This is a genomic window from Aeromonas sp. Y318-1 (assembly GCF_027706125.1).
Lineage (GTDB): Bacteria > Pseudomonadota > Gammaproteobacteria > Enterobacterales > Aeromonadaceae > Aeromonas > Aeromonas hydrophila.
The window spans coordinates 1-94,330 of record NZ_JAPDCM010000017.1 but is presented as its reverse complement, the minus strand read 5'-3'; the positions used below and the strand labels follow the sequence as shown (position 1 = coordinate 94,330).

The following is a 94,330-nucleotide window of genomic DNA, read 5'->3' as shown; positions in this document are numbered from 1 at the left end:
ATGGATACCGTGTCTCCTTTCCCGGGGAATGGCTATGGCACAGCGAAGGTGTAGCACTATTGGGATCAGTTATTTAGTGAGTAGGCGAGCAAGGTTCTTCCACCAACCTTGAAAAATCGGGCCATAGGGCGTATAACCACGCGCTTGTCAGTGTATTGAGTGAGCCAATTTTTATGCAGCAGAGTGAACCCGTGCAGAACGCCCCCTTTTGGCAGGTAAAAAGCCTGCAACAGATGACCATGACGGAGTGGGAGTCCCTGTGCGACGGCTGCGGCAAGTGCTGCCTGAACAAGCTGATCGACGAGGACACCGAGGAGCTGGTGTTCACCAACGTGGCCTGCAACCTGCTCAATACCAAGACCTGCCAGTGCTCCGACTACGGCAACCGCTTTAAGAAAGAGCCGGACTGCCTGCAGATCACCCACGACAAGATTGCCGAATATGACTGGCTGCCCTCTACCTGTGCCTATCGCCTGCTGGCGGAGGGGCAGAGCCTGCCAGAGTGGCATCCGCTTATCACCGGCAGCCGCAGCGCCATGCACCAGGCCGGTCAGTCGGTGCGCGGCAAGGTGGTGCACGAGGTGGATGCCGGCGATTGGGCCGACCATATCATCACCTGGGCCAGCTAACGCCAGGGCTGTCTTTCGGGCCAGCCGAGAGCCGTACCAACTGCGAAGGGGCAGGGGAGTCATCACTCTCCTGCCCCTTCGGTTTTTTGGTGCTTTCCGAAGCGCTGGACGAAGGCGCCTATTTGTCTGCCTTGCCCGCCGCATCGGCCAGTTTGGCCAGCTGTTTGTCATACCAGGCCACCGGGCGGTTCTCATCTTCTGCTCGCTCCTTGCGCCGGATGGCATTGCGCACCACCATGGCGCCCAGCCAGCGAAACGGCTCGGGCGGAAAATAGCCGCGCGGGCCGCTGACCAGTGCGCAGTCGCGCCACGGCTTGTCCTCCTCCCGCATTTCATCGCGCACCAAAGCCGCAAGGATCTGACCACCGATCCAGCTCTGGGCCACGCCGTTGCCGGAGTAGCCGAGGCCATAGACGATATTGGGCTGCCCTCGCCAGTGGCCGAAGAAGGGGAGGCCATCTACCGAGCGGTCGGAGGCGCCGCACCAGCTGGCGGCGATGGGCACCTCTTTGAGTGCCGGAAAGAAGCGGCGCAGGGTGCGGGTGAGGGGGGCAAGATAACGGCTGGGCGCATCGAACTCGGCCAGATGGCGGTTGGCAAAGGCGAAGGTGTTGCCCCCCTTGCCCAGCATCAGCCGCCCTTGTGGGGTCGAGCGGTAGTAGTGGACAAAGGTGCGGCCATCCACCACGGAGCGGCCGTGCGCAAGCTGCTGGGCGGCAAGGGCATCCGGTGCGGGGTCGGTTATCACCATATCGGAGGAGACCAGCACGATAGTGCGGTGAAACTCGCGAAAGTGCTGCGCCATGGCGCTGTTGAGGGCCAGCACCACCTTGCGGGCACGCACCTCACCTTGCGGCGTTTGCACCCGGGCAGGCTGGCCCCCTTCGAGGCGCTGCATGGGGGAGTGCTCATAGACCTCGACCCCCAGTTCTCGCGCTACCCGCAGCAGGCCGCGCACCAGCAGTGCCGGTTGCACCGAACCGGCGTGGGGGCTGTAGAGCCCCTCCAGATGAACGTGGGAGCCGCTCTGGCTCGCCAGTTCACCCTCTTCAATCGCCTGCCACTGGTTAAGGTCGGCTCGCTGTAGCGCCTGCAATACCGGCTCCATCAGGCCGCGCTGCGCCTCGCTGGTGGCGGTGTAGCAGGTACCCTCGACCCTCAGCTCCGTCTCTATCTGGTGCGCTTCGCAGAAACGGGCGATCTCGTGCACCGCCTGCTCGGATCTTTGCACCAGCCAGGCGGCCTGCTCTTCGCCAAACAGGCGCTTTAACGTCAGGTATTTGGCCGACCAGGTGAGCAGGCAGCCGCCGTTTCGCCCGGAGGCGCCGCTGCCGCAGCGATCTTTCTCCAGCACCAGGATACGCAAGCCAGGCTCGGCCTGTTTAAGGGCGATGGCGCTCCAGAGCCCGGTAAAGCCGCCACCGACGATGCAGATATCGGCCTCGTGGTGGCCGTGAAGGGGCGTGGGCGGCACGGGTTGTTCGGCGGCGAGCGCTTCGGCCAGCCAGAAGGGGAGAGTGGGCATGATGACTCCTCGACAAGGTTATGGGTGGCGCCAGCGCTGGGTGCGATCCAGCAGGGCGCGGCTCAAAAAGAGCTGGAGCAGCTTGATGGTGGCGGCGGCCAGCAGGATCAGGGTGGCCATGGCGGCGGCCGCGGCGGTATCGCCGGAATCCTCCATGTTGAGCACGGCGATGGAGGCGAGCACGCTGTCGCTCGAATAGAGGAAGATCACCGCCGAGGTGGTGGTCATGGCGTTGACGAACAGATAGATGAAGATCTCAAGCAGCGCTGGCAGGGAGGCGGGCAGGGTGACTCGCCAGAACGCCTTCCAGAGTGGAATGCGCAATGAGATGGCCACCAGCTCCAGCTCCTTGGGCAACTGCTTGAGGCTGGTCAGCGCCGTCATATGACCCACGGTGTAGTAGTGGATGACGCAGGAGAGCACCATCAGCGGCAGAGTGCCATAGAGAGTGCCAAAGAGCGGATTGCCGTTGAAAAAGAAGATGTAACCCAGCCCCAGCACCATGCCGGGTACCGCTAGCGAGAGCATGGCGAGCAGATGTAGCAACTGGCGAAGCCATGGGAAGTGGCGCCCCTTCTCCTGTGCCCAGGCCAGTACCATCACCAGCATTGTGCCGATAAGCGCGGTATAGAGGCCCAGCTGCAAGGTGTTGGTAAAGGGCTGCCAGCCATAGACGCTGTTGCTGTCAAAGGCGTAGTGATCGAGCGTCAGCCCGAGGTTGTAGGGCCAGAACTGCACCAGGGAGCCGTAAACCGCCATCCCGACCAGTGCCAGAAACAGCAAAGCCCACAGCGAACACCAGCCGAGCGCCAGCAGATCTCGCAGCCGATGGGGGGTGGTGCGATAGGGCACCGCCTTGGAGCTGCTCTGCTCCTGCATCTTGCTGCGCACCCTGTGCTCCAGCGCAAAGCTCAACAGCGCCGGCAGCAGCAGGGTGACGCTGGCCACGGCGCCGAGGGAGAAGTTCTGCATCCCGATCACCTGCCGGTAGATGTCGGTGGCCAGCACGCTGTACTGGCCGCCAATCACCTTGGCCACCCCGAAGTCGCAGATGGTGAGGGTGAAGACAGCGATGGCGGCGCTGAGCAGGCCATAACGGGCGGTGGGCAGGGTGACGGTGACAAAGGTGCGCCAGCCGCTGCTGCCGAGCACCCGGGAGGCTTCATAGAGGCGGGCATCGCTCTGACCCAGCGCCGTGATCAGGATCATCAGGGCGTGGGGAAAACACCAGAAGCCCAGACCGATAACGATGCCGATGGGGCCGTAGATGCTCTCGCCGCCGAGCAGCCCCTTGGCGATCCCCTGATTGCCAAACCAGTAGACCAGGCTGATGGCGGGCAGCAGGGAGGGCATCAACAGCGGAATAAGGCCGATGAGGCGAAACAGGCCCTTGCCCGGCATGCAGGTGCGGGTGAGGGCATAGGCGTAGCCAAAGGCGATGGTCACCACCAGCGCGGTGATCAGCACCCCGAGCCAGAGGGTGTTGCCGATGGTGCGCCCCAGATGAGGGGAGTCGAAGTAGGCACTGAAGTTGGCAAGCCCCACCCAGAGGCCGCTCTCATCCTGCAGGCTCTTTTGCAGCATGGTGAGCAGCGGCAGCAGCAGACCGCCGGTGAGCAGGGCGATGCCGAGCGCAAGCAGGAACAGTTGCAGCAGCTGATCCCGGCTCCAGCCGCGACAAAGCCGCTGCCAGCGGGCGTCTTGGCGGGCTGTCGCGGGCGGCAGCAGGGAGGAGGTCGCAAGGGGGGCTGTCATGGGTGCTCTCCTTCAAACAGCTGCATCGCCCCGGCGGGCCAGTGCAGCGAGCAGCGCATGCCGCTGCGCCAGCCCCCTTGTTCGTGGCGGGGCAGCTCATGGGTCGGGCGCTCCACCAGGATCTGCTGCGGGCCCAGATAGGTGTCGGCGGTGCAGATAAGGCGCTGGGCGGCGCCGAGAAACTCCACCTGATCGATGGTAGCTTCAATGCCATGTTGCCCAAGATACGGTTCGCTCGGCGCACTCAGGGTGATCGCCTCGGGGCGGATCGCCACCTGCAATTTGCTGCCGGCGGCGGCCCGGTTGGTGAGTTGCAGCGGCTGCTCGTTGAGGCGCACCTGATTGGGGCCGAGCACCAGGGCATCGAGAAAGTTCATGGTGCCGACAAAGCTTGCCACGAAACGGCTGGCAGGCTGGTGGTAGATCGCCTGCGGGGTGCCCACCTGCACGATGCGGCCGCCCTCCATCACCACGATGCGATCGGCCATGGTCAGCGCCTCTTCCTGATCGTGGGTCACCATGATGGTGGTAATGCCAAGGCGCTGCTGCAGGGCGCGGATCTCGCTGCGAAGGTGGGTGCGAACCAGCGCATCCAGCGCGCTGAGCGGTTCGTCCAGCAGCAACAGGCCGGGGGAGAGGGCCAGTGCCCGGGCCAGCGCCACCCGCTGCTGCTGGCCGCCGGAGATCTGGCTCGGGTATTTGTGGGATTGGGCAGTGAGATCCACCAACCCCAGCCAGTGATCGACCCGCTCCTTGATGAGATCCCGTGCCAGCCCCTGATTCTCAAGGCCGAAGGCGATGTTCTGGGCCACCGTCAGGTTGGGGAAGAGGGCGTAGGACTGAAACACGATGCCAAAGTCGCGCTGCTGGGGCGGCAGGCGGGAGATATTGCGCCCCCCTTGCCAGATCTCGCCGCTGTCCGGCAGATCCAGCCCGGCGATGGCTCTGAGCAAGGTGGTTTTACCGCAGCCGGAGGGGCCGAGAAAGCAGATAAACTCCCCCGGCTCAATGGTCAGAGAGATCCCTTTAAGGGCCTGAAAAGCACCGAACTGCTTGTTGAGATGTTGAATGTCCAGATAGGGCTGGGTCATGGTTCGACTCGCTACTGATTTGGTATATACCAGTTTGCGGGTGAAGTGTGACGGTCAGGTGATCGGGGGATGACAGCTTGATGACAGTCAGATGACGACGGGTCATCAGCAAGTGGCTTGGTCGCTTGTGGATGGGTTAGGTGTCGCCCATTGAGGACGATACAAACAGGGGAGGCGATGCCAAAAAAAGCGAAGGCCAACCTGAGTTGGCCTTCGGCAAGCAGTTTATTGGCTGCGGTGTGTGGCGTGAGCAAACCGCCGCCCTTCACGCTTACTGCTTGGCTTCGGTCTTGCCATCGAAGCTGGCACTCCACTGGGCCAGGATGGTGTTGCGCTCGCGGGCGGCCCAGCCAAAGTCGTTGTCGATCATCTGGCCCTTGATGTTGGCGGGATAGCCGGCTCTGGGCTTGGCTACATCCGGAATGGCGACCACTGCGAACGACTTGTTGTAGAGGGCGTTGGCCTGTTCGGTGGCGGCAAAGTCGAGCAGCTGTTTGGCGGCTTCCAGCTTGGGGGTGCCCTTGATGATGGCGGCGGCTTCCATATCCCAGCCCGACCCCTCTTTCGGGAACACCACCTCAATGGGGGCCCCCTTGGCCTTGAGGCTGGTGGCCGGGAAGTCGAAGGAGATGCCGATCACCGTCTCGCCGCTGGCGGCCAGCTTGCAGGGGGCGGAGCCCGAGTGGGTGTAACGGTCGATGTTCTGGTGCAGGCCGTTCATGAATTGCCAGCCCTGCTGCTCACCCATGGTCTGTAGCCAACCAGCGACGCTCAGGTAACCGGTGCCGGAGGAGCTGGGGTTGGGCATGATCACCTTGCCCTTGTAGATGGGCTTGGTGAGGTCGGCCCAGCTGGTCGGCGCCGGGATCCCCTGTTTCTGGGCCTCTACCTTGTTGAAGCAGATGGCGCTGAAGAAGGCGTCCAGACCGATCCAGTGCGGCTCGGCCTTGCTGTCGCGAAAGCGGCTGTCGAGCTTATCCAGTCCTTTCGGTGCATAGGCATTGAGCATCTGCTGCTGATCGAGCTGCATCAGGCTGGTAGCCGCCAGTCCCCATACCACATCCGCTTTGGGCTGGGCTTTTTCTGCCAGCAAGCGGGCGGTGACCACGCCGGTGGAGTCACGCACCCACTTGATATTGATATCCGGATGCTGGCGCTCGAACGCGGTTTTCAGCTCGCTGAGCTGCTCCGGTTCGAAGGCGGTATAGACGGTGAGATCGGTGGCGGCCAGTGCCGGGGCTGTCGTGGCAGCCAGCACGGCGGCGGCCAGCAGATGGGTTCCCTGTTTCATCCTCTTCTCCATATAAGTTGGCTTGGTATAAACCAGATTGGTCGAGAGAGAGGCTAGGAGATCTTTATGACGTGACCGTGACAGCCCCGTGACGTTTTGCCGTGTGCGATTTGCCGTTCCTGATGTGCCCTAATCCTGGGTATCCACCTCGATCTCCAGACTGTCGTGGCGCCAGTACTCCAGATCGAAGTCGAGCACCCGGCCGTGCTGATCGAAGTTGAGTCGCTCGAGGCGCAGGGCGGGCAGACCGGCGGTGGCCCCCAGCGCCTTGGCCACTTCGTCCGGCAGGGCGGTGGGGAAGAAACGCACCTGCATGCGGGCGTAGTGGAGATCGTAATGGGCCTGATAGATCTCGGTCAGGCTGCCGTTGAGATCCAGCTCCAGCAGGCCCGGTACCCGCTCGGGCAGGCAGTGGTTCTCGCAGTAGCAGATGGCGCGCCCGTTGGCGTAGCGCAGCCGCTTGAGCAGAAACAGGCTGTCGAACGGCTTGAGTTGCAGCCGTGCCATCAGCGCCGGCGGCACCGCCTGGCGGCTTTTCTCCAGTAGCTCAGTGCGCGGCTCGCCCCCTTGCTCCCGCACTATCTGGTGAAAGTTGGAGGTGCGTCTGGGGTTGAGGCTGAAACGCGGCGGGGTGACGAACCAGCCGCGGCGATCTTCCCGATAGATAAGGCCGTTGGCCTCCAGCTGCACCAGCGCCTCGCGGATGGTAACCCGGGTGGTGCCATAGAGTTCCCCCAGCAGCCGCTCGGAGGGGAGCTTGTCGTTGGGGGCCAGGCCCCCCGCCAGGATCTGGTTGGCGAGGGCATCCTTGATCTGCAGGTATTGCGGTTTGCTCATGAAAATCCTTAGTTATGCAATGAGTGTGCAATGAGTTGTGCAATGGGCTGGGCGCAGGGCTGGTTATCTGCCCGGTCGTTAAACGGCGGCGTCAACATGCATTGGTAGATACCAGTGTTGGCCCTGTGGTTCAGGCTTCCTAGATTATCGCGATCCCGGCGCTGAAAATGAATTTTTTGTTGCACGTAGCGCCGCCCCTTTGACCTTGGCGGGGCAGTTACCCACAATGCGCCCATTCTGGTGTATACCAAAAGGAGCGAAGTCATGACCCATATTCCTGCGGCCCCCGCCGCCGTCGATTACCTGCTGCTGACCCCGGGCCCCCTCTCGACTACAGCCACGGTGCGCGCCGCCATGCTGCAAGACAGCTGCACCTGGGATGCGGACTACAACCAGGGTGTGGTGGAGCCCATCCGCCGCGATCTGGTGCGCCTCGCCACCGGCCCGGAATATCAAAGCGACTACAGCGCCGTGCTGCTGCAGGGGAGCGGCAGCTATGTGGTGGAGAGCGTGCTGGGCTCGGCGATAGGTGTCGATGAGTGTCTGCTGATCATCAACAACGGTGCCTACGGTGCCCGCATGGGGGAGATGGCCCGCTGTCTTGGCCTGCGCCACCATGAGCTCGACTGCGGCGAGACGACCCGCCCGGAACCCGCCGCCATCGAGGCGATGCTGGCGCGCCACCCCGAGATCACCCATCTGGCCATGGTGCACTGCGAGACCACCACCGGCATGCTCAACCCGCTGGAGGAGGTGGCTGCGCTCTGCCAGCGCCGCGGCATTCGCTTGATCGTCGATGCCATGAGCAGCTTTGGCGGTATCCCCATCGACATGGGCCGCCTTGGCATCGAGTTTCTCATCAGCTCCGCCAACAAGTGCATCCAGGGGGTGCCGGGCTTTGGCTTCGTCATCGCTCGCCGCGTGGCGCTCACGGCCTGCGCCGGTCGCGCCCGCTCGGTCTCCCTCGACCTGCATGCCCAGTGGCAGACCATGGAGCAGCAGGGGGGCAAGTGGCGCTTTACCTCGCCCACCCATACCGTACTCGCCTTTGCCCAGGCCCTGCGCGAGCTGGATGAAGAGGGGGGGATCGCCGCCCGCCATCGGCGCTACCGCGACAATCAGCGCACCCTGGTGGATGGCATGGCCGCCCTTGGCTTTGCGCCGTTGCTGCCCGAGCAGTGGCAATCCCCCATCATTACCGCCTTCTACTCTCCGACCCATCCTGATTACCGCTTCGCCGACTTCTACCTGCGGCTCAAGGCGCAGGGCTTTGTCATCTATCCGGGCAAGGTCTCCCAAGCCGACTGCTTTCGTATCGGCAATATCGGTGACGTGACCCCAGCGCGGGTGCGCTGCTTGCTCGCCGCCATGGCCAGCGCCTGCTACTGGCAGGGGGACGCGCGATGACGAGCCAAGCGCCTCACGGTTGCGATCAGCACGACCATAAGCTGCATGGCAGCGGCCGCGCCGACAGCGAAGGGGATATCAACCTCGGCGAGGGGCGAGCACGCTGGTGGGCGGGGCAGAACGAAGATGTACAGGCCGGTTTGGCGGAGGATAGCCGCTACTTTCTCCATCAGGCGCTCTCCACCCCCTGTCTCGATCTGCTTGAGGGGGCGCAGGGGAGTTGGCTGACCAGCGTATCGGGCAAGCGTTACCTCGATTTTCACGGCAACAGCGTCCATCAGCTGGGCCACGGTCACCCCAGGGTGGTGGCCGCGGTGCAGCAGCAACTCGCCGATCTGCCGTTCGCGCCACGCCGCTACACCCATCAGGTTGCCATCGACTGCGCCCGCACTCTGGCCGAACTGGCCCCAGGCGATCTCAACCGGGTGTTGTTCGCCCCCGGCGGCAGCGAGGTGGTGGGGATTGCCCTGAAGCTCGCCCGCTTCATCACCGGCAACAGCAAGGTGGTGTCCCTGTGGGATGCCTTTCACGGCGCCTCCCTCGATGCCATCTCGGTCGGCGGCGAGGCCTGTTTTCGCGCCGGTATGGGCCCCTTGATGGCCGGAGTGGAGCGCATCCCGCCGCCCACCCGTTATCGCGGCGTCTGGTATCGCGGGGAGGGGGATGATCTGCATTACGCCGATTATCTGGAGTACGTCATCGAGAAGGAGGGAGGGATCGGCGCCTTTATCGCCGAGCCCATCCGCAACACCGATGTGCAGGTGCCTTCAAAAGCCTACTGGCAGCGGGTGCGGGAGATCTGCGATCGCCACAAGGTGCTGCTGATCGTCGACGAGATCCCCAACGCGCTGGGCCGCACCGGCCACTGGTTCAGCTTCGAGGAGTTCGGCATCGAGCCAGACATCATCTGTCTGGGCAAGGGACTGGGGGGCGGGGTGGTGCCGTTTGCCGCGCTCATTACCCGCGACCGCTTCAATCAGGCGGCGGCTATTTCGCTCGGCCACTACACCCACGAGAAGAGCCCCATCGGCTGTGCGGCGGCTCTCGCCACGATAGAGACAATCCGCGAAGCTGGATTGTTGGTAAAAGCGCAGGAGGATGGCCGCTTTATGGCGGCAGAGCTTGCGGTGCTTGCCGAGCGTCACCCGCTGATCGGGCAGGTACGCGGTATCGGTTTGCTCTGGGCACTCGATCTGGTGGTCGATCACCAGAGTCGCACCCGCAATAGCCAGGCCGCCGAGCGGCTGCTCTACCGCTGTCTGGAGCTGGGGCTCAGCTTCAAGGTCTCCCTGGGCAACGTCATCCAGCTCTCGCCGCCGCTCAATATCGCCCGCGCCGATCTGGTGCGCGCCATCACCATTCTCGATCGCGCCCTTGGTGAGATCGCACTTTCACCGAAACAGGAACATCACCATGACTGACTTGCAAATTGCCATCGACCCGGCCACCGACGTGGAGGCGCTGATCCTCGATTGGGCTGGCACCGTCGTCGATTTTGGCTCCTTCGCCCCCACCTCCATCTTCGTCGAGGCCTTCGCCCGCGCCTATGACTTTGCTGTGACCCTGGATGAGGCGCGCCAGCCCATGGGGCTGGGCAAGTGGGACCATATCGCCGCGCTAGGCCGTCTGCCCTCGGTGGCTGTGCGCTGGCAGGCCCGCTTTGGCCACCCCATGAGCCATGCCGAGGTGGACCACCTCTATCACACCTTTATGCCGCTGCAGGTTGCCGCGGTGACCCGCTTCGCCACTCCCATCCCCGGTGTGCTGCCGGTGCTGGAGGCACTGCGCGCACAAGGGCTGCGTATTGGCTCCTGCTCCGGCTACCCCCGTCCGGTGATGGAGGCGCTGGTGCCTGCGGCGGCCGATCACGGCTATCGGCCGGATCACTGGGTCGCCACCGATGACCTCAACGCCGGTGGTCGCCCCGGTCCCTGGATGGCGCTGGCCAACGTGATTGAGCTGGGAGTGAATGCTGTGCATCGCTGCATCAAGGTGGATGACGCCGTACCCGGCATCAGCGAAGGGTTGAACGCGGGCATGTGGACGGTGGGGCTGTCTGTCTCCGGCAACGAGTTTGGCGCCACCTGGGAAGAGTATGCCTCTATGAGCGAGGCTGAGATCGCCGCCCGGCGCGCACCGGCTGAGGTCAAACTGCGGGCGGCGGGGGCACACTACGTCATCGACACCATGGCCGATATCGCCCCGGTTATCGCCGATATCAACCGCCGCCTGGCGGCAGGAGAGCGGCTCTGAACAAGGTGGGATGAGAGGAGGGGAGTAACAGCCTTGCCGGCCGGTTCAGGCCTATGCTCCCTGACTATCAGGCATAAAAAAACCGGCGCCTTGGCGCCGGTTTTTGTTCACCGAGACTCTATTACAGAGAAGCGGTGAAGGTACGGGTGATGACGTCTTGCTGTTGCTCTTTGGTCAAAGAGTTGAAGCGAACGGCATAACCGGATACGCGGATGGTCAACTGCGGATATTTCTCCGGGTTTTCCATGGCGTCCAGCAGCATTTCACGGTTCATCACGTTGACGTTCAGGTGCTGACCGCCTTCCAGGTTGGACTCATGGTGGAAGTAACCATCCATCAGACCGGCCAGGTTGGCTTTCTGGGCTTCCATGTCTTTACCCAGCGCGTTCGGCACGATGGAGAAGGTATAGGAGATACCATCTTTGGCGTAAGCGAACGGCAGCTTGGCAACGGAAGTCAGGGAAGCAACGGCACCCTTCTGGTCACGACCGTGCATCGGGTTGGCACCCGGGCCGAACGGCGCACCAGCGCGACGGCCATCCGGGGTGTTACCGGTCTTCTTGCCGTACACCACGTTGGAGGTGATGGTCAGCACGGACTGGGTAGCCACGGCACCACGGTAGGTGTTCAGCTTCTGAATCTTCTTCATGAAGCGCTCAACCAGGTCACAGGCGATGTCATCGACGCGAGCGTCGTTGTTACCGAACTGCGGGTACTCACCTTCGATTTCGAAGTCGATGGCAACGCCATCTTCGTCACGAACCGGCTTGACCTTGGCGAACTTGATGGCAGACAGGGAGTCAGCGGCTACGGACAGACCGGCGATACCACACGCCATGGTGCGATATACGTCACGGTCGTGCAGCGCCATCAGAGAGGCTTCGTAGCTGTACTTGTCGTGCATGTAGTGGATGATGTTCAGCGCGGCAACGTATTGCTTGGCCAGCCAGTCCATGAAGTGATCCAGCCTGTCCATCACGTCGTTGTAGTCGAGGTACTCGGACTTGACCATTTCGGTTTTCGGACCGACCTGGATCTTGAGCTTCTCGTCCATACCGCCGTTGATTGCATACAGCATGGTCTTGGCCAGGTTGGCACGGGCACCGAAGAACTGCATCTGTTTGCCGACGATCATCGGGGACACACAGCAAGCGATGGCGTAGTCATCGTTGTTGAAGTCCGGACGCATCAGGTCGTCGTTCTCGTACTGAACGGAAGAGGTCTCGATGGATACCTTGGCGCAGTACTTCTTGAAACCGACCGGCAGCTTCTCGGACCACAGGATGGTCAGGTTCGGCTCAGGGGACGGGCCCATGGTGTACAGGGTGTTCAGCATACGGAAGCTGTTCTTGGTGACCAGGGTACGGCCGTCAACGCCCATACCAGCCAGGGTCTCGGTAGCCCACATCGGGTCGCCGGAGAACAGTGAATCGTATTCCGGGGTACGCAGGAAGCGAACCATACGCAGCTTCATGACCATGTGGTCCATCAGCTCCTGGGCTTCTTGCTCGGTGATCAGGCCTTTCTTCAGGTCACGCTCGATGTACACGTCCAGGAAGCTGGAGGTACGACCGAAGGACATGGCGGCACCGTTCTGGGACTTGACTGCCGCCAGGTAGGCGAAGTAGGTCCACTGGACGGCTTCTTTGGCGTTCTTGGCCGGTACGGAGATATCGCAACCGTACTTGGCAGCCATCACCTTCATCTGTGCCAAGGCACGGTGCTGCTCGGAGATCTCTTCGCGCAGACGGATGGTGGCTTCCAGGTTGACACCGTTTTCCAGGTCAGCCTGCAGGGACTTGAACTGGGCCAGTTTGTCGGCCATCAGGAAGTCGATACCGTACAGGGCAACACGACGGTAGTCACCGATGATACGGCCACGGCCGTAGGCATCCGGCAGACCGGTGATGACGCCGGACTTGCGGCAGTTCAGGATGTCTTTGGTGTAAACGTCAAACACGCCCTGGTTGTGAGTCTTGCGGTACTCGGTGAAGATCTTCTCGACCATCGGGTCCAGCTGACGACCGTACACTTCGCAAGAGGTCTTGACCATCTTGATACCGCCGTTGGCGATGATGGCGCGCTTGAGCGGCTTGTCGGTCTGCAGACCAACGATTTGCTCCAGGCTCTGATCGATATAGCCGGCATCGTGAGCGGTAATGGTGGAGGGCAGGTCGGTATCAAAATCGACCGGCGCGTGGGTGCGGTTCTCGATCTTGATGCCTTCCATGACCTTGTCCCACAGCTTGGTGGTAGCTTCGGTCGCGCCAGCCAGGAAGGACTCGTCACCTTCATACGGGGTGTAGTTCTTCTGGATGAAGTCACGGGTGTTGACAGAGGTCTGCCATTCACCGGCCGCGAAGCCTTCCCATGCTTTTTGGAACTGTTCGTTAAGTTCTGCCATTTTCATTACCTCACACGGTATTGATGTAGTATCCCGCAATCATCCTTAATGATGACGACGGAAGATAAACCAGTAAGTCAGACCAACCATGACGCCACCACCAATGATATTACCTATGGTGACGGGAATGAGGTTGTGTAGGACGAAGTTGGATACGGTCAGGTCGGCAAAGGTCGCCGGGTCCTGGCCGATGGCCTGCCAAAATTCCGGGCCTGCTACCGCATGGATAGCGATACCGACCGGGATCATAAACATGTTTGCGATGCTGTGCTCAAAACCGGAGGCCACGAACATGGCGACGGGGAGCAGCATGACCATCACCTTGTCGGTCGCACTGCGGGCGCCGAACGCCATCCACACGGCGAGACACACCATGAGGTTGCAGAGGATACCGAGGGCAAGGGCCTCGAAGAAGGTATGGTGGATCTTGTGCTGGGCCACCTTGAGGGCGTTCAGACCCCACTGACCATCTGCCGCCATGTATTCGGCTGACATGATGATGAGGCCGACGATGATGAGACCGCCGATGAGGTTGCCGAAGTAGACCAGTCCCCAGTTCTTGAACAGCTGGGCCCAGGTGATGCGGTTGGCCGCCTTGGCCACCAGGGTCAGGGTGGTGGAGGTGAACAGCTCGGCACCGAGCAGCACGCAGAGGATCAGACCCAGTGCGAAACAGAGACCGCCGACCAGCTTGCTGAGGCCCCAGGCCACATTGCCGGCACCGGTAGTCACCGTGATGAAGAAGACGAAAGCAATGGCGATGAAAGCGCCTGCGGTGATGGCCAGGGGGATGACCTTGTATGCAGGCTTGGTGGCCTTGGCATAGGTGATATCTTCTGCCAGTGCAGCGATGGCTTCTGGCTTGAGACAATCAAAGGGAGATTCTGCTTTCAATTCTCATGTACCTGATGTTTTGCCTGTGGAAATCATAACAAAGGGCCAGATCGTCAAAATTGACTCCGATCAAGAATTGCAGATTGTGAATGTAATTTTACTACAAAAATTTGAGTCCTCCGGCAGCGTTGCTTTACACCAGGTTTCAGCTGAAACATAAATGCTGATTTTTTAATGCAATGATTTTAAACAATTTATTTTTCATCGCCTAAAAATGGTGCTGGCAAGGCATCTTTGCATCTCCCCAGCATTCTCTGCCCCGGCTTGGCAACCCCCTAAGAGGTATTTTTTGTTTTTTATTTCATCTTTGAATAACAAATCGCCTCTCTGGCGACCATAAAGCAAAAGGGGCCATCAGGGCCCCTTCACATACTACCACATCAGCCCCATGAATGGGCTCGTTTGGCCTTCTGCAGCTTCTCATAGGCTGCCAGCAGCTTCTGATGCAGCGGGAACTGGCTGAGGGACAGGTCGGCAGCTTCCAACCCGTGGAAGCGCGCTTCACCGCTGGCGTGGGCCCAGGCCTGTGCCAATGTCTCTTCACCATACATGCGGGTGAACACGGCGCGGTACTGCTCGGGGTCGCGATCCTCATCCAGGAACAGCTCGACACAGGCGCGCAGGGCACGGTAGTAGTTTGCGCGATCGGCCGGGAACACCGACTGGTTGAACTCCATGGTCCAGTCGATGAGATCGAGCGCCGTGTCGAGTTCGCCGGCGGCCAGTGCCAGCATGGCTTTCAACTCGCCCACCCGCAGGGTGTGCAGGGCGGTGCCCTTGGCGGCGGCGATGCCGAGCAGCTCGCGCACCCGGGTGCGCTCGTCGTGACCCTCTTCATCCAGCTGGTCGAACAGCGCCATGTACTGCTCTGCGTCCCACTCCAGCGCCGGCAGCGCCAGGATGGTCTCCCGCAGGTGGGCACCCATGGTGTTGTTGGCCAGCAGCAGGTCTTCGGCAGGATAGATGTCGGACATGCCGGGGACCAGGATACGGCAGGCGTAGACACCCAGGTGCTCGTAGTCGGCGATGTAGACCGGTTGCTCCAGCTCGTGGAAGATGCCGATCAGGTGGTCGAACTCCTCCTGCGAGGTGCCGCGGAAGTCCCAGTCGGCAAACTCGAAGTCCGCATCCTGCTTGAACAGATCCCAGCTGATGAGGCCGGAGGAGTCGATGAAGTGAGTCTCCAGGTTGTGGTGATCCGCCACCTGCTCGTTGTCGAACGAGGGCGGCACGAACACGTCCAGATCCTTGAGGCTACGGCCCTGCAGCAGCTCGGTGACGGTGCGCTCGAACGCTACTTCGAAGCGCGGGTGGGCACCGAAGGAGGCAAAGCAGGTGCCGTTGCTCGGGTTGAGCAGCACCACGCAGATGACCGGGTAGCGACCGCCAAGGGAGGCGTCGAAGCTGTAGATGGGGAAGCCTTCGGCTTCCAGCGCATCGATGGAGGCCTTGATGCCGGGGTAACGGGCGATCACCTCGTTCGGGATCAGCGGCAGGCTGAGGGCCTCAGCGATGATCTTGTTCTTCACGTGGCGCTCGAACACCTCCGACAGCCCCTGGGTGCGGGCCTCGGTGCGGGTGTTGCCGGCGCTCATGCCGTTGGAGACATACAGGTTGCCGATGATGTTCATCGGGATGTAGACGGTCTGGTGATCAGACTGGCGCTCGAAGGGCAGGGCGACGATGCCGCGCTCCTCGTTGCCGGATTGCAGATCCACCAGCATGTCGGCGGTCACTTCCCCGTCCGGGTTGTAGAACTTGCGGGTGAAGCTGTCGAGCAGACCGGTGGGCAGCTGATCCCCCTCGATGGGGAACCACTTCTCGTTCGGGTAGTGAACGAAGTCGCCATTGGCGACCTGCTCGCCCAGATAGAAGTCGGCGAAGAAGTAGTTGGTGGAGAGACGCTCGAAATATTCACCCAGAGCGGAGGCGAGCGCCGCCTTCTTGCTGGCACCCTTGCCGTTGGTGAAACAGAGGGAGCACTCCTTGTCCCGGATGTGCACGGACCAGACATTGGGCACGGGGTTGAGCCAGGAGGCCTCTTCGATATCAAAGCCCAGAGCTTGCAGCTTGGTCTGGAAGCGTTCGATGGAGTCTTCCAGCGCCGCGTCCTTGCCGGGAATAAAAGTGTGGTCGGTCATCACGATATCCTGATTTTTATTGGCTCATGTTTGGCCGCAGATAATAGCAGGGGTCGGCGCGTTTGGCAGGCAAAAAACGGGGCTCATGCCCCGTTTTGCTCTCCATTCAACCGAGGTCGGTCACCGCTCAGCCGATGAATTTCAGACCCAGGATCCCGCCGATGATCAGCAGCAGACAGAGCACCCGGGCGAGGGTGGCCGGTTCGTTGAACAGCCAGATCCCCATCAGCACGGTGCCGACCGCGCCGATGCCGGTCCAGACCGCGTAGGCGGTGCCAAGGGGCAACTGTTTGACCGCCATGGCGAGCAGCAGCACGCTCACCCCCATGGCGATCAGGGTCAGCAGGGTGGGCAGGGGACGGCTGAAACCGTCGGTGTATTTGAGGCCGATGGCCCAGGCGACCTCGAACAGGCCGGCCAACAGCAGGAGCAACCAGGACATAAGGCAGATTCCGCAGGCAGCAGGGTCGTCCCTGCGTATCAGGAGGCCTCGGGGTCGTCCCCGAGGGGCAGCGGGGCTGCCGGTCGGTCTCAATGATGCCCCAAGTGGGGGCGGGATGCCAACCGGCTGCCTGCAGGTCGGCCAGGCTGACGGATATTGCAGCGAACGGCACAGAATATTGCGCAATTCGACTTGCGCCCGCCGTCACAATCCGTAATGTGGACAGACGCATTTTTCGCAACCCATATTTTGTGAACCGCTTGTAAACGGCCCGCGCCGGACAAGGGATCACGGGTATCACACTCGGTTTCTATAAGCAGCTATCCAGGGTAGGACATTATGAAAAAAGTAGGTTTGGTCGGTTGGCGTGGCATGGTGGGTTCGGTGTTGATGAGCCGGATGCAGGAAGAGAAGGATTTTTCCCGCATTCAGCCCACCTTCTTCACCACCTCCCAGGCCGGTGAGGCCGCCCCCAATTTCGGCGTCGATGCCGGCACCCTGCAGGATGCCTTCGACATCGAGGCGCTGGCCGCACAGGACGTCATCATCACCGCTCAGGGCGGCGACTACACCAAGGATGTCTATCCACGGCTGAAAGCCGCCGGCTGGCAGGGCTACTGGATTGATGCCGCCTCCTCCCTGCGCATGGAGAAGGACGCGGTCATCATCCTGGATCCGGTCAACGGCGACGTCATCGAACATGCCCTGAACAACGGCATCAAGACCTTCGTCGGCGGCAACTGCACCGTCAGTCTGATGCTGCTGGCCCTGGGTGGCCTGTTCAAGGCCGATCTGGTGGAGTGGGTGAGCGTGGCCACCTATCAAGCCGCCTCCGGTGGTGGTGCGCGCCACATGCGCGAGCTGGTCACCCAGATGGGCCTGCTGCGTGATGAAGTGGCGGTGGAGCTGGCGGATCCCGCCTCCGCCATCCTCGACATTGAGCGCAAGATCACCGAGAAGACCCGCTCCGGCACCCTGCCGGTGGACAACTTCGGTGTGCCGCTGGCCGGTGGCCTCATCCCCTGGATCGACACCAAGCTCGACAACGGCCAGAGCCGTGAAGAGTGGAAAGGCCAGGCTGAGACCAACAAGATCCTGGGTATCGAAAACGCCGCCATTCCGGTGGATGGTCTGTGCGTGCGCATCGGGGCCCTGCGCTGCCACAGCCAGGCCTTCACCATCAAGTTGAAAAAAGATGTGCCCCTAGCCGAGATCGAAGCCCTGCTGGCTGCCCACAACGACTGGGTCAAGGTGATCCCCAACGATCGCGACATCACCGCCCGTGAGCTGACCCCGGCTGCCGTTACCGGCACCCTCAGCATCCCGGTCGGTCGTCTGCGCAAGCTCAACATGGGCCCGGAGTACCTGGCCGCCTTCACCGTGGGTGACCAACTGTTGTGGGGCGCCGCCGAGCCGCTGCGCCGCATGCTCAACATCCTGCTGGATCGCGATTGATCCGGTTGCACCCAGCATGAACAGGGGGCCACGGCCCCCTGTTTTTTTGCGCCTTTGTCACCCTTGTAGGCCGGCAGAGAGTGCCAAAAGAGTGGGCTGGCGAGTGGCGCCAGCAAGGCGTCTGCCATCCGCTTGTTATTAAGGGCATCAATATTGACTAATCGCTTGGCTTATTTTTTCGTGACTCAATAACGGCAGGCTTATTTCCCAGCAGCGGGCGAAACGCCATGCAGACGATATTTTTCGACACTGTTAACCGGCAAGGTTAAATAGCGCCGTCCAGGCTATTCAAGGGCGCGGACGGATGGGCCAGATATATACCTTGTTACAAAAGCACGTCTGTTGCTGATATCCCTTCGGGGCTTGATTGATTACACTGACGACCACGGCCGGGGTGCAGGCTGCCAGCCTTTGGCTGCTGCATTGACTGCCTCGGGGCAGACTTTGCTGCCGGCAAAAATATTATTCATGTCATCAATAATGCGAGGCGCCAGCAGAGTGCTGTCGCCATTTTTCTGTTGTTGCGCGCTGGATATGGACGACGCGCAGTGACCGCCAATAATAATGTTCAGGTTTGAAAATTGGGAAATAACATGAGAGTCGTGTGGAGTTTGCTCTATTTCTTCAGTGTCTTGGCCTTGGCCGGCCCGGTGCTGGTCAAGGAGCAGAAAAAAGTGGCCGATCCGCTGATCGTCCCCTATCAGCAATATCGGCTCGACAATGGCCTGACGGTGATCCTGACCCAGGATCACTCCGATCCCCTGGTGCACGTGGCGGTCCACTACCGGGTTGGGCTGCCGGAAGAGGCCCCCGGCCAGTCCGGGCTGGCCCATCTGTTCGAACACATGATGTTTCAGGGCTCGGCCCACGTGGGGGAGGAGGGCTATATCCGGTTGCTGCAACAGGTGGGCGGGCGCAACATCAACGGCTTGACCTCCCGGGATCAGACCCGCTATTACCAGACGTTGCCAGCCAATCAGCTGGAGAAGGTGCTCTGGCTGGAGGCGGATCGCATGGGGTTTCTGCTCGATACCCTTTACCAGCAGAAATTGGAGGCCAAGCGCGACATCGCCAAGAACGAGCGTGCCACCCTGGTGGATGCTGCCCCCTACGGCCGGGTGCTGGAAGTGCTCAACCGCACTCTCTACCCCCCCAATCACCCTTATTTCAACACGCCGTTTGGCCGGGTGGCTGACCTGGATCGCCTCACCCTGGAGGACGTGCGCCAGTTCTTCCTGCGCTGGTATGGGCCCAACAACGCCACCCTGGTGATCGGTGGCGACATTCAGCCGGCTCAGACCCTGGCCTGGGTCGAGCGCTATTTTGCCGCGCTGCCTCCGTCACCAACCCAGACAAGCCCGGTGGTGCGTCCGGTGACGCTGAAGAAGAGCCGCTATCGCACTCTGGTGGATCGGGTCAGCGAGCCCATGCTGGTGCTGGCCTATCCGACCGTCTCCGCCCGCGAGCCCGACTTCGAGGCTCTCGATCTGCTGGCGGATCAGCTGGGGGGCTCGGCCAGCGGCCTGTTGCAGCGACAACTGCAGCAAAGTGGCCAGCTGGTCTCGGTGACGGCCAGACAGGAGTGCGGGGTGCTGGCCTGCATGCTGGTGATTGAGGCAGTGCCCAATCTGGCCAAAAGGGGCGAGCTGGGCCCCATCAAGGCGGAGATCGACCGGATAGTCGGCCAGCTCGCCAGCGATGGCGTCTCCCGCGAGCAACTGGCCCACTCGGTCAATGCCCAGCGGGCCCTGCGGATCTGGCCGCTGGACAGCGTGGCCGGCAAGGTGGAGCAGCTGGCCACCGGTCACACCCTGTTTGCTGACCCCAACTTCCAGTACCGCAACCTCAAGCGCATCGCCCGGGTGACACCGGCCGATCTGCAACGGGTGTTGACGCGCTATGTGCTGAACAAGCCCAGGGTGGTGCTGAGCGTGGTACCGGCCGAGCACCCTGAATGGCAGGCGGGCAGCCCCAACTTTGTCGAGCCGCCCCCCTTGCCGCTGGCCCGGCCGACCCCCTCTTTGCTGCCGCATGTCATCAAGGAGACCCTGGACCGGCGCCAGGAGCCGGCCAGCGGCGGCGCCTTGCCGGTGCCCATGCCGACCCTGTGGCAGGCCAAGCTGGGTGAGCGGATCTCTCTGCTCGGCCACTACAGCGACGAGGTGCCGGCCTTTGCCATGAGCATTAGCTGGCCGGGCGGTGAGCGGGCCGAACCCGAGGGCAAGGACGGAGTCGCCACACTGGCCGATGCCATGCTCTTCCTTGGCAGCGAGCAGCTGCAGGCGGCCAGCATCGAGGAGCGGGCCCGCCAGCTGGGGGCCAGTATTCGCTTCAACCATGGGGAGGGGCGCAGCTACGTCGAGATCGAGGGGCTCACCTCCCATTTTGACGAGACGCTGGCCCTGGTGCGGGAGCTGGTGCAGCAGCCCGCCATGCGCGTAGCCGATTTTGAGCGCAGCCGCTTTGATCATGTCCAGTGGTTGCAACAGCTGATGCAAGATCCCCAGTGGCAGGCGGACTGGCAGTTCGGCGCCCTGCTCGAGGGGCACAAGCGGCCGGATCTGCTGGCCAGCGTGCGTGCGCTGACGCTGGACGATGTGCGCCACTTTTATCAGTCGGTCTATCGCAGCGGGGAAGCCCAGGTGGTGGTGAGCGGGGATCTGGCCCAGGAGCGGGTGATGAAGGCCCTCGGCTTTCTGGTCGAGCCTGCCGGTCAGACGCCGGCCCTGCACTCCCTCGGCTGGCGCGGCCAGCAGGCGAAACGGGCCATCTATCTGCTGGACAATCCCGGGGCGGCGCTCAGCCAGATCCGGGTGGGGCGGCGGGCCATGGCGGAAGATGCCTTCGGCGAGCATTACCTGACCCGGCTGATGAATGTGTCCCTCGCCGAGCGGCTGCACATCCGGCTGCGCGAGGAGCTGGGTTACACCTACTTTATCGACGCCGCCTTCGACGGCAACGCCGATGCGGGCCACTTCCTGCTGCAAAGCAGCGTGCGCAGCGGGGTGACCGGGGCGGCCCTGCGGCAGATCCTGCAGGAGCTCGACAAGTATCAGCGGCTGGGGCCGACCCGGCTGGAGGTGCGTACCCTGCGGGATCGGGTGCTCAATGGGCAGGCGCTCGATTACGAAACGTTGCCGCAAGAAATGGAGTACATGCTGCCCATCTTGCTCAAGGGGTGGCCGGAGGATTATGTGGAGCAGCGGGTGCAGCAGGTGAGCCGGCTCTCTCCGTTTACCCTGCGTGAGCTGGCCCGCCGCTGGCTCGATCCCGACGACATGGTGATCCTGGTGGTGGGGGATGCCAAGACGCTGGCCCCTGAGCTGGCCGCGTTGGGCTGGCCGGTGCAGCGCCTCTCTGTCACCCCCTAGCGGGTTGCCCCTATCGGGCGACGGCCGCAAGCAAAACAGCCCGCCCCCTGGCAGGGGGCGGGCTGTTTTTTTGCGCTCAAAGAGGCAAACGGTCAGATCAGGGCCAGGGCGGTGGCCAGATCGGCAATCAGATCGTCGGCGTCTTCCACCCCGATGCTGAAGCGGATGAGATCGTCATTGACCCCGGCGGCGAGGCGGCTCGCCTCGTCCATGGCGGCGTGGGTAGTGCTGGCCGGATGGCAGGCGAGACTCTCGAGATCCCCCAGGCTCACCGCCTGCACGAACAGCTGCAGGTTGTCGAGCAGGGTGGCGCAACGGGCAAAGCCGCCTTCCAGCTCGATGCTCACCATGCCGCCAAAGCCGCTGGCGAAGGCGCCGAGGGCATCGTGGCCCGGATGGTTGGCAAGGCCCGGGTAGATCACCTTTTTCACCGCCGGGTGGGCGGCCAGGAAGTCAGCCACCTTCTGGGCGTTGTGCAGGTGGGCATCCATGCGCAGGGGCAGGGTCTTGACCCCGCGCTGCAGCAGGTAGGCCTCCTGCGGGCCGATGGGAGAGCCGATGTGCTTGAGGGCCACGGTGCGAATCGACTTCATCAGCGCGTGCGAGCCCGCCACCACCCCGGCGATGATGTCGCCGTGGCCGCCCAGGTACTTGGTGCCGCTGTGCATGACGATGTCGATGCCAAGCTCCAGCGGGCGCAGCAGGTAGGGGGTGAGGAAGGTGTTGTCACACACCGTAATGGCGCCCACCTTGCGGGCCGCTTCCACTACCACCCGCGGATCCACCACCTTGAGGGTGGGGTTGGTCAGGGTTTCGAACAGTACCACCTTGGTGGCGGGGCGGATGTTGGCCAGCAGATCCTGATCGCTCTCGTAGGCGGTGACCTTGATGCCGGCGCGGCTGAAGGTCTGCTTGAGGAAGGCATCGGTGCCGCCATAGAGCGGGCCGATATAGGCCACTTCATCACCGCTGTCGGCCAGGGCATACATGATGGCGCTCACCGCCGCCATGCCGCTCGCTACCACCAGCGCTTCGTCGGCCCCTTCCAGTGCCGCCAGTTTTTGCTCCAGCTCGGCGGTGGTGGGGTTGCCAAAGCGGCTGTAGATGAAGCCGGGGGCCTGACCGGCGAAGCGCTCCTTGCCCGCCTGGGCGTTGAAGTAGCTGAAGGTGCTGCTCTGGTAGAGCGGGGTGGTGAGGGCGCCGGTCTGGGGATCGATCCGCTGGCCGCTGTGCACGCTCATGGTTTTGAATTTCATTGTATTGCTCCGTCATTGCCAGGCTGTGGCCCAACTGCTTGTGTCATCTGAAGGGCGCCGTGGCGCCCCTCGTCTATTAGGTATGGCAGCGTCAGGCGAGTTGTGGCTCGCGCCGATCGCGCTTTGCCGTCTGTTCGCTGCTGGTCTGCGCATTGGCGGACGGCGGGGCGACGCCATAGTGGCGGGCCGCCACATCCGGGTGGGAGCGCAGCCTCCCTTTGAGTACGTTCTCCCCCACCTGATAAAAGAGCGGGTTGGTCGGGTCGCTCTCGGGCCCCTGTGCCTGCGCTGCCAGCGCGGGGGAGAGGGTGAGCAGCGGCACGGTCGCATCCAGCCGCGCCGCCATGAAAAAGGCGCAGGAGAGGCGCGATACCCCGGGTGGCGGGCTCTGCACCCGGTGCAGGGTGGCCTTGAGGTAGCCGTTGGAGGCGAGCTCCAGCAGCTCGCCGATGTTGACCACCAGGGCACCCGGCAGGGGCGGCGCCGAGATCCAGCCGTCGGCCGTCTCCACCTCGAGCCCGGAGTGATGATCCTGCATCACCAGGGTCAGGTAGCCGGGATCCTTGTGGGCGCCCACCCCCTGACCGCTGCCCCCTGCGGCTTGCCCCGGGTAGTGGATCAGCTTCATGTGCTGATGGGGCGCCCCGCGAATACTGTCGTCAAACACCCCGGCCGGCTGCGCCAGCACCTCGGCGAAGGCGGCCAGCAGGGTGAGGGTGATGGCGCTCAACCTATCCTGCCACGCCAGCAGCTGTGCCTGCATGCCGGGCAGGGCGGTCGGCCACTGGTTGGGGCCGATGAGCCGCTGCCAGGGATGCTGCAGGCTGGCGGCATCGAGGGCGACCTCTTCGTTCATGATGTCGAACTGCTCGCGCAGATCCGGCCGCGCCCGGGTGAGCTCGGCCCCCACCTGGTTGTAGCCGCGAAAGTGGGGGGAGTGCACCATCTGCACCGCCAGCTTCTCCTGCTGCGGCAGGGCGAAGAAACGGGCCGCCAGCGCCAGGGTTTCCTGCTGTTCTTGCTCGCTCAGGCCATGGCCGATCAGATAGAAAAAGCCCACCTCGCGGGCCGCCAGGCCAAGGGTGGCCAGCATCTGGCGACGGGTCTCGGGGGCGCCGTCGAGCGCGGCGAGATCGATGATCGGCAGTGGTGAATGTTCCATGTGCACCTCCTCACTGGCCAGGGGCGAGATGCTACCCGCACACCTGACATGAAAACGACGACGCCCTGACCGATAAACCGGCCACCGCCCTGTTGCCAGGGATGGCGCCATTTGGATTGAGGGAGATGCTACTGTTCGGAGTTATAAGACGGAAACAACAAATTATTCTTAGTTATATACAAAAATCGAAATAGAATTCGCCACCCATCCGGGTGGCTGCCGATTGAGCGGCGATAATGGCAATATAGCGGCGCACTTGGCACCCATGTTGGCCTGACCCGATATGTGCCGGCTTGAGCGCAATGTGAGCGCGATTTGAGCCCAAAAGAGGCGATCATCGCTGGCAGCACAGAGATGCGCAAAATGTAGAGATGCCCAAATACAGAGATGCAAAAAGGGAGGCTGATGCCTCCCTTTGTGTAACGGGCGCTGCGGCCCGGTGTGGTGCCTGGCTCAGGCTCAGTAACCCAGGGTGAAGCGCTGGCGCAGGTGGGCCGGTTTTTCCGCTTCGTTGAGCACGCCGTCGGCCAGATCGCCGACCGTGATCCCGGCCGGTTGTTCACCGCTGAACAGCACCTGATCGGCACCGAGCCGGTAGCCGCCGCGCTTCTCGCCGGGTTCCAGGAACACGGGCGGGGAGACGAAACGCCAGTCGAGGGTGGTTTCACGGCGCAGGGCAGTGAGGCCGTCGCGGGCGGCCAGGGCCCCCTGTTTCCACTCGGCCGGGAATTCCGGGGTATCCACCAGTTGCACGCCGGGGGCAATTTCCAGACTGCCGGCACCGCCGACCACCAGCAGCCAGCTGTTGGCCGCGACGGCGGCGGCCACGATGGCGCTGGCCCCCTTGAGGTACTGGTCGTAGATGTCCGGGGCGGTCCAGCCCGGGTTGTAGGCGCTGATCACCCGATCGTGCCCCTTGAGCACCTTGGCCAGCGCCTGGCTGTCCTGGGCATCCACCGCCACGGCGGTGACCTGCGGGTGGGCGGCGACCTTGCTCACGTCACGCACGATGGCGGTGATGTGATGGCCGCGGCTGACGGCTTCGTTGAGGATGGCTGTACCGACAAAACCGCTGGCACCGATCAGGGCAATTTTCATGGGAGATTCTCCTTCACTGTTGGAATGGGGCTATCCTACGCCCCCGAATGTGATTTAATAATCCGTTGTAAATTGCATTCACTTATAAGCTGGATTTAATAATGGAACAGCTCAAGCGTTACGCCATCTTCGCCGCCGTGGTCGAGGCGGGCAGTATGACCGGCGCCGCCAAGGCCCTCGGCATGACACCCTCCGCCGTCAGTCAGCATATCAGCCAGCTGGAGAGCCTGCTCGGCCTCACCCTGCTGCACCGCTCCACCCGCCGCCTCAACCTGACCGAGGCGGGGGAGGTGGTGTGGCAAGGGTGCCAGTCCCTGCAGCAGACCCTCAACCAGACCGAGCTGCGCCTCTCGGAGGTGCGTGACAGCCTGCTCGGTGAAGTTCGGATCACAGCCCCGGTGGGGATGGCCGGCCAGCCGCTGGCGCGGGCGCTCTCGCCGCTGCTGCAGGCCCACCCCGGCCTGTGCATCCAGATCATCGCCGACGACGAGAAGCGGGATCTCATTGCCGAGCGCATCGACGTGGCGCTGCGGGTCGGCACGCTCTCGGACTCCACCCTGGTGGCGCGCAAGCTGGGCCAGACCCGGATGTTGCTGTGCGCCTCGCCCGCCTATCTGGCGCGCAAGGGCACCCCGCGCAGCCCGGAGGCGCTGCTGGATCACGACTGGCTGGCCGCCGATATGCTGAGCGGCGGCCTGACCTTCTTCGACGAGAAGGGGCAGGGGCACAGGGTCAAGCCCAAGCCGCGGGTGGTCTGCAACAACGTGCTGCCGCTGCGCCAGTTCACTCTGGCGGGGCAGGGGGTGTCGCTGCAGCCGGAGGGGGAGATCGCCGACGATCTCGCCTCGGGCCGCCTGCTGGAATTGCTGCCGGGCTTTCGGGTGCCACCCATGGAGATCCACGCCATCACCCCGCAGCGGGAGATCCCGGAGAAGGTGCGCCGGGTGATCGCCGCCCTGCGCAGCCACTTCGCCGAGCCGGTGGGGGCTGCGGCGACACGTCCGTAGTCCGGGCAAGGAAGAAGGCCGTTCCGGTTGGCCGGAGCAAAACAAGGATCAAACAAAGAGGGCAGCCCGCGGGCTGCCCTCTGTCGATGCAATGCCGGTGAGACCAGGCCCGGCCTCACTTCATGTAGAGGCCGCCGTTGATGGCCAGGGTCTCGCCGGTGATATAGGCACCCGCCTCGCTGGCAAGAAACACCACGGCGGCGGCGATCTCTTCCGGCTTGGCCAGCCGGCGCATGGGGATGTCGGCCTTGATGCTGTCGAGGATGTCGGTGCGGATTGCCTCTACCATGGGGGTGGCGGTATAACCGGGGGCGATGGCGTTGACCGTCACCCCGAAGCGGGCTCCTTCCGCCGCCAGCGCCTTGGTGAAGCCCAGCATACCCGCCTTGGCGGCCGAGTAGTTGACCTGGCCGAACTGCCCCTTCTGGCCATTGACCGAGGAGATGTTGATGATGCGGGCATCGCGCTGCTCGCACATGGCGTCGAACAGCGGCTGGGTCACGTTGTAGAGGCTGCACAGGTTGGTGTGGATCACCTCGAACCACTGCTCCGGGGTCATCCGCTTGAAGGCCCCGTCCCGGGTGATGCCGGCATTGTTGACCAGCACGTCCACCCGCCCTTCATCCTGCAGCAATCGGCCCAGGGTGTCGCGGCACATGGCGGTGTCGGCCACGTCCAGCGCCAGCAGCCGCACCTGATCCGGCCGAAAACCCTGCTCCCCGTACCAGTCGTGCGCCGCCGCCCCGTTGGGGCTGGAGTGGGTGGCGATGATGCGATACCCCTGGGCCAGCAAGGCGGTGGTGATGGCGGATCCGATGCCGCCACGGGCTCCGGTGATCAAGGCAACTTTCTTCATCTTGGCTCTCCCTGCATAAAAGATTCGAACGAGGACTTTATGGGCTTTTTGAGGTAATTGATATATTTGTTTTCAAACAATCTGACAGGCAAACGCGTCACTTTTGTGACAGTCTGCCAAGCTGGCTTGACGCGCTGGCCTAGCCTAAGGGGTGGGCAAGGGGCCGAGGTGAGCGCAGCGGCCAGCGCTTGCCGCCAAGGTCGCGGCCATGTTTAATGGGGCCCTTGCGCGCAGCGCCTTGCCGACAGCCCAGATCCGATCTCGTCATGACCATCTTGTCCACCATTCCGGGCGCCGTGCCCCAGCCGCACAGCCAGCTGACCCGCATCGAGCGGGTGCTCGACTACATCCACGCCAATCTGGATCAGCCGCTGGCACTGGCCGAGCTGGCGGAGCAGAGCTGCTGGTCGCGCTGGCAGCTGCAGCGTGTGTTCCTTCATGAGACGGGGCTGACGGTGGCCCACTATGTGCGCGAGCTCAAGCTGAGCCAGGCGGCAGAGGCGCTGCTCTCTGGTCGCCAGCGGGTGCTGGATCTGGCGCTCTGTTACGGTTTTGGCTCCGAGGTGAGCTTCAGCCGCGCCTTCAAGCAGCAGTTCGGCTGCTCGCCGCTGGCCTATCGCAAGCGGGGCCTGCGGCTGGGGCTGCGTACCCCCCTGGTGCGGGCTACCCTGCCGCAACCCATGCCTGCCAGGCTGGTACAGGTGCGGATCGAGAGCCAGCCGGGCTTTATCCTGCAGGGAGTGAAGGGGCAGATCCGCGGGCTGTTTGCCGCTGCCCCCGACTTTCAGCAGACGGTGCCCGCCATCTGGCGCGCCCTGCGCACGGCGGGCGGTTTGCCATCCGGGCAGGAGCGGGTGGGGGTGGTGGATGTTTCTGGCGCTGGCGAGTCGCTTCCTTACTGGGCGGGCTGCATGATGGAGGAGGGGGCCAGTTTACCTGCCGGTCTGGCGCACCTCCCGGTGCCGGCCCAGACCTACGCGGTGCTCAGCCACGTGGGCCCGGTCAGCCAGCTGGGGCAGACCCTCAACTGGTTTATCCTGCACTGGCTGCCGAGCTCCGGTTATCGCGGCGTGGACGGTTTCGAGCTGGAGCGTTACGCCCCCGATTTTGACGGCAACCAGCCGGATGCCCGCATGGAGTACTGGCTGCCCGTCGCCCCTCTCTGACAGGGCTATTCCCTTGCCCGGCGGATGCCGGGCGCTGCTATCCCTCTTTCCTTTTTGTTGCGCCAGGCTTTGCTATCCATTCGACATCGCCTGCGTCGCTGCCGTCAGTTGAGGTTGCCGGATGGGGCCAAATTGGCCGAGTTTTCTCCCTCTTTCGCGCCAACATGCCCCAAATTGTTAATTCAAGGGCAAAATGACCCAATAAAATGCAAATGAGATTTGTTACTATTCACTCATTGCATTCGAGGATCAGATGTACGCCACTCACCCCCCTTTGACCCTGGTCGCCGCGACTATCTCCGCCCTGTTGGCAGGCCCTGTGCAGGCAGCCGCCACCGAGCGCCCGACACAGACCCGGGCAGACGAGACCCTGACCGTGTTCGGCGAGACCTATCGCAACACCGCGACCAAGACCCGGCTCGACCCCCTGGAGACGCCCCAGGCCATTTCGGTGGTGGAGGGTGACACCCTGGAACAGCGCGGCGTCAGCTCGGTGAGCGAGGCGCTGCGCTACGTGCCTGGCGTCAACACCGAACTGCGGGGCGGAGCGGTCAACCGGCTGGATCTGTTCAACATCCGCGGCTTTGACAACTACCAGAACTTCTACGACGGCCTGCTGCTGCAGTACAACGACTGGAACCTGCAGCCCCAGATCGATCCGGTGGCCATCGAGCAGCTGGAAGTGTTCAAGGGGCCCACCTCCGTGCTCTACGGCAGCATGCCCCCCGGCGGCATGGTCAACCTCATCGCCAAGCGCCCCCAGCGGGAGAGCAGGCACAGCGTCAGCGTGGCGAGCGGGACGGGCACCCTCAAGGAGCTGACCCTCGACAGCACCGGCGCCCTCAACGATCAGTTTGCCTATCGGCTGGTGGGGCTGGCCCGCCAGAAAGAGGGTCAGGCGGTGACCTCAGAGGAGGAGCGCTACGTGCTGGCGCCCTCTCTCGACTGGCAGTTGAGTGACCGCACCCTGCTAAACCTCAACCTCTATTACCAGAAAGACCCGCAAGCCGGCATCTACACCACGGTGCCGGCCAGCGGCTCGGTCAAATCCAACCCGCTGGGCCAGCTGGGCAGCGATACCTTCCTTGGCGATGAAAACTGGAACCACTACAGCCGGGAGGTGACCCTGCTCGGCTACAAGCTGAGCCACGACTTCAACACCAACTGGCAGCTGCTGCAAAATGCCCGCTACATGGATGCCTCGGCCAATCAGCAGAACACCTACAACGCGGCGCTGGCGGCCGATAACCGCACCCTGGCCCGCAACGCCTACCTGACCGATGAAGAGTCTCGTGGCTTTGTCATCGACAACCAGCTGGCTGGCAAGGTGCAGACCGGCAAGGCCCAGCACAACCTGCTAATCGGGGTCGATTACCAGTATCTGGATGCACGCATTCTCTACCGGGATACCCTCGACTATTCCGCTCCCTCTATCGACATCTTCAACCCGAACCACAGCCAGATAGTGCCGGCAGACCTGGCCTTCAACTATCAGGACAACCGCACCATCCGCCAGTATCAGAGTGGCCTCTACCTGCAGGATCAGGTACGCCTCGATCGGTTGGTGGCCATCGGCGGTGCCCGCTACGACCGCTACCGGATGGACACCGACAGCCGGACCCTCTATCAGGGGGCGGCGAGCAACACCCTGGCCCAGATTGATCAGGACAACCTCTCGCTGCGCCTCGGCGCCCTCTACGAGCTGGATCACGGTCTCTCACCCTATGTGAGCTATGCCGAGAGTTTCGAGCCGGTGGCGGGGGCGGACAAGCAAGGCCAGGCGTTCAAACCGGCTACCGGCCGGCAGTGGGAGGGGGGGCTCAAGTTCCTCTCCGAGGACATGAGCAAGACCTTTACCGCGTCGGTTTTCCACATCACCAAGCAAAATGCCCTGGTGACGGATCCGGACAATGTCTACGGGCCCAAGCTGCAGACCGGCGAGATGGTCTCCAAGGGGGTCGAGCTGGAGGGGCGACTCGATCTCACCAGCCGCTGGGATCTGGCGCTGAGCTATACCCGTCAGGAGATGGAGATCACCCGCGACACCACCAGCCTGCAGGGCAAGACCCCGGTCTGGGTGCCGAAACAAATGGCATCGCTGTGGAGCAACTACCTGCCGGCCGGCCCGCTGGAAGGGGCGCGCCTGGGGGCCGGCCTGCGCTACGTGGGGGAGGCCCAGCTTGATGCCGCCAACACCGACACCGTGCCGGATTACCTGCTGATGGACATGGCTGCCTCCTACGATCTGGCCCAGCTCAGCCAGCGTCTGCAAGGGGTGGAGGTGTCACTCAGCGCCAGCAACCTGTTCAACAAAACCTACTACTCCTGCTACGACCAGAACAACTGCTGGTTCGGGGCAGAGCGCAGCGTGGAGGCGCGACTCAAATACGTATTCTGACCCTGCGTCCCGGGCCGCGCCCGGGACTCTCTCACCCCATGAGCGGCGCTGGCCGCCGTGCCCGCAGCCCGGGGGCGCGGCGCGAGCCGGATCTGCAGGCGCTGGCGGATCACGGCGCCCTGTTTGCGGCCGCCGCCGGGCTTATCCCGTCCCTCAAGGGGCGGCTGGTGGCTGCCGGCGAGAGCGCGGCGCTGTTGACGGCAACCAAGCAGGCCACGCCGGCCGAGGTGGCGGCCGCGCTGCACGAGCATTGGCGGCTGGCCCATCCGGAGACGGGCCCCGCCTACTGGCTCACCCGCAGCTGGGGCATGCTCTGCTGGCAATCCATCTATCTGGCCATGGTGGCCGTCTATCGGCTGCGGGCCGTGCCGGCGCTGGAGAGGCTGGGGCAGGGCTATCAGGATGGGCTGATATCGGGCTTTACCCTGCCGGCCTCGCCCATGATCAAGGGAGAGCTGGAGCGCTTGATCAAGACGGCGGGCGAGCGGCTGCAGGCCCATTGGCAGGCACTGTTCGCAGCGCTCGGGCAGGTGCAGCGGCTGCGGCCCGGCTTCGTGCAGCCGCTCTTGGCGGACGATCTGCTGGCGGCGCTGGTGCGGGTGCCCGCGTTCTTTGACGAGGTAAGCCCCGCCGAGGTGGCGGCCCATGCGCCGCACTGGCTTGCCGCCTGCGGCCTGCCGGCCGAGCATCTGGCGGGCTGGCAGCCGGCGCCCTGGCCGCCAGCGGCCGGCTTGGTCGGTTATGTGCGCCAGCGCTGCTGCCTGCACTACAAGCGCCGCGATGGCGAGCTCTGCGCCAACTGTCCGCGGCGGCAGGGGGCGGCGAGCTGTGAAGAGGGGGCTTGAACAGAGAAGCCCTGCGTGATGACAAGCCGCCCTCAGGCGGCTTTTTACTGCGCCTTTACGTCATCTATCTTGATACGAATCCGCTCGAACAGGCCCTGCTGTCTGCAGCTACAGCTGATCCTGGTCGGCACAGCGTCCTTGCTTCTGCAGATTACTGTGCCTTCACGTCGCCCATCTTGCTGCGAATGCGCTCAAACAGGCTCTGCAGGCAGGCTTGATCCCGATCAGCGGCCCGCACCGCGCCGTACATATGACGGCGGACTCCGACCCCCAGCGGCCTGGCTTCGAGCAAGCCCTGGCGCACGAACTCCTCGCAGGCCCAGCGCGGCAGGGCGGCGACGCCCAGGCCGGCGGCGGCCATCTGCAGCATCACGGAGGTGTTGTCCACCGGCTTGCAGCGGGCGGGCTCGATGCCGGCCGGCTGCAAGAAGCGGCTGAACACGTCCATCCGCGCCCGCTCCACCGGGTAGACCAGCAGCACCTCGGGGCGCAGATCCTCAGGCTTGATGGTCTGCTGGCCACAGAGGGGGTGATCCGGCGCCATCACTAGCACCAGCTCGAAGGCGAACAGCGGCTCGAAGTGGAGATCGCCGCGCGCCTGCACGTCCGAGGTGAGCAGCAAGTCGAGCTGGCCGCCGAGCAGGGCGCTGATGGCATCAAAGCCCGGCACCGACTCCACCTCCAGATCCACCCCCGGCCACTGGCGGCGAAAAGCGGGCAACAGCGGCAGCAGCCACTGGATACAGCTGTGGCAATCGAGCGCCAGGTGAAGGCGACCCGCCTCGCCGCTGTGCAGGGCCTGCAGCTGTTTCTCGGTCTGCGCCAGCGCCGGCAGCACCTGGCGGGCCAGCCCCAGCAGCTGGTTGCCGGCCGCAGTCAGCACCAGCGGCCGGCTCTTGCGCAGATAGAGCTCCAGATTGAGGCGGGTCTCCAGCTCCTTGAGCTGGTGGGAGAGGGCGGACTGGGTGAGGTTGAGGGTCAGCGCAGCACCGGCCAGCGAGCCCTGCTCGGCCAGCGCGCTCACCGTCTTCAGGTGCTTGATGTCGATCCCCGGGTTGCTTGACACCGCCATGGTATCCCTCCTTGTTGTGCCTGGGCGGCGGCTTGTTGCGCGCCTTGAGAATTTCTTGAGAGCCAGTTGAAAAGGATTCAATAGCCAACGCCACCTTATCTTGTCATTTTGGATGTGTAAACATCTGGATGGCTAAATCATCCAGTTCACCATCAGATGAATGAGCATAAGGAATGGAACCTATGACCTGCGCACACACCCTGGGCTTTCCCCGTATCGGCGCCAAGCGCGAGCTGAAATTTGCCCTCGAATCCTACTGGCGCGGCGAAACCAGCCAGGCCGAACTCATCGCCACCGGCAAGAGCCTGCGTGAGCGTCACTGGCAGGCCCAGCAACAGGCCGGTGTGACCCTGCTGCCGGTGGGTGACTTCGCCTGGTACGATCAGGTGCTCGGCACCAGCCTGCTGGTGGATGCCATCCCCGCCCGCCACCGTCATGGCGACACCGATCTCGATACCCTGTTCCGGGTCGCCCGTGGCCGTGCGCCGACCGGTCCGGCTGCCGCCGCCGCCGAGATGACCAAGTGGTTCAACACCAACTACCACTACCTGGTGCCCGAGTTCAGCCGCGACCAGCGCTTCAAGCTGGGCTGGAGCCAGCTGTTTGACGAAGTGGAAGAGGCCAAGGCGCTGGGGCTGCCGGTCAAGGCGGTGCTGCTGGGGCCGGTCTCCTACCTGTGGCTTGGCAAGGAGAAAGAGAGCGGCTTCTCCCGCCTCGAACTGCTCGACCGCCTGCTCATCGTCTATCAGGAGATCCTGGCGAAACTGGCCGCTCAGGGGGTGGAGTGGGTGCAGATCGACGAGCCGGCGCTGGCGCTGGACCTGCCGGACGAGTGGCGCCTCGCCTATCTCAATGCCTATGAGCGTCTGGCCGGTCCCTGCAAGCTGCTGCTCACCACCTATTTCGGTTCGGTGGCCCATCAGCGCGACATCATCACCAGCCTGAAGGTGGACGGCCTGCACCTGGATCTGGTGGCGGCGCCCGAGCAGCTGGAGACGCTAGTCCCGCACCTGCCGGCCCAGTGGGTCATCTCGGCCGGGGTCATCAACGGTCGCAACGTCTGGCGTGCCAACCTGGCCAAGCTGGTACCGACTCTAAAATCGCTGAAGGATAAGCTTGGCGAGCGGCTCTGGATCGGCTCCTCCTGCTCCTTGCTGCACAGCCCGGTGGACTTGACCCTCGAATTGGAGCTGGATGCCCAGACCCGCAGCTGGTTCGCCTTCGCCCTGCAAAAATGCTACGAGCTGGGGTTGTTGGCTGACCATCTCAATGGCGGGGAGCTGGACAAGATCACTGCCTACAGCCAGCCTATCGTGGATCGGGAGTCCGACAGCCGGGTGCACAAGAAGGCGGTGCAATCACGGCTCGCCAGCCTCACCAACAGCGATTTCGATCGCCACAGCGCCTACCCGGTGCGGGCCGAGGCGCAGCGCTCGGATCTCAAGCTGCCGCTGTTGCCGACCACCACCATCGGCTCCTTCCCACAGACCTCGGAAATTCGGGTGCTGCGCCAGGATTGGCGAGCTGGTCGCATTGACGACAGTGCCTATGAGGCGGGCATTCAGGCCCAGATCAAGGATGCCATCCTGCGCCAGGAGGCCATCGGGCTGGACGTGCTGGTGCACGGCGAAGCCGAGCGCAACGACATGGTGGAGTATTTCGGTGAGCTGCTGGATGGCTTTGCCATCACCCGCTTTGGCTGGGTACAGAGCTATGGCTCGCGCTGCGTCAAGCCGCCGGTGATCACCCGTGACATCGACCGACCCACACCCATGACCCTTGAGTGGGCGAAGTTTGCCCAGAGCCTGACCGACAAGCCGGTCAAGGGCATGCTGACCGGCCCGGTGACCATCCTCTGCTGGTCCTTCCCGCGCGAAGACGTGAGTCGCGAGCAGTCCGCCCTGCAGATTGGCCTGGCCATTCGCGACGAGGTGGCAGATCTCGAAGCCGCTGGCATCAAGATCATCCAGATCGACGAGCCGGCGATCCGTGAAGGCTTGCCCCTGCGCAAACAGGATCACCAGGCTTATCTCGACTGGGCGGTGCGAGCCTTCCGTCTGAGCGCAAGCCCGGTGGCGGACAGCACCCAGATCCACACCCACATGTGTTACAGCGACTTCAACCTCATCATCGAGGCGGTAGCGGCACTGGATGCTGACGTGATCACCATCGAGACCAGCCGCAGCCAGATGCAGCTGCTCGAAGCGTTCGAGCGCTTCAACTACCCCAACGAAATCGGCCCGGGCGTCTACGACATCCACTCGCCGAACGTACCGAGCCAGAGCTGGATTGAAGGCCTGCTGCGCAAGGCGGCCAAGCAGATCCCGGCCGAGCGGCTGTGGGTCAACCCGGATTGCGGCCTCAAGACCCGCGGCTGGGAAGAGACCGAGGCGGCCCTCAAGGTGATGGTCGATGCCACCAAGGCGCTGCGTGCCGAGCTGGCCTGAAGAGCATCAGCAAACAACAAGAGAGTACGGGCATAACGAACGAGGGAAGGCGCAAGCCTTCCCTCTTTTTTGTTGGCTGAAGTTCCTCAGAGGGTGACGACAAAGGCGCCGCTGGCAAGCCCCGGGCTTGGGACGGGCGAGGGGGCACTTGGCAGCTGCTGCGGCTGAGGTTCCCTGGCCAGTGCCTCGGCCAGCCAGTGGTGATCGAGGGGGATGGCATTGCGATCACCGATCACCAGATTGAGGTGTTGGGCGCCGAGGCAGCCGTAGCGGGCGGGATCGGTCTGGGTAAAGAGGCCGAGGCAGGGCACGCCGCTGGCGGCGGCCAGGTGCAGCGGCCCGGTGTCACCGCTGACGAAGAGGGAGAGGCCGCCGGCAAAGCGGGCCAGCTCGCTCAGGCTGGAGAGGGAGACCTGCACGTCCCCGAGCCGGGGCTGGGGATCGGCAGGATCCTCGAGCTGGATCAACAGGGCACTGGGGTAGTGGCGGCGCAGATCCCCGAGCAGTCGTTGCCACTGGGGCAGAGAGAGCCCCTTGCCCTTGCGGGCGCCGGTGAAAAAACCGATGAGCGGCCGCGCCGGGTAGTCATGCCTGAGTGCCACCAGCCGTGGGCTGGCGCTGTGCAGCAAGCTGCCGAGCTCAATCTGATCGGCGAGATGGCCGTGCATGCCGAGCAGTTGCAGCGGCTGGTGGGCGTAATGGCAGTGCTGGTTGGGAGTGAGGGGCTGGGGGAACAGGGCATCGCCCTTGGCATCGTCAAAGCCCAGCTTCTCGCGCGCCTTCACCCAGCCGGCGATCAGGTGATCGGTGCTGGAGGCAAAGGGCACGTAGACCCGATCGTAGTGCTGACGGCGCAGCCGCCACAGCACCGACAGGGAGGCCAGCAGCCGCTTGCCCTGCAGCTTGACCGGATGAATGCGCTGCAACTGCAGATCGGCCAGGAAGGGGAGCAGCTGACCGCCGCTGCACACCAGCTCTATCTCGGCGTGGGGGTGGGCGCTGCGCACCTTCTGCAAAAAGGGCAGCAGAAACAGGTTGTTGCCGATGCGGCAGGTACTGCGAATGACCAGGATCCGCTGGGGAGGCTGGCTGCTTGCCGGCAGGCGGCCTTGACGCGCGAGCCAGGCGAGGGCGGCCCGCTCCAGCCCGGCGGTCCAGCAGCGGCGCTGGCCGTCGAAGCGGCGAAGGGCATCTCTGATGGTGCTCATAAGTAGTGGCTCCGTGCATGAAGATGAGCTCAAGATGACACTGCGATTCTTAAGGACGTGTTAAGAGAAGCGGGAAAGGGGGCCGTCAGCAGCTTTTTTGTAAGAATTTGTTGCTGCATCACAGTTTTGTGACGAGTGCGGGGAGCAGAGGGATGGCGGTGTGACTCCCATGAGGCCGCGCATCACCAAATAAGAGGGGCCTGGCTGCATCTGGCGGTGGTATTGGGCGAGGGGATGCCGTTAAAATTGCGCATTTGAAATAAATGTTATCCGCGCAGGAGCCCCATGCAGTTCAGGGATTTTTTTCCGGTATCCACCAATACCAGTATCAAAGAGAGTTGTTACGGCGCCCTGGGCGCCTTCGTCGGGCTGCTGGGTACCGCCCTCTTGTGTCGGTGGGGGCTGGGGCTTGAGGTCCATTGGCTGATCGCCCCCATGGGGGCCTCCGCCGTGCTGCTGTTTGCCGCGCCCGCCAGCCCGCTGGCCCAGCCCTGGTCCATCGTGGTGGGCAACGGGGTCTCGGCGCTGATGGGGGTGTTGAGTGCCAGCCTGGTGGCGGATCCGGCGCTGGCTGCCGCCCTTGCCGTGATGCTGGCCATCGTCGCCATGTTTCTCACCCGCAGCCTGCATCCACCCGGCGGCGCCGTGGCCTTGACCGCAGTCATCGGCGGCGAGGGGATCCGCCAGCTCGGGGTCGGCTATGTGCTGCTGCCAGTGCTGCTCAATTCGCTCTTGTTGCTGCTACTGGCGCTCTGCTACAACCGGCTGCTGGGGCGCCGTTATCCCAACAGCGGTCAGGCCCAGCCCAATCGCCACCAGACCGCCGATCCCCAGCCGAGCGAGCGGGTGGCGACCCAGGCGGCGGACATCGACTTTGCGCTGGACAAGCACGGTGAGCTGCTCGACATCAGCCGCCAGGATCTGCAGGCGCTGCTGCAGGAGGCCCAGTTGCACGCCCTGCGGGCCAGGGTGGGCACGGTGCGGGTGCAGGACGTGATGTCGCGGGATCTGATCCTGATAGAGGCGCAGCAGCCGGCCATGGCGGCCTGGCAACTGCTCTCCCACCATCAGGTCAAGGCGCTGCCGGTGGTGGACGAGGCCGGCCGGCTGACCGGCATCATCACCCTGCATGACCTGATGATCGACCGGGCGCTGCAACAGCCGCGAGGCGCCGCAGACCTGGCCGAGCTGCGGGTCGCGGACCTGATGACCCGCAACGTGTCGACCGCCCGCCGCTATCAGCCGCTCTACGATCTGGTAGGCGCCTTCTCCGATGGCGGCCTGCACCACATGCCGGTGGTGGATGGCGAGCAGCTGGTGGGGATCCTGACCCAGTCGGACATGGTGGCGGCGCTGTTCAACCTGGCGCTGCACCCGGCGCAGGGTGAAACCGGCGCATCGGTCAGTCCATAAAAAAGGCCCCCGAGGATGCGTTCAAAATATACGTAAGCATTTGAAACAAAAGGACTTCTTTCGTTCTATGTCTACATATAGACCACATTGAGATAAATTCAAAACCCCGCATTGTCGGGGCTTTTCTTATCAGCACAGACCAACAGCTAATGCTACCACGATACGCTTGCCACCTAGCGTGAGTAAATATTATCTTGCCCATTCCACTAGGCCATTGTTTTTTGTCTAGCCCTTTATACGAATAATATGTAAATGTACGTTATAATTTTTATAGTATGCTCTCACTGAAAGTGATAACCGCTTTTAGAAAAAAAGCGCCTGTGATAAATTGGCGCCATCAAATAAATAATTATAAATAACGAAAGCATAAGTGCATGTATTAAATTACATAAACATGGTTCTATCTAGCCCCCAATAATCAATCAAGCAGCCGATTAGCGCTCTAACTTCAATTGATGATTTTGAATGATGTGTGAAATCTTTAGCCATTCCAAGCCGCTCTAGCTCACGAGCAGCTTGAAATATATTTTTACCCACATCCCCCATAGAAAAAAACTTGCTAAGAATATCGCTTGGAATACTATCGAAAGCAAGATCTATATTCTGTTTCACTTGGTTAGAAATTGATGTTCCATTTTCAGCATACTGTTCTACGAGGCTCATAGAAGCATTTATTATTTCATTTTTACCCTTAATACCTCTATCTCCATACTTGAACCCTGAGTTTAAAATACTTTCTTTCTCCTGTTCATCCATAAACGACATTTCTTTATACATGTAGTCAATTGCAATCGCGATGTATGAACAGACGATATATAGTATTCTTAATGTGATCTCATTATGGCTAGATTTAAATAGATGTTGGTTGGCAAAGAAACGGCCATGCTTTAACCATAAATTACAGCTATCGAATGACAATCCTTTTAATAATTGTTTTTTACAATCGACAAGACGACCTTTCCAGTCTCCATCTAACTTAGCAAGTTCATATTCATTTATCATTCCAAGTAATTCTTCTTCTGTAATTCTATTGCTCAGAACAGACTCAGAACGAGAAAGCTTGGACATGAAACTACCATCCAAAACAACTATACCTTGCTCTCTTCCAAAATCTTTCACTTCAACGCGGTAATCAGTGGTTGCAACTATGGCATTTGTTGCCCCAACTGCAAACTGTAGCCCTTTGATCCAAAATATTCGTTCTATTGCCTGCGGAGTTTTTTTATTTTTAATATCAACAATAGTTATCTCACGAGATACTGAAGATGCTCGCCCATAAACCCATAGGTCTATATCGGTAACATCGAAGGATTTATAATCGAAAGGGACGCCTCTTACAACATAGTAACCAGCCTTAATGAAATAACTTCGGAGAAGTTCTTCCATATGCTCTCCCTTTTTAAGTGGCTTGCCACCCTTCATTTTATCCCTCCAGTTCTCAAAGCCATAAGCATATCACTGACTAGTTTAGGACTTGACTGTGTTTGTTTTCTCCGTTCTATAGCGCGGTTTTCTTCTGGCCCTGTAAATTTAGTTACAATTGCAGTTGGCAAAGCAGTTAAGGAATGTTCACTGACATCGCCATTTTTTATTACTTTTAGCGCAAGTATCCCTACTTCACGTTTTAGGAGCTTCATCATGAATCCGGAGCGAGAACCTTTACTCCCATTATATACTTGCACAACATTTTTTAATTCTAAAATTTTATAGTCACTTCCAATAGCATTTACAGGGCCTATGGGCTCACCTCTTATTAAAGTTCCAAGTAAGGCCTCAATCATTCTAATTCTTCCCCTTTCATGACCACTTCTTGTCATTCCGTAGGTTAACGAGCTGACAAATGCTTTTGCTAAATCAAAGGCATCCTCTACCAATGGGCTGTTATACTTTGAGAATGCTGAGGGCTTGGTTATAAACCCTATTGGCTCGGTATTATTGCTCACGACGTTTATATCATACATACCTACAGCTGAGACCTTTACAAATAAGATCTCACCAAACATTTTTTTTGCAACTTCAACAGGGATACATGCCTGTCTTTTCAATAGACTATTGAATTCATCAATTAAAGCTTGCTCCGGTCCACTTAATGTTTCTAAAATTTTATGAATCTTCCAAGCCTCATCACGCCTAAATAGATTTCCATTAAAATATAAAGATGTTTGTGAGTCTACTTGTTCAACATCTACGAAGCCAATAGTTTCACAACTACCTAAGAAATATTCCTGTTCAGTCTTGGATGTTTTGAATTTATCCGAAAGGCTTTCGGCAATTAGTTTTTTTCGTGAGGCCTATTTGATGTGTATTCTGATAATTATATTGCGGCTAGTTCAATGTTTGTAGGTGATAGGCTGTCAAATAGTTTAGCTGTGTGCTCTAGGGCCGTCTGAGTGTTTACACCTAGCACAGATACATCACCAGTCCTTCCTCGATCAACAACACCTATCCTGCTTAATGTATCCAGAAGTCCCGACAGCTCGAGCTTGCTAATATTTGATGCTTGAGCGAGTACATTAACTCTTTCCTGTTTTAATGTAATCTGATTGTCAGATGAAAGTGCGGAAAGAAGTATACCAGCTTTACCTGCAGTATAAGTGTTTTCGAAGCTGGAGTGATTGGTGACATTTTGTAGCTTCGTTGTTTGATGAACCAGCCAAGCACCTTTGACTTTATTATCCATCACGCCCTCTAAAATGTATTGATTGTAGAATGTATCGTAACCACTTAGGGCTATGTTGGCAATCCATCCATATATTCAATTTTTTTGAGGTTTATCAAAAAAATCAATAAATGAGAGCTAACTTTAATACTCGTTGGTAGTTTGATCACAAACTAAATTCTGATATCAACTTCTTAGTTAAAGGGTTTCCCCACAAATACTTTTTCGCCATTAGACACCTACCCACCGAATTCAACAAAAGTAATGCACATAGAGTTATTGCCAGAGTCCTAATGAACGAAGCTAGTGACGCTTAAGAGCACCTCGCTACGCTCGCTTTGCGGCGTAGCACCCAGCCATCAAGACGGGTTCGCTTAACGGCACTGCCAGCGGCCACACCCATGAGCCGGGTTACATCTTCATCGTACTTATTCTTGGCAAGATCAATCAGGCGGTGCAGCCGCATCGGCCACGTATCCCGTGAGCAGACAGGGTTGTCCGAGTCATGGCTCAAGGCGGAGCGCTGGATGGTGATGGCCAAGTAATTGAGACCCTTCGCACATTACACAGGGTAGAAAAAGGCCCCTCGCGGGGCCTTTTTGTTGTCTGCGGCTTGGCTCAGGGGGCCGGGTAGATGGTGTTGCCCTGAAACACGGTCTGTTCGACCCGGGTGTCGGCAATCTGCTCTGGGGTGCCGGCCTCGACCAGGGCGAACAGATCCCGGTCGAGCACGATGAAGTCGGCGGATTTACCCGCCTCGATGGAGCCGGTGATCTCCCCCTGGCGCACCGCCCTGGCACCGTTGATGGTGTAGGCGGCCAGCATCTCGGTCAGCGAGATGCGCTGGCTGGCGCGAAATGCATCGTCGCTGCCGGCCGCCCGCACGATGCCGGCGGCCATGTTTTCAAACGGGCGGGGATCCCGGCTGTCGACCGGCGCGTCGCTGCCCGCCACCAGGATGGCACCCGCCTTGCGGCTGCTCTCGACCGGATAGAGGGCTTGGTGCAGATAGCCCAGCGGATCGTAGAGTGCCTCACTCAGGGACTGGCCGGCCCTGGTTGGCTGGATGAAGGGGGTGACCAGCATGTCGTAGGCAAGCTGGGGCGTGGTCCAGGCATAGGTAAAGGTGAGGTAGAGCCCGAGCTCGCCGAGGCGGCGCTGATCATCCGGGTGCACCACCTGCAGGTGGGCCAGGGTGTGGGGGATGCCCCGATCGCCGTTGCTGGCGCGGGCGGCGGCCAGCGCATCGAGCCCGACCCGGGTGCTGCGATCACCGATGCTGTGCATGTGGATGCCAAAACCGGCCCCGTCCAGCGCGGTGACGTAGCGCTTCAGATCCGCCTCCCGGTAGTTGACGATGCCGTTGCTGCCGGCGTCTTCGCTGTCGGCGGTGATGGTGACCCGGCCGCTGTCCGGATCCAGCGCCAGATGGGGGTTCTGGTAGTTCTCCAGCATGCCGGCGTTGGGCAGGAAAGGCGGTGTGGTGAAGGGATCCCCCTCCAGCACCCCGTCGAGGAAGATCTTGACCGCATCGGCCTTGATCAGCGGGTTGCCGGCAAAGGCGCTTCTGACCTGAGTGGCCTTGGTCAGGTGCCCCTCGATGTCCAGCTTGCCGCTGTAGTCATCTTCGTGAAAGCAGGTGGCGGCGGTGATGCGCATCTGCAGCAGCCCCCGTGCCTGCATGCTGAGCAGGCGCTGGCGGATGAAGTCGGTGGCACAGGCGTCCTGCACGCCGGTGATACCGCGCGAGGCCATCAGGGTGGCGATGGCTGGCAGGATCTGCTCGTACTGGGCGGCGGCCCGCTCGTCGCTGGCGCTCAGCACCCCGCTGTCCGGTACCGGGATGGCGCTGCGGGCCCCCTCACGGATGACACCGCTGGTCAAGTCCACATAGGGGATGAACCGCTCGAACACCCCGCCCGGCGCCAATGTGGCGGGGTTGAAGCCCACCTGATTGCCATCCTGATCTTCGGCGCTGGCCAGTGCCTGCGAGTTGTAGGCACTGGCGTGACCGTCCGCCCCGAGCAGTACCACCGGATTGTCCGGCGCCACGGCATCCAGGGCGGCCAGCAGGGTGGCATGGCTGGCGGTCGGGGTATTGCCGTCATAGGGGGACCACTGATTGACCACCAGCCACTCGCCCGGCTGCCCGGCGTAGCGGGGCAGGCACGCCTTGACCTTGGCGGCCAGCTGATCGAGATCGACGGCCTGGCCATCCAGATCGCACATGGGCAGGGCCACGGTACCGAGCAGGTGGATGTGGTTGTCGTGCAGCCCCGGCAGCACCATGCGCCCCTGCAGATCCACCTGGCGGGTGGCGTTGGTCATGAAGGATTCGGCCCCCTGGCGTGAACCGACGTAGCGGAACTTGCCATTCTCGACCACCATGGCCTCGGCCAGGCTGCGCTGGCCGTCCTGGGTGTAAATCTTGCCGTTGAAGTAGAGGGTACTGGTCTGTTCCTGCGAGCGGTTGTCCTGCTGGCAGCCGCCGAGCAGGATCGTCATCAGCAGGGCGACCAGCCCCCGGCGGTGGTTGTGTTGTTTGCCATCCATTGCGTGCTCTCCTTGTATGATTGCAGTGATTACTGCAAATATGAGCACAGTTGTTTATTGCAGCTGTGCCGGAAAATGCCAGTGATTGCTGCACTTTTTTTGACTTGTGTTGAGTCTGTCTCATCATGTAGTGATGAGACTCGGTGACCATGGAGGGAGAGACGCAATGGCGGAACACGCATTGCCAGAGGGGCTCTGCATGCGGCGTCAGCCGCAGCAGCAGCGCAGTCAGGAGGTGGCGACCCGCATCGAGCAGGCCACCCTGGCGCTGCTGCGGGAGCAGGGGTTTGCGGCGCTCAACACCAATGCCATCGCCGCCCGCGCCGGGGTGGGCATCAAGTCGCTCTATCACCTCTATCCCAACAAAGAGGCGATCATCTGCCGGCTAGCGATGGACTGGCTGGCGGCGGTGTGCGAGGCGCAGGCGGCGATCCGCCAGCAGGCCGACGACTGGCCGCAGACCCTGGCCATGCTGGATCAGGCGCTGGACGAGCTGGATGAGCGCTTCGTCGGTTACGGGGCCCTGTGGCAGGCGATGGATCTCATCCCGGCTCTGCATGGGGTCGAGCAGGAGCACGAGCGCGGCCAGCTGGCATTCTGGCACGAGCGGCTGCGCCATTTTGGCTGCCGCTGGCCCGAACCCGAGCTCACCAGCCTGATCCGCTACTTCTACCGGACGGCGGATGTGGTCAAGCAGTGTGCCAAGGAGCAGGGACGCCTTGGGGATCCCATCTGGCTGCTCCATCGCCACTGGCTGCAGCAACTGGTGGCGAGCGCCATCGCCGAGCCGGATCCCGCCCGGGTGTGGCAGGCTCAGCCCGCCCTGATGCCGGGCGGCGCGGCGGCAGAGGCTGAATAAACCGCACTAGGGTCAAAACAAACTGCGGTCAAAACAAACTGGGGTCAAAACAAGAGGGAGTGCCAGGCACTCCCTCTTTGGGATGAAACGCGAAGAGACGCAGGACAAGGCTCAGCCGTAGCGGGCCAGGGTGAGCCCTTCGTCGCTGATGGCGGTGTCGCTGCCACTGATGAGATCGCACAGCAGCTGACCCGAGCCCGCCGCCATGGTCCAGCCCAGGGTGCCGTGGCCGGTGTTGAGCCAGAGCCCGGGGATGGGGCTTGGGCCCACCAGCGGGGTGCCGTCCGGCGTCATGGGGCGCAGCCCGGTCCAGAAGTCGGCGCGGCTGATGTCGCCCCCCTCGGGGAAGAGATCGCCAACCACCATGGCCAGGGTGTCGTGCCGTTTCGGGTTGAGGGCCAGGTTGTAGCCAGACAGCTCCGCCATGCCGCCAACCCGGATCCGCTCATCGAAACGGGTGATGGCCACCTTGTAGGTTTCGTCCAGCACGGTACTGCGCGGCGAGGCCTCGGCGTTGATCATCGGCAGGGTGAGGGAGTAGCCCTTGACCGGGTAGACCGGCAGATCGAGCCCGAGCGGGCGCAGGAACCCGGTGGCATAGCTGCCGAGGGCACAGACGATGGCGTCGGCTTTGAAGCGCTGCTCGCCGGCCCGCACCGCCACGGCGCGTCCCTGCGCCAGTTCGATCTCGTCGATGGCGCAGTTGAACACGAACTTGACCCCCAGTCGCTGCGCTTCTGCTGCCATGGCCTTGGTGAAGCGGAAGCAGTCGCCGGTCTCATCACCCGGCAGGCGCAGGCCGCCCACTATCTTGCCGCGTACCCGGGCTAGCGCCGGCTCTGCCCCTTCACAGCCAGCGGCATCGAGGGACTGGTAGGGCACGCCGTACTCTTCCAGCACCTCGATGTCGCGCTTGCTGGCATCGAGCTGGGCCTGACTGCGAAACAGCTGCAGGGTGCCGAGCTGGCGCCCTTCATAATCGATGCTCAGCTCGTCGCGCAGCAGCTTCATGCAGTCGCGGCTGTATTCGGCCAGCCGCACCATGCGCCCCTTGTTGACCGCATAGGCCGCCGGGGTGCAGTTGGCAAACATCTTCAGCATCCAGCGCAGCTGGAAGGGATCCGAGGTCGGTCGCACCGTGAAGGGGGCATGCTTTTGCAGCAGCCACTTGGCGGCCTTGAGGGGAATGCCGGGGGCCGCCCAGGGGGCCGCGTAACCGGGGGAGATCTGGCCGGCATTGGCGTGGCTGGTTTCAAGGGCCACCCCGTCACGCCGCTCCAGCAGGGTCACCTTGTGACCCGCCTTGGCCAGATACCAGGCGCTGGTCACGCCGACCACGCCACCACCGAGTACCACTATGTCCATCTTGTCTCTCCTTGACTGGGGCCCTCACCTTAATCAGCCGCCACAGGATATTCAACTGGTGTAGATATAATTGGGATATATATCTATTTACATTTATTTAACTGGTTTTCAATGTTGAAAAGTGTGTACTTGTTGGTATTAGCTGTGGCAGTCAGAGTTGCTCCAGCCGGATCAGGTACTGCTCCGCCGTCCCTAGGATGGCGTGCTGCTGTTCGGCGGCCTGGCCATCCCAGTTGGCATAGGACAGGGCGAGGCGAGGATTGTTGCCAAGTTTGTCCCGATTGCGCCATAAAAAGTGCCAGTAGAGGCTGTTGAAGGGGCAACTCCCATCGCCGCTGCGGGCTTTGACCTGATAGTGGCACCCCTTGCAGTAGTGGCCCATCCGCTCGAGATAGGCGCCGCTGCTGGCGTAGGGCTTGCTGCCCATCAGGCCGCCGTCGGCAAACTGGCTCATGCCGCGGGTGTTGGGCAGCTCCACCCACTCGATGGCATCTACATAGATGCCGAGATACCAGGCATCCACCTCGTCAGGATCGATCCCCGCCAGCAGGGCAAAGTTGCCGGTCACCATCAGTCGCTGGATATGGTGGGCGTAGGCGTGCTCCAGAGACTGGCCAATGGCGTGGCGCACGCAGGCCATCTTGGTTTCGCCGCTCCAGAAAAAGCCGGGCAGCGGCCGCTTGGCCCCGAGAAAATTGGTCTGCTGATAGGCGGGCATCTTTTCCCAGTAGAGGGCGCGCACGAACTCGCGCCAGCCGAGGATCTGGCGGATAAAGCCCTCCACTTGCGCCAGGGTGATGGTGCCCTGATTGGCCTGCCAGTGGGCTTCGGCGGCGCGGATCACCTCGAGCGGATGGAGCATCTTGCTGTTGAGGGAAAACGACAGGCGGCTGTGAAACAGGCTCCAGCCACGCTCGCTCAGGGCATCCTGATAGCGGCCAAAGTGGGGCAGGCCGTGGGCCAGAAAATGGGCCAGCAACTCGCGACTCTGGCGCCGGCTGATGGGCCAGGGCAGTCTGCTGGCATCTGCCTCGCCGATGGTGCTGACCCCGTGGCGGGTCAGCATGGCATCGATGTCGCTCACCTCGTTGGCAAAGGTGAGCGGTGCCGGGATGGGGTGGCTCGCCGGCAGCTTGGCGCGGTTCTCGTCATCAAAATTCCAGCGCCCGCCAAGGGGCTGGCCGCGCTCATCGAGCAGCACCCTGTATTGCTTTCGCAGGGCGCGGTAGAAGAACTCCATCCGGCTGTGAGGATAGCGCTGCCAGCCATCGCGGGGGGTGAGGAAATGTTCGCTATCCACCTCGGTGGCAGGGATGGCCAGGCCAGCTGCCCAGCTTTTCAACTGGCTGGCGAGGCGCCACTCGTCCGGGCTCTGCCAGGCAACGCTGTCGGCCTGATGTGCTTCGAGCTGGGCTGCCAGCAAGCTGGGCAAGTCGGGCCAGCGGGCGCTCTCATCGAGGGTCAGGTAACAGACGCGGTGGCCCGCTTTTTTGAGAGCCGCCGCGAAGGCGCGCATGGCGGCAAAGAAGGCCAGCACTTTCTGGCGATGGTGGCGACAGTAGTCGGTCTCCTGGCGCAGCTCTGCCATCAGATAGCAAACCGCCGGATCCGGTGTGCGAAACCAGCTGTGACCGGCATTCAGCTGATCGCCGAGCACTAGGCGCAGCTCCATCAGACTGGCTCCCCGTTATGTTGACGGCTGCTATGACGAGTGCGGCGACAGCGCTCGCTGCAGTAACGCACGGCCTCCCAGCAATTTGCCCACTTGCGCCGCCAGCTGAAGGGACGCTGGCAGACGGGGCAGATCTTCTCGGGCAGATGGGGTTTGCGATGCATGGGTCTTCCGGCTGTGGGCAACGAGGTGCGTGAACAGGGTCAAGTCAACGGGATAACAGCTTAACGAAGCGGGGCGCAGGGGGGATCACTGTTGCCCGCATCGGGCCGGATGACCGGATGAATGGACGCTTTGTGAGCAGGCGCACAGCCCGGCGGTGCGCCTCTTGTCTGCCAATTAACCTGCCGTTAACGTGGCGAGGCTGCCCGCTGGCAGCACTCATCAATGGATCTTAATTGGCCACCGACTGTTTACAACCGACATGGAGGGGAGTGATGCCAATCATGACAGCTACGCCCCGGGCAGCCTGCCTGCTCGCCCACTGGTACACCCGGGATCCCATTCTGACCCTCGACTTTCCTCACCGCTGATTGGCGGCACCCGCCGTTTGAATTTGTCAGCCGGACGACTCTGATCGCCCCGGCCTCTTTGCCAATCCCAATTTCAAACACACTGGCCTTGCGCCGGTGAGGAGTCTTTTATGCGTCGTATACCCGAGCCGTTTCGTATCAAGATGGTCGAGCCCATCAAACAGACCACTGGCGCCGAGCGCCGCGCCGCCCTCGAGGCCGCTGGCTGGAATCCCTTCCTGCTGCTGGCTGAAGATGTCTATATCGATCTGCTGACCGACAGCGGCACCGGTGCCATGTCCGACCGTCAGTGGGCCGGCATCATGATGGGGGACGAAGCCTATGCGGGCAGCCGCAACTTCGTCGAGCTGGAGCGCGCGGTGCGCGAGATCTTTGGCTATCAGCATGTGATGCCCACCCACCAGGGGCGCGGGGCGGAGCAGATCCTCTTCCCCGAGCTGGTCAAGCGCTGCAAGGGCAAGGCACCGGTGTTTATCTCCAACTACCACTTCGACACCACCAAGGCCCACGTGGAGTTGGCTGGCGCACGGGCCATCAACCTGCTCACCCCGAAAGCCCTCGATACCACGGCCCCTTACGCCTGGAAGGGGGATTTTGATCTTCCTCGCCTGACCGACACCATCGAGACCCTGGGGGCCGACAACGTGGCCGGCATCATCATCACGGTGACCTGCAACAGTGCTGGTGGCCAGCCGGTCTCCATGGCCAATATGGAGGCGGTCTCCGAGCTGGCCCGTCGCCACCAGATTCCGGTGGTGATCGACGCCGCCCGCTTTGCCGAGAACGCCTGGTTTATCAAGGCGCGGGATCCGGCTTATGCGAAGTGCAGCATCAAGGAGATAGTGCGCCAGATGTTTGCGCTGGGGGACATCTTCACCATGTCGGCCAAGAAGGACGGGCTGGTCAATATCGGCGGGCTCTGCTGCTTTAAAGAGGATCTCGATCTGTTCCGCGCCGTGCAGGTGCGCTGTGTGGCGATGGAGGGGTTTGTCACTTATGGCGGCCTCGCCGGGCGGGACATGGCGGCGCTCGCCATCGGCCTGCGCGAGGGGATGGATGAGGAGTATCTCACTTATCGCATCAGTCAGGTGGCTTATCTCGGCGAGCGGCTGGCCGAGGCGGGCATCCCCATCCAAACCCCCACTGGCGGCCATGCGGTGTTTGTCGATGCCAAAAAGCTGCTGCCCCATATTCCGGCCGAGCAGTTTCCGGCCCATGCGCTCGCCTGCGAGCTCTATCTGGAAGGGGGCGTGCGCGGGGTGGAGATCGGCTCCCTGCTGCTCGGGCGCGATCCCGCCACCGGCAAGCAGGAGGCAGCGGACTTTGAACTGTTGCGTCTCACCATTCCGCGCCGGGTCTACACCCGGGATCACATGGACTATGTGGCCGACTGCCTGATTGCGGTGAAAGCGCGGGCCAGCGACATTCGCGGGCTCACCTTTGACTACGAGCCGCCACTGCTGCGCCATTTCACCGCACGGCTCAAGCCGGTCTGAATGCTGCCTGTCCCTTGGGGATTGGTCGCAACATAAAAAAGAAGCCCGCATATGCGGGCTTCTTTGTGGGCTGCAATCACGCGGGCTTATTGGGTGATGGGGGCCGCATCGGGTTTGGCCAGCAGTTGCTCGACGTCGTCGATCACCTTGAGGGCCGCCTGGGGGCCGCCGGTGGAGGTCCACAGGGAGCCGTCCACGGTGCCGAAGCGCTTGCTCTTGATGGCGCCGAGCTGCTGGAAGGCCGGGGTCTGCTCGGCCTGCTTCATGGCATCCACCGCATCGCCGCTGGCGCTCAGGGTGCCGATCACCAGCCAGTCGCCGTCCAGCAGGTTGAGGGATTCGAGGCTCAGGGCCGGGGAGTGGGGGGTCTTGTCACCGATCTGGTGGGTCGGTCGGGTCAGCCCCATCTCTTCCACCACGCTGCTGGCGAAGGTGCCGCTGTGCATGTAGCTGGGGCCCTTGGGGTTCCAGCGCACTATGCTCAGGCGTTCGCCCTGATGCTTGGCGAGCTTGCTGCGGGCTTGCTGCAGGCGGGCGTCATACTGGGCGAGGAAGGTCTTGGCTTCGGCGTCCCGGTTGAGCACGTGGGCGCTGCGATTGAAGATCTCCTTCCAGGAGTCACCCCAGTTGCCGGTGACCACGGTGGGGGCGATCTCCTTGAGCAGGGCCAGCAGCTCGGGCTTGGTCTGGCCGGTGAGGATGAGATCCGGTTCCAGATCGATCAGCTTCTCCAGGTTGGGGTTGTCCAGATCGCCGACCACGGCGATCTCCTTGCCCGCCTGTTGCAGCAGGTAGCGGGGCAGGGTGGACTGGCCGCGGCCATTGACGGTGCCGACCGGTTGCAGCCCCAGGGTCAGGGCGCTGTCCAGATCGATTTCGCTCAGCACCACCACCCGCTTGGGCTGGGCCGGTACGACCTGGGTCTTGCCGTCGGCATCGGTCACCTGACGGGTCTCGCTGCCGGCCTGTGCCTGGAAGCCGACCAGGCTGGCCAGCATCAGCACGGCAGCCAGGGGAGAGGAGATCTTCATCGTTACATCCTTCTTGGTGAAATCAGTGGAACACTGGGTCCCAAACGGGCGAACTCATGCTACCACAAATTCAAATGATAAGAATTGTCATTTGTGTTTGTGGCGTAGAGAGGGGACGGTTTGCTACCATGCGGGCTCACCCACCAAGGGCTCTTCGTGATGTTCATTGCCACTGCGCCGGCCTGTTCACTGGATCGCTTTATCGTGCAGGCCGACAGCCTGCCGCTGCCCGGCGCGGCGCATCTGGCGTTGCAACGGGTCTGCTTTGACCCCGCCGCCTTCACCCCGGCTTGTTACGATGCGGCCGGCATGGTGCTGCCCGCCAGCTTGCAGCGCGCGGCCCCCAAGCGGCTGGGGGAGTTTCTGGCCGGCCGGCTGGCGGCGCGCCGGGCCTTGCACCCCTTTGGTCTGGGCCAGCAGCAGGTGAGCATCGGGGCGGCTCGCGAACCCTGCTGGCCTGCGGGGTTTGAGGGCAGCATCAGCCACAGCCTGTTGCAGGGGCGCGGCATGGCGCTGTGTGCGGTGCGCCCCGGCCGGGCGGGGATGGGACTGGATCTGGAGGGCTGGCTGGCAGAGGGACAGGCGAGCGAGCTCTGGCCCGGCATTGCCAGCGGGGAGGAGTGGACCCGACTGGCGGCCGCTGCCCACGCCGTCGGCCTGAGCAGGGGTGAGGCGCTCACCTTGATTTTTTCGGCCAAGGAGAGCCTGTTCAAGGCGCTCTACCCCAGGGTGGGGCGCTATTTTGACTTTCTCGATGCCCGCTGGCTGACCATGACGGAGCAGACCCTCACCCTCGAACTGGTGGGCGGGCTGACTCCGGATCTGCCCGCCGGTTGGTGCTGCACTGTGTACTGGCAGCCAATGTACTGGCAGACACAGCATTGGCAAACAGGGTACTGGCAAACACGGTCGGGCGGGGTGCTCACCAGCCTGCTGCTGTGAGTGGCGGCACGCCGAGATACAAGCATAAAAAAACCGCCTCTCGGCGGTTTTTTTATGGGGCTCAGGCCGGTTGGCACATGGCAAAGGCGTGCGGTCTGCGGCGCGGCACTATGATGGGGGCGCCGTCGCCGGGGGCGTGCAGTATGTCCACGTCGGTCTGGTAGAGGCGGTCGATGAGGGACTTGGTCACCACCTCGCGGGCCGGTCCCATGGCCTGGATGCCGCCATCCCCCAGCGCGATAAGCTCGTCGCAGTAGCGGGCGGCGGTGGCGAGATCGTGGATGACGATGAGCACCGTCTTGCCCTCGGCGGTGATCTGGTGGATGGCTTCCATCACCTCGGTCTGGTGGCCGATGTCGAGGGCGCTGGTGGGTTCATCCAGCAGGATGATGTCCGCATCCTGGGCCAGCACCATGGCGAGCCACACCCGCTGGGCCTGGCCGCCGGAGAGAGAGCTGGCGCTCTGCTGCAAAATGTCGCCCAGCTGCATCCGCTCGCAGGCCCAGCGCACCATGCGGGCATCCTCCTCGCTCCACTGATTGAACCAGCCCTGATGGGGATGGCGGCCGTACTGCACCAGCTGCTCGACCTGGATACCGGCGGGCACCAGCGGACGCTGGGGCAGGTAGGCGAGCTCGCGGGCCAGCGCCTTCTTGCCGTAGCTGGCCAGCGGCTTGCCCTTGAGCAGGATCTCGCCGGCCTGCTGCTGCTCCTGGCCTGCCAGCAGTTTGAGCAGGGTGGACTTGCCGCCGCCGTTGGGGCCGACGATCCCCACCAGCTTGCCCTGGGGAATGGTGAAGGAGATGTCGTTGAAGACGGGCTTGTGCTGATAGCCAAATTGCAGGTGATTGATGGTGAGCGTCATCAGGCGGCCCTCGGTCTGTCTTGAAAATGGATGAATGGCATCGTCAGTCGGCCTTCTGGCGGTCTTTGAGCAGGATGAACAGCAGCAGCAGGCCGCCAAGAATACGGGTCATGATGCCGGTGGCCACCTCGTGGGGGCTGGCCAGCACTCGTACCAGGGTGTCGCTGGCCAGCAGCAGCAGGGCGCCGCACAGGGCGGCAATCCACAGCGGCACGATGCGATCCCGGCTGAGCCAGGAGGCGAGCACCGGGGCCGCCATGGCGATGAACACCACTGGGCCTCCGATGGCAGTGCCGAGCGCCGCCACGACGATGGCCTGGGCCAGCACGCCAAGCTGCACCCGGTTGACGTTCACCCCCAGACTCTGGGCGGTGACGGGGCCCAGACGCAGCACGCCCAGGGCCCGGGAGAGATAAATGATCCAGGGGCAGACAAGCAGGATCAGGATCCCCACCGGCAGCACAGTGCTGTAGCCCTGGCCGACGAAGTTGCCCATGTTCCACAGGTAGAGGCTGGTGAGGTGCACCAGCGACTGGGTGGACATCACGAACTGGCCGATGGCGTTCATCAGCTCGGAGACGCCGATGCCGATCACCACGAACAGGTAGCCCTGCTCCCCCGGCTTGTTGCACAGGGCATAGAGCACGGCGGCGGCAAACAGGGCGCCCAGCGGCGCGGCCCACCAGGGCCAGCTGCCGAGGGTCAGGTAGAGGGAGAAGGCGATGATGGCCAAGGAGGCCCCCTCGTTGACCCCGATCATGTCCGGGGTGGCGAGGCGGTTGCGAATGAGGGTCTGCACCAGGCAGCCGGAGAGACCCATGGCCGCTCCCGCCACCAGCACGGCGACGATGCGCGGCAGCCGGATCTTGAAGACGGTCACCTCGCTCAGCCGGTTGCCCTCGCCAAGCAGGGTCTGGATCACCCCTAGCATGGTGAGTTTGCCGGAGCCCAGGGTCAGCGCCAGCAGGGAGAGCAGCACCAGGGCGACCAGCAGCCCCAGCGTGATCAGCCAGGCGCGGCGGTGCAGCAACAGGGTGCGGCTGCCAACGCGCAGGCAGACGGTGCCGGTGGGAAGCGCCGTGGTGAGGGAGGGATGGATGGAATTGTTCATGAGGCAGGCAACCTTATTTGACGGCCAGCAGGGAGCGGAAGCCGCCGCTGCGCACCACCAGGATGAGCACGGGGGCACCGATCAGCGCCAGGATCACCCCGTTGGGCAGTTCGAACGGCTGGATCAGCCAGCGCGCCAGGATGTCGGCGCCGAGCAGAAACAGCACCCCGAACAGGGCGGAGAAGCGCACCTGGATGGCGAGGCGCACCGGCTCCACCAGGCGGGCGCAGTAGGCGGCGAGAAAACCGACGAAGCCGATGGGGCCGGCGATGGCGATGGCGCAGGCGGTAAACAGGGTGGCGGCCAGGAGCACGCCGATGCGCACCCGGGTCGGCCGGATGCCGAGCGCCAGCGCCTGGTTGTCACCCATCTGCATCAGGGTGAGCTGACGACAGAGCGCCAGGGTCAGCAGCAGGCCGAGCAGGGCAAAGGGCATCACGGTGAGCACCGCATCGAGATCCGAGGCGGCCAGCGACCCCAGATTCCAGAAGCGGAACTGTTCCAGCACCACCTGGTTGGAGAGCAGCAGGAAGTTGGAGAGGCCGCCGAAGGTGGCGGAGAGGGCAACCCCCACCAGGATGAGCTTGAGGGGGTTGGAGCGCCCCACCATCAGGCCGAGGCCGAGCACGATGAGGTTGCCGAGCAGGGCCCCCATGCCGGACCAGAGCAGGTAACCGTAGGCGGATTCGACGCCAAAATAGGTGAGGCCGATCACCAGGGCGAACACGGCGCCGGCGTTGACTCCGAGCAGGCCGGGTTCGGCCAGCGGATTGCGGGTGGCGCTTTGCAGCATGGAGGCCGCCAGCGCAAGACAGACGCCCACCACCAGGGCACACAGGGTGCGGGGCAGACGCAGGGTATGAACGATCATGGCGAGCTTTTCATCGGCCATGAGGGCGGGATCGCCCAGCAGAAATCCGGCGACCTCGCGGCCACCATAGACACCGGCGCCGGTGGCCAGTGAGAGACAAATGAGCAGGAACAGGAGAACCACTCCCAGCCAGAACAGGTGTGTTTGGTGTCTGTGCACCCGGCTACTCCTTAATGTCGAGGCAATAACAGCAGAAAAGGGAGCCCTGATGGGCTCCCTGCGGGGTTTACAGCTTGTAATCCACGCCGGCGTAGACGGTACGACCTTCCAGAATGAAGTCGGCGTCGGTGGCGACCTGGTCACGCTTGGTGTTGGTGAGGTTGGTGATGCCCAGCTTGAAGTCGAGCGCCGGGGTCACCTTCCACTTGGTGTTGACGTCCAGGGTCTGGTAGCTGTCGGACTTGAGCGCCTGGGAGTTGTGCATCGGCACCTTGATGAACTGGCTGCCCACGTACTGCCAGGCCAGGTTGGTGCTGACGATCTCGGTGGCTTGCCAATCCAGGCTCAGGTTGCCGGTGTGATCCGGGGTCTTGGCCAGATCGTCGCCAGTGCTCTTGTCTTCGGAGTCCAGCATGGTCCAGTTGCCGGTCAGCTTGACGTCGTCCATCACATCGACCCAGCCGGTCAGCTCCAGCCCCTTGACCCGCGCCTTCTTGACGTTGAGGTAGGTCATGACGGTTGGACGGTAGCCCGGGCCCCACTGATCGCTCTGGATCAGATCCTCGATGTCGTTGTGGAAACCGGTGAGGCCGGCGCCAAAGCGATCGGCTTCATAGGCGGTGCCCAGCTCGTAGCTGACGGCGGTTTCCGGTTTCAGATCCGGGTTGCCGATCACCTTGCAGGCGCCGCGGCAGGCGGTGGTGGCGAAGCCTTCGCTGGACTGGGCCAGGGTCGGGGCCTTGAACGCCTTGCCGGCGCCGCCCTTGATCACCCACTCGTCGCTCAGTTTGTAGAGCGCATAGGCGCGCGGGCTGAACTCGTTGCCATAGGTCTCGTGGTGATCCAGACGACCGGAGAGGGTCAGCGCCAGATCACCCAGGCTGAATTCATCCTGCAGGTAGAGGGCGCTCTGGCTCGCATCCACGCTGCCATTGGTGATGCTGCGACTGTGCTCCAGCTCGGTCTTGCGGAATTCCGCGCCTGAGGTCAGCAGGTGATCCCCCAGGTAGCCGCTCAGCTGGCCGTCGACCGTGTGGTTGGTCTGGGTGACATCGGCCGCGCCGCCGTTGAGCTGGGAGTCATCCATCAGATCGGTCTGCTCGAAGTAGTAGCGGGCGCGGCTGTCGAAGTGCTCCCAACGACCGTTGTGGGTCAGCCCCAGGCTCAGGCGATCGAGTTTTTGCACGTTGTGCGGGGTGGCCGGGGCGGTGGGGGCACGCGGTACGTTGTTGAAGTAGCTGTCCATGTCGTTCTGGTTGTAGCCCAGATCGAACTCCACATCCTGGTTGTCGGCCACCAGCCACTTCAGGCTGGAGAGCATGTTGACCACTTCCCGTTTCTCCAGCGCATCGGCGTCCTTGTTGTTGGACTGATCGCTGTGCCAGCGGTCGCGCTGATAGCCTTCCACCACCAGGCTGCCGAGCAGCTTGTTGTCGATCAGGGCGCCGGAGACGAAGGCGTTGCCACGGTTGGCATCGCCACCATCACCCTTGGTGGGCATGGTGTGGGTGTAGCCGAAGGCCGCCTCGGTCTGCTCCTTGGCCTGGCGCAGGATCACGTTGACCACGCCGCCGAGGGCGTCGGCGCCATAGAGGGAGGAGACGGGACCGCGGATCACCTCGATGCGCTCGATGGCGGCCATGGGGATGGAGCTCAAGTCGAAGTCATTGCCAAACGAACTGCCCAGGGTTTCGCGGGCGTTGACCCGCTTGCCGTTGATCAGCAGCAGGGTGTAGTCGCCGCCCATGCCGCGGATCTTGATCTCGCTGCGGCCGGTGGGGTTGGTGCCGATGATGTTGACGCCGGGCACGTGCTTGAGCGCTTCGCCGACGTTGTTGGCGTTCATCTTGTCCAGATCGGCGCGGGTCACCACAGAGACGCTGGCCGGGGCGGAGAGTTCGGTGTGCTGGGTCTGGGTGGCGGTAACCACCATGGTCTCGTTGGCCTTGACCGCTTCGGCCTGGGCCAGGCCTGGCAAGGCAAACAGGCCGAGGGAGAGCAAAATCGGGTTCAAGCGAAATACGCCAGGCTGCAACTGCATAGTCAAAACTCCATGAATAAAACAGAGGTTATGGGGTCCGGCTCTGGGGCCGGTGGCTCACTGACTTCCTTGTCTGGCGGTGCCAGACTCGGGGTTATTGTTATTCCTTGTCTGTGCCAGCCCCTTGAGCAGGAGCCAGACACCGCCGCAGGCCAGCAGGCTGCAGCCGATATTGATCCAGGCCAGATGGGCAAATCCGTGCAGCACGCCGCTCTCATCCGACACCAGCAACCTGGCGGAGAGCAGGCTGCCGAGCCCGGCCGCCACATTGGTGACCGTGCCCTGAAAAGACATGAAGGCGGCGCGCTGATGGGGGGCCGGGATGGAGGCCGTGATGGCGAGGGTGGTGCTGGAGCGGGCCGAGCTCAGCGCCATGAACAGGGTGAACAGCAGGTAGACGGGCACGCCGACCGGCATGGCGAAACCGAGCAGAGTGATCAGCGCCAGCAGCAGGCTGGTGATCAGGATGGCGGCCTGGGCCCGGCCCTGATCAATCCAGCTGCCGCACAGCCGCATGGTGGCCATGCTGGCGAGGCCGCCGCACAGATAGAGGGCGGCGATCTGCTCGCGCGGGAACGCCAGGTTGAACTGGAAGTAGTTGGCAAAGTGCGGGATCAGCAGGAAGTGACCGAACATTTGCAAACAGAGGATGAACAGGGCGCCCTGGCAGAGTGGGGAGGCCAGCAACTGGCGCAGGCCGCTGCCGTGAGGGGCGCGGCTGACCGGCAGCGAAGGCAGCAGGGTGGCGCAGAGCAGGGCCAGCAGCAGGCCGCAGACGCCAAACAGCAGGAAGGGGCTCTGCCAGCCAAACCACTGGGCCAGCACCAGAGCGATGGGCACCACCAGGATGGCGGCCAGCGAGAACGCCATGCCCACGTAGGCGAGACGACGGCCCCGCTCGGCAGGCGGTACCAGATCCAGCACGGCGGCCATCAGGATGGCGGCGAGCGGGCCGGCCACGCAGCCCGACAGGACGAACAGCACCAGCAGCTGCTGGCTGTTTTGTACCAGGGCGCAGGCCATCAGCAGCAGAAAACGTAAGGTGAGCAGCACCAGCAGGGCGGGCTTGCGGTTGACCCGATCGAGCCAGGGGGCGGCGATGAGCCCCATCAGGGCGGCACCCAGAGTAGCTCCGCCACTGAAGTAACCGGTCTGTTCCGGCTGCATGCCGAGGCTGATGACCAGATCCGGCCCGAGCGGCATCACCATCATCATGCTGCCCATGGAGAGCATGTTGACAAGCAGGGCCAGGTGGATGGCGGCGGGGGTGGTGGTCACTGGCTTCATCGACGGCAAGCTCAAAAAAATGAGACCGAATTGTATCCGAGCGATTTTTTCGTGACAACAAATGGTAATCATTTTTATTTGTGTTATTTGATCTGTCTCCGCTCTTTTCATAGAAAAATGAAGGGCCTGACCTTCACGGCGCGCATTGCTCACGGGCAAAATCATTGAAAAGCGGGGCGGATGGCCCATGATGACGAGGTGATGAGCAGGCCATGATCTGGTTGGCCGCCGAGTGGGACGGGAGGAGAAGATGAGAAGATGGCGCGGGTTTGGACTCTGGCTACTGTGGGGGCTCTGGTGCCTGCCGCTGCGGGCCGAGGTGAAGGTGATCCCGGTATTCGAGACCCAGGCGGCGGTGCAGACCCTCAAGGATCTCTATCCGGAGCTGGGGGTGAGCGCCATGGGCAACCAGCTGGTGCTGAGCGGCAGCGCCGCCCAGTTGCAGGAGGCCGAAGCGGCGCTGGCCAAATTCAACCAGCCGCCCCAGAGCCTGCTCATCGAGTGGCGAGTTGATGGCGCTTCCAGCAGTCAGCAGGCCGGTGTGGGGCTGGGCCGGGATGCCGCCAAGCGGCAGTGGTTGCTGGAGGGCAATGCCCAGCAGTATCAGCGCAGCCAGAACGACAGCTGGCAGGTACGCGGCCTGTCGGGTCGGCCGGTGCTATTGCAGATGGGCACCTATCAACCGGTCACCTTCTATCAGTGGAATGGAGGGGCAGTGGTGGGGATGATGCCGCTGGTGAACGGCCTCTATGCCACCGCCACCCTGATCGGCGACAGGGTACAGATAGCGCTCAGCAGCGAGCAGGCCAGGCTGGAGCAGGGCACCATCAACCGGGGGCAGAGCGCCACCGAGGTGAGCGGTGCTCCCGGTCAGTGGCTGACGGTGGGGGAGCTCTCCACCAGCGCGGCGCAGCAGGGCAGCAGTCTGGGCACCCAGTTGCAGGGGGGCAGTGGCAGTCAGAGCGATCGCCAGACCCTGCAGATCCGGGTCACGCGCCAGTGAGGCACCTGGTTAATCAGCTCGCCCCTCGGGTGACTGGTCATCCTGGTTGAACCTGACTGATCAGTTGCCGGCGTGGGGCTGATCGGCTGCGTATTCACGCAGCTGGCGGCTGCGCAGCAGATACCAGAGTGACCAGAGGGTGGCGACCAGCACCAGGGCGGTGGGCCAGCTGAACGACCACTTCTGCAGATTGAGGCTGTGCAGTTGCATCAGCAGGCCGCTGACGGCAGAGCAGAGCAGCAGCAATGGGCTGTGGCGCCTGAGCCAGGCCCGGATGCTGTGGGTCTGCTGATAGGTGCCACCGCAGGCGAGCAGCGCCAGTATGGCCGGCACGTCGGTCAGCAGGCTGATGTAGAGGGCGAGCCGGTCCGGGTAGAAGAGGGTCAGGATGGCGCTACCGCTCTCGCGGGTGACGCCGGCCATCAGAAACAGCCAGACCGAGCGGGTCAGCAAGAGGGCGATGGGCCAGAACCAGAGCGGGGGACGCAGCTGGCCGTGATCGTCATATCTGTGTTCGGGGTAGAGGGTCATGGTTGCCCGGGTTCGTCTGTGCAAAGGATAAGGATGAAGGGGATATGGGGCGAAGGGGAGCCCTTTGCAAGGCGGGCGAGGGGCGGGAATTAATCGGGGGGCCATGCCCCCCAATCCGCCTATCTCTTTTCGTGCCGGGCCGCCGGCGTCACAGCCAGCCTTTTCGCTTGAAGAACAGACCGGTGCCGAGCGATGACATCACCATCAGCACCAGGGAGAGCGGATAGCCGTACTCCCAGGCGAGCTCCGGCATGCGGCCAAAGTTCATGCCGTAGATGCTGGCGATCAGCGTCGGCGGCAGGAAGATGACCGCGGCCACCGAGAAGATCTTGATCACCTTGTTCTGCTCCAGGTTGGTGACCCCCATGGAGGCCTCCAGCTGGAAGTTGATCTTGTCGAACAGGAACTGGGTGTGGGGCAGCAGGGACTCCACGTCGTGCAGCATCTCGTCGATCCACTTGTTCTGCTCGTTGCTCATCCGTTGGCGCAGGCTGCGCTTCAAGAAGCGCAGGGCGCGACGGGTATCGTGCAGGGAGAGACGGATCTGGCCGTTGGCCTCTTCCTGGGCCATCAACTCCTTGAGCATGGGATTGATCTGATCCGGCTCGAAGATCTGATCGGCGGTGTTTTCCAGGGTCTTGTAGCCATCTTCGATGAGATCGGAGAGGTATTCGACTTTCAGGTTCTGCACCTCCAGCAGGATGTCGAGGGCGTCCTCCACCTCCAGCCGATCCTGGCGCATGTAGTGGCGCAGCAGGCGCACCAGGCCGATGTCATCCTCGCGGATGCTGATCAGCAGGTTGTTGCGCAGGGTAAAAGAGACGTGGACACCCTTGGTGTCTCGGCCGATCCGCTGGGGAAACAGGGAGTGAATGTGCAGACCGTCGGTATCCCAGTAGAAACGGGCGGATGCTTCGATATCATCCAGCTCCTCCTTGTCGGGCACCTCTTCCAGAAACAGGCCCGTCAACCATTCTCGTTCCGCCGTGTCCGGCTTGTAGGCATCCAGCCAGACGGTGTTGTCAGGCACTATGTCGTCAGGCCCGAGCGTGACAATGTCCAGTACCTTGTTATTGAGAATGTAGGCGGTGATCATCTGTCCCCCCTTAAGAAGTCATGGGTAATCAGGGATGGTTGCACAGGTCATGCGGCCTTAGAGCGCGTAGAAAGCGATCCCGTGGACAAGCTGAACGGGCCGATGGAAAACCTGAATGCGGCGAACTATACAGGGGCGGGCCGCGCTTGTCAGGGCCTATTCATCGGAGGTTCAGCCTGTTCGCTCAAAAAAACAGCGAGGTCGGAGCAGCCACGCCGACCTCGAAACGGGTGATCCCGGCGTCGCCTCCTTTATTCACCTTGATAGGCAGGAGGACAAGTGCTCACCGGCCGGGATGGCGGGCTGCCGGTGGCCCTGCGACAGCCCTCGGCCGCGCGCCGGAAACCGCCTCTATTTGATGTGTTGGGGCTGTGCATCCTTGTTATCTGCGCAGGTCTGCATGGGCAAGCCTGTTACATATTGGGATAGTTGGGGCCACAGCCGCCCTGCGGCGGTGTCCAGACGATGTTCTGGCTCGGATCCTTGATGTCGCAGGTCTTGCAGTGGATGCAGTTGGCCGCGTTGATCTGCAGGCGGGGCAGGCTCTCCGAGCCCAGGATCTCGAACACCCCGGCCGGGCAGTAGCGCTGGGCGGGTTCGGCCCAGGTGGGCAGGTTGACCGCCACCGGGATAGTCTCATCCTGCAGCTTGAGATGGCAGGGCTGATCCTCGTCGTGGCTGGTGTTGGCGAGATAGACAGACGAGAGCTTGTCGAAGCTGAGCTTGCCGTCCGGCTTGGGGTAGTCGATGGGCTGGCAGCGGCTGGCCATGCGCAGCTGGCGGTAGTCCGGCTCCTTGTCCAGCAGGGTGAACGGCGAGGTGCGAGCAAACAGCCGCTGCTCCAGCCAGTTGAAGGCGCCACCGAGCCAGGGGCCCCAGCGGTGCAGGGCGGCGCCGAAGTTGCGCGCTGTTTTGAGCTCATGGGCCAGCCAGCTCTGTTGCAGTGCATCGCCGTATTCGGCCAGATCCCGGCCCCCTTCATCGCCGCCGCGCAGACTCATGGCGACTGTCCTGGCCGCCAGCATGCCGGACTTCATGGCGGTGTGGATCCCCTTGATGCGGGAGAAGTCGAGGGTGCCGGCGTCGCAACCGATAAGCAGCCCGCCGGGAAAGTGCATGCGGGGCAGGGAGTGCCAGCCCCCCTTGGCGATGGCGCGGGCGCCGTAGCTGATGCGCTCGCCTCCCTGCAATACCGCGGCGATGAGCGGGTGATGCTTGAGGCGTTGAAACTCGTCAAACGGGCTGAGCCAGGGGTTGCGGTAGTTGAGATCGACGATGAGGCCGACCGCCACCTGATCCTGTTCCAGATGATAGAGATAGAAGCCGCCCTGGCTCTTGTCTTCCTTCCCCTCGGAGAGTGGCCAGCCGCTGCCGTGCAGCACTTGGCCCGCTTTGCCTTGGCCGGGGGGGAGCTGCCACAGCTCCTTGAAGCCGATGGCGTAGTGCTGCGGCTGGGCGGCGTTTTCCAGCTGAAAGTCGGCGATCAGCTGCTTGCCGAGATGGCCGCGCGCCCCTTCGGCAAACAGGGTGTAGCGGCCGAGCAGCGCCATGCCGGGCACGTGATCCGCTTTCGGATTGCCCGCCCGATCCAGCCCGAGATCGCCGGTGATCACACCCTTGACCCGTCCCGCTTCCATGATGAGTTCGCTTGCGGTAAAACCCGGGTATATTTCGACTCCCAGCTGTTCGGCCTGCTGACCGAGCCAGCGACAGAGGTTGCCGAGGCTGATAATGCGGCTGCCCTCGTTGTGCATGCGTGGCGGCACCGCCCAGTTGGGCAGTTGCAGGGCGCGGCTGTCGCTTTGCAGCAGGTGCACCTGATCGTCGTTGACCTCGACCCCGAGCGGGGCCTGTTGCCAGCTCTCTGGCAGCAGCTCCTTGAGGGCGACGGGATCCAGCAGGGCGCCGGAGAGCAGATGGGCGCCGATCTCAGCCCCCTTCTCCAGCAGGCAGACCGACAGCTCGGCATTGTGTTGTTTGAGGGCGATGGCGGCACTGAGTCCCGCCGGGCCGCCACCGACGATGACGACATCAAATTCCATTGCTTCGCGTTCCATCTTGCCTCTGTGCTCGACTTGGCCTAGGGTAGTGCTGGTAGTTTACGTAAACGTAAAGTAAATGTAAGCAAAAAAATGTGAGGGTTTTCATGGATTCACTCAACAGAAGCGAGGGATGCGCGTCATGAAGCTGCTGGTCGCGGTCAAGCGGGTGCTGGATTACAACGTCAAGGTCCGGGTCAAGAGCGATGGCTCAGACGTGGAGCTGGCCAACGTCAAGATGGGGATCAACCCGTTTTGTGAAATTGCGGTGGAGGAGGGGGTCAGGCTGCGCGAAGCCGGCGTGGCGAGCGAGCTGGTGGTGGTGACCTTCGGCCCCGAGGCGGCAGCCGAACAACTGCGTCACGCCCTGGCGCTGGGGGCGGATCGGGCGCGTCATTACGTGACTGGCGAGACCCTGACTCCGCTCACCGTGGCTCGCGCCCTGCAACAGGTGTGCGAGCTGGAGCAGCCCGATCTGGTGCTGCTCGGCAAGCAGTCCATCGATTCTGACAACAACCAGGTGGGCCAGATGCTGGCTGCCCTCAATGACTGGCCGCTCGCCACCTTCGCCTCCGCCATCAAGCTGGTGGAGGGGGAATTGCAGGTGACCCGCGAGATTGACGGCGGCCTCGAGACCCTTGGCATGCCGCTGCCGGCGGTGGTGACCGTGGATCTGCGCCTCAACGAGCCGCGTTTTGCCTCGCTCCCCAACATCATGAAGGCCAAGCGCAAGCCGCTCGAGAGCGCGCCCTTCGCCGACCTCGGCGTCGAGCCGGCCGGTCAGACCCGGCTGCTCGGGGTGATGGCCCCCGCTGCCCGCAGCGCCGGCATCATGGTGGGCTCGGTGGACGAGCTGCTGGACAAACTCAAGCACGAAGCGAAGGTACTCTGATGCTGCCAGCAATCAACAGAACCCCGCCCGCCGGCGACAAGCTCGGGGGCGTGATGGGCGCACAGGCAGGGACATCAACGGACGATAGCAAGGGGCAGTCATGAGCGTATTGATCATTGCCGAACATCATCAGGGCCAGTTGGCCGACAACGTGGCCCGTCTGGTCACGGCAGGGAACCAGCTGGGCGGCGAGGTGCATCTGCTGTTGCTGGGGCAGGGGCTGACCGAGGCGGGCGAGCAGGCCGCCGCCCTGCAGGGAGTGAGCCGGGTGCTGCTGGCCGAGCACCCCATGCTGGCGGAGGGGCTGAGCGACGGGGTCGATCCGCTGCTGGCCCATATCGCGCGGGATTATCAGCACTGCCTGATGGCCGCCAGCACCCAGGGCAAGGATCTGCTGCCACGGGTGGCGGCCAGGCTCGGGGTGGAGATGCTCTCCGAGGTGACCGGCATCGAGAGTGGCGACACCTTCCTGCGCCCCATCTACGCGGGCAACGCCGTGGCCCGGGTGGCGAGCAGCGCCCCCATCAAGGTGCTGACCATCCGGCCCACCGCCTTCGCCAAGGCGGCGAGCGGCGGCCAGGCTCAGGTCGAGCGGTTGCCGGTGAGCGAGGTGGCCTGCCGTACCCGCCTCATCGAACGGCTCGCCGTGCGCTCCGCCAGACCCGAACTCGCGGCGGCGCGGGTGGTGGTCTCCGGTGGGCGGGCACTGGGCTCCAAGGCGCAGTTCGCCCTGATCGAGGCGTTGGCCGACAAGCTGGGCGGCGCGGTGGGGGCATCGCGGGCCGCGGTGGATGCGGGCTTTGTCGCCAACGATCTGCAGGTGGGCCAGACCGGCAAGGTGGTGGCGCCGGAGCTCTACATTGCGGTCGGCATCTCGGGTGCCATCCAGCATCTGGCGGGGATGAAGGAGTCCAAGGTGATCGTCGCCATCAACAAGGACAGCGAGGCCCCCATCTTCCAGGTGGCTGACTACGGGTTGGTGGGGGATCTCTTCACCTTGCTGCCGGAGCTGACCGCCAAGCTGTAACCTGGTGAAAAGGGGGCCGGGGGCATTGAGCACCGGCAAGCGCCCGTTTCCACGCATGTTCTCTGCAAGCCCTGACCCGTTCAGGGCTTTTTTCTGCCAACTGTGCTGGCGGCGGGTCGACAAAAGGTTGAGCCAGCTCCCAAAAAGCCTTTGATCCGGGGGCTGCACTTGTGTAAAACCAGACAAGTCACCGATCACACTCATCCACTCACGGAAAGCGTCATGAGCAAACAGATTTACAACTTCTGCGCCGGCCCCGCCATGTTGCCGGTCGAAGTCATGGAGCGCGCCCAGCGCGAATTTTGTAATTTCCAGGGGCTGGGAGCCTCGGTCATGGAGCTTTCCCACCGCGGCAAGCCCTACATGGCGGTCGCCGCCAAGGCCGAAGCCGATCTGCGCGAGTTGCTGGCGGTGCCGGACAACTACAAGGTGCTGTTCATGCACGGCGGCGGCCGTGGCCAGTTCTCCGCCGTGCCCATGAACCTGCTCGGCGGCGCCAACAAGAAGGCTGACTATCTGCTGACCGGTGTCTGGGCTGCGAGTGCCGTGGACGAGGCGCGCAAGTACGGCGATATCCAGACCTTTGACGGGGTAGCCAAGAGTGCCGAGGGCATCTCCCACCTGCTGCCGACCCCGGCGTTTCGCGCCGATGCGGCCTATGTGCACTACTGCCCGAATGAAACCATCGATGGCATCGAGATGTTCGACATCCCGGCAACCGGTGATGTGCCTTTGGTGGCGGATCTCTCCTCCACCATCCTCTCCCGTCCCATCGACGTGAGCCGCTTCGGCATCATCTATGCCGGCGCCCAGAAGAACATCGGCCCCTCTGGGCTGGCCATCGCCATCGTGCGCGACGATCTGCTGAACCAGGCCCGCGCCGACGTGCCGTCGATCTTCGACTACCAGCTCACCGCCAAGAACGACTCCATGTTCAACACCCCGCCCACCTACGCCTGGTATCTGGCCGGGCTGGTGTTCGAGTGGCTGAAAGAGCAGGGTGGCCTTGCTGCGATGGAAGCACGCAACAAGGAGAAGGCCGATTTCCTCTACGGCTATCTCGATCAGTCGAGCTTCTATGGCAACCAGGTGGATGCCAGCTGCCGTTCGCGGATGAACATCCCGTTCCAGCTGAAAAATGCCGAACTGGACAAGCTGTTCCTGGCCGAATCGGAAGCCGCCGGCCTGCTGGCACTCAAGGGCCACCGCATCGTCGGTGGCATGCGCGCCAGCCTCTACAACGCCATGCCGCTGGAAGGGGTGAAGGCATTGGTCAGCTTTATGGACGGCTTTGCCAAGCGCCACGGCTGAGGCGTTTTTCCCCGATTGCCGACGCCGGGGACTCCCCGGCGTCTGTTTTTTCCGTGATGCTGGACCGGCTGCCCCCGCCGCCTGCTTTTGTGCCACCCGCAGTCTTGCCGAGCAGGGCGCGGGCTGCTAACGTCCGGTCAGGTCATTTTTTTGAGATCGTACAGGAAGTCTATGAATTCGTTGCGTTTGGAACCTATTTCTCGTGTGGCCGGTGAGGTCAATCTGCCCGGCTCCAAGAGCGTGTCCAACCGGGCGCTGCTGCTGGCAGCCCTGGCCCGTGGCACCACCCGGCTCACCAACCTGCTCGACAGCGATGACATTCGTCACATGCTGGCGGCGCTGACCCAGCTCGGGGTCAAGTACAAGCTCTCCGCCGACAAGACCGAGTGCACCGTGCACGGTCTGGGTCGCAGCTTCGCGGTATCGGCGCCGGTCAATCTGTTCCTCGGCAATGCTGGCACCGCCATGCGACCGCTGTGCGCCGCACTGTGTCTGGGCTCCGGTGAATACACCCTGGGCGGGGAACCGCGCATGGAAGAGCGCCCCATCGGCCATCTGGTGGATGCCCTGCGCGAAGCGGGCGCCCATATCCAGTACCTGAAGAAAGATGGCTATCCGCCGCTGGTGGTGGATGCCAAGGGGCTGTGGGGCGGTGATGTGCACGTCGACGGCTCTGTCTCCAGCCAGTTCCTGACGGCGTTTTTGATGGCGGCGCCGATGGCGGCGGGCGACACCCGCATCCACATCAAGGGAGAGCTGGTCTCCAAGCCCTACATCGACATCACCCTGCACATCATGAAGCAGTTCGGGGTGGTCATTGAGCACGACAACTACAAGCTGTTCTACATCAAGGGTAACCAGAGCTACGTCAGCCCGGGTGACTTCCTGGTGGAAGGGGATGCCTCCAGCGCCTCCTACTTCCTCGCAGCAGGCGCCATCAAGGGCAAGGTGCGAGTCACCGGCATCGGCAAGCACAGCATTCAGGGCGACATCCACTTCGCCGACGTGCTGGAGAAGATGGGCGCGCGCATCACCTGGGGCGATGACTTCATCGAGGCCGAACAGGCGCCGTTGCACGGCATCGACATGGACATGAACCACATCCCCGATGCGGCCATGACCATTGCCGTTGCCGCACTGTTTGCCGAGGGGCCCACCTCGATTCGCAACATCTACAACTGGCGGGTGAAGGAGACCGACCGCCTGCACGCCATGGCGACCGAGCTGCGCAAGCTGGGTGTCGAGGTGGAGGAGGGGCGTGACTTCATCACCGTCGCCCCGCCAGCGCAGCTCAAGCATGCAGCCATCGATACCTACAACGACCACCGCATCGCCATGTGCTTCTCGCTGGTGGCGCTGTCCGATACCGCCGTCACCATCAATGATCCGGGTTGTACCTCCAAGACCTTCCCGGACTACTTCGACAAGCTGGCCAGCATCAGTCAGCGCGCGTGATGAACCCAGGCCCGCCTCGCTGCGGGCCTGTTTCTTTGGGCTGTTCCGCTCTGCTACTCCCCTCTTTTCATCCTCGTCTAGCAGCATTATTAAAACTTGCAAGGCAGGATAATAAAATTCCATCCCGGATAATGTAATTTTCTATTTACACCGCTGCCCGTGCGGGCTAGATTGAAGTTTCTTTATCGCAGTCATCTAGCAGGAAGCCTTGTCATGCAGCATCAAACCGACGACGTTCGTATCAGTGAAATCAAAGAGTTATTGCCCCCGGTTGCGGTGCTTGAGAAGTTTCCGGCCACCGAGACCGCATCAAGTACCGTCTTTGAATCCCGTCAGGCCATCCATCAGATCCTGGCCGGTGAAGATCAGCGCCTGCTGGTGGTGATCGGCCCCTGTTCCATTCACGACCCGGCCGCCGCGCTGGAGTACGGCAAGCGCCTCAAGGTGCTGCGTGACGAGCTCAAGGGCCAGCTGGAGATCGTGATGCGGGTCTACTTCGAGAAGCCGCGTACCACGGTGGGCTGGAAGGGGCTGATCAACGACCCTTACCTCGACAACAGCTGCCAGATCAACGACGGCCTGCGCATCGGTCGCAAGCTGCTGCTGGATCTCAACGACATGGGGCTGCCGACCGCCTCCGAATTCCTCGACATGATCACCCCGCAATACGTGGCGGATCTGATGAGCTGGGGCGCCATCGGTGCCCGTACCACCGAATCCCAGGTGCACCGCGAGCTGGCCTCCGGTCTCTCCTGCCCGGTGGGCTTCAAGAACGGCACCGACGGCACCATCAAGGTGGCCATCGACGCCATCGGGGCCGCCAGTGCGCCGCACCACTTCCTGTCGGTGACCAAGTACGGCCACTCCGCCATCGTCGCGACCCGGGGCAACCCGGACTGCCATATCATCCTGCGCGGCGGTCGTGAGCCGAACTACAGCGCCGCCCACGTGGACGAGGTGGTGAAGGGGCTGGACAAGGCCGGTCTGCCGCAGAAGGTGATGATCGACTTCAGCCACGCCAACAGCAGCAAGCAGTTCAAGAACCAGATGCTGGTAGCCGAGGACGTGGCCGGTCAGCTGCGTGCCGGCAGCCGGGCTGTGTTCGGCGTCATGGTGGAGAGCCACCTGGTGGAGGGGCGTCAGGATCTGGTGGAAGGGTGCGAGCTCACCGTCGGTCAGAGCATCACAGATGCTTGCATCGGCTGGGCCGACACCGAAATCCTGCTGCGCAATCTGGCCGATGCGGTGGCCACCCGCAACGCAGGCTAATTTCGGCCTGGCGGCGCCGCGTGGCGCGCCGAGCTACGACACACAAAACAAAAGCGCGACCCTGGGTCGCGCTTTTTTATTGGTCAGAGCGGGCGGCAGGCATGATCACCAGCGGTAGGTCTTGAGCAGCTGCTCGAGCTTGCGGCACTGCTCCACCAGCTGGACGCTGGCGAGGTTGGCGGCGTGAGCCTGGCCCAGGGTGTCGTTGGAGGTGTTGCGAATGTCGCTCACCGAGCCGTCCACCTCGTTGCAGACCCTGTCCTGCTCCTCGGCGGACTGCGCCATCTGGGCGTTGAGATCGTTGATGCTGCTGATGCGGCCGATGATGTTCTGCATGGCGGCCAGGGTCGCCTCTGTCTTGTGGATGCTTTCGTCCGCCTTGGCCTTGGCATCCCCGATCACCGACACCGCGCTCTGGGCCTCGTTTTGCAGGGCGGCGATCATCTGGGAGATCTCCTCGCTGGCGGCGCGGCTGCGGTTGGAGAGGGCGCGCACCTCGTCGGCCACCACCGCAAAACCGCGGCCCTGCTCGCCCGCCCGGGCCGCCTCGATGGTGGCGTTGAGGGCCAGCAGGTTGGTCTGATCCGCGATCCCCTTGATCACCTCCAGCACTCCGTCGACCGCCAGACAGCGGTTGTCGAGCTGCTGGATCACCCTGTCGACCCGTTCGATCTCCGCCGACATCTCGCCCATGTCGTTGATGGAGTGCTGGGCAAGGCGACTGGTGTTGGCCGCATCCTGGTTGGTGAGGGCGGAGAGCTCGGCGCTCTTGCGGGCGTGTTCACGCACCTCGTGGGAGCTGGCGGCCAGCTCGCTCACGGCGGCGGCCACCTGTACCGTCATGCTCTCCTGCTGGCGGGCCGAGCCTTCGGTCTGGGTCGCCACCTGGCGGATCTGGTTGGACTCCTGATAGAGCTGGTGGGTAGCGCTCTCCACCTCCTGCAGGCTGTGGCGAAACCCCTGCACCATGTCGCTGACGGCGCGGGTCATCTCGCCCAGCTCATCCCGGTTGGGATTGATCAGGGGGAGGGAGAGATCCCGCTCCTTGGCCATGCGGGTCATGGCCAGCTGCAGATGGCGTACCGGCCGCTTGATGTAGCGCTGCAGCACCCAGCCCAGCAGGCCGAAGCCCAGCCCAAACACCGCCACCAGGCTGCCGCTCAGGATCAGGTTGTTGCGATGGATCTCGCCAAAGGTGTGGCTGAGATCGTAACTGATGCGCACCGCGCCCATGACGGTGCCTTCCGCCACCTGGTGGCAGGTGGTGCACTGGGTACCGCGGTACTCCTTGTAGGCCTTGAAGGGCTTGATCAGGGTGAGCTGGTTACCCTGCTGCTCGAGAATGGTCTCCCCCTGGTTGATGGCGCGCTCATCCAGCTTGTCTTCAATCTGCTGATCCGGGTGGCCGGGGCCGAACAGGCTGGTCACCGCCGGGGCACGGATCAGGCGGGCCTCGACGATGCCGGCCTCGCTCTTGAGCTTGGTCTGCACGATCTGGCGGTTGGCGATGGCCCCCGTCATCATCAGCACGTTGAGCTGATCCATGTAGGTGTTGGCGGCGCTCTCCACCTTTTCGCCCGCCAGCCGGATGGCGAGATCCCGTTGCAGCCAGGCGGAGAGCTCGAAGCTGAGGGCGAAGGTGCAGCCGATGACCAGGGCGAGGGGGAGAAAGATTTTCCAGTTCAGAGACAGATTTTGCATCGTTGGCAGGTCCATGCGCAGGTGAGCGATCGTCAATGGTTGATGACTCTCCCCGCGCTCGCTCATCAGAACGGGGGAGATGGTTCTCTATCGGCACACCCTACCTCATCTTGAGTAAATTATCTGTTAACTGGATCCGTGTTGGAGGTTAATGGTGCGTAGCAAACGAGAGCTGTTCGTCGTTGAGTTGATCCAGCACAAACTTGGCATTTATTGATAGTGGTTATCATTTGCATTATTCACTTGATAACCTTGCCTGCCATGACACCACTGCTGACCCCGACCATGACCGGTCTTGCCACCCCGGATCCCCTCAAGTTTGCCTTTGGCGCCAAGACCTCGGCTCACGCCAGTCGCGGCGGCATGCGCCCGCTCACCCTCGACCATGCCGACTGGCAAGCCTGGTGGCACCGCGAGAGCGAGGCGGACGAGCGGGCGCTCTATATCCACATCCCGTTTTGCCGCAAGCGCTGCAGCTTCTGCAATTTCTTTGAAAATGGCGCCAACCCGGCCCGCATCACCCGCTATGTCGACGCGCTCTGCCGCGCGCTTGCTCGGGCTGCCGAGACACCCTTCACCCAGAGCCGCCCCTTCTCGGCCGTCTATGTGGGGGGTGGCACGCCGACGGACATGAGCGCCGACGAGCTGGCGATGCTGGCCGCCGCCATCCGTCGTTTTCCCCTGACTTCGGATGCGGAGGTGACCCTGGAGGGGCGCCTCAACGGTTTTGATGATGCCAAGTGGCACAATGCGCTGGCGGGCGGCTTCAACCGCTTCTCGTTCGGGGTGCAGAGCTTTGATACCGAGGTGCGCCAGGAGGCGGCCCGCTTCGACGACCGGGAGACCCTGCTGACCCGGCTGGGGGAGCTGACCCGTCACGACGATGCGGTGATCGTGGCCGATCTCATCTTCGGCCTGCCGGGCCAGGATGATGCCGTGTGGCGTCAGGACATCGCGGATGTGATGGCGAGCGGGGTGCACGGGGTGGATCTCTATCAACTCATCGCCATGGCCGGCACCAATCTGGCCCGTGCCGAGGCGAAGGGCAAGCTCGGTTGGGCCGCCGACGGTCAACAGCGGGCCGCCATGTATGCCTATGGGGCCCAGACGCTGGAGCAGGGGGGCTGGCAGCGGCTCTCCTGCAGCCACTGGCGGCGCGGCGAGGCCGAACAGAGCCGCTACAACCAGATGGCCAAGCGCGGCGCCGAGATCCTCCCCTTCGGGGCCGGGGCCGGCGGCAACGTGCATGGGCACAGCCTCATGTATGGCCGGGATCTGGCGCTCTGGCACGAGGCGCTGGCGGCGGATCAGCGGGCTCCCGGCATGGTGATGGGACGTGATCCCAATGGCCGCCTCGATGGCCTGCTGCGCGGCGCGCTCGACAGCGGCTGGCTGGCGCTGGCCCGCTTGCCGACGCCGCTGCGGGCACATCTGCAACCCTTGTTCGAGGCCTGGCAGCAACATGGGCTGGCGACGCTGAGCGAGGCACGGCTCGAGCTCACCCTGGCGGGGCGCTTCTGGAACGTCAATCTGCAGGCGGGGCTGTTTGAATACTTGCAGCTCAACCCGCTGGCGGGGTCGGGGACGGCGCCTGCCGATCCGGCGCAGGCGGTGCGCCATTCGCTGGTGTGAGTGCGCTGGCCGAGAGGGCCTGATAAAGAGAGAATGATAAACAAGGGGGGCACCTGATGTGCCCCCCTTGTTCGTTATGGCTGGTGTACCTCTTCCACCCGCACTCGCAGTTGCCCCTCTGCAAGCTGGGTGACCAGAGTCTGGCCGGCATCGACCTGGGCGGCGCGGCTGATCACCTCACCGCTTTGGGTGCGGGTGATGGAGTAGCCGCGCCCCAGGGTGGCGAGCGGGCTCACCCCGTCGAGGCGGGCGCTGAGCATGGCGAGGCGGTGGTCGGCCAGATCCCGGCGCTTGGCGATGAGGGCATGGAGGCGCTCCTCGGCCAGCTGGTGGCGACGCTTGCCGGCGGCCAGCAAGCGCTCCGGGCTCTTGCCCTGCAGGCGCAGCTCCAGGTTGGCGAGGCGCCGCTCCCCCTGATGCAGTTTGTGATTCATCAGCTGCTGCAAACGGGCAGAGAGCTCGTCGAGGCGCTGGGATTGCTGCTCCAGCCGCCGCTTCGGATCCTGATGGTCGAGCCGCTTTTGCAGCAGGATGAAATCGTGGCGGGCGGCGGTCTGCTGGCGGCTCATGGCCTGCAGCAGTTGCTGCTTGAGATGGGCGAGGCGCTGGGCGCGGGCGCTCTGATCCGGCGCCACCAGCTCGGCCGCCGCCGACGGGGTCGGGGCGCGCAAGTCGGCGGCAAAGTCGCTGATGGTGACATCCACCTCGTGGCCCACCGCGCTCACCACCGGGATGGCGGAGTGGGCGATGGCGCGCGCCACCGCCTCTTCGTTGAAGCACCAGAGATCTTCGAGCGAGCCGCCGCCACGCCCGACGATCAGCACATCCACCTCGGCGCGGCGGTTGGCCAAGGCAATGGCAGAGACGATCTGGCCGATGGCGGCGCTGCCCTGCACCTGGGTCGGGTAGATAAACACCGGTAGATCCGGCGCGCGGCGTTTGAGCACGGTCAGCATGTCGTGCAGGGCAGCGCCAGTGGCGGAGGTGATGAGACCCACCGCGCGTGGTTCGCGCGGCAGCGGCCGCTTGCGCCCCTCGTCGAACAGCCCCTCGGCGCCAAGGCGGCGCTTGAGCTCCTCAAAGCGCAGCGCCAGCACGCCGTCGCCCGCCGGCTGCATCGACTCGATGATCAGCTGGTAGTCGCCGCGCGGCTCATAGAGGGAGACCCGTGCCTGCACCAGCACCTGCATGCCGTCCTGTGGGCGGAAGGCTACCCGCCGGTTGTTGCCCTTGAACATGGCGCAGCGCACCTGGGCCGACATGTCCTTGAGGGAGAAGTACCAGTGGCCGGAGCTTGGCATCGCCAGGTTGGAGAGCTCGCCGGTCAACCACACCAGCCCCAGATCCTGCTCCAGGATCATGCGCACGGCGCTGTTGAGGCGGGTGACGGTAAAGACCTGCTGTTGTCTGCTTTGACTCGGTTCGTTGCGGTAGTTCAAGGCTGGTCCTGCACTGTGTGCCCCGCCTTGGGGGCGGGGGCATAAAACAATGGCGCCATCTTAACGCAGTTCGGGGCGAACGCCGAGCGGCGCTGGCCCTGTCGGGTTCAGCGTGCGTCCGGATCCTGAGGTTGCGCCCGGGCCTGAACGGCCGGGGTGCTGGCCTGGCTGGTCACCAGCCAGACCGAGAGGCAGACGACCAGGCCCCCCAGCACGAAGCCCTGGCTCAAGGTCTCGCCCAGCACCAGCGCGCCCCACAAGATGCCAAAAGGGGGAATGAGGAAGGTGACGGTGAGGCTGCGCAGCGGGCCGATATCGGCGATCAGTCGAAAATAGAGCAGGTAGGCGAGGGCGGTGCAGACCACGCCGACAGCCAGCACGCTGGCCCAGGCGGTAGGCACGGCCCAGTCGACCGCGGGGCCAGCCGCCAGCTGGTAAGCGAAAAAGGGCAGCAGGAACAGGCTGGCACCCAGCTGGCTGCCAAAGGCCACCAGCTTGGCATCGAGTCCGCCGCGATGGGTGATCCAGCTGCGGGTGAGAAAACCGGCGAGGCCGTAGCAGGCGGTGGCAAACAGGCAGGCCAGCACCCCAGGCAGCAGATGCCCACCGGCACTCACCTCGCCGGTGGTGGTGATGAGGCTGATCCCGATCACCCCCAATACCACCCCCAGCCACTTGCGCCTATCAAGTCGCTCGTTGAAGCAGGAAAAGCCGATGAGGGCCCCCATCAACGGCGTGGTGGCGTTGAGGATGGCCGAGTAGCCGGCCGGCAGCCAGAGGGCGGCGATGGCGTACATCAGAAACGGGATGGCGGAGTTGATGACGCCGAGCAGCATGGCGGACTTGAGCTTGCCCTGAAACCCCATGGGGGCGCGCAGCAGCAGGAGCATGACGGCAAGCCCGATGAGGGCGAACAGGACCCGCAGGAAGGTGGTGTTGACGGCGCCAAACGCCGGGGCGGCGATGCGTATGAACAGGAAGCTGGCGCCCCAGATGGCGGCCAGCAGGAGCAGGCGCCCATAATCGGCAGGTTTCATGGTGTCGTCCTTGAGGTGATGGTGGCCAATATTGGCGCTGCATCGGCATGATGCCGACAAGGTGCCTGTGCTGGCAACTACCTGGATGGCAGCAGGGCATCCATGCCCTGTGGTGCCGGTGTGTGGGTGGTGGGAGCGTTACGGCTCCGGCTGGCTCACGAAGGCAATCTTGTGCAGGCCATGCTGGGAGGCCTGGGCCATCACCCTGGCGATGATGCCGTACTCCACCTTGCGATCGATGCGCAGCTGGATCTCGGGCAGCTCCCCCTCGGCCTGGCCGGCGCTCTCCATCTTGGCGAGCAGGGCGGCCTCGTCGACCTCCTGATCGTTCCAGTAGATCTTGCCGGCGCCATCGATGGCGAGGTTGATGTCCTGCTTGTCTGGCTGGTTGAGCTGGCTGCTGGCCTCTGGCAGCTCCAGCTTGACCGCGTTGGTGAGCAGGGGGGCGGTGATCATGAACACGATGAGCAGCACCAGCATGACGTCGATCATCGGGATCATGTTGATCTCGGAGAGGGGCTGATCGCCCCCCTCGTCCGACAGTTTGCCAAATGCCATCAGCCGCGCCCCTGTCTGGTTTCCCGCTCGACCAGCGGGGTGACGTTGTTGGTGGCGACCTGCTCGAAGCCGGTCACCAGCAGGGTGAACAGGTCGTGGCCAAACTCCTCCAGCGCCGCGAGCCTGAGGCGATTGCGCCGCACGAAGAAGTTGTAGATGAGCACGGCCGGCAGGGCGACCGCGAGGCCGAAGCCGGTCATGATCAGCGCTTCACCCACGGGGCCGGCAACCTTGTCCAGACTGCTCTGACCGGCGGCGCCGATGGCCAGCAGGGCGTGGTAGATGCCCCAGACGGTGCCGAACAGCCCGATGAAGGGGGCTGCCGAACCCACCGAGGCGAGGAAGGCCAGCCCCTGCTCCAGCCGCACCCGCTCCTGGGTGATGGCCCGGCGCATGGCGCGCAGCAGATATTCATCCGGCGAGCCCAGCTTGCAGCTGACCGCACGCTCCTCGGCCCGGTTCAGCTGGGCCACGGCCGCCAGCGCTGCGCCGGTCAGCCGGCCATAGGCTTCCTGCGGTGGCAGGTGGGCCAGCTGACGCTCCATCTCCTGCACGCTGTCGTGCTGCCAGAAATCGGCGATGAAGCGGGCGTTGAGGCGTTGTTCCCGCTGCGCGAGGTAGCCCTTGAGCAGGGCGTAGTAGCAGGTACCAAGGGACATCAATACCAGCAGGATGAAGGGGATCAGCCCCACACCGCTGTTCTGGCTGAGCAGGTGGGCGATGCCCATGCCGTTGCTTGCGATTTCAGGATCCATGTTCAAGCCCTTAATTTGAAAATGATGGTGACTTTTGCCGAGGCCTCGACGGCCACGTTGTTCTGTTTGGCAGGAATGAATTTCCAGCGGCTGACGGTCTTGCGGGCCGTCATGTCCAGCCGCCGATAGCCGCTGCTCTTGTCCACCTCCACCGAGGCGGCGGTGCCCTCGGTCGTCACCCGCACATTGAGGATGACCCGCCCCTCTTCTCCCCGTCGTCTCGACTCATAGGGGTATTGGGGCTCGGGGTTGTTGAGCCGTGCATCGCGGGCGATGGGGGCGCTGTTGCCAGCGCCGCCACCAGCCTTGTGGGCAGGACTCTGACTGGCACTTCCGCCGCTCGCCTGTGTGGCCGTTGCCGTCGTCGCAGGGGCGGGCGCAGTGACCGGCGGTTGCGGACTGCTCACCGGCATGACCTTGGCGGGCTGCCCCGGCGGGGGACTGTGTTTAAGCGGTTTGACCACCGGCTTGACGCTTTTCTTGACTGGCTTGGCCGGCGGTTTTTTGGGGGTCGGCAATGGCTTGGCTTTTTGCTGCACTTTTTGTACTTGCTGCACTTTTTGTACTTGCTGCGCGGTGGGAGCAGGGGCCGCCTTGGCTGGCGCGTCATTGGTGGCTGCCTCGCCAACCCAGCGGGCCGACAGGGTCAGCGGCAAGGGCGGGGTGATGGGCGCAGGCTGGTGCGCATAGAGCCACCAGAAGGCGGCAAGATGCAGGGCGATCGCGATGGCAAGGCAAACGAGACGGGCGGCGTCGGGATCGTTGGCGGGCAGTGTTGGTCTCGGGCTGCAGGAGTCCATCACTTGTCTCCCTTCCAGGTCTTCATATTCATACTCAAACGGCTAGTGTGAAGGCGCCAGAACAGGCGTCAGGCCGCTAGCATGCCTGACAACGAGTATTGCAAACAACAACCATTATCAATCGTATTTTAATCGTGACGAGGCTGGCTCGCAGAATATAAGAAGCCGGGCCGGCAAGCTGCGTTCCCGACTGGCAACGGGTTGAGCGGTGTGGGCCTGCATCGGTCTTGCCCCCCTGTTGGCTGGCGGCGTTACAACTCCAGCAATACCCCCAGCTCCACCACCCGGTTGGCGGGAATATGAAAAAAGTCGGTCGCCTTGAGGGAGTTGCGGTTCATCCAGACGAACAGGCCCTCTCGCCAGCGCGCCATGCCGGGCAGATCGGTGCTGACCAGGTTCTCGTGGGAGAGGAAGAAAGAGGTCTTGGCCATGGTGACCTTCAGATCCTCCTGGGCGCAGGCTTGGAAGATCTCCTCCATGGAGGGCACCTCCTTGTAGCCAAAGTGGGCGACCACCTGCCAGAACCCCTCGCCAAGGTGGGTGAGCTCGATGCGCTCCTTGAAGGAGAGCCAGGGCTCGTCCTTGATCTGAACGGTCAGGAAAATGACCCGTTCGTGCAGGATCTTGTTGTGTTTGAGGTTGTGCAGCATGGCGTGTGGCACCACCTGCACCGATTTGGAGAGAAACACGGCGGTGCCGGGGACCTGCAGCGGCGGGTGTGCCTGCATGTTGTCGACAAACCCCTTCAGCGCCAGTGACTTGTGCTCCAGCTTGTCGAGCACCAGCTCCCGTCCGCGCTTCCAGGTGGTCATCACTATGATGGCCAGCAGCGCAAACAGGATGGGGAGCCAGCCACCGGCCAGAAACTTGGTGGTATTGGCGGCAAAGAAGGTGACATCGACCAGCAGCAGTGGCGCGCACACCAACGCAATCAGCCAGCGCGACCACTTCCAGCGGCGGGCGGCCACCACCATCAGCAGCAAAGTGGTGAGCGCCATGGTGCCGGTCACTGCGATGCCGTAGGCGGCGGCCAGGTTGCTTGAACTCTGGAACCAGAGGATGACGATGACGATGCCCCCCAGCAGCAGCCAGTTCACCAGCGGCAGGTAGATCTGGCCTATCTCGTGCTCCGAGGTGTGACGGATCTCCTGGCGCGGCAGGTAGCCGAGCAAAATGGCCTGGCGCACCACCGAGTAGGTGCCCGAGATCACCGCCTGGGAGGCGATGACGGTGGCCAGGGTGGCGAGGATCAGCAGTGGAAAGGCCAGCCAGGAGGGGGCAAGCAGGTAGAAGGGATTTTCGATGGCGGCAGGATTGCGCAGCAGCAGGGCTCCCTGGCCAAAGTAGTTGAGCAGCAGGGCGGGCATCACCAGAGAACCCCAGGCCAGCTGGATGGCGCCACGGCCAAAGTGGCCCATGTCGGCGTAGAGCGCCTCCGTCCCGGTGACGCAAAGCACGACGGCCCCCAGGGTGATGAAGGCGACACCCGGTCGGCTGACCATGAAATCGAGGGCGTAGAGCGGGTTGACCGCCTGCAGGATGGCGGGGTTTTGCGCGATCTCATAAGCCCCGAGCGCCGCCAGCACCCCGAACCAGATCAGCATGATGGGGCCGAACAGGCGACCGATGCCAGCGGTGCCGTAATGCTGGGCCCCGAACAGGATCACCAGCACGGTGAGGGTGATGGGCAGCACAAACGGCGCCAGCTCCGGGGTGATCACCTGCAACCCTTCGACCGCCGAGAGCACCGAGATGGCGGGGGTGATCACCGCATCCCCGATGAACAGCCCCACGCCGACCAGACCGAGCAGCATGAGCAGGGCGCGCGGCTTGGCGGGGAGGCGACGGGAGGCCAGCGAGGCGAGGGTGAGGATCCCCCCTTCTCCCTTGTCGTCGGCCCGGAGCACCAGCAGCACATATTTGAATGAGACCACGATCATGATGGTCCAGAAGAAGAGGGAGACGATGGAGAGGATCCCCTCCGGGGTGGGCTGCAGACCCAGGTGTCCGGCGAAGCTCTCCTTGAGGGCATAGAGCGGGCTGGTACCGAGATCGCCATAGACGACCCCCAGTGCCGCCAAGGTAATGGCCATGCGCCCTTGCTGGTGTCCGTGGCTCATCATGAAATTCCATTTCAATTCAGACTGTTAATCATGATACGCAGGCACAGGCACAAAGGAAACCCGCACCACGAAAAGGCCTTTTAGTTTGGCGTGCCGGTTTGGGTGAAACAGCCCGGATGTTGCCCCGCTGGATTTAGTGTTTGAGGGGGACGGCCAGGCGCGCATGAGCTTGTTGTCGAGTGCGCTCGACCTGGGCCAAACAGTCTGCAACGGGGAAGAGGAAGCGGGGCTGTGTGAAAAAATGAAACGGGAACTTTTTTGCATAAAACCGCAATGAGACAACTCTTTTGTCCGCAAAAGGCTGTTTTGCGACTGAAAATGTTGGTTTTTTAGCGGCTTGGCGGCTGAAAAGGCCAAAACGCCATAAAAAATTCAAAAAACTTCTTTACCAGTGACCAATGCGTGAGTAAACTTCGTCGGCAATATTTTACACCCCCACTTCCTCAACGGTGAGATATTGCCATGCTCAGGATTGCCAAAGAAGCGTTAACCTTCGACGATGTACTGTTGGTTCCCGCCCACTCCGAAGTTCTTCCCAATACTGCCGATCTGCGTACCAAGCTGACCTCTGCCATCAGCCTGAACATCCCCATGATCTCCGCTGCCATGGACACAGTGACCGAAGCCCGACTGGCTATCGCACTGGCCCAGGAAGGCGGTATCGGCTTTATCCACAAGAACATGTCCATCGAGCAGCAGGCTGCCGAAGTGCGCAAGGTCAAGAAGTACGAGAGCGGCGTGGTCACTGACCCCGTCACCGTACGCCCCGACATGACCATCGCCCAGATCAAAGAGCTGAGCCACAAGAACGGTTTCGCCGGTTATCCGGTGGTGACCGAGGGCAATCAGCTGGTGGGCATCATCACCGGTCGTGATGTGCGCTTCGTGATCGATCTCTCCCAGACTGTCGAACAGATCATGACCCAGAAGGATCGTCTGGTCACCGTGCGTGAAGGCGCCCCCCGCGAAGAGGTGGTTGGCCTGATGCAGAAGCACCGTATCGAGAAGGTGCTGGTGGTCAACGCCGACTTCAAACTCAAGGGCATGATCACCGTCAAAGACTTCCAGAAAGCCGAGCGCAAGCCGAACGCCTGTAAAGACGACAAGGGTCGTCTGCGGGTGGGTGCTGCCGTCGGTGCCGGTGCAGGCAACGAAGAGCGCGTCGCCGCCCTGGTGGAAGCCGGTGTGGACGTGCTGCTGATCGACTCCTCCCACGGCCACTCCCAGGGCGTGCTGGATCGCATCAAGGCGACCCGCGAAGCCTACCCGGATCTGCAGATCATCGGCGGCAACGTCGCTACCGCCGCCGGTGCCAAGGCGCTGGCCGCTGCCGGCGTCAACGCCGTCAAGGTCGGTATCGGCCCGGGCTCCATCTGTACTACCCGTATCGTGACCGGCGTGGGCGTGCCCCAGATCACCGCCATCTCCGACGCCGTCGACGCGCTGGAAGGCACCGGCATCCCGGTGATTGCCGATGGCGGCATCCGCTTCTCCGGTGACGTGGCCAAGGCCATCGCCGCTGGCGCCAGCTGCGTCATGGTCGGCTCCATGTTCGCCGGTACTGAAGAGGCGCCGGGCGAGATCGAGCTCTACCAGGGTCGCTCCTTCAAATCCTACCGTGGCATGGGTTCTCTGGGCGCCATGTCCAAGGGCTCCAGCGACCGCTACTTCCAGACCGACAACGCCGCCGACAAGCTGGTGCCGGAAGGGATCGAAGGCCGCGTGCCGTACAAGGGCCGCCTCAAAGAGATCATCCACCAGCAGATGGGCGGCCTGCGCTCCTCCATGGGGTTGACCGGCAGCGCCACCATCGACGACATGCGCACCAAGGCCGAATTCGTGCGCATCTCGGGCGCCGGGATGAAAGAGTCCCACGTTCACGACGTGACCATTACCAAAGAAGCCCCCAACTATCGGATGGGCTGATAAAACGGGGCTGCGGCCCCGTTTCTCCACCGCTTTTTTATCCCGTGCTTTTTGTGACAACAGCAGCCTGATGCAGGAATAAAATGACTAAAGACATTCACCAGCACCGTATCCTTATCCTCGACTTCGGTTCCCAGTACACCCAGCTGATCGCTCGCCGCGTGCGCGAAATCGGCGTCTACTGCGAACTGTGGGCCTGGGATGTGACCGAAGAGCAGATCCGCGAATTCAATCCGAGCGGCATCATCCTCTCCGGCGGCCCCGAGTCCGTCACCGAAGCGGGCAGCCCGCGCGCCCCCGAGTACGTGTTCAACGCCGGCGTGCCGGTGTTCGGCATCTGCTACGGCATGCAGACCATGGCCGAGCAGCTGGGTGGCAAGGTGCAATCCTCCACCGAGCGTGAGTTCGGTTACGCCAAGGTGGAAGTGCTGGGCAACTCCGGCAAGACCAGCGCCCTCTTGCGCAACATCGAAGATGCCATCGCCGACAACGGCAATGCGCTGCTGGATGTGTGGATGAGCCACGGCGACAAGGTCACCACCATCCCGGCCGACTTCACCACCATCGCCCAGACCGCCACTTGCCCGCACGCTGCCATGGCCAACGAAGCCAAGCGTTTCTATGGCGTGCAGTTCCACCCGGAAGTGACCCACACCCGTCAGGGTGCCCGCATGCTGGAGCACTTCGTCAAAGACATCTGTGGCTGCGAATGCCTGTGGACCCCGGCCACCATCATCGACGACGCCGTTGCCCGCATTCGCGAGCAGGTGGGTGACGACGAGGTGATCCTGGGCCTCTCCGGTGGTGTGGACTCCTCCGTGGTCGCCATGCTGGTGCACCGCGCCATCGGCGATCGCCTCACCTGCGTCTTCGTCGACAACGGTCTGCTGCGCCTGAATGAAGGTCAGCAGGTGATGGAGATGTTTGGTGATCACTTTGGTCTGAACATCGTCAAGGTCGATGCCGAAGAGCGCTTCCTCTCCGCCCTGGCGGGTGAAGATGAGCCGGAAGCCAAGCGCAAGATCATCGGTCGCGTCTTCGTCGAAGTGTTCGACGACGAAGCCAAGAAGTTGAAAAACGCCCGCTGGCTGGCGCAAGGCACCATCTATCCGGACGTTATCGAATCCGCTGCCAGTAAGACCGGCAAAGCCCACGTCATCAAGTCTCACCACAACGTCGGCGGCCTGCCGGAAGAGATGAAGATGGGTCTGGTGGAGCCGCTGCGCGAGCTGTTCAAGGACGAAGTGCGCCGCGTTGGTCTGGAGCTGGGTCTGCCCTACGACATGCTCTACCGTCACCCGTTCCCGGGTCCGGGTCTGGGCGTGCGGGTGCTTGGCGAAGTGAAGAAAGAGTACTGCGATCTGCTGCGCAAGGCCGATGCGGTCTTTATCGAAGAGCTGCGCAAGGCCGACCTCTACAACCAGGTCAGCCAGGCGTTCGCCGTGTTCCTGCCGGTGCGCTCCGTTGGCGTCATGGGCGATGGTCGCAAATATGACTGGGTCATTGCGCTGCGCGCCGTCGAAACCATCGACTTTATGACCGCCCACTGGGCCCATCTGCCGTACGACTTCCTCGGTCACGTGTCGAACCGCATCATCAACGAGATCAACGGCATCTCCCGCGTGGTGTACGACGTCTCCGGCAAGCCGCCCGCAACCATCGAATGGGAATGATCACCCGTTAGGTATTAGCTGGTACTAACTGGCACAAAAAGACACTTAAGCCCATGTTTACATGGGCTTTTTTGTTTTTGTATTTGGCATGGTCTGGCAACGGATGGCAGCAGGAAGCACCACTTGAGTATGGTATTCAAGGTGGTATTATCGAGGCATGATGCCATGAGTGATAGCCGATACCATGCTGCTTGATCCTGTATGTTCATGGTATTTATTTTATTTAACTAACTGTTTTTATTGGTCTTATTGTCTAATTTTGGGGTGATCTTTCAGCATGGTATCGGATACGAGGAAGGATAAGACTTTTGCTGACTGATACCAAGCTACGCAACCTCAAGCCGAGGGACAAACTTTACAAGGTGAATGACCGGGATGGCCTTTATGTAGCTGTTACCCCCGCCGGTTCGGTCTCGTTCCGTTACAACTACTCGATCAATGGCAGGCAAGAGACGATCACCTTTGGCCGCTACGGTGTCGGTGGTATCAGTTTGGCTGAAGCCCGCGAGCGACTGAATGAAGCCAAGCGGATGGTGGCCGACGGTAAGTCTCCAGCTAAGGAGAAGGCCCGTAAAAAGGCTCGGGTAAAAGATGCTGAAACATTTGGTGCTTGGGCGGAAAAGTGGCTGCGAGGTTACCAGATGGCGGACTCCACCCGTGATATGCGTCGCTCTGTCTATGCTCGGGAACTGGAAACGAAATTTGGCAACCAGAAGCTGACCGAGATCACCCATGAAGATTTGCGCATGCTGACGGATGCCATCGTGGAGCGAGGTGCTCCAGCAACGGCTGTTCATACCCGTGACATAGTGCTGCAGATTTATCGTTGGGCCATCGAGCGAGGGCAGAAGGTTGAAAACCCAGCTGACCTTGTGAGGCCAACGAGCATCGCCAGATTTGAGCCGCGAGATCGAACTTTGTCGCCTGCAGAAATCCGGCTTATGTATGTATATATGGGGAGAATTGGTACATCGCCCTCTATCCGTGCGGCGGTAAAGTTGCTGCTTTTGACTATGGTGCGCAAAAGTGAGCTGACTAATGCGACCTGGAACGAGATCAATTTCAGCGAGGCTCTTTGGGCCATCCCAAAAGAACGGATGAAGCGGCGGACACCCCACTTGGTGTTTCTATCCAGACAAGCCCTAGACATCCTGATCGCATTGAAGACCTTCTCTGGTGGCTCTGACTATATACTGCCATCCCGTTACGACTCAGATTTGCCCATGAGCAGTGCCACCCTGAATCGGGTGATGACCATGACCTACACACTGGCACAGAAAGAAGGCAAGCCGCTCGCCAAGTTTGGGCCCCACGACTTGAGACGCACGGCCAGCACTCTGCTACATGAAGCTGGCTACAACACTGACTGGATTGAGAAATGCCTTGCTCATGAGCAGAAGGGCGTGAGAGCGGTATATAACAAAGCGGAGTATCGTGATCAGCGTACATCTATGTTGCAGGACTGGGCTGATATGATTGATGAGTGGGTTATTTAGGGGCTCGCTAACTTTTAAAGGCATCTCTTACAAAAAGGTAATCAGGGATGAAAATAGAGAAGATAAAACTACAAAATTTCCGTTGTTTCGGGCATGAGGTGGTCGAGCTAAATTTCGAGGAAGAACTGACGATACTTGTCGGCGGAAACGGTTCCGGAAAGACGGCAGTGCTGCAAGCTGTGTCCCGGTTGTTTGGTACATCACCAACGCAGCGGTCGGTACAGCGTCGGGATTTTCACATACCTATTGACCGGCAGGAACTGCAGTCTGGCGACAGTCTGTTTGTCGAAGCGGTACTTGCCTTCCCTGAACTGGAAGAGCAAGACACTGCTCCTCTTGATGCTGTTCCGGAGTTCTTCAATCAGATGGCTGCTTCCGGTGAGGGAGAGCCCCTTAAGGCCCGGGTACGACTACAAGCAACATGGACGGATGACGGTACGCCGGAAGGGGCAATTGAAGAGGAAATACGCTGGATAAGAGCCCTGGATGATAATTTTGAATGGGATGATTGCTCCAGGGTTCAGGCTGTAGAGCGCTCTTCGATCCAGTTTATTTACTTACCGGCAAATCGTGATGCGACGACTCAGGTGACCGCTCTTCTAAAAGGGCGGTTATGGCAGGCTGCCAAATGGTCGACGGCATTTAGGGATGCAAGCTCTGATAGTGCCGGTCAGATCCAGAGCAGTTTCGAGGAAGAGGAGCCGTCGAAGTTTCTGCTGCAGCGTCTTTCGAAGCGTTGGCAACAGGTCTATGAAGCTGATACAGACAGTAAGCCACGCTTAAGGCTCATCGAAAACCGTTTTGAGGAGCTTGTTCGTAAAGCCGAATTTACCTTTACGCCTGATGAAGAAGGTCAGGAGCGCCGTTTGTCCGAGCTGAGTGACGGTCAGCGTTCTCTGTTTCATATAGCCCTTACAGCGGCAACGCTAGAAAGCGAGCGTGAAGCTTTTTCTTTGCCTGCTGATGACAGCTCATTTGAACAGGATAAGTTACGCCGTATTCACCTGACGATTCTTGCCATCGAAGAGCCAGAAAACAACCTGTCACCGTTCTTTTTGTCTCGCATCATCAAACAGGCGAGAGAGATCGGTGCACTGCCTTCTGCGCAGGTTCTGCTATCCAGCCATTCCCCGGCTATCCTGAGCCGGATAGAGCCGGAGGAAGTGAGATATTTTCGTATGGACCGGAGCGCCCGGTGCTCATCGATCCGAGAACTGACCTTGCCTGAAGATGATGTTGAGGCCAGCGTGTATGTCAGGCTGGCCGTAAAGGCATACCCCGAACTTTATTTCGCGCGATTTGTAATCCTGGGTGAAGGGGATTCAGAGCGCGTCGTCATTCCGAAAATAGCGGAAGATATGGGGGTGCCACTTGACCCGTCATTTGTTCCTGTCGTCCCACTAGGAGGACGGTTCGTAGCACATTTCTGGCGGCTACTTAGTGATCTTGAGATTCCATATGCCACACTGCTCGATCTAGATTTGGGGCGTAGACATGGTGGGGCGAACACCATGAGGACCTGCCTTCAGAATCTGGCCCATATCGGGAATAATTTTGGGGAGCTCAATCGTGATAATGCTGCTCAGGTTACCGACCAACAGCTTTATGATGAAGGCCAGCAAGGTCCATGGCTTCAAGCTTTCAGGGGGGAAGGTGTTTTCTTTTCCTATCCTATTGATCTCGATTTTGCCATGTTGCTTGCGTTTCCAGACGCTTATCAGGTTGCCAATCCAGGTGGCCGTGGGCCTCAGAGTGATGCTAACGCTATTCAAGCCAAAAAGGTCAGCACACTTAAAACAGGTGGTACCCCAGCCTTGTATACCGAGCTCTATGATGATGCTTTTAAATGGTATCCGTATTTGTTCTTGAGCCGCAGTAAGCCAGAGACCCATCTGGCTGCGTTTTCCCGTATCCCTGATGGCGATGTTTCTGCGTCAGCTCCTGTTGAGCTTAGGGCCCTTATTGAGTACGTAATGCATAAACTAAATCTGCCAGGAGTCGGGGAATGATCCGCGTAAGAAGAGACGACTGGGTACCTCAGGGGGTCGGTGGTCTGGAAGGCAGAGCATGGGAGGCTTTACGTGAAACCGATAGTAGCATCCTCGTGACCGCTGGTGCCGGTGCGGGAAAAACTGAGTTTCTGGCACAGAAGGCGACCTATCTTCTGCAGACAAGCATTTGTCCGGCCCCCAAACGTATTCTGGCCATCAGCTTTAAAAAAGATGCCGCCCGAAACCTCGCTGAAAGGGTTGCAAAGCGTTGCCCAAGAGATCAGGCGCGGCGCTTTGATTCAATGACTTTTGATGCCTTCACCAAGGGACTTCTGGACCGGTTCCGTCCTGCTTTACCTGAGCCGTTCAATTCGCCTGGCACGTATCAGATCGTTACGCCATTTCGTCGGGATTATGAGGATTTTCTTGAACGTCACGGTTATCACGGTGTGAGTGTTCAACAGCTTGAGGGAAGACTGCTTCTGACAGACCTGCCAATTGACTTGTCAAATGGATCTGAAGTACATCGTGCGTTAGCAGATTACTGGCATGAACAATTCTTCGGAGGCGACGAGATCTCTCTGTCCTTCCCGATGATAAACAGGCTTGTAAAACTGCTGCTGCAGGAAAATGCATATATCCGTCGGGCCTTACAGGCAACGTATCCCATTGTCTTTCTTGATGAATATCAGGATACCACCTATGCCCAGTACGACTTGTTGCAAACGGCATTCGATGGTAGCGATGCTGTCTTTACGGCAGTCGGCGATGATAAGCAGCGTATCATGGGATGGGCGGGAGCCATGAATGACGCCTTCGACCAGTTTGAGAGCGACTTTGGTGCGAGGCGTATCACATTGCTTTCAAACTGGCGGTCACATGCGGATCTGGTTCTTATTCAGCACGAGATTGCTCGCCGGATAGACGACAATGTGGAAGCTGTGCAGGCACAAGGGACCCGTGAAATTGAAGGTGAGGTTTCTGCTATCTGGCAATTTCGGAACGCAGATGACGAGAACAATTATCTGGCTGAATGGGTGAGACATGAGGTTCAGTCAGGGCGTGTTGCGCCACATGATGTAGCAATTCTGATCAGAATGCGGGCAGATCAGGTGGAGGGTGAGATAGCCCCTGCTTTTGCGGCACGAGGTCTCAGGATCAGAAATGCGGCCCGGTCAGTCGGTGAAATTCAAATACAGGATCTACTCGGGGAAGAGCTGACCAGCATATTAGTCCCTTTGCTCCGCCTGGGAGCGACGAACCGAAGCCCGGAAAACTGGGAGCAGGCCCAGCAGAACTATCTGTTTCTGGAGGCTGCTGATCCGGATAACGATCTCACGCAGGAACGGTTACTGGTTAAGCTTGAAGCATTCGTCCGTCAATTAAGGGAAAGGTTGGCGCGTCGCCAGCCTGATCCGGATGCAGCGGGAGAGATTGCAGAGATGCTTCTTGAATTTGTCGGAACCCCTGCGCTTCGGCAATCTTTTCCCGCTTATCAGCGGGAAAGGGACTTTGAGAGGGTATGGAGTGGATTTGTCACACTCCTGAAAGAGTGCGCAGAACATAGCAGCAGCTGGATGGAGGCACTGGATGAGTTTGAAGGTATTGGCCAGGTGGCTCTGATGACCGTCCATAAAAGCAAAGGTCTTGAGTTCCACACGATGATATTTTATGGGCTCGACAATCAGACCTGGTGGAGCCTTACGCCACAACGGGGTGAAGAGCTAAATACTTTTTTTGTTGCCTTTACCAGAGCAAAGCAACGTGCGTTTTTCTCCCAGTGCGTTGACCGAGGGCATGCTATTGGCTGGATACAGCAATTATTGGCCCCGGCGGGGGTCGATACTATAGATGGTGCGACCATATTGGGTAAAAACTGAATATGGCCTAGGTAATTTATCCCTGTCCATTTAATTAAAATTTAATGTCTCTTTAGAGTCGATGCTTTCTACCAATTTGGATAGAGAGCATCTGCTCAAGGCTGAGCGGGTATATTTTAGCAGCTAAAAATTTTATCAGTCTTAGATGCACTCATAATTGGAACTCCTTGCGAACTGACGCCAATGCTTTAGATACAGCTTGTCGTGTTATTGGCTGTTTCTTGGCACTTAGTATCCGTTGACCAATCTCTGTTTGATTGAACCCCAATTGTCTGAGTACTAACATCTTTTTCTTGGTATCTGATAGCTTTGAATCCACCATCCTACGAGCTAGGTGGCGCAATTTTGCTTCGTCTGCTGGCTGCAATGTTAATCTCAGAATTAATTGGAGAAAATATTTATCTATCAGTTCATCACCCGATAGTGCGTTTGGTCTGGAGCGGTTGGCGCACTGATGAGTCAGCCTGGTAAGTTCGATATTAAATTGTGTTAGGGAGCGTTTTGCTCTTCTATATAAAGGGTTCCACTCGCCAGTTACCAGCTTGGGTCGGTGCTCTCTGCAATACTGGTGACTGAGCTCTAATTTCTTGTGATCTTCGAGTTCGGAATTATTTATTCGGTCCTCCTCAACCGTTGCCATAAAGGTGGCAAACTCAGTCATATTCCCGCAGAATTCGCAAAATCCATGTTTTCGTTGCTTATTAAGGTTGACACCTTTTTGGGAGGTAGACCTTTTGGGGGATTTGCATGCGCAGCACCAGACTAATCCAATCAAAGATTCAAGCGTAGCGACAAAGCATATGTCTCTCGTCGTTTGCTGGTCTTCAGTTTTGATGAACTGTCGCAATAACTGACGTTGCATACGGACCATGGCCTCTAGCCCCACCAGTCTTACAATTTCACTGAAAGGTACACCGACCGCCGCACCAGGAAGATACCCTGTGTAGTTTGCTGGAAGAGTCTTTATGTAGCTATTTACAGCATGGTCGAGGACTTCCTTTATCAAGCGAAGGATCGGGTAGCGGCGTGATGACACTGAGTATGGTAGCCAGAGTTCTTCAAACTGCTGGATGGCAGCCGAAATGTGATGATCACAGTTTTCCCAGATGACTATCTTTGGTGCTTTTTTCATGTCAACCATTTTAGCCAATTAATACGCTTACTCAAGTTGTATTGCTTGGCACTATCAAGCCTTCACTAGTTGCTGGAGGCAAACACATGCAAACAATGGCATTCAAGACCCTGATTAATAGAAAAGCACTTTTGGACATGATCCCACTTTCTGCGCGAACAATTTACAACATGGAATTGCGGGGAGAATTTCCGCGTCGTATTGCGCTGACAAGCAGAAATGTTGCTTGGGAGCTATCGGAAGTCGAAAAATGGATTGAAGAGCGCAAGTCTTCAGGATTCCATGCTTCACGCCCCGGCCAGACTATTGGAGGTTAATAGCATGGCCCTCGATCTCATGGCCGCTTTTACTGAGTTGCCGCCGCCTATTGATTACGTCCTACCGAATATGGTTGCGGGAACTGTAGGCGCAATTGTTTCACCTGGTGGGGCGGGTAAGTCAATGTTGGCATTACAGCTTGCGACACAGATTGCAGGAGGTCCAGACCTACTGAACATTGGTGAATTCCTCACAGGGACTGTGGCTTACCTGCCAGCTGAAGACCCGATCGCCACGATCCATCATCGGTTGCATGTATTGGGTACACATCTCACTCTGACAGAGCAACAGGCGGTAGCTGATGGATTACTGATTGAGCCGCTGATTGGTCGGTGTCCTGACATTATGTCTTCGGCGTGGTTCGACGGACTTATACAGGTTGCAGAGGGTCGACGCCTGCTGATTCTGGATACTCTGCGGCGCTTCCATATCGAGGAGGAGAACGCCAGTGGGCCAATGTCGCAGGTGATTGGCAGGATGGAGGCCATCGCTGTCGAAACTGGGTGCGCTATCGTATTTCTCCATCACTCCAGCAAGGGGGCGACCATGATGGGGGCTGGTGATCAACAGCAGGCCAGCCGTGGTTCATCTGTATTGGTCGATAACATCCGTTGGCAATCCTACCTTTCGGGGATGACGCCAAAGGAAGCCGAAGAGTTGGGGGTCAACGACGGTCAGCGAGGTTACTTCGTCCGCTTTGGCGTCAGCAAAGCCAACTATGGCGCACCTTTTCCCGAACGTTGGCTGCGCCGACATGAGGGGGGCGTGCTCAAGCCGGCTGTGTTGGAGAGGCAAAAGAGACAGCAGTTCGTGAAGCCTAAAGCAGTGGTAAGGGGTGATGATGACAACTGGTAATAAGGTCGCTCCGACAAGCACGGTGTTACAGGCTCGAGTGATGATTTATCAGCCAAGCCAGCGGCCTGTCGAGCGTAAGGGACTGTGGATGGAGACCCGCTTTGGCCGCTGCAGAGTGACAGGAAGGCTTGGGCAGCGCCATGCTGACCTTGTAGAGTCTATGCTCTTCGTCGCTGAGCGAAAGCGAGATGTGTCAGATGGTGGAGTGGAGCTTCTGGTAGACCCTGCGCAGCTTCGTCGTATTTTATCCGATCATCAATACAGCCTTACCCAAATTGAGAAGTTATTGGTTGAACTGAGATCGGCAACTATCGCTATAGAGACACAGCAGTTTGATTTTCCAATTGTCGGTGGCCTGATTGATCATGTAATACCCTCGTCGATGACTCGTCGAGATCCTCTGACAGGTGGAGAGCGTAATCTGTGGCGTGTCCGATTGGGCGCGGTCTTAGTCATGTTGATGGAGCACGACTTATCCCTTCACTACCAGCCAGCGCCTATCGCGAGGTTCAAGTATGGGATCAGTCAAGCGGTAGCTCGGCATGTGTTGACACATAAGCATGATCCAGCAGGAGGCTGGCACATAGATACCCTGATCCGTGCAGTATGCGGTGGTGATGCTCCTAGTCAAACTATACGCGACGGACGTAGGCGATTGAAACGTGATGCCGCTGGCTTTGCCAAGCTGGGAATAGAAATCACTGATGAAAATAGGGTGAGGCGTGGTACAGGCGCCCGATAGCGTGGAGGCCTAAGGTGTGGTACAGGCGCCCGAATGTGTGGTACAGCCGCCCGAAGGTGTGGCACAGGCGCCCGAAAGCGTGGTACACCCGCCCGATTTTTTACTGTTTTGGCAGGATATTCAGGATATCTCAGGATCTCCAGGCGGTGTAACCATCCGCTTTATGCGGACGGTTATTCCTTGTCGGACTGCACAATCGGCCAGAGGCCGATAATTGAACGCCAGGAAGGGAGCTAGCCCTATAAGCTGACTGAGGGGGGGGAGCGTAGGAAAGTGCACGGAAATTATGTGTAAAGTTATTGGGTTTAGCTAAGTAAGATATGTGTTATTTAAGGTTAAACTACTGTTTTGTATGTGTTTCTATCTGCTTTTAGCTCTTTTCCTGGTGTAAATACATTACTTAACCCTATGCATGGCGATATCAGCCCTTTCCTATTGAGTATCCCTGAGAGATACAAGACTGATCTGAGGGCAGGATGTGTGAAGTTAGCTAACCGGCAAGCCGGTTAACTCTCTTCACTGTCCCTTATTCGCACCTATGGTGCTCAACGTACATCCTGCCCTGCGGGGCTTGTCAGTTACGCGGGTGATCACCAGTCCTGTTTAGTCGGGCAATCGTTCCGTCTACGTGCCAATTCTGTCCGCATCTTGGCTGATGACTCGGCCATATCCCGCCGAAGCTCTGCGAGTTCGTAGGCTGTCAGCTTCCGAGCACCTTCGCTTATGGCGTTATCTACGAGTCGCGGCACTTGATTGACGCTATGGGCATATATTGTGGATTCCTTCCTAACCATGCTTAACCCCCTGTCCATTCCTAAATTCTCACGTTTATCGTCCATCAGATGGTCATTTGTAGAGTAAAACAGTCAAATTTTCGATATCTTTCCAAAATACTTCCCAATTGTTAATATCTTCGTGGTTTTTTGGAAATAATGTAAAGAAACATTTGTTGCATATGTTTGTCTGCCAAGGAAGTGAACGACGATTGACTGCCACTCAATCTTATAAGGAGAAAAAATGTCAGCAGAAAACGAAAATACTGCAAGACTTGCCGAAATTGCAGCTACTGACCTGTTTAGCGAGTTTTTTTGGGAGAAAAGTGGGCCAGGTAACCACGACTGGCCCTGCGAGGCACAAGATCTACATGATGTAAAAACGCATCCGTGTGATGTCGTTTACTACTATGATGAGCCTTACTCACCAGTTAGAACTTATGTTCATTGTGATCTAAAGAGCTACGCAAAGGGCACTATTCGGCCTGCTTCAGTGAAGGCTGCGATCGAGAGTCTTGCTAAACAAGTTGCGTGTGCTGAAAAAAGTGATAGTTGGCGAGACTTGCATGGGCATGATCATGTAACAGCTTCAATCTGTGGTCTATTATTCGTATACAACCATGATGGGGAGTATGAAGCAGACTTTCAGAAGAATCTAATTGGCATTAACCCAGAGTCCCTTCATCTTCCCCGTGGTGCAAAATTATTTGTGTTGGGGCCGAAAGAAATATTTTGGTTGGACAATATTCGAGACGAGATCCAGCGAATGCGTGGAAAGCGTCCAGCGGAACTTCCTTCACATGAGTTCTGCTCATTTTACCATCCACAGCTTATTCGAAGGGCTAATCTTCAGGCTAGAACAGCTAATGCGGCGACCCTTGAAATGTTGACTTCGCCAATCATTATTTTAGAGTATCGAGACCCGAAGGGGAGTGCCAAGCGTGGGGTTGTTGTTTTCTATTCCAGAAAGTGTGAGATGGCAGATGAATTTATGTATCTTATTGATACATTACGAAAGTACGAGCTATTGGATGATAATACATCGGTTGTAATTAAAACTCTTGGGGCATCACTAATTTCCTCACCGACATTCCAGCGTGCGCAGCAACAATATATTGAGGGGATAAATATCAATGCTGCAAAGACAGATCTTGCTGGTTATGTAAATGCGATTAGATATGAACCGATGAATAAGATTAAAAGCACATACTCTGCAATAGACGTGGGGACATGGTCATGACTGATTTTTTAGATCACCTCAGCGCAAATGACAATGACATATATGACTTATTGATTTCAGGAAAACAAAGGCTCACTGCTTCGGTTCTTCGTGAGTTAGCACGAGATAGAGGTATTTTTTATTCACCTGAAGATAGCCGTGAGGAATTAGCGGATAAATTATCACTTCTTCCACATGATTTCCATGATATTGCCAGTATTGTGCAAAAGCGCGAGCCACCTCATCGGCGTGAAAAAACTACTTTCATTCGACTTAATTCACAACTATCAGTTGATGAGATGAAAGATGCAGTCGCAGTCTATGCAGAAAACACAGGGGTTGGTGAAAGTGTTACTCATCGACCAAGAGGTGGTACGGGCTATTCGATCAATATCGTCTACGAAGAATTCAATCATACGCGAACTCGTCTGTTACAACGTGAGCGTCATGAAGCAGGAATTGAGTTCCTAGTAGAGAATGGGCAGACAGTCATCAGGCTACCAGCAACCGATAAAGCTAAGCGTGTTGTGGCTGCTATCAAAGAAACTGTAGAACAGAAGCGAAAGCAAGTGATCTCAGAAGAAACTATAGAGCTTACTGGATTAACTACCCCCGCATTACGCTCAAAGTTTTTTACTCGGCTAATTTCAACTCTTCCTAGCTATAAATTAAAAAATGTGATGAATCTGAAGGTTTCATCTCTGCACAACCAAAATGATGATAGCCTCGATCTTGAAGATGATTCTGAAGATCATGCAGCAAAAGAGATGTTTGCTGCGGTAGTACATAGTATGGCTCTGTCTGGTCAGAATCTAGTTCAGTCTCGTGAGTATAAAGATCTAACCTCTCGTGGTTTTTTTATTACAGCCATAACATGGCGTTCTGAACATGAACGAGACCCAAATGATATAATCCAGTTTGATGCTGGCTTTGAGGATAGAAGCACTGGTACAGGATTTAAATATCAGGTCCAAGGTGTTTTTCGTGCTCATAAAGGGACACATCGAAAAACTATTTCTCATGTGGAAGATAATGAAAAAACCAAGTTGTTTTCGCTTCTGGAAAATACTGCTAGGAATGTGTTATCTAATTTAATGCTAGAAGCAAGTGATGAATCGCTTGAAGAGTCTAAGGAGTGACCATGAAAAGATTTCGTTGGTTTCGTGCTGAATGGCCTTCATCAATTAGAGTTCTTGCCAAGCGAATTGGCATGCAAACATTTAATGAGGGTGCGGGGCATGGTTTCTTTATCGATCGGGTACGAGATGATTACTTAGAAGCACGTTACATAGAAAGAATTGAATATACAGATGTTGTGATTGACCCTTTCGGGAATGAGCTAAAATTTGACCGTGTTGAATTTCGCCATACTCTTTTTAGAGCCTCGTCATCTGCACCAGGTTTAGAGTTGATTGACCCACCTAGAAGCGTTCAGGCATTAATGAATCGTCTTTCAGAGGCAGTTGATTTTGAGGTGGCAATTACTCCTATTGATGTTGATGTACTGAAATGGGCAATGTTATTTCAAGAGTCTAGAGGCGTCTCTGCGGACATTGATTCGTTACAAATTGGGGCCTTGGAGATCGAAAAGGGTATTGTAGCCAAGGTGTTGATAAAGGGTGATAGGGATGTACGTGCAGCATGTGATGTACTGACCCATGATCGGAAATTCGCGATAGAAAAGGTTCAGCTTCGACTATCGAGCCCCTATCGAAAAGCAACGGTCATTCTCTCCGGTGCAGGTAGTGTCACGCTTGGTTCAGATGCTTTGGCGGATGAGCTCTTGGATCCGCTGCGTGTAACTGTGACTCATTCTATGAAACAGGCTGGCCATGAGTAATAGAAGGATAGATTTTAAAAGTAGATTTTCATTATGGTATTTTCCATGGTTTAGATGGTGCGGATATCTATAATATATTGAAAAAATTGATTTTTTTGTTGTTATTTACAATAGAATGGGAGTAAGCGGCTAACGCCCTTTCACCCTTTAAGCATAAAAATGTAAAAAAGACGCCCTTGCGGCGTCTTTTCTTTTTCCAATCGTTTACGCCTCATTTTTCCCCTCGCTAGCTGCTCTCTCACCTCCCTGCCTCTGTCATATCTGACAGGGGGTGTTTTATGGATCTCGCACTAGGCTCAGCCATGCCAATTGAGACCGGCGCTGTGAGGTGGCGGTCGTGGCAGCAGGGGAGGGTGGCGACAGCAACGCCTTCATGTGCGCTGTCGACACCGGACATACCAAATCTGGTGTGGCCCCCGGTGGAGTCCGGACACCACTTGAATAAACGGGGCGGAACCCGAACAGCCAAACGAGTAGGGACAAGAGATCACGGAGGGTTTGTTATGTCAGAACAAGCAGTGTTGTTGGGCGGATGGACTGCCTACCACAAGCTGAGCGCCAAAGATCAGGCCGTATTCAACCAGGCACTGGAAGGATTTGTCGGGGTGCAGTACACCCCCTTTGAAGTCTCCACCCAGGTCGTCGCCGGTACCAACTACCGTTTTAAATGCAAAACCACGGTGCCGCTGCCCAACCCGATCCACGGGGAAGCCGTGGTGCAGATCTTCCAGTCGCTGGATGGCTCGGCCCATATCACTTCTATCACCCCGATCTGATTTGGCTACGGGGCAAGGCGGGGAGGGGAAAAGCCCTCAACCGGTTGGCTCCAACGTCCAGCAACAAGAAAGACGCCTTAGGGCGTCTTTTCTTTATCTAGGGAAGGTGCGAACAAGTCCCTGATATGAGATCATGTTTGTCATCTGGAGCCATGGAACAGGGTTCATCATGAG

Annotated in this window: 72 protein-coding genes; 33 read left to right on the top strand and 39 right to left on the bottom strand. The window is 60.7% G+C overall.

Going from position 1 to position 94,330, the window contains the following annotated elements:
• Nucleotides 1-173 precede the first annotated feature (173 nt).
• A complete protein-coding gene (locus OKB87_RS20760; RefSeq protein ID WP_270828426.1) occupies nucleotides 174-629 on the top strand; it encodes a YcgN family cysteine cluster protein in 456 nt (151 codons plus the stop codon).
• 118 nt (nucleotides 630-747) lie between these two features.
• On the opposite strand, the gene OKB87_RS20755 is transcribed toward OKB87_RS20760, so the two are convergent.
• The 5 genes from OKB87_RS20755 to phnR all read right to left on the bottom strand — a co-directional run bounded on the left by OKB87_RS20755 (nucleotide 748) and on the right by phnR (nucleotide 7,128).
• Entirely contained in the window at nucleotides 748-2,154 is a 1,407-nt protein-coding gene (locus OKB87_RS20755; protein WP_270828425.1) for an FAD-dependent oxidoreductase, read from the bottom strand.
• Between the two features lie 18 nt (nucleotides 2,155-2,172).
• Nucleotides 2,173-3,909, bottom strand: coding sequence for a putative 2-aminoethylphosphonate ABC transporter permease subunit (locus OKB87_RS20750; RefSeq protein ID WP_270828424.1), 1,737 nt, complete (start codon nucleotides 3,907-3,909; stop codon nucleotides 2,173-2,175).
• Nucleotides 3,906-5,000 (bottom strand): putative 2-aminoethylphosphonate ABC transporter ATP-binding protein, encoded by a 1,095-nt coding sequence (locus OKB87_RS20745; RefSeq protein ID WP_270828423.1) that lies wholly within the window; start codon nucleotides 4,998-5,000, stop codon nucleotides 3,906-3,908. The genes OKB87_RS20750 and OKB87_RS20745 overlap by 4 nt, the downstream gene beginning before the upstream one ends.
• A gap of 271 nt (nucleotides 5,001-5,271) precedes the next feature.
• Entirely contained in the window at nucleotides 5,272-6,291 is a 1,020-nt protein-coding gene (locus OKB87_RS20740; protein WP_270828422.1) for a putative 2-aminoethylphosphonate ABC transporter substrate-binding protein, read from the bottom strand.
• 129 nt (nucleotides 6,292-6,420) lie between these two features.
• Nucleotides 6,421-7,128 carry a phosphonate utilization transcriptional regulator PhnR gene (gene phnR / locus OKB87_RS20735; RefSeq protein WP_026141379.1) on the bottom strand — a complete coding sequence of 236 codons (708 nt, stop codon included), beginning with the start codon at nucleotides 7,126-7,128 and terminating at the stop codon, nucleotides 6,421-6,423.
• Between the two features lie 264 nt (nucleotides 7,129-7,392).
• On the opposite strand from phnR, the gene phnW reads away from it, so the two are divergent.
• From phnW to phnX, 3 genes are read left to right on the top strand one after another with little or no spacing between them, the layout of a single operon-like run.
• Complete coding sequence (gene phnW, locus OKB87_RS20730) at nucleotides 7,393-8,535, top strand: 2-aminoethylphosphonate--pyruvate transaminase (RefSeq protein ID WP_270828421.1); 1,143 nt, start codon at nucleotides 7,393-7,395, stop codon at nucleotides 8,533-8,535.
• Nucleotides 8,532-9,956: an aspartate aminotransferase family protein gene (locus tag OKB87_RS20725; protein WP_270828420.1), complete on the top strand. Its 1,425-nt coding sequence runs from the start codon at nucleotides 8,532-8,534 to the stop codon at nucleotides 9,954-9,956. The genes phnW and OKB87_RS20725 overlap by 4 nt, the downstream gene beginning before the upstream one ends.
• On the top strand, nucleotides 9,949-10,788 hold the full coding sequence (gene phnX / locus OKB87_RS20720; protein ID WP_270828419.1) for a phosphonoacetaldehyde hydrolase: 840 nt from the start codon (nucleotides 9,949-9,951) through the stop codon (nucleotides 10,786-10,788). The genes OKB87_RS20725 and phnX overlap by 8 nt, the downstream gene beginning before the upstream one ends.
• Before the next feature lie 121 nt (nucleotides 10,789-10,909).
• Here the strand turns inward: phnX and pflB are convergent, their stop codons facing one another.
• The 4 genes from pflB to sugE form a co-directional block, all read right to left on the bottom strand.
• Complete coding sequence (gene pflB, locus OKB87_RS20715) at nucleotides 10,910-13,192, bottom strand: formate C-acetyltransferase (protein WP_016350517.1); 2,283 nt, start codon at nucleotides 13,190-13,192, stop codon at nucleotides 10,910-10,912.
• A 45-nt stretch (nucleotides 13,193-13,237) separates the two neighbouring features.
• Complete coding sequence (gene focA / locus OKB87_RS20710; RefSeq protein ID WP_011705812.1) at nucleotides 13,238-14,086, bottom strand: formate transporter FocA; 849 nt, start codon at nucleotides 14,084-14,086, stop codon at nucleotides 13,238-13,240.
• A 380-nt stretch (nucleotides 14,087-14,466) separates the two neighbouring features.
• Entirely contained in the window at nucleotides 14,467-16,227 is a 1,761-nt protein-coding gene (ycaO, locus tag OKB87_RS20705; protein WP_270828418.1) for a 30S ribosomal protein S12 methylthiotransferase accessory factor YcaO, read from the bottom strand.
• A gap of 127 nt (nucleotides 16,228-16,354) precedes the next feature.
• Complete coding sequence (gene sugE, locus OKB87_RS20700) at nucleotides 16,355-16,669, bottom strand: quaternary ammonium compound efflux SMR transporter SugE (RefSeq protein WP_011705814.1); 315 nt, start codon at nucleotides 16,667-16,669, stop codon at nucleotides 16,355-16,357.
• Nucleotides 16,670-17,008: 339 nt separating this feature from the next.
• Here sugE and asd point away from each other — a divergent pair, with 339 nt between their 5' ends.
• Together asd and OKB87_RS20690 are read left to right on the top strand one after the other, a co-directional pair.
• Nucleotides 17,009-18,124 (top strand): aspartate-semialdehyde dehydrogenase, encoded by a 1,116-nt coding sequence (asd, locus tag OKB87_RS20695; RefSeq protein WP_270828417.1) that lies wholly within the window; start codon nucleotides 17,009-17,011, stop codon nucleotides 18,122-18,124.
• A 593-nt stretch (nucleotides 18,125-18,717) separates the two neighbouring features.
• Nucleotides 18,718-21,495: a M16 family metallopeptidase gene (locus OKB87_RS20690; protein ID WP_270828416.1), complete on the top strand. Its 2,778-nt coding sequence runs from the start codon at nucleotides 18,718-18,720 to the stop codon at nucleotides 21,493-21,495.
• A 92-nt stretch (nucleotides 21,496-21,587) separates the two neighbouring features.
• Here OKB87_RS20690 and OKB87_RS20685 read toward each other — a convergent pair whose 3' ends face one another.
• From OKB87_RS20685 to OKB87_RS20675, 3 genes are all read right to left on the bottom strand, one after another.
• On the bottom strand, nucleotides 21,588-22,751 hold the full coding sequence (locus tag OKB87_RS20685; RefSeq protein WP_270828415.1) for a trans-sulfuration enzyme family protein: 1,164 nt from the start codon (nucleotides 22,749-22,751) through the stop codon (nucleotides 21,588-21,590).
• Between the two features lie 91 nt (nucleotides 22,752-22,842).
• The gene (locus tag OKB87_RS20680) at nucleotides 22,843-23,913 is read right to left on the bottom strand and encodes an isopenicillin N synthase family dioxygenase (protein ID WP_270828414.1); all 1,071 of its coding nucleotides are present in this window, start codon (nucleotides 23,911-23,913) and stop codon (nucleotides 22,843-22,845) included.
• A 459-nt stretch (nucleotides 23,914-24,372) separates the two neighbouring features.
• Entirely contained in the window at nucleotides 24,373-25,011 is a 639-nt protein-coding gene (locus OKB87_RS20675; protein WP_270828413.1) for an NAD(P)-dependent oxidoreductase, read from the bottom strand.
• A gap of 101 nt (nucleotides 25,012-25,112) precedes the next feature.
• On the opposite strand from OKB87_RS20675, the gene OKB87_RS20670 reads away from it, so the two are divergent.
• Nucleotides 25,113-26,018, top strand: a complete 906-nt coding sequence (locus tag OKB87_RS20670; RefSeq protein ID WP_011705820.1) for a LysR family transcriptional regulator — start codon at nucleotides 25,113-25,115, stop codon at nucleotides 26,016-26,018.
• Nucleotides 26,019-26,133: 115 nt separating this feature from the next.
• On the opposite strand, the gene OKB87_RS20665 is transcribed toward OKB87_RS20670, so the two are convergent.
• Nucleotides 26,134-26,874, bottom strand: a complete 741-nt coding sequence (locus tag OKB87_RS20665) for an SDR family oxidoreductase (protein ID WP_011705821.1) — start codon at nucleotides 26,872-26,874, stop codon at nucleotides 26,134-26,136.
• A gap of 188 nt (nucleotides 26,875-27,062) precedes the next feature.
• Here OKB87_RS20665 and OKB87_RS20660 point away from each other — a divergent pair, with 188 nt between their 5' ends.
• The 3 genes from OKB87_RS20660 (at nucleotide 27,063) to OKB87_RS20650 (ending at nucleotide 31,283) form a co-directional block, all read left to right on the top strand.
• Entirely contained in the window at nucleotides 27,063-28,040 is a 978-nt protein-coding gene (locus OKB87_RS20660) for an AraC family transcriptional regulator (protein WP_270828412.1), read from the top strand.
• Nucleotides 28,041-28,293: 253 nt separating this feature from the next.
• The gene (locus OKB87_RS20655) at nucleotides 28,294-30,438 is read left to right on the top strand and encodes a TonB-dependent siderophore receptor (RefSeq protein ID WP_270828411.1); all 2,145 of its coding nucleotides are present in this window, start codon (nucleotides 28,294-28,296) and stop codon (nucleotides 30,436-30,438) included.
• A gap of 38 nt (nucleotides 30,439-30,476) precedes the next feature.
• Complete coding sequence (locus tag OKB87_RS20650) at nucleotides 30,477-31,283, top strand: siderophore ferric iron reductase (protein WP_270828410.1); 807 nt, start codon at nucleotides 30,477-30,479, stop codon at nucleotides 31,281-31,283.
• 151 nt (nucleotides 31,284-31,434) lie between these two features.
• Here OKB87_RS20650 and OKB87_RS20645 read toward each other — a convergent pair whose 3' ends face one another.
• Nucleotides 31,435-32,355, bottom strand: coding sequence for a LysR substrate-binding domain-containing protein (locus OKB87_RS20645; RefSeq protein ID WP_270828409.1), 921 nt, complete (start codon nucleotides 32,353-32,355; stop codon nucleotides 31,435-31,437).
• 182 nt (nucleotides 32,356-32,537) lie between these two features.
• Between OKB87_RS20645 and metE the strand changes: the two genes are divergently transcribed.
• On the top strand, nucleotides 32,538-34,802 hold the full coding sequence (gene metE / locus OKB87_RS20640; RefSeq protein ID WP_270828408.1) for a 5-methyltetrahydropteroyltriglutamate--homocysteine S-methyltransferase: 2,265 nt from the start codon (nucleotides 32,538-32,540) through the stop codon (nucleotides 34,800-34,802).
• A gap of 86 nt (nucleotides 34,803-34,888) precedes the next feature.
• On the opposite strand, the gene OKB87_RS20635 is transcribed toward metE, so the two are convergent.
• Nucleotides 34,889-36,010, bottom strand: a complete 1,122-nt coding sequence (locus tag OKB87_RS20635; RefSeq protein ID WP_270828407.1) for a glycosyltransferase family 9 protein — start codon at nucleotides 36,008-36,010, stop codon at nucleotides 34,889-34,891.
• A gap of 285 nt (nucleotides 36,011-36,295) precedes the next feature.
• Between OKB87_RS20635 and OKB87_RS20630 the strand changes: the two genes are divergently transcribed.
• Nucleotides 36,296-37,423, top strand: a complete 1,128-nt coding sequence (locus OKB87_RS20630; RefSeq protein WP_270828406.1) for an HPP family protein — start codon at nucleotides 36,296-36,298, stop codon at nucleotides 37,421-37,423.
• A gap of 384 nt (nucleotides 37,424-37,807) precedes the next feature.
• Here the strand turns inward: OKB87_RS20630 and OKB87_RS20625 are convergent, their stop codons facing one another.
• The 4 genes from OKB87_RS20625 to OKB87_RS20610 all read right to left on the bottom strand — a co-directional run bounded on the left by OKB87_RS20625 (nucleotide 37,808) and on the right by OKB87_RS20610 (nucleotide 42,635).
• Complete coding sequence (locus OKB87_RS20625) at nucleotides 37,808-38,809, bottom strand: hypothetical protein (RefSeq protein ID WP_270828405.1); 1,002 nt, start codon at nucleotides 38,807-38,809, stop codon at nucleotides 37,808-37,810.
• Nucleotides 38,810-38,841: 32 nt separating this feature from the next.
• The gene (locus OKB87_RS20620; RefSeq protein ID WP_270828404.1) at nucleotides 38,842-39,468 is read right to left on the bottom strand and encodes a hypothetical protein; all 627 of its coding nucleotides are present in this window, start codon (nucleotides 39,466-39,468) and stop codon (nucleotides 38,842-38,844) included.
• Between the two features lie 269 nt (nucleotides 39,469-39,737).
• Nucleotides 39,738-40,103 (bottom strand): hypothetical protein, encoded by a 366-nt coding sequence (locus tag OKB87_RS20615; RefSeq protein ID WP_270828403.1) that lies wholly within the window; start codon nucleotides 40,101-40,103, stop codon nucleotides 39,738-39,740.
• A 597-nt stretch (nucleotides 40,104-40,700) separates the two neighbouring features.
• Nucleotides 40,701-42,635, bottom strand: coding sequence for an amidohydrolase (locus OKB87_RS20610; RefSeq protein WP_270828402.1), 1,935 nt, complete (start codon nucleotides 42,633-42,635; stop codon nucleotides 40,701-40,703).
• 166 nt (nucleotides 42,636-42,801) lie between these two features.
• Here OKB87_RS20610 and OKB87_RS20605 point away from each other — a divergent pair, with 166 nt between their 5' ends.
• Nucleotides 42,802-43,494 carry a TetR/AcrR family transcriptional regulator gene (locus OKB87_RS20605; RefSeq protein WP_270828401.1) on the top strand — a complete coding sequence of 231 codons (693 nt, stop codon included), beginning with the start codon at nucleotides 42,802-42,804 and terminating at the stop codon, nucleotides 43,492-43,494.
• Between the two features lie 111 nt (nucleotides 43,495-43,605).
• Here the strand turns inward: OKB87_RS20605 and OKB87_RS20600 are convergent, their stop codons facing one another.
• The 3 genes from OKB87_RS20600 to OKB87_RS20590 all read right to left on the bottom strand — a co-directional run bounded on the left by OKB87_RS20600 (nucleotide 43,606) and on the right by OKB87_RS20590 (nucleotide 46,695).
• Nucleotides 43,606-44,859 (bottom strand): D-amino acid dehydrogenase, encoded by a 1,254-nt coding sequence (locus OKB87_RS20600; RefSeq protein WP_011705831.1) that lies wholly within the window; start codon nucleotides 44,857-44,859, stop codon nucleotides 43,606-43,608.
• A gap of 151 nt (nucleotides 44,860-45,010) precedes the next feature.
• A complete protein-coding gene (locus OKB87_RS20595; RefSeq protein ID WP_270828400.1) occupies nucleotides 45,011-46,531 on the bottom strand; it encodes a cryptochrome/photolyase family protein in 1,521 nt (506 codons plus the stop codon).
• A complete protein-coding gene (locus tag OKB87_RS20590) occupies nucleotides 46,531-46,695 on the bottom strand; it encodes a DUF2256 domain-containing protein (protein ID WP_270828399.1) in 165 nt (54 codons plus the stop codon). Before OKB87_RS20590 ends, OKB87_RS20595 begins: the two co-directional genes overlap by 1 nt.
• A gap of 479 nt (nucleotides 46,696-47,174) precedes the next feature.
• On the opposite strand from OKB87_RS20590, the gene OKB87_RS20585 reads away from it, so the two are divergent.
• Nucleotides 47,175-48,560 carry a tryptophanase gene (locus OKB87_RS20585; protein ID WP_270828398.1) on the top strand — a complete coding sequence of 462 codons (1,386 nt, stop codon included), beginning with the start codon at nucleotides 47,175-47,177 and terminating at the stop codon, nucleotides 48,558-48,560.
• 86 nt (nucleotides 48,561-48,646) lie between these two features.
• Here OKB87_RS20585 and OKB87_RS20580 read toward each other — a convergent pair whose 3' ends face one another.
• On the bottom strand, nucleotides 48,647-49,591 hold the full coding sequence (locus OKB87_RS20580; protein ID WP_270828397.1) for an amonabactin ABC transporter substrate-binding protein: 945 nt from the start codon (nucleotides 49,589-49,591) through the stop codon (nucleotides 48,647-48,649).
• Between the two features lie 156 nt (nucleotides 49,592-49,747).
• On the opposite strand from OKB87_RS20580, the gene amoD reads away from it, so the two are divergent.
• Nucleotides 49,748-50,533, top strand: a complete 786-nt coding sequence (amoD, locus tag OKB87_RS20575; protein ID WP_270828396.1) for an amonabactin biosynthesis phosphopantetheinyl transferase AmoD — start codon at nucleotides 49,748-49,750, stop codon at nucleotides 50,531-50,533.
• Nucleotides 50,534-50,594: 61 nt separating this feature from the next.
• Here the strand turns inward: amoD and OKB87_RS20570 are convergent, their stop codons facing one another.
• From OKB87_RS20570 to OKB87_RS20550, 5 genes are all read right to left on the bottom strand, one after another.
• Entirely contained in the window at nucleotides 50,595-51,398 is an 804-nt protein-coding gene (locus OKB87_RS20570; RefSeq protein ID WP_252377307.1) for an amonabactin ABC transporter ATP-binding protein, read from the bottom strand.
• Nucleotides 51,399-51,441: 43 nt separating this feature from the next.
• Complete coding sequence (locus tag OKB87_RS20565; protein ID WP_039213545.1) at nucleotides 51,442-52,509, bottom strand: amonabactin ABC transporter permease subunit 1; 1,068 nt, start codon at nucleotides 52,507-52,509, stop codon at nucleotides 51,442-51,444.
• A gap of 13 nt (nucleotides 52,510-52,522) precedes the next feature.
• Entirely contained in the window at nucleotides 52,523-53,539 is a 1,017-nt protein-coding gene (locus OKB87_RS20560; protein WP_011705838.1) for an amonabactin ABC transporter permease subunit 2, read from the bottom strand.
• A gap of 67 nt (nucleotides 53,540-53,606) precedes the next feature.
• Entirely contained in the window at nucleotides 53,607-55,580 is a 1,974-nt protein-coding gene (locus OKB87_RS20555) for a siderophore amonabactin TonB-dependent receptor (protein ID WP_270828395.1), read from the bottom strand.
• Between the two features lie 57 nt (nucleotides 55,581-55,637).
• A complete protein-coding gene (locus tag OKB87_RS20550; protein ID WP_270828394.1) occupies nucleotides 55,638-56,867 on the bottom strand; it encodes a siderophore amonabactin export MFS transporter in 1,230 nt (409 codons plus the stop codon).
• A gap of 250 nt (nucleotides 56,868-57,117) precedes the next feature.
• Here OKB87_RS20550 and OKB87_RS20545 point away from each other — a divergent pair, with 250 nt between their 5' ends.
• Entirely contained in the window at nucleotides 57,118-57,870 is a 753-nt protein-coding gene (locus OKB87_RS20545; protein WP_045789627.1) for a hypothetical protein, read from the top strand.
• 60 nt (nucleotides 57,871-57,930) lie between these two features.
• Here the strand turns inward: OKB87_RS20545 and OKB87_RS20540 are convergent, their stop codons facing one another.
• The 3 genes from OKB87_RS20540 to OKB87_RS20530 all read right to left on the bottom strand — a co-directional run bounded on the left by OKB87_RS20540 (nucleotide 57,931) and on the right by OKB87_RS20530 (nucleotide 61,554).
• Complete coding sequence (locus tag OKB87_RS20540; RefSeq protein ID WP_219312624.1) at nucleotides 57,931-58,401, bottom strand: DUF2919 domain-containing protein; 471 nt, start codon at nucleotides 58,399-58,401, stop codon at nucleotides 57,931-57,933.
• A gap of 148 nt (nucleotides 58,402-58,549) precedes the next feature.
• Complete coding sequence (corA, locus tag OKB87_RS20535) at nucleotides 58,550-59,497, bottom strand: magnesium/cobalt transporter CorA (RefSeq protein WP_011705843.1); 948 nt, start codon at nucleotides 59,495-59,497, stop codon at nucleotides 58,550-58,552.
• A 413-nt stretch (nucleotides 59,498-59,910) separates the two neighbouring features.
• Complete coding sequence (locus tag OKB87_RS20530; RefSeq protein WP_270828393.1) at nucleotides 59,911-61,554, bottom strand: electron transfer flavoprotein-ubiquinone oxidoreductase; 1,644 nt, start codon at nucleotides 61,552-61,554, stop codon at nucleotides 59,911-59,913.
• 124 nt (nucleotides 61,555-61,678) lie between these two features.
• On the opposite strand from OKB87_RS20530, the gene OKB87_RS20525 reads away from it, so the two are divergent.
• The 5 genes from OKB87_RS20525 to aroG all read left to right on the top strand — a co-directional run bounded on the left by OKB87_RS20525 (nucleotide 61,679) and on the right by aroG (nucleotide 67,490).
• Nucleotides 61,679-62,428 carry an electron transfer flavoprotein subunit beta/FixA family protein gene (locus OKB87_RS20525; RefSeq protein ID WP_039213551.1) on the top strand — a complete coding sequence of 250 codons (750 nt, stop codon included), beginning with the start codon at nucleotides 61,679-61,681 and terminating at the stop codon, nucleotides 62,426-62,428.
• 100 nt (nucleotides 62,429-62,528) lie between these two features.
• Nucleotides 62,529-63,455, top strand: a complete 927-nt coding sequence (locus tag OKB87_RS20520; RefSeq protein WP_045526890.1) for an electron transfer flavoprotein subunit alpha/FixB family protein — start codon at nucleotides 62,529-62,531, stop codon at nucleotides 63,453-63,455.
• Between the two features lie 222 nt (nucleotides 63,456-63,677).
• Nucleotides 63,678-64,766: a 3-phosphoserine/phosphohydroxythreonine transaminase gene (serC, locus tag OKB87_RS20515; RefSeq protein WP_024943986.1), complete on the top strand. Its 1,089-nt coding sequence runs from the start codon at nucleotides 63,678-63,680 to the stop codon at nucleotides 64,764-64,766.
• Between the two features lie 171 nt (nucleotides 64,767-64,937).
• A complete protein-coding gene (gene aroA, locus OKB87_RS20510) occupies nucleotides 64,938-66,221 on the top strand; it encodes a 3-phosphoshikimate 1-carboxyvinyltransferase (RefSeq protein WP_270828392.1) in 1,284 nt (427 codons plus the stop codon).
• A 213-nt stretch (nucleotides 66,222-66,434) separates the two neighbouring features.
• The gene (gene aroG / locus OKB87_RS20505) at nucleotides 66,435-67,490 is read left to right on the top strand and encodes a 3-deoxy-7-phosphoheptulonate synthase AroG (protein WP_011705850.1); all 1,056 of its coding nucleotides are present in this window, start codon (nucleotides 66,435-66,437) and stop codon (nucleotides 67,488-67,490) included.
• A 105-nt stretch (nucleotides 67,491-67,595) separates the two neighbouring features.
• On the opposite strand, the gene OKB87_RS20500 is transcribed toward aroG, so the two are convergent.
• A complete protein-coding gene (locus tag OKB87_RS20500) occupies nucleotides 67,596-69,191 on the bottom strand; it encodes a methyl-accepting chemotaxis protein (RefSeq protein ID WP_270828391.1) in 1,596 nt (531 codons plus the stop codon).
• A gap of 261 nt (nucleotides 69,192-69,452) precedes the next feature.
• Between OKB87_RS20500 and hutW the strand changes: the two genes are divergently transcribed.
• Nucleotides 69,453-70,823 (top strand): heme anaerobic degradation radical SAM methyltransferase ChuW/HutW, encoded by a 1,371-nt coding sequence (hutW, locus tag OKB87_RS20495; protein WP_270828390.1) that lies wholly within the window; start codon nucleotides 69,453-69,455, stop codon nucleotides 70,821-70,823.
• 74 nt (nucleotides 70,824-70,897) lie between these two features.
• Here hutW and xseA read toward each other — a convergent pair whose 3' ends face one another.
• The 6 genes from xseA to OKB87_RS20465 form a co-directional block, all read right to left on the bottom strand.
• Nucleotides 70,898-72,262, bottom strand: a complete 1,365-nt coding sequence (xseA, locus tag OKB87_RS20490) for an exodeoxyribonuclease VII large subunit (RefSeq protein WP_270828389.1) — start codon at nucleotides 72,260-72,262, stop codon at nucleotides 70,898-70,900.
• Between the two features lie 107 nt (nucleotides 72,263-72,369).
• Nucleotides 72,370-73,299: a DMT family transporter gene (locus tag OKB87_RS20485; protein ID WP_270828388.1), complete on the bottom strand. Its 930-nt coding sequence runs from the start codon at nucleotides 73,297-73,299 to the stop codon at nucleotides 72,370-72,372.
• A 138-nt stretch (nucleotides 73,300-73,437) separates the two neighbouring features.
• Nucleotides 73,438-73,857, bottom strand: a complete 420-nt coding sequence (locus OKB87_RS20480) for an ExbD/TolR family protein (RefSeq protein WP_270828387.1) — start codon at nucleotides 73,855-73,857, stop codon at nucleotides 73,438-73,440.
• A complete protein-coding gene (locus OKB87_RS20475; RefSeq protein ID WP_011705856.1) occupies nucleotides 73,857-74,612 on the bottom strand; it encodes a MotA/TolQ/ExbB proton channel family protein in 756 nt (251 codons plus the stop codon). Before OKB87_RS20475 ends, OKB87_RS20480 begins: the two co-directional genes overlap by 1 nt.
• Nucleotides 74,613-74,614: 2 nt before the next feature.
• Nucleotides 74,615-75,412, bottom strand: a complete 798-nt coding sequence (locus tag OKB87_RS20470) for an energy transducer TonB (RefSeq protein WP_270828386.1) — start codon at nucleotides 75,410-75,412, stop codon at nucleotides 74,615-74,617.
• Nucleotides 75,413-75,663: 251 nt separating this feature from the next.
• Nucleotides 75,664-77,532 carry a potassium transporter Kup gene (locus tag OKB87_RS20465; protein ID WP_270828427.1) on the bottom strand — a complete coding sequence of 623 codons (1,869 nt, stop codon included), beginning with the start codon at nucleotides 77,530-77,532 and terminating at the stop codon, nucleotides 75,664-75,666.
• Nucleotides 77,533-77,997: 465 nt separating this feature from the next.
• Here OKB87_RS20465 and guaB point away from each other — a divergent pair, with 465 nt between their 5' ends.
• The 5 genes from guaB to OKB87_RS20440 all read left to right on the top strand — a co-directional run bounded on the left by guaB (nucleotide 77,998) and on the right by OKB87_RS20440 (nucleotide 86,501).
• Nucleotides 77,998-79,461 (top strand): IMP dehydrogenase, encoded by a 1,464-nt coding sequence (gene guaB / locus OKB87_RS20460; protein ID WP_011705859.1) that lies wholly within the window; start codon nucleotides 77,998-78,000, stop codon nucleotides 79,459-79,461.
• Nucleotides 79,462-79,544: 83 nt separating this feature from the next.
• Nucleotides 79,545-81,134, top strand: a complete 1,590-nt coding sequence (gene guaA / locus OKB87_RS20455) for a glutamine-hydrolyzing GMP synthase (RefSeq protein WP_016350936.1) — start codon at nucleotides 79,545-79,547, stop codon at nucleotides 81,132-81,134.
• Nucleotides 81,135-81,442: 308 nt separating this feature from the next.
• The gene (locus OKB87_RS20450) at nucleotides 81,443-82,630 is read left to right on the top strand and encodes a tyrosine-type recombinase/integrase (RefSeq protein WP_270828385.1); all 1,188 of its coding nucleotides are present in this window, start codon (nucleotides 81,443-81,445) and stop codon (nucleotides 82,628-82,630) included.
• Between the two features lie 47 nt (nucleotides 82,631-82,677).
• Entirely contained in the window at nucleotides 82,678-84,639 is a 1,962-nt protein-coding gene (locus OKB87_RS20445) for an ATP-dependent nuclease (RefSeq protein WP_270828384.1), read from the top strand.
• Nucleotides 84,636-86,501: a UvrD-helicase domain-containing protein gene (locus tag OKB87_RS20440; RefSeq protein WP_270828383.1), complete on the top strand. Its 1,866-nt coding sequence runs from the start codon at nucleotides 84,636-84,638 to the stop codon at nucleotides 86,499-86,501. The genes OKB87_RS20445 and OKB87_RS20440 overlap by 4 nt, the downstream gene beginning before the upstream one ends.
• A 151-nt stretch (nucleotides 86,502-86,652) precedes the next feature.
• Here OKB87_RS20440 and OKB87_RS20435 read toward each other — a convergent pair whose 3' ends face one another.
• Complete coding sequence (locus OKB87_RS20435; RefSeq protein WP_270828382.1) at nucleotides 86,653-87,633, bottom strand: LuxR family transcriptional regulator; 981 nt, start codon at nucleotides 87,631-87,633, stop codon at nucleotides 86,653-86,655.
• Between the two features lie 86 nt (nucleotides 87,634-87,719).
• On the opposite strand from OKB87_RS20435, the gene OKB87_RS20430 reads away from it, so the two are divergent.
• The 6 genes from OKB87_RS20430 to OKB87_RS20405 all read left to right on the top strand — a co-directional run bounded on the left by OKB87_RS20430 (nucleotide 87,720) and on the right by OKB87_RS20405 (nucleotide 94,156).
• A complete protein-coding gene (locus OKB87_RS20430; protein ID WP_270828381.1) occupies nucleotides 87,720-87,950 on the top strand; it encodes a helix-turn-helix transcriptional regulator in 231 nt (76 codons plus the stop codon).
• A 4-nt stretch (nucleotides 87,951-87,954) separates the two neighbouring features.
• Nucleotides 87,955-88,806, top strand: coding sequence for a helicase RepA family protein (locus tag OKB87_RS20425; RefSeq protein WP_270828380.1), 852 nt, complete (start codon nucleotides 87,955-87,957; stop codon nucleotides 88,804-88,806).
• Nucleotides 88,807-90,565: 1,759 nt separating this feature from the next.
• Entirely contained in the window at nucleotides 90,566-91,561 is a 996-nt protein-coding gene (locus tag OKB87_RS20420) for a hypothetical protein (protein ID WP_270828379.1), read from the top strand.
• Nucleotides 91,558-92,679: a hypothetical protein gene (locus OKB87_RS20415; protein ID WP_270828378.1), complete on the top strand. Its 1,122-nt coding sequence runs from the start codon at nucleotides 91,558-91,560 to the stop codon at nucleotides 92,677-92,679. The genes OKB87_RS20420 and OKB87_RS20415 overlap by 4 nt, the downstream gene beginning before the upstream one ends.
• A gap of 2 nt (nucleotides 92,680-92,681) precedes the next feature.
• On the top strand, nucleotides 92,682-93,380 hold the full coding sequence (locus OKB87_RS20410; protein WP_270828377.1) for a hypothetical protein: 699 nt from the start codon (nucleotides 92,682-92,684) through the stop codon (nucleotides 93,378-93,380).
• Nucleotides 93,381-93,883: 503 nt separating this feature from the next.
• Nucleotides 93,884-94,156 carry a hypothetical protein gene (locus OKB87_RS20405; RefSeq protein ID WP_010633780.1) on the top strand — a complete coding sequence of 91 codons (273 nt, stop codon included), beginning with the start codon at nucleotides 93,884-93,886 and terminating at the stop codon, nucleotides 94,154-94,156.
• Nucleotides 94,157-94,330: the final 174 nt, after the last annotated feature.

Bases quoted from the DNA above. Each gene is read 5' to 3' on its own strand.
- OKB87_RS20760 (WP_270828426.1), top strand. From the start codon at position 174: ATGCAGCAGAGTGAACCCGTGCAGAACGCCCCCTTTTGGCAGGTAAAA.
- OKB87_RS20755 (WP_270828425.1), bottom strand. From the start codon at position 2,154: ATGCCCACTCTCCCCTTCTGGCTGGCCGAAGCGCTCGCCGCCGAACAA.
- OKB87_RS20750 (WP_270828424.1), bottom strand. From the start codon at position 3,909: ATGACAGCCCCCCTTGCGACCTCCTCCCTGCTGCCGCCCGCGACAGCC.
- OKB87_RS20745 (WP_270828423.1), bottom strand. From the start codon at position 5,000: ATGACCCAGCCCTATCTGGACATTCAACATCTCAACAAGCAGTTCGGT.
- OKB87_RS20740 (WP_270828422.1), bottom strand. From the start codon at position 6,291: ATGAAACAGGGAACCCATCTGCTGGCCGCCGCCGTGCTGGCTGCCACG.
- phnR (WP_026141379.1), bottom strand. From the start codon at position 7,128: ATGAGCAAACCGCAATACCTGCAGATCAAGGATGCCCTCGCCAACCAG.
- phnW (WP_270828421.1), top strand. From the start codon at position 7,393: ATGACCCATATTCCTGCGGCCCCCGCCGCCGTCGATTACCTGCTGCTG.
- OKB87_RS20725 (WP_270828420.1), top strand. From the start codon at position 8,532: ATGACGAGCCAAGCGCCTCACGGTTGCGATCAGCACGACCATAAGCTG.
- phnX (WP_270828419.1), top strand. From the start codon at position 9,949: ATGACTGACTTGCAAATTGCCATCGACCCGGCCACCGACGTGGAGGCG.
- pflB (WP_016350517.1), bottom strand. From the start codon at position 13,192: ATGGCAGAACTTAACGAACAGTTCCAAAAAGCATGGGAAGGCTTCGCG.
- ycaO (WP_270828418.1), bottom strand. From the start codon at position 16,227: ATGACCGACCACACTTTTATTCCCGGCAAGGACGCGGCGCTGGAAGAC.
- sugE (WP_011705814.1), bottom strand. From the start codon at position 16,669: ATGTCCTGGTTGCTCCTGCTGTTGGCCGGCCTGTTCGAGGTCGCCTGG.
- asd (WP_270828417.1), top strand. From the start codon at position 17,009: ATGAAAAAAGTAGGTTTGGTCGGTTGGCGTGGCATGGTGGGTTCGGTG.
- OKB87_RS20690 (WP_270828416.1), top strand. From the start codon at position 18,718: ATGAGAGTCGTGTGGAGTTTGCTCTATTTCTTCAGTGTCTTGGCCTTG.
- OKB87_RS20685 (WP_270828415.1), bottom strand. From the start codon at position 22,751: ATGAAATTCAAAACCATGAGCGTGCACAGCGGCCAGCGGATCGATCCC.
- OKB87_RS20680 (WP_270828414.1), bottom strand. From the start codon at position 23,913: ATGGAACATTCACCACTGCCGATCATCGATCTCGCCGCGCTCGACGGC.
- OKB87_RS20675 (WP_270828413.1), bottom strand. From the start codon at position 25,011: ATGAAAATTGCCCTGATCGGTGCCAGCGGTTTTGTCGGTACAGCCATC.
- OKB87_RS20670 (WP_011705820.1), top strand. From the start codon at position 25,113: ATGGAACAGCTCAAGCGTTACGCCATCTTCGCCGCCGTGGTCGAGGCG.
- OKB87_RS20665 (WP_011705821.1), bottom strand. From the start codon at position 26,874: ATGAAGAAAGTTGCCTTGATCACCGGAGCCCGTGGCGGCATCGGATCC.
- OKB87_RS20655 (WP_270828411.1), top strand. From the start codon at position 28,294: ATGTACGCCACTCACCCCCCTTTGACCCTGGTCGCCGCGACTATCTCC.
- OKB87_RS20650 (WP_270828410.1), top strand. From the start codon at position 30,477: ATGAGCGGCGCTGGCCGCCGTGCCCGCAGCCCGGGGGCGCGGCGCGAG.
- OKB87_RS20645 (WP_270828409.1), bottom strand. From the start codon at position 32,355: ATGGCGGTGTCAAGCAACCCGGGGATCGACATCAAGCACCTGAAGACG.
- metE (WP_270828408.1), top strand. From the start codon at position 32,538: ATGACCTGCGCACACACCCTGGGCTTTCCCCGTATCGGCGCCAAGCGC.
- OKB87_RS20635 (WP_270828407.1), bottom strand. From the start codon at position 36,010: ATGAGCACCATCAGAGATGCCCTTCGCCGCTTCGACGGCCAGCGCCGC.
- OKB87_RS20630 (WP_270828406.1), top strand. From the start codon at position 36,296: ATGCAGTTCAGGGATTTTTTTCCGGTATCCACCAATACCAGTATCAAA.
- OKB87_RS20625 (WP_270828405.1), bottom strand. From the start codon at position 38,809: ATGGAAGAACTTCTCCGAAGTTATTTCATTAAGGCTGGTTACTATGTT.
- OKB87_RS20615 (WP_270828403.1), bottom strand. From the start codon at position 40,103: ATGGATAATAAAGTCAAAGGTGCTTGGCTGGTTCATCAAACAACGAAG.
- OKB87_RS20610 (WP_270828402.1), bottom strand. From the start codon at position 42,635: ATGGATGGCAAACAACACAACCACCGCCGGGGGCTGGTCGCCCTGCTG.
- OKB87_RS20605 (WP_270828401.1), top strand. From the start codon at position 42,802: ATGGCGGAACACGCATTGCCAGAGGGGCTCTGCATGCGGCGTCAGCCG.
- OKB87_RS20600 (WP_011705831.1), bottom strand. From the start codon at position 44,859: ATGGACATAGTGGTACTCGGTGGTGGCGTGGTCGGCGTGACCAGCGCC.
- OKB87_RS20595 (WP_270828400.1), bottom strand. From the start codon at position 46,531: ATGGAGCTGCGCCTAGTGCTCGGCGATCAGCTGAATGCCGGTCACAGC.
- OKB87_RS20590 (WP_270828399.1), bottom strand. From the start codon at position 46,695: ATGCATCGCAAACCCCATCTGCCCGAGAAGATCTGCCCCGTCTGCCAG.
- OKB87_RS20585 (WP_270828398.1), top strand. From the start codon at position 47,175: ATGCGTCGTATACCCGAGCCGTTTCGTATCAAGATGGTCGAGCCCATC.
- OKB87_RS20580 (WP_270828397.1), bottom strand. From the start codon at position 49,591: ATGAAGATCTCCTCTCCCCTGGCTGCCGTGCTGATGCTGGCCAGCCTG.
- OKB87_RS20570 (WP_252377307.1), bottom strand. From the start codon at position 51,398: ATGACGCTCACCATCAATCACCTGCAATTTGGCTATCAGCACAAGCCC.
- OKB87_RS20565 (WP_039213545.1), bottom strand. From the start codon at position 52,509: ATGAACAATTCCATCCATCCCTCCCTCACCACGGCGCTTCCCACCGGC.
- OKB87_RS20555 (WP_270828395.1), bottom strand. From the start codon at position 55,580: ATGCAGTTGCAGCCTGGCGTATTTCGCTTGAACCCGATTTTGCTCTCC.
- OKB87_RS20550 (WP_270828394.1), bottom strand. From the start codon at position 56,867: ATGAAGCCAGTGACCACCACCCCCGCCGCCATCCACCTGGCCCTGCTT.
- OKB87_RS20545 (WP_045789627.1), top strand. From the start codon at position 57,118: ATGAGAAGATGGCGCGGGTTTGGACTCTGGCTACTGTGGGGGCTCTGG.
- OKB87_RS20540 (WP_219312624.1), bottom strand. From the start codon at position 58,401: ATGACCCTCTACCCCGAACACAGATATGACGATCACGGCCAGCTGCGT.
- corA (WP_011705843.1), bottom strand. From the start codon at position 59,497: ATGATCACCGCCTACATTCTCAATAACAAGGTACTGGACATTGTCACG.
- OKB87_RS20530 (WP_270828393.1), bottom strand. From the start codon at position 61,554: ATGGAACGCGAAGCAATGGAATTTGATGTCGTCATCGTCGGTGGCGGC.
- OKB87_RS20525 (WP_039213551.1), top strand. From the start codon at position 61,679: ATGAAGCTGCTGGTCGCGGTCAAGCGGGTGCTGGATTACAACGTCAAG.
- OKB87_RS20520 (WP_045526890.1), top strand. From the start codon at position 62,529: ATGAGCGTATTGATCATTGCCGAACATCATCAGGGCCAGTTGGCCGAC.
- serC (WP_024943986.1), top strand. From the start codon at position 63,678: ATGAGCAAACAGATTTACAACTTCTGCGCCGGCCCCGCCATGTTGCCG.
- aroA (WP_270828392.1), top strand. From the start codon at position 64,938: ATGAATTCGTTGCGTTTGGAACCTATTTCTCGTGTGGCCGGTGAGGTC.
- aroG (WP_011705850.1), top strand. From the start codon at position 66,435: ATGCAGCATCAAACCGACGACGTTCGTATCAGTGAAATCAAAGAGTTA.
- OKB87_RS20500 (WP_270828391.1), bottom strand. From the start codon at position 69,191: ATGCAAAATCTGTCTCTGAACTGGAAAATCTTTCTCCCCCTCGCCCTG.
- hutW (WP_270828390.1), top strand. From the start codon at position 69,453: ATGACACCACTGCTGACCCCGACCATGACCGGTCTTGCCACCCCGGAT.
- OKB87_RS20485 (WP_270828388.1), bottom strand. From the start codon at position 73,299: ATGAAACCTGCCGATTATGGGCGCCTGCTCCTGCTGGCCGCCATCTGG.
- OKB87_RS20480 (WP_270828387.1), bottom strand. From the start codon at position 73,857: ATGGCATTTGGCAAACTGTCGGACGAGGGGGGCGATCAGCCCCTCTCC.
- OKB87_RS20475 (WP_011705856.1), bottom strand. From the start codon at position 74,612: ATGGATCCTGAAATCGCAAGCAACGGCATGGGCATCGCCCACCTGCTC.
- OKB87_RS20470 (WP_270828386.1), bottom strand. From the start codon at position 75,412: ATGGACTCCTGCAGCCCGAGACCAACACTGCCCGCCAACGATCCCGAC.
- OKB87_RS20465 (WP_270828427.1), bottom strand. From the start codon at position 77,532: ATGAGCCACGGACACCAGCAAGGGCGCATGGCCATTACCTTGGCGGCA.
- guaB (WP_011705859.1), top strand. From the start codon at position 77,998: ATGCTCAGGATTGCCAAAGAAGCGTTAACCTTCGACGATGTACTGTTG.
- guaA (WP_016350936.1), top strand. From the start codon at position 79,545: ATGACTAAAGACATTCACCAGCACCGTATCCTTATCCTCGACTTCGGT.
- OKB87_RS20445 (WP_270828384.1), top strand. From the start codon at position 82,678: ATGAAAATAGAGAAGATAAAACTACAAAATTTCCGTTGTTTCGGGCAT.
- OKB87_RS20440 (WP_270828383.1), top strand. From the start codon at position 84,636: ATGATCCGCGTAAGAAGAGACGACTGGGTACCTCAGGGGGTCGGTGGT.
- OKB87_RS20435 (WP_270828382.1), bottom strand. From the start codon at position 87,633: ATGAAAAAAGCACCAAAGATAGTCATCTGGGAAAACTGTGATCATCAC.
- OKB87_RS20430 (WP_270828381.1), top strand. From the start codon at position 87,720: ATGCAAACAATGGCATTCAAGACCCTGATTAATAGAAAAGCACTTTTG.
- OKB87_RS20425 (WP_270828380.1), top strand. From the start codon at position 87,955: ATGGCCCTCGATCTCATGGCCGCTTTTACTGAGTTGCCGCCGCCTATT.
- OKB87_RS20420 (WP_270828379.1), top strand. From the start codon at position 90,566: ATGTCAGCAGAAAACGAAAATACTGCAAGACTTGCCGAAATTGCAGCT.
- OKB87_RS20415 (WP_270828378.1), top strand. From the start codon at position 91,558: ATGACTGATTTTTTAGATCACCTCAGCGCAAATGACAATGACATATAT.
- OKB87_RS20410 (WP_270828377.1), top strand. From the start codon at position 92,682: ATGAAAAGATTTCGTTGGTTTCGTGCTGAATGGCCTTCATCAATTAGA.
- OKB87_RS20405 (WP_010633780.1), top strand. From the start codon at position 93,884: ATGTCAGAACAAGCAGTGTTGTTGGGCGGATGGACTGCCTACCACAAG.